Below are 115343 nucleotides of genomic sequence, written 5' to 3'. Positions count from 1 at the left end.
CCTCGGGAAAGGGCATCTTGTTCGCGAAATTGACGCGTTGGACGGGGTGATGGGGCGCGTCGCAGACCAGGCGGGAATTCAGTTTCGTTTGCTGAATCGCCGTAAAGGCCCCGCTGTGCAGGGGCCCAGAACGCAGGCAGACCGGGCTTTGTACCGAGCTGCGATGCAGCGAGAAACCACGGCACAGCCGAACCTCAGCGTCGTAGTCGGCGAGGTGACAGATTTCCTGGTGAATGGACCTGCTGTTACCGGAATTCGATTGGCGGATGAGTCTGAAATACGGGCCGGCGCTGTGATCCTGACGTCTGGGACATTTTTGCGAGGGGTTATTCACATTGGTGACGTATCGCGCCCTGGCGGCCGTATGGGGGACCGTCCCTCGGTAAAGCTGGCCGAGCGTTTGGATAGCCTTAACCTGCCGCTAGGACGCTTGAAAACGGGGACACCGCCCCGGCTGGATGGTCGGACGATTGATTGGTCAGGTCTCGAAAGTCAGGACGGTGATGATGAACCTACGCTGTTCTCATTCCTCTCGATGGGGGTGGTGGCGCCGCAGATTTCTTGCGGGATTACGCATACCAATGCCAGAACACATGAGATCATTGAAAAGAACCTTTCCAGATCGGCGATGTATGGGGGGCATATTGACGGTATAGGCCCCAGATATTGCCCTTCGATCGAAGATAAGATTGTGCGGTTTGCTGATAAGGAATCTCATCAAATTTTCCTCGAGCCAGAAGGTGTGAATGATCACACAATCTATCCGAATGGAATTTCTACCTCACTGCCACAGGATGTTCAGGTCGACTATGTCAGATCCATTAAGGGGCTGGAAAAGGCAGAGGTCCTCCAACCTGGCTACGCCATCGAATATGACTACGTAGATCCTCGCGTTCTTACATCATCACTGTCGTTGCCTGAGGCGCCAGGACTATATCTTGCGGGTCAGATTAACGGCACCACAGGATATGAGGAAGCTGCAGCTCAGGGAATGGTGGCTGGCCTCAATGCTGCCCTTCAGGTCTTGGGTCGGGATCCAGTCCATTTCACGCGTTCCGACAGCTATATTGGCGTCATGGTCGATGACCTGACCACTCGCGGAGTGGCAGAACCTTATCGGATGTTTACCTCACGGGCAGAGTTTAGATTGTCTTTGCGCGCCGATAATGCCGACCAACGACTGACACCTATTGGCTTACGCCTAGGTTGCGTAAGCGAGACACGCCGCACGCACTTCTCTGAAAAGATGGAGGAGTTGGAGGCTGCGAAAAAGAAGCTCACAGATCATACCTATACTCCGAAAGAAGTGCGAGAAGCTGGTATCGAGGTCAATCAGGATGGCAATCGCCGCAATGGTATGGCGATTTTGGCCTTTCCTGATGTGAGCTTTGAAGACCTTGTTCCCTTGATTCCTGAGTTGCAGGACGTTGATTCAGGCATTCGGCAGCAAGTGGAACGCGATGCGCTGTATGCGAATTATATCGAGCGGCAGAGACGTGATGTCGAAGCGATGAAACGCGATGAAGCCTATGAGATTCCGCGTGATTTTGACTTCTTCGCATTGGATGGGCTGTCGTCAGAGATGAAGCAGAAGTTGTCCAACGCCCGTCCTGAGAATGTAGCGCAGGCAAGCCGGATAGAGGGTGTGACGCCGGCTGCGCTGACTCTGGTGTTGGCCAAGCTTCGCCGAGATCAGAGGGTGCGCAAAGCATGAAGGAAGAGCTGTTTGACGGTCTGAATGTTTCACGTGAAACATTTGATCGACTGGCAACATATGTTGCCCTTGTCAAGCGCTGGAACCCGAAAATCAACCTCGTATCGCGCAAAAGTTTGTCCGAAATCTGGACACGGCACATTTTGGATTCCGTTCAGGTTTTTCGATGTGCCGAAAACTTTTCGCATTGGGTTGATATTGGAAGTGGTGGTGGGTTTCCCGGTATGGTCTGTGCAATTATGGCGATCGAAGAAGCGCCAGACGCAAAATTCACCTTTGTTGAAAGCGATCAGCGAAAATCTGCGTTTTTACGCAATGTATCCCGGGAATGTGGCGCAAGCTGTAAAGTGGTGGCGAAACGCATTGAAGCGGTGGACCCCCTGAATGCTGATATTCTGTCTGCCCGCGCCTTGGCAGATCTTGGGGTATTATTATCTTTTTGTGACAGACATTTAGGCGATTCTGGCGTCGCTTTGTTGCCGAAAGGTGTAAGCTGGAAAAAAGAGGTGCAGGATGCGCAGGAAGAATGGAATTTCACCTGTGATCCGATTACAAGTTTAACAGAGCCCCAAGCCGTCATCCTCAAGGTCAAAGGAGTATCACGTGGTTGATCTATCTCGTCCCTCAGGCCCCCGGATCATAGCGGTAGCCAACCAGAAGGGCGGGGTTGGGAAGACGACAACAGCCATAAACTTGGCAGCAGGCCTGGCCGAGGCCGGATGCAGGGTTTTAGTGGTTGATCTGGATCCACAGGGGAATGCTTCAACCGGTTTAGGTGTCGAGGATCGAGATTGGACAACATATGACCTGATTCTGGATGATGCGCCTTTGGATGCGGTCGTTCAGGACTCGGAGATTGAAGGCATTCTCGTTGTCCCCGCTACGGTAGACCTCAGCTCCGCCGATATCGAATTGATTTCGAACGAAAAACGCAGCTATTTACTGCATGACGCGTTACGCCAGACTGCTATTGATAAGTACGATCTGGATTTCGTCCTGATTGACTGTCCGCCATCGCTGAATCTTCTGACGGTAAACGCGATGGTCGCAGCGCATTCCGTACTGGTGCCATTGCAAAGCGAGTTCTTCGCATTAGAGGGTTTGTCCCAGCTCATGCTGACCATTCGCGAGGTGCGACAGACTGCGAATCCAGACCTCAGAATCGAAGGTGTTGTGCTGACTATGTATGACAACCGCAACAACTTGTCCCGTCAGGTCGAAAAAGACGCACGTGACAATCTGGGTGAGATGGTATTTAAAACCAAAATACCCAGAAATGTGCGGGTCAGTGAGGCTCCGTCATACGCGTTGCCGGTTTTGCAATATGACTCGGGGTCTCTGGGCGCGATGGCCTATCGGCATTTGGCCCGGGAAGTCATGCATAAGAACAATAAAACCGCATCCTGAGCGGTACTAGGAGGACCCTGTGACAGCCAGAAAATCAAAACCAAGAGGGTTGGGTCGCGGGCTTTCGGCGTTGATGGCAGATGTCACACAAGAGCCCCAGGGACGCGTGCCAACTGATTCACGGCGGCCGGACCTGACGGTTCCAATCGAAAAGCTTCACGCAAACCCAAATCAGCCGCGCCGCACCTTTGCCCGGGAACATCTGGATGAGCTTGCCGCCTCGGTCAAAGAGAAGGGGATCATTCAGCCGCTGATCGTCCGCGAGATTGCCGAAGGCGATTATGAAATCGTCGCGGGTGAGCGCCGCTGGCGCGCGGCGCAAATGGCGCAGTTGCATGATATCCCCGTTATCGTTCGCGATTTTGATGACACTGAGGTTCTGGAAGTCGCCATTATCGAAAACATCCAGCGCGCGGATTTGAATGCGGTGGAAGAGGCGGCCGGCTATAAGCAGCTGATGGACCGCTTTGGTCATACGCAAGAAAAGCTGGCTGAAGCATTGGGCAAAAGCCGCAGTCATATTGCCAATTTGCTGCGCCTGTTGTCCCTGCCAATGGATGTACAAACCTTTGTAATAGAAGGAAAATTATCGGCTGGCCATGCACGGACGCTGATCACGGCCGAGAATGCCTCGGACCTTGCAAAGCAAATTGTCAAAGACGGGCTGTCGGTGCGGGCAACGGAAGCGCTGGTGAAGAAGCAACAGCAGGGGGATGCGGCCCGACCGGCACCAAGGTCTCGGGATCTGAATGCGGGTAAAGATGCGGATACCCGGGCGCTGGAAAAGGATCTTTCCGCGATTCTGGCGATGAAAGTGGCGATCAATCACAAAGCGGGCTCGGAAACGGGGCAGGTGGTCCTGACCTATGAGAACCTGGATCAACTGGATGATCTTTGTTCCAAGCTCAGCCGCTAGGGCGGGTCCAGATAAATATCATCACGCCGCCAAGTACAATCGCCTGGATTATCAGGACATGAGACGGCGCAGACATCATGACCGATAATCCAAATACGGCGGCGACCGACAGGGTGGCCGCCTTTTTTGCGGCCGGACGAATCGCACCCGAACTCTGCCAATCGACGATCATTGGGCCAAACAGTCGGTGCGTTATCAGCCAGCTATGCAGCCGTGAAGACGAGCGGGCAAAGAAGAAGGCGGCGAGTAGCAGAAATGGAACCGTTGGTAGTAGGGGAAGCACCACCCCAACAGCGGCCAGCCCGACACATAACAATCCAAGCCCTGCCCACAGATATTGCATGGTCTACCCCAAAAGTTCTCGGATCACGGCGTTCAAGACGGCCCGCCCGTCGGTTGTGGCCATCAATCTACCATCCAGCATTTGAACCATGCCGATATCCTGAAGATGGCCCAATGGGTTTTGTGGTAAGGGGTGGCCTGATATTTCCGTATATCTATCTATATCTAGCCCGTCGGCAATCCTAAGACCCATCATAAGGTATTCACTTGCCTGATCTTCACGCGACAATGCGGCGCGTTCTTTCTCTCCGCTACCACAGGAAGCCGCGTCCAACCAGCGCTGCGGATTCAGATAGGTTTCAGTCGCGTATTTCTGGCCATTCTGGGTGATCCGACCATGGGCGCCGGGGCCAATGCCGACATAGTCACCATAGCGCCAATAGATCAGATTGTGCTGTGATTCCGCGCCGGGGCGGGCGTGGTTCGATACCTCATAGGCGGGCAGACCATGAGCCTCGCAGATTTCTTGCGTGGCCAGATACATATCGGCGGCGCTATCATCCAAGGGCAGGCCGCGTAGCTTGCCCACGGCATAGCGATCACCAAAGGCGGTTCCGTCTTCTATGGTCAGTTGGTACAGCGACAGGTGATCGACCGCCATCGACAGGGCTTCGGTCAACTCTGCGCGCCAGGCATCAAGGGTTTGATGTTGCCGCGCATAGATCAGGTCAAAGCTGACCCGTTCAAAACAATGACGGGCTATGTCATAAGCAGCCCGCGCTTCGGCCACGCTGTGAATGCGGCCCAACCGGCGCAGATCGTCATCATTCAGCGCCTGTACCCCCATCGAGATACGGTTGACGCCTGCTTCTCGGTAGGCAGCGAACCGTCCCGCCTCGACCGAGCCGGGATTGGCTTCAAGTGTGATTTCCATGTCATTGGCGGGGTGCCAAAGGGCGCGGGCGGTATCAATCACTGCGGCGACGGTTTCGGGATCCATCAGAGACGGGGTGCCGCCGCCAAAGAAGATGGTGTTCAGGACACGGTTGGGGGTTTCGGAAGCGCTACGGCGCAGCTCGACCAGATATGCATCAAGCCATTGTTTTTGATAAATATTTTTGGAAACATGGCTGTTGAAATCGCAATAGGGGCATTTGGCCTCGCAAAAGGGCCAATGCACATACAGGCCAAAGCCCCCATTGCGCCAATCATCCGCCAAAACAGCCTTTCACGAACAGCTCAACCGCGCGACCGCGATGGCTGATCTTGTTCTTTTCCCAGCGATCCATCTCGGCAAAGGTAATGTCATGACCCTCGGGCACAAACATTGGATCATAACCAAAGCCGTCCGCACCGCGAATGGGCCAGACCAAGTGACCGGGGGCAATGCCTTCGAACACCTCATCATGCCCGTCGGGCCAGGCCAAAACCAGCGTGCAACGAAATTGTGCGGTGCGGGGATGGGCAGCGTTCTTCGCCTCAAGCTCCTCATGTGCGCGTGTCATCGCCACCAGGAAATCGCGGCCATTGCCGGTTTCTGCCCAATCGGCGGTGTAGACGCCCGGCGCCCCGTCAAGCGCGTCGATGGTGATCCCGGAATCGTCCGACAGGGCAGGAAGGCCGGTGGCTTTGGCGGCGGCATGGGCCTTGATCCGGGCATTGCCGACGAATGTATCCTCGGTCTCTTCCGGTTCAGGTAGGTCCATGTCGGCGGCGCCGATAACGGTGACACCAAAGGGTTCAAGCAGATGTGCCATCTCCTCAAACTTGCCTTTGTTATGCGTGGCCACCAGCAACCTGTCGCCGTCGAACTTGCGGGTCATGCGGTGGCGGCCTTTTGCGCAGCAGCCAGTTCACTAACGCCCTGTTCAGCCAGATCCATTAGTTGATCCATCTGAACGCGGCTAAAGACCGAGCCTTCGGCGCTCATTTGAACTTCGATCAATTTGCCGGACCCGGTCATGATAAAGTTGCCGTCCACGCCGGCTTCGCTGTCTTCGGGGTAATCCAGATCCAGCACCGGTTGACCGGCGTAGATACCGCAGGACACGGCTGCAACCGGATCAACCAGCGGGTCCGAGATCACGTCACCCGTTTTCATCAGCTTGTTGACCGCAAGACGCAGCGCAACCCAACCGCCTGTGATCGAGGCACATCGGGTGCCACCATCGGCCTGGATCACATCGCAGTCGACGGTGATCTGGCGTTCACCCAAGGCAACCCGATCGACACCTGCACGCAGGGCACGGCCGATCAAACGCTGGATTTCCACGGTACGACCACCCTGCTTACCGCTGGCAGCCTCGCGCCGCATCCGTGTATTGGTCGCACGGGGCAGCATGCCGTATTCAGCGGTAACCCAGCCCAGGCCCGAACCCTTGATGAACGGTGGCACGCGATCTTCGATCGTGGCAGTGCACAATACATGGGTATCGCCCATCTTAATCAGGCAGGAACCTTCGGCATGTTTGGTAAATCCCGTTTCGATTGAAACGGCGCGCATTTCGTTTAGATCACGTCCTGAGGGTCGCATGGGAATTCCTTTGTTTGCTGGTTTGGGGATACCGCCCCGCAGCGTCAGGATGCAACCCTGATTGACCTTTCGCCTACCTGCTATTTAATGGCCATCCAGCAGAGGATTGCCGATGAGTGACGCAAGCAAAATTCTGAACGAGATGAATGACCGGTCGCGCGAGGTGTTTCGGCTGATTGTCGAAAGCTATCTGGATAGCGGTGAGCCTGTCGGCAGCCGTACCCTGACGCGCACTTTGTCGGAAAAAGTCAGTGCGGCGACGGTTCGCAATGTGATGCAGGATCTTGAGTTTCTGGGCCTGCTCGACAGCCCTCATGTCAGTGCGGGGCGGATTCCGACGCAACACGGGTTACGGATGTTCGTGGACGGATTGCTGGAGGTTGGTGATCTGGGCGCGGATGACCGGCAGAAGCTGGACGACACGCTGGGCGCTAACTCGGGGGATGTCGGCGGGATGCTGGACCGTGTCGGCGCGGCCTTGTCACACGTGACACAAGGGGCCTCACTGGTTTTGACGCCGAAACACGAAGCGGAAATCAAACATATCGAATTTGTGTCGCTTGGGCATGACAGGGCCCTGGTGGTTTTGGTCTTTTCCGACGGTCAGGTGGAAAACCGGCTGTTCAAGCCGCCACCCGGGCAAACGCCCAGCTCGATGCGGGAAGCGGCGAATTTTCTGAACGCGCTGATCGAGGGCCGCACCATCAGCGAGGTTCGCCGTCAGATGCTGACCCAGATCGATGCGCGGAAACAGGAAATTGACGTGCTGGCCCGTGAAATGGTCGACAGCGGCATGGCCGCATGGGACGGGGATGATGGCGACTCGGCTCGTTTGATCGTCCGAGGGCGGGCGAATCTGCTGGGTGAACGTGGCGAAGCAGATGAGTTGGAGCGCATTCGCACCCTGTTTGACGACCTCGAACGCAAGCGCGACATCGCCGAATTTCTGGAATTGACCGAAGAAGGCGAAGGTGTGCGCATTTTTATCGGGTCTGAGAACAAACTTTTCTCACTTTCGGGTTCCTCTTTGGTGGTGTCTCCATATATGAACGCTGATCGTAAGATAATCGGTGCGGTTGGGGTCATCGGGCCCACACGTCTGAATTATGGACGGATCGTGCCGATCGTGGATTATACGGCGCAACTGGTCGGCAAACTGATATCCGACCGGAGCTAGAGGGTAAGAGATGGCAGAGCCCAAGAACGAAGATTTTCTGGACGATATCGCAACGGCCGAGGCCGAAGAGCTGGCTGATGAATTTGCTGAGATCAGCGAAGAAGCGCTGGAGCTGGATGAGCTGCGCGCCGAGCGCGACGACTACAAAGACAAATTCATGCGTGCATTGGCCGATGCGGAAAACGCGCGCAAGCGCGGCGACAAGGCTCGGCGCGATGCCGAACAGTATGGCGGCTCGAAACTGGCTCGTGACATGCTGCCGGTCTATGACAATATGAAACGCGCGCTTGAGGCCGCAACCGACGAGCAAAAAGAGGTCGCAGGTGCTTTGCTGGAAGGTGTTGAACTGACCATGCGCGCGCTGAAGGACGTGTTTCAGAAACACGGGATTCAGGTGATCACGCCAGAAGTTGGCGATCGGTTTGACCCCAATGTGCATGAGGCGATGTTCGAGGCCCCCGTGCCCGGAACACGCGCCGGTGACATCATCCAGGTATCTGCAGAAGGCTTTATGCTGTACGACCGGCTCTTGCGCCCCGCGCAGGTGGGTGTGTCGTCCACGCCGGCAAGCTAAGCGCTTAAGATATCAATCAATTATTGAGGCGGTCAGGATCTGGCCGCCTCTTTCAATTTATAGATCAGGTCCAATGCCTCGCGCGGGCTTAGCTCATCCGGCAAGATCTCACCCAACATATCCGCAACGGGTGAAGCTTTTGGGGGAGGCGGTGGCGGCGGGGCAGCCGAGAACAGCGGCAGATCGTCGATCAAAGCCTTTTGCTTGCCGCCTTCGCGTTCGGTTTTCTCCAGCTGGTCCAGCACAACGCGGGCACGTTCGACAACGGATGCCGGCAGGCCAGCCAGTTGCGCCACCTGGACACCATAAGACCGATCCGCGGCGCCTTTGTGAACCTCGTGCAAAAAGATCACCTCGCCCTCCCATTCCTTGACCGCAACGGTGGCGTTGTCGACACCTACCAGATTTCCGGCCAGCGCGGTCAGCTCGTGATAATGCGTTGCAAACAGCGCGCGACATTTATTGGCGGCGTGCAGATGTTCGAGCGTGGCCCAGGCGATGGAAAGCCCGTCATAGGTGGCCGTCCCGCGTCCGATTTCATCCAGGATGACCAGCGCATGATCGTCGGCCTGATTGAGGATGGCGGCGGTTTCGACCATTTCAACCATAAAAGTCGACCGCCCCCTGGCCAGATCGTCAGATGCCCCGACACGGCTGAACAGCTGGCTGACCACACCGATATAGGCTTGTTCGGCCGGAACATAGCTGCCCATCTGTGCAAGCAGGGCGATCAGCGCATTCTGCCGCAGGAAGGTTGATTTACCCGCCATGTTGGGGCCGGTCAGCAACCAGATTGCAGCACCATCTTCGGCGCTGAGATCACAATCATTGGCGATAAACGCGTCACCGCTTTGTTGGCGTAGCGCATGTTCAACAACCGGATGCCGCCCGCCCTGAATATCAAAGGCACGAGAAGCATCGACCTGCGGGCGACACCAGCTCTCGCCCCGTGCCAGATCGGCCAGCGCAGTGGTTAAGTCCAGCTCTGCCAGCCCGCGCGCGGCTTGGTTCAGTTGCGCAGCACGGGTAAGAATCTCATCAGAAAGCCTTTGATAGAGCCGCTTTTCGATCTCCAAAGCATGATTTCCGGCGTTCAGGATACGGGTTTCGATCTCGGACAGTTCTACTGTCGTGAACCGCACCTGATTGGCCGTGGTTTGCCGGTGGATATAGGTTTCGGAGTACGGCGGGTTCAACATCTTCTCGGCATGGGTGGCCGTGGTTTCGATGAAATAGCCCAGCACGTTGTTATGTTTGATCTTCAGCGAGGTGATGCCGGTGTGCTCGGAATATTTCTGTTGAAATCCGGCGATGACCGAGCGGCCTTCGTCGCGCAGGGTGCGCGCCTCATCCAGTTCCGCGTCATAGCCGGGGGCAATGAAGCCGCCGTCGCGCGCCATCAGAGGCGGCTCGGCCACAAGCGCCTCATCCAGCAGGGTCAGCAGATCATCAAAGCCCGTCAGGTTTTGCACCGCAGTGGCCAGCAGGATCGGCAGATCCCCCGTCCCGCACAGTTCGGCTATGGTTGCAGCCTGCGCCAACCCGTTTCGGATCGCGGCCAGATCGCGGGGGCCGCCGCGTTCCAGCGACAGGCGCGACAAGGCGCGGTCCAGATCGGGGGTTTTGCGCAGGGCATCGCGAAGATCTTGGGCGATCAGGCTGTCCTCAGCCGCGAAACTCACCGCATCCAGCCGCCCGTGGATCACATCCAGATTGCGCGAGGGGCTGGACAGGCGCTGTTCCAACAACCGCGCGCCGCCCGGCGTGACTGTACGGTCAACCACCGACAAAAGCGATCCGGCGCGCCCGCCAGACAGCGACCGGGTCAGCTCCAGATTGCGGCGCGTTGCGGCGTCGATCTGCACCACGCGGTCCTCGGATTCTTTCAGCGGCGTTTGCAGCAGGGGCAATTTGCCTTTTTGCGTGATCTCCAAATAGTCAATCAATGCGCCCATAGCGGACACTTCGGCCCGGCCAAAATTTCCAAACGCGTCCAGCGCGCCCACGTGAAACAGAGCGCAGATGCGCTTTTCAGCCGCCGTGCTGTCGAAACTGGCACGGCCGATGGGCGTCAGTGAGATGCCCAGATCGCGGGCAGGTTCGTGCAGGACCTGTTCGGCCCCGTCCGCCACGATCAGCTCCGACGGAGCCAGCCGGGCCAGTTCAGGGCTTAGGCGCACAGAGGTCAAAGGCATCACGTGAAACGCCCCGGTTGAGATATCGGCCCAGGCAAGCGCCGCTTCATCCCTCACCTCGGCATAACAGGCCAGAAAGTTGTGGCGGCGCGCCTCTAGCAGCGCGTCCTCGGTCAGTGTTCCGGGTGTCACCAGCCGGACAACACCGCGCTTTACCACTGATTTAGAGCCTCTCTTCTTGGCCTCAGCCGGGCTTTCCATCTGTTCGCAAACGGCCACGCGAAAGCCTTTTCGGGTCAGCGTCAGCAGGTATCCTTCGGCGGCATGGACCGGCACACCGCACATCGGGATGTCGGCGTCGTTGTGCTTGCCGCGTTTGGTCAGGGCGATGTCCAGCGCCTCGGCGGCGTTGACGGCATCCTCGAAAAACATCTCGTAGAAATCGCCCATCCGGTAAAACAGAAGGGCGTCGGCATGGGCCTCTTTGATTTCGAGATATTGCGCCATCATCGGCGTGACTGTGGACAAGGCTGATCCCTTTTGACGGCGTTCGGTCGCGACCTTACAAATCCGCCATCTGGTGCGAAAGGCAAAAGTATTCTCGTTGAGGCGCGCGCGTGCCTGCGCTATGAGGCAGAAGCCCCGTAGTTGCAGAGAAACGACGTATCAAATGCCCAAAGCGAAGATCACCAACGAAGAGGCGCTGGCCTTTCACCTGGACCCAACTCCTGGCAAGTGGGAGGTACAAGCCACCGTTCCCATGACCACGCAGCGCGACCTGTCGCTGGCCTACAGCCCCGGCGTGGCTGTTCCATGTGAAGCAATCGCGGAAAATCCAGAAACGGCCTATGACTATACCAACAAGGGAAATCTGGTCGCCGTGATTTCGAATGGGACGGCGGTTTTGGGTCTTGGTAATCTGGGCGCGCTGGGCTCAAAACCGGTGATGGAGGGCAAGTCAGTCCTGTTCAAGCGTTTCGCTGACGTAAACTCGATCGATATCGAGCTGGACACCGAAGACCCGGATGAGTTCTGCCGCGCCGTGCGTCTGATGGGCCCGACCTTTGGTGGCATCAATCTGGAAGACATCAAGGCGCCCGAGTGTTTCATCATCGAACAGCGCCTGAAGGAAGAAATGGATATCCCCGTCTTCCACGATGATCAGCATGGCACGGCGGTGATCTGTGCAGCGGGCCTGCTGAATGCGCTGCGTATCTCGGGCAAGAAGATTGAAGATGTGAAGATTGTTCTGAACGGAGCCGGGGCTGCTGGGATAGCGTGTATCGAACTGCTCAAGTCCATGGGCGCGCGGCATGAAAACTGCATCGTGTGTGACACCAAAGGCGTGATCTATCAGGGCCGGACCGAGGGCATGAACCAGTGGAAATCGGCCCATGCGATCACCACGGATCTGCGTACGCTGGAAGACGCCATGAAAGGCGCAGACGTCTTTCTGGGCGTGTCGGTCAAAGGGGCTGTGACGCAAGATATGGTCGCCAGCATGGCCGATAACCCGGTGATTTTTGCCATGGCAAACCCCGACCCCGAGATCACACCGGAAGAGGCGCATGAGGTGCGCGTTGATGCCATCGTCGCCACAGGGCGCAGCGATTATCCGAACCAGGTCAACAACGTGTTGGGCTTTCCCTACCTGTTCCGCGGTGCGCTGGATATCCACGCCCGCGCCATCAATGACGAGATGAAAATTGCCTGTGCCCACGCCTTGGCCAACCTTGCGCGCGAGGATGTCCCGGATGAGGTCGCGATGGCCTATGGTAAGTCGCTGACCTTTGGGCGCGATTATATTATCCCGACACCTTTCGATCCGCGCCTGATTCACCGCATTCCGCCCGCCGTTGCGCGGGCCGGGATGGATACCGGCGCGGCGCGGCGTCCGATCATCGACATGGACGCGTATGAGCTGAGCCTGAAATCCCGCATGGATCCGACCGCCAGCATTCTGCGCGGCCTGAACGCGCGGGCCCGTCAGGCGCAAAGCCGAATGATCTTTGCCGAGGGCGACGATCCGCGTGTGCTGCGGGCTGCGGTGATGTATCAACGCTCGGGCTTTGGTAAGGCGCTGGTCGTAGGCCGCCCGGATGACGTCAAGCAAAAGCTGGAAGAGGCCGGGCTGGGCGATGCTGTGCGTGAGCTGGAGATCGTGAATGCCGCCAACACTGCGCATCTCGATACCTATTCTGATTTTTTGTACGATCGCCTGCAGCGTAAAGGCTTTGATCGAAAGGATATTCATCGACTTGCCGCGCGCGACCGGCATGTGTTTTCATCGCTGATGCTGGCGCATGGGCATGGCGACGGTTTGGTCTCGGGCGCGACGCGTAAATCGGCGCATGTGCTGGATCGGATCAACCATGTGTTCGACGCAGATGCGGCCCGTGGCGCGGCGGGTGTGACGGCGCTGTTGCACAAGGGGCGGATCGTGCTGATCGGCGACACTCTAGTCCATGAATGGCCGGACGAAAACGATCTGGCCAATATCGCCGAGCGTTCAGCAGCCGTTGCCCGCCATATGGGGCTGGAGCCGCGCGTTGCCTTTGTCAGCTTTTCGACGTTTGGCTACCCGGTGTCGGAGCGGGCCGAAAAGATGCACCGCGCTCCTGCCGTTCTGGATCAGCGTGGCGTAGATTTCGAATACGAAGGTGAAATGACGGTGGACGTGGCGCTGAATGTCGACCAGCAGGCAAACTATCCGTTCCAGCGCCTGACCGGACCGGCGAATATCCTGATTGTCCCAGCACGGCATTCGGCCTCGATCTCGACCAAGTTGATGCAGGAAATGGGTGGGGCCACGGTGATCGGCCCGATCTTGTCGGGCATCGACAAGCCGATTCAGATCTGTTCGACCATATCGACGGCCAATGACATTCTGAACATGGCCATTCTGGCCTCCTGCGATATTGGTTAAGCCATGACAATCTGGAATCTAGGCTCGATCAACGCAGACATGATTTATGATGTGCCACACCTGCCGGGCGCGGGTGAAACGCTTTCGGCCAACCGTTTGGATCGGTTTCTGGGCGGCAAGGGCGCGAATATGTCCGTCGCCGGCGCGCGGGCCGGCGCGCGGGTGGCGCATATTGGGGCCATAGGGCCCGACGGGCGCTGGGCGCGTGACAGGCTGACCGAATATGGCGTCGATACCCGATGGATTGCCGAAGTTTCAGATCCTACCGGGCACGCCATTATCGCCGTAGACGCCGAGGGTGAAAACAACATCATCCTGTTTCAAGGCGCGAATCATGCAATTACGTCAGATCAACTGGGCCAGGCGCTGTCATCGGCGGATCAGGGTGATCTGATTGTGACGCAAAACGAAACCAACTTGCAGGTCGAAGCCGCAAAAATGGGCCGCGAAATGGGGCTGACTGTCTGTTACGCGGCGGCCCCTTTTCAAGCCGATGCAGTGCGGGCGGTTCTTCCGTATCTGGATTTCCTGATCCTAAATGAAGTCGAGGCCGAGCAGCTGCGGCAGGCAACCGGGCAGGGCCTGTCCGAGTTGGGGATAGAGCATGTCATTGTGACCCTCGGATCAAAGGGCGCGCGATATCATCATAAGGGGACGACCTCGGATTTTTTGGCTCACAAGGTTCAGGCGGTGGACACAACTGGTGCGGGCGATACGTTCACAGGTTACGTTCTGGCAGGAATGGATCGTGGCATGCCGATGGAGCAGGCAATATTGCAGGCAAACCGGGCTGCCGCGTTGATGGTGACACGGCACGGTACGGCGGATGTCATTCCTGATCTGAAAGAAGTGCGCGAAGCACGCTTTGATTAAGACCCGGCAAAAGGCGCGTCACTGCCCCACAGCTGTTTGACGCGGGCGTCGCGACCGCAGGCTTTGCGATAGGCCTTATAGGCGTTGCGCTGGCGTTTGGGACCGAACCGCGTAAAGACCAGTTTTTCGCCCTTATAGTAATCCTGATGATAGGCTTCGGCCGGGTAAAACCGGTCCTGTTGCAGGATCGGGGTGACAATCGTTTGACGCAGGACGTTCTGCGCTTTGGATTTTGCAGCCTCGGCCAACGCCTTTTCGCCGGTATTAGAGACGAAAATCGCTGTGCGGTAACTCTCTCCACGGTCGCAGAACTGTCCGCCCGCATCCGTAGGGTCGACCGAGCGGAAAAACAGGTTCAGCAGGGTTTCACGGGAAACACGGGCCGGGTCAAAGGTGATCTGAACAGCCTCATAATGGCCGGTGCCGCCTTTGGTTACCTCGCCATAGGTCGGGTCCGCCGTTGCGCCCCCGGTATAGCCCGAGACCGCCTGAACCACGCCCGGCACGGATTCGAAATCGGATTCAACGCACCAGAAACACCCCCCGGCCACGGTCAGCGTCTCGGTTCCGGCAGCCGGTGCAGGCGCGGCGCGCAGCATTGCGACGATGAGGATCAGCGCAAACAGAAGCCAAGGTTTGACAGCGTCAATGTATGTGGTTCGGATCATGGTGGGTCTCCTTCCATGATCAGACTGCCTTGGGAAACCCCCGGGCGCAACGCGCTGACATCTGTTCTCACGCGCTGGTGAGACGAGTTTATCGCCTTAGCCCAGCAACTGCCCCAGCTTCATCGCCACACCCATATTGCCCGAGATCTTGAGCTTGCCCATGGCAATACCGGTCATCGGGTTCAGCTTGCCGGTCAACAGCTTGGTCAGGTTCTCTTGTGAGATACGGATGGTGCAATCAGTGTCCTGATCCTGCGTCGTCGCCTGATTGTCGGCCAGAACAATCACACCGGCATCACCGCAATCGAATTTCAACGACCCATCAAAGTTTTTGCCATTCAGACCGTTCTGAATACCTTCTGCGATATCCTGCAACATGCCCCATCCTTTCAGTGTTGTGACTTGGGTAAAGACATATCCTGCGGTGGAGCAAGAGTGACCCGACGGGAAGTGGCAAAAATGGACGCATAAAAAACCCGGCATCCTAAGGGGCTGCCGGGTCTTCAGGTCAAAATCTCAGCTGTCTTACTTCGACAGGCGTTTGTCGCGTGCTGCCAGAAGTTTCAAGCGCAGGGCGTTCAGTTGGATGAATCCCGCAGCGTCTTTCTGATCGTAGGCACCAGCATCCTCTTCGAACGTCACGTGCGCCTCGGAATACAGCGAGTGCTCCGACCAGCGGCCCACGGTCGATGCCAGACCTTTGTACAGCTTCACGCGCACGGTGCCGGTGACATGATCCTGAGATTTGTCGATGGCGGCCTGCAACATTTCCCGCTCGGGGCTATACCAGAAACCGTTATAGATGATTTCCGCATATTGCGGCATCAGCTGGTCTTTCAGGTGCATTGCGCCACGGTCCATTGTGATGGATTCGATGCCACGATGCGCCTCCAGCAGGACGGTGCCGCCGGGCGTTTCGTAGATGCCGCGCGATTTCATACCAACGAAACGGCCTTCGACCAGATCCAGGCGGCCAATACCGTGCTTGCCGCCATATTCGTTCAGCTTGGTCAGGATGGTCGCGGGGCTCATCGCCTCGCCATTGATGCTGACGGCGTCGCCTTTTTCGAATCCGATTTCGATGAATTCCGGCTCGTTCGGCGCATCTTCGGGGTGGACGGTACGCTGATAGACATAGTCAGGCGCCATATCGGCGGGGTCTTCCAGAACCTTACCCTCTGACGAGGTGTGCAGCAGGTTGGCATCGACCGAGAAGGGAGCCTCACCGCGTTTGTCCTTGGCAATTGGGATCTGGTTCGCCTCGGCAAACTCCAGCAGCTTGGTGCGGCTGGTCAGATCCCATTCACGCCAAGGCGCAATCACCTTGATGTCGGGGTTCAGAGCATAGGCTGCCAGTTCAAAGCGAACCTGATCGTTGCCCTTGCCGGTCGCGCCGTGGGCAACGGCATCGGCACCGGTTTCTTTGGCAATCTCAACCAAACGTTTCGAGATCAGCGGTCGCGCGATCGAGGTGCCCAGAAGGTACAGGCCTTCGTATACCGCATTGGCGCGGAACATCGGGAAGACGAAGTCGCGGACGAATTCCTCGCGGATGTCTTCAATATAGATGTTTTCGGGCTTGATCCCCAGCAACTCGGCCTTTTGGCGGGCGGGCTCAAGCTCTTCACCCTGACCCAGATCGGCGGTGAAGGTCACGACCTCACAGCCATACTCGGTCTGCAACCATTTCAGGATGATCGAGGTATCAAGGCCACCGGAATAGGCCAGAACAACTTTCTTGGGCGCGGACATCTGACTTCCCTTTATGCGTAGAACGACTGGCCCCTAGCGGGTTTTGAACGCGGGGGCAAGTTATCTGCGTTGACGCAGGTCGGGATTTGGGGTGAAACAGAAGGAAAGAAAACAAGGATTGGTTGAAGGGATAGATTTCAGATGCTGGGTTGGAAGATTTTTGCACATTCGGTGCGGATGGTTATTGGGAATCTCAAACAGGTTTTGCAGATTACGTTCGGGCCATCTTTGGTTGCGACAGCGGTGATTGTCGCCCTGTTTTTTGTATTGGACGTTCCGCTGGATCAACTTAATACAACCACCGGAGAGTTACCTGCGGGCGTTTCGAGCGGATCGGCGATTGGCTTCCTAGTGGGCTTTATGGTCGTGATATTTGTGACGATGTTCTGGATTGTGGTGTCGTGGCACCGCTTTGTCCTGCTTGAGGAATATCCAAGAGGTATTTTCCCAACCTTCCGGTTCGATAGAATTCTGGCCTATTTCGGGCGGGTTCTTCTGTTGGGTATCCTGATGGCCATCGCGTTCCTGCCGGCGGGCGCGGTACTTTCAGCGCTGGGCGGTGGAGCATTGTCAGTTGTGTTTGTCATTGTCCTTGTCGTCTTCCTCATCATCGGCTTCTACCGTTTGTCCATAATCCTGCCTGCAGCAGCGATTGGGCAACCGTTGACACTTGGGCAAGCTTGGAACAACACCGCCGGTGCGGGTGGTGCGATCATCGTTCTTTTGCTTGTAAGCTTTGTGTTCCAGGTCGTGGTCCAGTTGGTCTTTACAGCGCTCGCTTTCATCCCGGTTCTGGGTGTTTTGCTCTCACTGTTCTTTGGGGTTCTGGTTTTGCCGCTGATCAATGTCAGTATCTTGACCACCATGTACGGCGTGTTCGTTGAAAAGCGCCAGCTGACCTGAACTCGTACACATATGTATTCCTTGCTCTTTCAGCGATGATGGGGCAGGGAAACCGGCATGAGTGATTTCATGACCCGCGCCCGCGCTGCCGAACAGGCGATGCGCTCTGTGTTTCCGGTGACGCCTCTGCAGCGCAATGCCCATCTGTCTGATCGTTTCGGGGCCGATATCTGGCTGAAACGTGAGGACCTCAGCCCGGTGCGGTCCTACAAGATCCGCGGTGCGTTCAACGCCATGCGCAAACAGCAGGGGCAGAACCTGTTTGTCTGCGCCAGCGCGGGAAATCATGCGCAGGGCGTGGCCTTTATGTGCAAGCACATGGATGTGAAGGGTGTGATCTTCATGCCCGTGACGACGCCGCAGCAGAAAATCCAGAAAACTCGTATCTTCGGCGGCGACAATATCGAGATTCATCTGACCGGCGACTATTTCGATGACACGTTGGCCGCCGCGCAGGCGTGGTGCACCGAACAGGGCGGCCATTTTCTGTCGCCCTTTGACGATGTTGATGTGATCGAGGGGCAAGCCTCGCTTGCGGTTGAGATCGAAGCGCAGTTGGGTGGGTTGCCGGACCACATCCTTTTGCCAGTAGGCGGTGGCGGCATGTCTGCGGGCGTGGCTACGTGGTTTGGCGATCGAACCCATTGCCTGTTTGTGGAACCCAAAGGCGGTGCCTGTCTGCACGCGGCAATGGCAGCAGGACATCCGGTGGCATTGGATCAGGTGGACAATTTCGTTGACGGTGCTGCGGTTGGTCGGATCGGTGAAAAACCGTTCGAATTGCTGAAATCCCGTCATCTGTCGGATGCTCTGGTCCTGTCCGAAGACCGCATATGCACAACCATGATCGATATGCTGAATGTCGAAGGCATCGTTCTGGAACCCGCCGGGGCCCTCGCGATTGAGGCGCTGAGCGATATTCAGAGTTTTATCCGAGGGAAAACCGTTGTCTGCGTAACCTCTGGTGGCAACTTCGATTTCGAACGTCTGCCCGAGGTCAAGGAACGCGCGCAGCGCTATCTGGGGGTGAAGAAATACTTCATCCTGCGCTTGCCACAGCGCCCTGGCGCATTGAAAGAGTTCCTGAACATCCTTGGCCCCGAGGATGACATTGCGCGGTTTGAATACATGAAGAAATCGGCACGTAACTTCGGCTCGGTTCTGATTGGTATCGAAACCCGCAAGCCCGAAAACTTTGCCCGTCTGTTCGCGCATCTGGATGAAGCCGGGTTCACTTTTACGGATATCACCGAGGACGAGACCCTCGCCCAGTTTGTGATCTGAGCAAATGACCAGACTGCAATGTTGTCTGTCGCGGCGATGGATCAGCTGCGTTTGAAACAGACAATATACAGGGCCGGGTTGTCACCCATCGCTAGTGTACCTGTTTGCTGCCTGTACGGCGCCGCTCAGAGCTCGTTCAATCCTGCCTGAAACTCCGTTGCTGAGGTCCGGAATGTGCCGACTATTTCGGCGATATCGACGGTTGCGGCCTGACCCTGTGCCGAATGGCGCTCACCATCTTGGCAGAGCTTGGCCAATGTCCTGAATCCCAGACTAAGCGCGCTGCCCTTCAAGGAGTGTAGATGCTTTTCGAAGTCAGACCGATCATCATCGACCTGCAAATGCTCCAGGCCTTGTTGCACCTCATCGAGAAAGATTTCCACTACCTCGTCAAACTCGTCGGCGCCGACCTCGTCCCGCAGCTGTCTGACCCTGGACCAGTCGATCATGGCCATCCTTTCCCTAAAGATAACGACCCGATTATCACTACAGGCCGTTGGTAAATCCGTGGTTAAGATGGATGCATTTACGACCTTCACAGGATGTTAAACAGCCGTGCGCTAGGGTCGTCCCGTTCCGCATTATGTGGCAGAGCTGAGGGTCAGGTGGCAGAGGTCAGTCAGGCAGAAACAAAGGCAGAGCTGGATTTTGGTGCGATTCGCAAGGTGCTGGTCGTTGATGACAGTCGTCTGCAACGTCGCATCCTTGTGGCCTCGCTGAAGAAATGGGGCTTTGAGGTGCTCGAGGCCGATAGCGGAGAGGCCGCCATCGAAATCTGTGCTGCCATGTCCCCCGATCTGGTCCTGAGCGACTGGGTCATGCCGGGGATGAGCGGGCTGGAATTCTGTCAAGCATTTCGGGCGCTGGAGAATGACGAATACAGCTATTTCATCCTTCTGACTTCAAAAAGCGAAAAGCAGGAGGTTGCGCGCGGACTGGATGCCGGGGCGGATGATTTTCTGATCAAACCTCTTGAGGCCGATGAATTGCGGGCGCGCATATCTGCGGGCGCACGGATATTGGATATGCAGCGTGAGCTGTCTGATAAGAACCGAATGATCGAGACCGCGCTCGAAGAACTGAAAGTGGTCCATGATGCGATCGACAAGGACCTGATTCAGGCGCGTAAGATACAGGAATCTCTGGTCCCCGAACTCACGCGTGATTTCGGTAGGTCGCGTATCAGCATGTTGCTGAAACCTTGTGGGCATATCGGTGGCGATCTGGTGGGAATGTTTTCACCGGGGGTCAACCGTGTGGGGTTTTACAGCATCGATGTGTCCGGCCACGGCATCACCTCGGCGATGATGACAGCACGGCTGGGCGGGTATCTGTCCAGCAAACATTTCGATCAGAACGTGGCGATGGAAAAGCGGTTCGATAAATTTTACGCATTGCTACCACCTGATCAGGTGGCAGAGATGCTCAATTCCCGCCTTATGGCCGATGCTGGCGTCGAAGAGTATTTTACCATGGTCTATGCCATTATCGACCTGCGAAACGGACATCTCAAGATGGTGCAGGCAGGGCATCCGCATCCGCTGTTGTTGCGACAGGATGGTGGGACCGAGTATCTGGGGCAAGGTGGCCTGCCCATCGGACTGTTGCCGGATGTCACGTTTCAGCGAACCGATACCTACATGAAGCCCGGTGACAAGCTGTTGCTATATTCAGACGGGTTCACGGAATGCCGGATTGCGGATGGATCCCTGCTGGAAGAAGAGGGGCTGTGCAGAATGGTGACGGATTGTGCCACCGATCTCAGCGGGCCCGAATTTCTGGACGAAATGTTCTGGCGGCTGACACAGGCCATGGATCCGGACCAGGGTATGGATGATGACGTATCTGCGGTTTTCTTTGAATATAGCGGGCCTTAAAGCCCCATCAGGTGTCCCGAAGCGAAATGTCGGTCGCCGCTGTTGCCCAGCATCTGCGCGGCATCCGCACTGTCCAGCCAAAGGGCTTCGTGGAATGGCTCTGAAGGTGGACCTATGCGGCGCACAGGGCGGGCTCGATATATCAAACAGACCTTTTCGGCCCACAGGTCATATTCGGGCATGTATGTGAAACGGCGAAAGGCGCCGACCCGCCGCGGGCTGGCAATCAACCAGCCGGTTTCTTCAAAGACTTCGCGATGCAGGGCGGTGATGGGCGATTCGCCCGGGTCAATACCGCCACCCGGCAACTGTAGATCAGGGCCGGGCTCTGTCTGGCAGGTCAGCAACAGATGTCGTCTTCGAGGCAACAATGCGTATACACCTACACGTCGTGTGTATTTGCGCCCCGCTTGTGGGGTTTCACCGAACCGTCTGATCATGTATGGCCCCTTACAACCCGAAATCTTCGACCTATATGCTGGCGGTATGCCAATCTGTGGCGTTTAAGGAAACCCCATGTCTCTTGGAACAAAAATCGCGTGGGACGACACCGTCCTGCCCTTTCAACTTGATATACCGGATATGCGCGGACGTGTGGCGCGGCTGGACGGAGTGTTGGATGGCATTCTGAAACAGCACGACTATCCCGAAAAGGTCGAGGCTTTGGTGGCCGAGATGGCCTTGCTGACTGCTCTGATCGGCCAGACCGTCTCGCTGCGCTGGAAGCTGTCGCTTCAGGTTCAGTCCAAAGGCGCCGTTCGGATGATCGCAACCGATTACTACGCTCCGCAGGCCGAGGGCGAACCGGCTCGCATCCGCGCCTATGCCAGTTTTGACCCTGACCGCCTGACCGATTCCACACCGTTTGATCAGGTGGGTGAAGGCTATTTCGCCATCATGATTGACCAGGGCGAGGGCACGCAGCCTTACCAGGGGATCACACCGCTGGCTGGCGGCTCTCTCAGCGCATGCGCAGAGGCGTATTTCGCACAGTCCGAACAATTGCCGACGCGGTTTTCACTGAGTTTCGGCAAATCAACTGAACCTGGCGTCGGTGAGCACTGGCGCGCAGGCGGCATCATGCTGCAACACATGCCCAAAGCGTCACCATTTGTAGCCAATGCAGAGGGTGACGGTCAGATTCTGTCGGCGGATGATCTGGTTGACGGTGAAGAAGGTGAAAATTGGGGGCGCGTCAACATCCTTCTGGATACTGTTGATGACCTTGAACTGATCGGCCCTTCGATTGCGCCAACCGACCTGTTGATCCGGCTGTTTCACGAAGAACAGCCACGTGTTTATGATGCGCAATCGGTTCAGTTCGGCTGCACCTGCTCGGAAGAGCGCGTGCGCCAAAGCCTGTCGATCTATTCGGCGCGCGACATCGAAAAGATGACAACTCCCGAAGGCCAGGTCACCGCCGATTGTCAGTTCTGTGGTGCCCATTACGTATTGGACCCCGTCACCGTTGGCTTCGATGCCGGTGAAGCCTGATCCAACAGAACAGCTGCGGGCGGCCCTGAGCCGCCCCGGCAACGGGTCCAGTGATTTCGATCTGAACCCTGATGCGGTTTTGCCAGCGGGGCGCAAGCTGCGCCCAGCCGGGGTTCTGGTTCCGATTCTTGTGACGGATGAGGCCCCGCGCCTGCTTTTGACCAAGCGCTCGTCGGCGCTGAAACACCATCCCGGCCAGATCGCCTTTCCTGGCGGAAAACAGGATGAGACCGATCCGGATATAACCGCAACCGCCCTGCGGGAAGCACAGGAAGAGATTGGCCTTTCCTCGGATATGCCTGAAATTCTCGGGCATTTGCCTACCCATGAAACCGTGACGTCTTTTGTCGTAACCCCGGTTGTCGCGATCCTACGAGACGGGTTCGACCCAATTCCTGAGCCGGGTGAAGTTGACGAAGTTTTTTCAGTCCCACTTGCGCATGTTCTAAACCCTGCGAATTATATCGTTGAGTCGCGTCGCTGGCGGGGCCAGCGGCGGTACTATTTCACCGTGCCCTATGGCCCTTATTACATCTGGGGGGCTACGGCCCGGATGTTGCGGGGCTTGGCTGCGCGGGTGAGTGAATGATGAAGCTATCAGAAAGCTGGGTTACAAACCCGGCAACTCAGACAGTCTGCGCCGTTTTGATCGATGCCGGTTTTCAGGCGCTTTTCGTCGGCGGCTGCGTCCGCAACGCGCTTTTGGGGGCGCCGGTCTCGGATCTGGATATTGCCACGGACGCTCCGCCCCAGCAGGTACTGGATTTGATGCGGGCGGCGGGGTTGAAGGCCATTCCAACTGGGATCGAGCATGGCACGATAACCGTTGTCAGCCAAAGCATCCCGCATGAGATCACGACCTTCCGGCGAGATGTCGAAACCGATGGCCGCCGGGCTGTTGTGGCGTTCTCGGACAATGTTGATGAAGATGCCAGCCGGCGCGATTTCACCATGAACGCGCTGTATGCCCGCCCGGATGGGACGCTTTTGGACCCGCTGAATGGATTGCCCGATCTAAAGGCCCGAAAGGTTCGGTTCATAGGCAACGCCCAGCACCGCATCCGCGAGGACTATCTGCGGTCTCTGCGCTATTTTCGGTTTCACGCCTGGTATGGGGATGCCGAAGCCGGGTTTGATCCCGAAGCGCTGTCGGCCATCGCAACCAATCTGGACGGATTGGCAGGCCTGTCGCGCGAACGGGTTGGGGCCGAGTTTATGAAATTGCTGACCGCGCCTGACCCTGCGCCTTCGGTCGCTGCCATGCGCAGCACGGGCGTTCTGGCACAGATATTGCCGGGGGTTGAGGATCGATCACTTGCCCCGCTGATCGCCTTGGAACAGCAGGCTGGGGCAAAGCCCGAGCCGGTCCGGCGGCTTTCCTCCATCGCCACGCCCGAGATTGCCCAGACCCTGCGTCTGAGCAAGGCCCAGATGCAACGCCTGACACGGATGCGGGATGAGGCCGCGGGAACCGCGGGCACTGCCGAGCTTGGGTTCCGTTATGGCGAAGAGGACGGCCTGCACGAAGTTCTGCTGCGTTGTGCTTTGTTGGAACAGCCCTGGTCTGAGGATAAGCGGCAAGCGCTCCGGGACGGGGCGGCAGCGGATTTTCCCGTGCGGGCCGCTGACCTGATCCCTGACTTTACCGGCCCGGCGCTGGGCAAGAAACTGGCCGAGCTTGAGGCGCGCTGGATCGCCTCGGGTTTCACCCTGACGCGCTCCGAGTTGCTGGTCGAGTAAATTGAAGTCTCAAAAGGGGATGACAAGCCGGATCGTTTGTGTTTTCTTGCGCCTGTAACATGAATGGAGGGATGCGAATGTATTACGGGATCTGGTTCGGCTAAAGCCATAACACTTGACCCGTAGGGGTGGTGTTCTGGCGCCATCTTTTTTCGCATGACTTGTTATCTGCTCAATCGGAGCACTCTCTATGTTTCGCTATTTCGAAAATCTCGTCGACCCTTTTGTCGACTACGAAGAAACCGACACGCCGCCGACACGGCTGTGGCCGTTTATGTTGAACTATTCCCGCCCTTTTATGCGGGTGTTCTTCTGGGCCGGATTGATTTCGGTCGTGGTGGCCGCGGTTGAGGTCGGTCTGATCTATTATATGGGTCGCGTTGTTGACTTGCTGTCCGCTCCGCCGGACGAAGTTTGGCAGACCCATAGTACGGAACTGATCCTGGTGGCGCTTTTTGTGCTGCTGCTGCGACCCATGCTGCATGTCGTTGACGTGCTGTTGCTGAACAACACGATCCTGCCGAATTTTGGCACTCTGATCCGTTGGCGCGCGCATAAGCACGTGTTGCGGCAATCGGTGGGCTGGTTCGAGAATGATTTTGCAGGCCGCATTGCCAACCGGATCATGCAGACGCCGCCCGCTGCGGGTGAGGCCGTGTTTCAGGTGTTTGATGCGATTTCCTTCTCGCTGGCATACCTGATCGGCGCAGCCATTTTGTTGATGACGGCTGATGCCCGGCTGCTGTTGCCGTTGTTGATCTGGCTCGTGCTGTATGGGTTTCTGGTGCATTGGACGGTGCAGCGGGTGGGACCGGCTTCGAAGGCGGCCTCAGACGCGCGCTCGGCCGTAACGGGCCGGGTTGTGGACAGCTATACCAATATCCATTCCGTAAAGATGTTTGCCCATGGGGCACAGGAACTGGATTATGCGCGCGAAGCGATCGAGGAAACCCGCCGTACCTTTCAGGCTGAGATGCGGATTTTCACCATCATGGATGCGGTTCTGGTTGCATTGAACGGGCTGCTGATCGTTGGTGTGGTTGGCTGGGCGATTGCTCTGTGGATGCAGGGCAGTGCTACGGTCGGTGTGGTCGCGGCGGCCACAGCCCTGACCCTGCGCCTGAACGCGATGACCGGATGGATCATGTGGGCGCTGACCAGTTTTTTCCGCCAGCTTGGTGTCGTTGCCGAAGGCATGGAGACGATCGCTCAACCGATCGACCTGTTGGATGCGCCGCAGGCCAAGCCCCTGCATCTGTCCAATGGCAAGATCGAGATTCGTAACCTGTCGCATCATTACGGTCGCAAGACCGGCGGGCTGGATCATATCAACCTGACCATCGAGCCGGGCGAAAAGATCGGTCTGATCGGACGGTCGGGGGCTGGGAAATCGACCCTAGTTAAGCTCCTACTTCGGTTCTACGATGTGGAGCAGGGGGCCATTTTGATCGACGATCAGGACATTGCTCGGGTCACTCAGGACAGCTTGCGCATCCATATCGGTATGGTGCAACAGGACAGCGCGTTGCTGCACCGCTCGGTGCGCGACAATATCCTCTATGGCCGCCCCGAGGCTTCCGAAGAGCAGATGATTGCCGCGGCCAAACAGGCCGAGGCGCATGAGTTCATCCTTGACCTGCAGGACCCGAAGGGGCGTACCGGCTATGATGCGCATGTGGGCGAGCGGGGCGTGAAGTTGTCAGGTGGTCAGCGGCAGCGGGTGACGCTGGCGCGGGTGATCCTGAAGGACGCGCCGATCCTGTTGCTGGATGAGGCGACCTCCGCGCTGGATTCCGAGGTTGAAGCGTCCATTCAGGAAACGCTCTATGGCATGATGCAGGGCAAATCCGTGATCGCGATTGCCCACCGCCTCAGCACCATTGCCCAAATGGATCGCATCCTGGTGATGGATGGCGGCCGGATCGTCGAGCAGGGCACCCATTCCGAATTGCTGTCACAGGGCGGGCTTTACGCCCAGTTCTGGGCACGGCAATCTGGGGGCTTCCTGAACACGGAGGCAGCTGAGTGAAACTTGCCGATCTCATAGATCCGTTCAAACCCACCGAAACGCCCCCGCCGCAAAGGCTGGGGGCGTTCATTCGCTGGTGCCTGTCCGGAGCTTGGCCGATGATCCTTGTCGCCTCCGTGTTTTCGGCCTCTGCCGGGGCGATGGAGGCCGGAACCGCCTGGATGCTGGGTCTGGTGATCGACATGGCAAACGAAAGCGGGCCGGATGGGGTTTTGACGGCGGGCAATCTTTGGATAATTGGAGGGGTCGCCGCATTTTTCATGCTGCTGCGACCGGCGCTGTTTGGTCTTTCGGCCTTTTCCAACAACTACATTGTCATGCCCAATATCCCGCCCCTGGTTCTGGCCAAGCTGAACCGGTGGACTTTGGGTCAGTCTGTGACCTATTTCGACGACGATTTTGCCGGGCGGATCGCTCAGAAACAGATGCAAACTTCGAACGCGATGGCCTCGGTCGTGTCCGAGACGATAAGCGCAATGGTTTTTGCGCTGGCGTCTCTGGCAGGGACTTTGCTTTTGTTAGGGTCTATTCATCTTCTGGTCATGCTGCCCTTCGCCGCCTGGTTGGCGGTGTATTTCCTGCTGATCCGCTGGTATTTGCCACGCATCCGGGCACGCTCAGCGGCGCGGGCCGGGGCGCGGGCGATGGTGTCGGGGCAGGTGGTCGACACGATCACCAATATCAAAACCGTCAAGCTGTTCGCACATTCCGAGTTCGAGGATCAGGCGGCCCGAAACTCGATGGTCGATCTGCGCGAAAAGATGCTGGCTTTTGGCAAGCTCTCCGCCAGTTTTAGGTTCATACTGATGGTTCTGGCTGGGGTGTTGCCCGTGCTGTTGCTGGGGGTGACCTTGCTGCTGTGGCGGTCTGGGATGGCCAGCGCCGGTGATATCGTCGCCGCGGGCGCGATGTCCGTGCGGATTTCGCAGATGACCGGCTGGGTCAGTTTCACCCTGATGGGGCTTTATGCCAATGTCGGCGAGATCGAGAATGGCATGAAGACGCTGGCCAAGCGTGACCGGGTCGAGGATGCGGCAGAGGCAGTCAGGCTGAGCGTGCCATATGGTCAGATCGAATTCGACCATGTCAGCTTTGCCTATGGCGGTGACATCGGCGGCGTGACCGACGTGCACATGACCGTACATCCTGGCGAAAAGCTGGGTATCGTCGGGGCATCGGGTGCGGGGAAATCTACGCTCGTTTCGCTTTTACTCAGGCTCTATGAAGGGGAAAACGGCGCAATTCGGATTGATGGGCAGGATGTGTCACAGGTGACGCAGGACAGTCTGCGCAGTCAAATCGGAATGGTCACGCAGGAAACTGCGATGTTCAACCGCTCGGCGCGCGAGAATATCCTATATGGCCGCCCCGACGCCTCTGAAGAGGATATGATTGCGGCGGCGCGAAAGGCCGAAGCGCATGAGTTTATCCTTGGCCTGCGGGATGCCCATGGCCGCAAGGGTTATGATGCGCATCTGGGCGAGCGCGGTGTTAAGCTGAGCGGCGGTCAGCGGCAGCGGATTGCGCTTGCACGCGCCATCCTGAAAAACGCACCGATTCTGGTGCTGGATGAGGCGACCTCGGCCTTGGATTCCGAGGTCGAAGCCTCGATCCAGACCGCGCTGCATCGCGTGATGCAGGGCAAGACGGTATTGGCGATTGCACATCGGCTGTCGACGCTAAGCGAGATGGACCGGATCGTCGTTCTGGATCAAGGGCAGATCGTTGAAATGGGAAGCCATGACGACTTGCTGGAACAGGGCGGGCTTTATGCCCGGTTCTGGGATCGCCAATCGGGCGGGTTTATTCAGGCCGCCGCCGCCGAATAAGGGTTTTGTTGAGGGTAAAGCCCAGCTATCAGGCCCTCATGACGCAGCATTACAGCATTTTACGCCTTGGTCATCAGGGCGACGGCATCGCCGATGGACCGATCTACGCCCCCCGCACCTTGCCGGGGGAGGTGGTCAGCGGGACATTGGTTGGTCAAGTGCTGAGCGACATTCGGGTCGAGACCCCCTCGGACCAGCGGGTCAAAGCGCCCTGCCGTCATTACAAAGCCTGCGGTGGCTGCCAGCTGCAGCATGCCGCGGATGATTTCGTCGCGGATTGGAAGGTCGAGGTCGTGCGCAACGCGCTGGCCGCGCAGGGGCTCGATGCCCCGATGCGGCCCATTCACACCTCGCCTGAACGCTCGCGGCGGCGGGCCACAGTTGCGGTTCGGCGGACCAAAAAAGGCACTATGGCCGGGTTTCATGGCCGTGCCTCGGACACGATTACCGAAATCTCTGATTGTCATCTGCTTGATCCGGCCCTGATTGCAGCTGTCCCCGTGGCCGAGGCGCTTGCCGTTTTGGGTGGTAGCCGCAAAGGGGCGCTGGCGGTCACGCTGACCCTTTCTGATGGCGGTTTGGATGTCGCCGTCAAAGGCGGCAAACCGCTGGACGGTCCGTTGGAACTGGCCCTGGCACAGGCGACCGAGGCACATGGGCTTGCGCGGCTCAGCTGGGACGGCGAGGTGATCGCCTCGCGCCACGCCCCGGTTCAGCGATTTGGCGCGGCGGCTGTTGTGCCGCCTCCGGGGGCGTTCCTGCAGGCCACGAAGGATGGAGAACAGGCTCTATTACAGGCGGTTTTGCAGGCAACCAAGGGGGCCAAACGGGTTGTCGACCTGTTTGCGGGCTGTGGAACATTTTCACTGCCACTGGCCCAGGACGCCGAAGTTCACGCGGTTGAGGGCGAGGCCCTGATGACCGATGCTCTGGATCAAAGCTGGCGTCGCGCGCAAGGCCTGAAACGGGTCACGACCGAGGCGCGCGATCTGTTCCGCCGCCCGTTGATGCCAGATGAGCTGAAAAACTTTGACGCGGTTGTCCTGGACCCGCCCCGCGCCGGGGCCGAGGCGCAGGTGGCCGAGCTGGCGCAAGCGCTGCCCCCGGTCATCGCCTATGTCTCATGCAATCCGGTCACCTTCGCGCGGGACGCAAAAAATCTGATTAACGCAGGCTATACCCTTGAATGGGTACAGGTGGTTGACCAATTTCGATGGTCGTCACACACGGAACTTGCCGCGCGGTTTGCACTGAACCCCGCATCATGACCAAACAGGAGAGTTTCAGAATGGGGTTTGCCCAGCGCCTGCAGGATATCACCGAAAACCCGACCTTTGGTTGGTTCATCACAGGTGTCATCATCTTCAACGCCATTCTGCTTGGCATGGAAACCTCACCCACATTGATGGAGGCCGCAGGGCCCGTGATTGTGGTGTTGGACAGCATGTGCTTGGCCATCTTCGTGGCTGAGATTGCGATGAAGCTGGTCGCAACGGGGCGCCGGTTCTTTACCAATGGCTGGAACCTGTTCGATTTCATCGTTGTTGGTATCGCCCTGATCCCAAGCGCCGGCGGCCTGTCAGTTCTGCGGGCGCTGCGGATCCTGCGGGTCTTGCGCGTGATCTCGGTCGCGCCACGGCTGCGCCGGGTGGTTGAGGGTTTCATCTCGGCCTTGCCGGGTATGGCCAGCGTTTTCCTGCTGATGGCGATCCTGTTTTACATCGGCGCGGTAATTTCAACCAAGCTGTTCTCGGGCACATTCCCGGACTGGTTCGGCGATTTGGGCCTGTCGGCCTATACGTTGTTCCAGATCATGACGCTGGAAAGCTGGTCCATGGGCATCGTGCGCCCGGTGATGGAGGTTTATCCCTATGCGTGGATATTCTTTGTGCCTTTCATCATGGTTACGACATTTGCAGTGGTGAACCTGTTGGTTGGTCTGATCGTGAATTCAATGCAGGATGCCCATCACGCCGAGGATGAGGTGAAAACCGATGCCTATCGTGATGAGGTGCTGGAAAGGCTGGAATCCATCGAACGCCGCTTGCTTGAGCAGTCGAACAGCAAAAAGTGATTTCAGTTTTCTGGATTTCTGGCATAATCACAAAAAAAGCAGAAGCAGGCATTAAACATGGATCGTCGAGCATTTGGAATGGGTGCTGTGGCTACGCTGGGTCTTTCGGCCTGCGCCTCGGCCAACCCCAGATTTCTGGCCTATGATGGCCCCGAGGTGACCTCTATGGTCATCAACAAAAGCGCGCGGAAGCTTTATCTTCTGCACAATGAACATGTCCTCAAGGAATATAAGGTCGATCTTGGCTTTGCCCCCAATGGCACCAAAACAAAACGCGGCGACGGCCGCACGCCAGAGGGCACCTATCTGATCGACCGGCGCAATCCCAAAAGCCGCTATCACCTGTCGCTGGGGATTTCCTATCCGGATTCGAAGGATATCGCAGAGGCCAAGGCTGCGGGCGTTGATCCGGGCGGTGACATTTTCATCCACGGCGAGCCGAAAACCCGGTCCGAGAAAAAGCGTGCCAAGAAGCAATCGGATTGGACGGCAGGGTGCATCGCTGTCAAGAATGAAGAGATTGAAGAGATCTATGCGATGGTGAATCGCGGCACAGTGATTACGCTGCGCCCGTAACCGGCTTCCAGACGTCAAACCCGAATTGCATATAGTCGCGCTGGTAGGTTTCGGCCGCCAGCGCCTCAAGTTTGGTGTCATAGATATCGCTCAGTGAAAACGGGATATCTGGTCTGGTATTGCCGGGCGCGGGCGGGCTGTCATGACCCAGCCGCCGCGCCAGATCCGGCAGGGCAGTTGCAATTTCTTCCTCGCGCAGGATCAGATCCGGCAGGGCAAAACCGACTACGCCCTCCAACACCTGCGCCTGACTGCACCAAACGCCGTCAACGCGCACAGGGGTTTGTCCCGCCAGGTTTTGCCGCAGGAAGGTCAGAAAAGCCGAGAATGCCTCATAATGCTGCTCGATGGGGTAGTTTTCAGCGCGTAACTGTCCGGGGATCGGAAGCTTGAACCGGTTGCGCAGCATATTGCGGATTTTCAGATAGGCGCCGGGCTCGGTGCTGAGGATGTAGGAACAAAAGGCCGAATGTGCGCGTACCAGCGGGTGCCGCACCACGGTGAATTTGCGATGCCCCGGATGATCCTGTAACCACTGGCGGGTCTTTTTGCGGTTTTGATCAGTGATCAGGTCATCCGCACTGATTGAATCAAGCGCAGCCATCCATTGCTTCACAACCCCTTCAATGCCGCTCCGCACGGGCAGATACATTAACGGGGTTTTCGGCGTGGCGACATAGGTCGCAACGGCCGCGCCACGCCGGGGTTCAAAATTCGGAGTTCTGTGCAGGCTGAAACTGTCGATGCGCGATAAGGCCTGTTCGGTCTCATCAGGGTTTGTCACCTTGGACAAGGCCGGCTCAGGGTTTTGGGGTTTGAGCGTGTCGTCGATCGTGGTCAACCGACCCGATACCCCAAGCCAGGCCGCCAGGCCGTTCAGGCTGTCGAGCCGGTTCAGATCGTCGTAAGCGATGAAAAAGGCGGTTTGCCCGCTGGCCTGAAGATGATGCAGCAAAGTCAGTTGAAAGGCCTGTTGCTGGTCCAGATAGTTTTCGAACTCACGAGGGTTGAAGGCGATCTGCTCGGTGCGCCGCCGCTTGACGTTTTTCAGCTGCCATTGCTTGGTCTCGCGCGCAATCTTCAACGAGATATAGCTGTCCAGAGGGTTGCGCGTCAGAATGATCTTGGCGCAACTCGGATCATCTAAAACAGGCTCTAACACACGCGGATCATGGCCCTGGAAAAAGCGAAACCCGTTCATTTCACCCTCAGCTGATCGGATGGCATTCAGCAGGGTTTTAGGGTCATTGTCGCGTTCTTCGAGAGTGACGCCCAGCAGGCTGTCCCCCTTTAGCCTGCCAATGAAATGAGGATTGAAGGCCTCACCATGGCTGGAGACACCTTCCAATGCGTTCAGATTTGCCTCAAGCAGGTTCGATCCGGTCCGCATGGCGGCAAGTATTACGAAATAGTCGAATTTGGATGACATGAAACGCTATTGCACCAGATATGGTTTTCGATAAGGCCTGAGTTGCCGGCCAAAAATGTCATCGGCTGGAAAATCTCCCATAAGATAAGGGTGCATACCCTGGTTCTTCAGGTTTTGCAGGAACTTCCCGAACCCGGACAGGTCGACCATCGTAGGGGCTTGGGTCAGGTGGCTGGGGTTCTGGCATCCGGTTTCTTCCAGAATGGATTGCAGAGGCTCCATCGGAGATTCCACAAACTCGGCCAGCGACCAGGTGCGCACTTTGGCCTTGGTCCAGACCGAAGTTAAAACCTCAAGCTGTTTGGTCTCGATTTGTTGCAGGCGGGCGGCTTCGTTACGGATATCCGCGAAATTTCCATTCGAACGGAACAGGGGAATGGCCCAGGCGCCTGTGACAACGGAAATCTGCGCATTTCTGTCGCGCGCCAGAAACCAGTTGATATCCTGCGTATCCGTGGGGCCAAATTGAAAGCACTGCCTCTCGCCCCGAGTATTCCATATCAGGTTCGACAAAAACGCCGTAGGATTATAGTCCCGCAGGCTGGCACAATCGCTTAGTGCGCCGTTGACCAGAGGCGCCCCGCCGGCGAATTCCGCACGTTCGGGACCGAAGAGGTGACCGTGGACCTTTGTTCCGGTGGCTTCCGACAGCCAGGGCTCGAAATCTGCGAACAGTTCGGTAAACCCCTGGAATACCGAATAGGGGAACGACGTCAGTCCGTTTTCGCTGCCATGGCGGGGAAAGCGGCTTTGCATATACAGGCCATCCCGGCCTCGGGTCCTGCGCTCGACCGCTTTCGAGAATAACCGGTCGATCTTGCCCGGGTTGGGTTCTGTAGGCTTCATCGCCTGTGCCTGGTTGGTCAGAAACGCCTGATAAAGCCGATTGGCCTGGGGCCAGATCTTGCGTGCTACAAAACAGTCCGACCGTCGCAATAGCTGAAGATGATCGTCATAAAAGATATGCGGGCGACCTTGATAATCAAATTTGGACAGCGTCAGGGAGCGACTTTCGATATGTGTTGAATAAAGCCGGGTTAGGGTCTGAAAATAGCTTTCGTCGGGAATCCAGACGCGCCGGAAATAGCGGTCATATGTTTTGCGTTTGGGATCTTGCAGAATGGCCGACAGCGTTTGACGGGTCAGGCACCACCATTGACTGCCCATATGCGGCACCAGACCTTCGGGTATCGACCGTCGGATTCCGATGGTCCGCTGTAGCTTTACGTAAGCGTCGAACAATTTGCGCTGTTTACGCCACGAGAACGGAAATCTCAGAGTAAATCGTTCCTGATCCAGTCCGCCAATCGTCCAGCTTACATCAGCTGTTGTCGCGCTTTCGATAAAGTCGACACGGGGCCGTTCCGCTAGATATGTGACCAGCTCATCGACGGGCCGTAGCGGCAGGCAGGCGCCCGAGGCCAGAAAGATATGGTGTACATCGGGAAAGGCCTTCAGCATCAGTTCAGCCGCTGATTGCGAGGCTGCAACAATGCCCCAACCGCCCCAGTTGCAGGTGTGGCGCTCCGAGAACCGGATCAGAGGTTCGTCCGCACAGGAGGCTACAAAGTCATCAAAAACAGTGTCCGCAACCTTGCGGTCGACATGGATCACCACCGGGCAGCCGGATGCCGCCCAATGGCGCGCGACCTGTTGCGCCCTTGGAAGCGCGGCATGCACCAGCATGATGACGCCAAGGCTGCTCATGCCCAGTTCCCTTTCGACATGAGGCCAAGAATCTCAAGCTGTCGCCAGTTGATATATGCCTCGGACCAGTCGCACCAAAACACCGGACGGTCGTTCAGCCCTTCGGCATAGGCGCGATATTCGCCGGACCCGCGATAGTGTTGACGCCGCTCCATCTCTTCATGTGCCTTGTCGCCCAAGGTGTTGATCAGCTTGGCATGCAGCAACGCCCCGCTGGTTTTTTCGCCCCCCCAATCGTCATAGACCTGGTTCAGCCCGCGTGGCAGCAGCGAATGGGTCGAACTGACATAGACATACCGACGGTCCCACTTGACCAGCGGTATCTTGTTCAATGCAGGCGCCTTTTCCGGAGCCTGGCGGAAAAAGACACGGGCGCGCGGTCCACCCTGTATCCAGAGATTCCCGTATTCAGGGTTTTTGCTGATCACATAATTCCCGGCATCGAACCAACGGGCAATTTCGAAGGGGTCTTGCCCTTCACGATAGGGTTCGGCATCTACCGGGCCCTGCGGGTACATGTCGATCAGCATGGTGCCGAAACTGCGGACGGCACAGCCATCAAGCCAGTCGGTCAGGGCACGAATGGGCCGCGTGTCGCAGAACGGATAGATGAAGAACTCATCCGGATCGACCGTCAGAACCCAGTGCCCATCGGCGTATTTGCGCAGCAGATAGTTCGACCAATCAGTGCCATATGTGGCCCGCTTATAGCTGCCGTTGGACTGCCAGACCGATACGTCCGGCTGACTACTCAGAAACTCGCGGGTGCCGTCGTCGCTGTTGTTGTCCACAAACAAAAAACGATCAACGCCAAGTTTTCGGTAATATTCCAGAAAATAGGGCAGGCGGATTTTTTCGTTTCGCACAACGCTCATCAACAGGATGTCACCGGGTTGAATGGCGTTGGTTTTGTCGGAAACCGCTTCTAATTCGCGTCGTTTGCGAACGCAACGCAACAGGCGGCGCTTGCGCCGCAATCTCATTCGGTATGAATCCAACAGGCTCACGCGACTGCCCAACCTTTGTTTATACGCGAGCATACCCGGGGCCTGAACAAGCCAGAGTGGAGCCGGGCGAATGCCATTTTATGCCACTTTACCATCTAATGAAGCAACGCATTTAAAAGTAGTTAGTCCGAAACGTTGTCTTTCCAGTTAGTTTTGCCCATCAAGCCAAGCTCACACAGTTGGCGCCATCCGATATATTCCACCGATTGTGGATCCCACATGATCGGGCGGTTAATTATGCCATCATAATAGCTGTCGAACTCCGCCGGGTCGTGAAAATGCTGCGCTCGGGTTTTCTCGATTCTTGATTTGATGACCACCTCGGGCAGGAACTTTGTGTGCAGTAGCACGCCCGAAGGGCCGTGGCTCCCCGGTCCGTCATAGGTGGCGTTCAAATCTCGGGGCAGGGCGGAATGGCAGGAGTTCACGTAAGCATAGTGCCGCGACCAGCGTACCAGCGGTATTTTGTTTAAAGTTGGTGACCGCTCGGGCCGGTCAGCAAAAAACACACGTTCCCGTGCACCGCCCTGAACCCAGAGATTGCCCAGCGGCGATTGCCGTTTGGCGCGCAACGGGCCTGGATCAAACCAGCCCAAAACTTCGGTCGGGTCGGTCCCGGGGTCATAGGGCTGTGTGCCGAGCTGTTCTTTGGGGTACAGGTCCAACATCAAGGCTCCGAAAGCGTCGCGCCCCTGTGCCTCTAGCTGTTGGGTCAAATCCTGCAGCGGATGGCTGTCCCATTCGGGATAGATAAGCAACTCATCCGCATCCACCATCAAAGTCCAATGGCCGTGACCAAATCGCATCTGTAGCCAGGTCAACCAATCCAGCCCGTATCGTGAGGCGCGATAGCTGGCATCGGTTTGCCACAAGGATACATCCGGTTGATCTTTCAGATATGCGACCGAGCCATCATCGCTGCCGTTGTCCACGATCAGAAAATGATCAACGCCCAGCGACCGGTAGTGATGGAAATACCAGGGCAGGCGCGTGATTTCATTTCGCAGGGTGGTAAAGACCAGTATCGCACCCGGGCGTATCTGGTCGGTTCGGTCGACCAGTTGGGTTAACTGATGGCGGCTGCGAAAGGATCGCCACAACAGCCGCCTGCGTTTCAGGCGCAAGCGATAGCGTTGCACCCATCCGATTGGCGGCAGGGTATCGCTCACGCGGCCCTCATCTGTCGTAATGCCCGTTCTGATGCCAGCGCCAGGCATCGGCAATCATCGTCTCTAACACGGACCTTTTGGGGGACCAGCCCAGTTCTTGCCCGGCCCTGTCCGAGCCCGAAACCAGCTTGGTGCAATCTCCGGCGCGGCGTGGACCGATTGTATAGGGCACTGCGCGATTGGTGACGGATTTCGACTGTTCGATCACCTCCATCACTGAAAAGCCGGACCCGGTGCCCAGGTTGAAAACGCGACTGTCTTTGCCCTGTTCCAGCCAGCGCAGCCCAAGAACATGCGCGTCCACCAGATCGCAGACATGCACATAGTCGCGGATGCAGGTGCCGTCGGGCGTGTCATAGTCGGTTCCGAACACAGTCAGCCCGTCGCGCTTGCCGTCAATCGCATCCAACATCAGCGGAACCAGATGGGTCTCGGGGCGGTGGAATTCGCCTACGTCTCCGTCCGGATCGGCGCCAGCCACGTTGAAGTAGCGAAAAATCACGTGGTTCATCCCGTGAGCGGCCTGGAAATCACGCAGGATATCCTCGATCGCGCGTTTGGAGGCGCCGTAAGCGTTCAGTGGATTTTGCGGGGTGTTTTCGTCCAGGACCACATTGTCATGTTCACCATAGGTGGCGCAGGTCGACGAAAACACGAAATCCAGACATCCAGCCGCCACGGCGGCCTCGATCAGGGTCAGCGAACCGGTGACATTGTTCGCCCAATATCTTCCGGGTTCGGACATCGCCTCACCCACCTGGCTGAGCGCGGCGAAATGCATCACGGCAGCGGGCTGATACTTGGCGAAAACCTCATCCAACCGCGCTCGGTCCAGCAGATCACCCTGTGCGAACGGGCCAAATTTGACCGCGTCCTGCCAACCGGTGATCAGGTTGTCATAGGTGACAGGTGTGTACCCGGCCAGCGCCAGCGCCTTGCAGGCATGGGATCCGATATATCCGGCACCGCCGGTTACAAGGATATGTGTCATATCAGATCCCGTTATTCCGGTTTTTCAGGGTGCGACAGCCTGCGGCACTCAGTCCAGCCCCATCGCGGCCATCATCTCTTCAAGTTTGGGAACGTCCTGCGGATTGTTTAGTTCCCAGAACTGGCGGCCTTTGGATTCGACCTCAACACACAGAACCTTACGCCCGTTTTCCATGAAACGCAGCTGTTCCAACCCTTCCAGTTGCTCTAACGGACCGACAGGCCAGGACGGATAAGCCGCCAGCGCGTCAGGGCGGTAGGCATAGACGCCGACATGGTGAAACACCGGCGTTTCCTCCCCACCCGCATAAGTCTGTGAAGTAAAGGGCACGACCTCTTTCGAGAAATACATCGCGCCGTGATCAGCGGCGAAAACGGCGGTTGTTCCACCGACGCGCCCGTGTTTGCGGTCATTCAGCAGGCTGTTGAGTGCATCTCCGTCGCAGCGCAGAACCGGAGTGGCCACCCCAGCCTTGGGTGCGGCACGCAGTCCGGTGATCAGATCTTCGACGAACCAATGCGGGGTCAGCGGTGCATCGCCCTGCAGATTCACCACGATGTCATAGCTTGCGCCCAGCACATCATGCGCTTCGGCGCAGCGTTCGGTGCCATTGCCACAGGTTTCCGAGGTCATCACAACCTCGGCCCCGAACCCTTCGGCCACCTCGCGAATGCGGTCGTCATCGGTGGCAACCACAACGCGGTCCACGCCCGAGACCGAACTGGCCGCGCGCCATGACCGCTCGATCAGAGTCATTGCATTGCCACTGGCTCCGGTGAGCGGCACCAGAGGTTTGCCCGGATAGCGGGTCGAGGCGTAGCGGGCGGGAATGGCGATCAGAACGGACATCAGGCCTCCTTCAGGTCTACACCCGGAGCGTAGGCGATAAAGAACGGGTTTGCATAGCCGTCCTTGCCATAGGTCAGCGGCGCATGATTGTCGAACCGGACAACTTTGCCGCCCGCACCTGTCAGCACGGCGTGACCTGCTGCGGTATCCCATTCCATCGTGCGGCCAACGCGGGGATAGATATCTGCCTCGCCCGTCGCAATCAGGCAGAATTTCAGCGACGAGCCCGCGCTTTTGCTGTCCTGCACTTGATATTTGTTGATGTAATCGTCGGTCGCCTGGTCACGATGTGACTTCGAGGCCACGACCAAAAGCGCGGAATTGTCTGGGTCAGAGACCGAAATCGGAGTCACGGCGCCGGGTTGATCCTTGTCCAACGCGCCGGTTTCCTCGACCGATTGCCCGTCGGCCAAAGTATAGAACATCCGGCCGCGGGCTGGCGCATAAACCACGCCACGCGTTGGGGTGCCGTTTTCGACCAGGGCGATATTAACGGTGAAATCGCCGCGCCGGTTGATGAACTCTTTGGTGCCATCCAGCGGATCAACGATCAGGAACGTATCGCCTTTTTCAGAATGCGAGGCGGCCTGTTCCTCAGTCACCAGCAGGATATTGGGGAACGCCGCGCGCAGACCGGCCGAGATCAGCGCATCGGCGGCCTCATCTGCTTCGGTCACGGGGCTGGCATCGGATTTGACCTTCACGTCAAACTCATCCGAGTTATAGATGTCCATGATGGTATCGCCCGCTTCCAGGGCCAGACGTCGGATGACGGGGATGAGGGCATCATAGGTCACAAAAAAGCTCCGTTCCTGTGATTTGTTGATCGAATAACCTTACGGCCTTATGCTGTGCTGGTTACGGAACGGCAAGAATTTCGTGCCAGATTGCAGGCAATAATACAGGAAAGACGCTTCGGGTGTTTTATTACAAGCGAAACCGGTCGCTTATAGGCGGTGCGTTTACGACGGCGGAACTGGTGTTTCACGCCGTGGTCCGGAATGTCCGATCTCAACACAGCAAAGCTGTGCTTTCGGTGCTTATCAATATTTTCCAGGTTCTGGTGCTGGTGAGTGTGTTTTACGTGATCATGTCCCTTCTTGGCGCGCGCGTTGCCAAAATCCGGGGTGAGTTCATTCTGTATCTGCTGTCTGGGGTTTTCCTGTTTCTGACGCACATTAAAGCCGTCGGTTCGGTTTCCGGAGTGGACACGGGTAATAACCCGATGATGCTGCATTCGCCGATGAACATGATGGTCGTGCTTATGGCTGCTGCTTTCGGGTCGCTGTATACTCAGGTTTTGACAATCGTCATCATTCTGTTTGTCTACAGCGTATCGGTTGCTCCGCTGGAGATTCAGGAGCCCGGTGGCGCCTTTGCCATGCTGATGCTGGCCTGGTTCACGGGCTGTGCGGTCGGCGTGGTGTTCATGGCGATCAAGCCCTGGTTTCCGACCACTGCGACGATCATGAGCACGATTTACCGGCGCCTGAATATGGTGTTCTCGGGAAAAATGTTCGTCGGCAATGCGCTGGGCGGGTTCATGTTGACCATGTTCGCCTGGAATCCGCTGTTTCACATTATCGACCAGTGTCGGGGTTTCGTTTTTCGGAATTACTATCCGCGCAATACCAACTGGGAATATCCTGTCTGGGTCGGGTTGGCTCTGTTGTTGATCGGCTTGCTTGGAATTTTCTTTACCCGCCAGCATGTGTCGCAAAGCTGGAGCGCACGCCGTTAACCCGCCACGCGCAAGGTCAGGTTGATCCGCCCGCCCTTTGGCAACAGTTTTGAAGACCCGAAACGAATGCGATCTACCCCGTGATAGGTTAGGCGCGCGGGTCCGCCCATCACAACAACATCGCCCGAGCCAAGCCAGATCGATTCCGTTTTGCCCCCTCGGGTCGTGTTGCCAATGCGGAACAACGCGTCGTCACCTAATGAGATCGAAAGGACCGGCCAGGAAAAATCGGCCTCGTCCTTATCCTGATGCAGGCCCATTCGCGCCCCTTCGCCATAGTAGTTGACCAAGCAACAGTCGGGGTCGCGTTCGGGGCTGGCAAGATCGCGCCAGATATCCAGAATGCAGTCTGGAATGGCGGGCCATTCCATGCCCTTTGGATGGTGCGGCTGGTACCTGTACCCGTTCTTGTCAGTCACCCAACCCAGCGCCCCGGCCGAGGTCATGCGAACAGACATTTCCTTGCCCGAAGGGGTGGTCGGGCGGAACAAAGGTGCTGATTTCAGAATCGGACGCAACAGCGTGATCAGCTGTGCCTGGGCAGCTCCGTCAAGGTAAGCTTTCCTGATTTCAAAACCGCGTAAAAGCAGCCGCGCCATTCCAGATTCCTCAATCCTTGCCAAAACCTTGCTAAAAAGGCTGCAGATTCCTGAAAACCTGCATTTGTGAATGCTTGCAGGCCCCTGTTCCCGTCCTTATATACGCCGGGACGCGCGATGGTGTAGGACCATTGCGCAAACCAGATCGGGGCCAGATGCCATAACGGGTCGGGCCTCGGGACATCGCCTTGAAGAGAAAGGGATTGAACATATGGGAAAAGTAATCGGGATTGACCTCGGCACCACCAACTCGTGCGTTGCCATCATGGACGGCTCGCAGCCGAAGGTCATCGAAAACGCCGAAGGGGCGCGGACCACGCCCTCGATCGTCGCCTTCACCGAAGATGAGCGACTGGTCGGTCAGCCTGCGAAACGCCAGGCGGTCACCAACCCCGACAACACGGTTTTTGGCGTCAAACGCCTGATCGGTCGTCGTGTAGATGATGCCGAAGTCGAAAAAGACAAGAAAATGGTACCATACGCCATCGTTGATGGCGGCAATGGCGACGCGTGGGTCGAAGCCCGCGGTGAAAAGTACTCCCCAAGCCAGATTTCGGCCTTCACTCTGGGCAAGATGAAGGAAACCGCTGAAAGCTACTTGGGTGAGGAAGTCACACAAGCCGTCATCACCGTTCCGGCCTATTTCAACGATGCACAGCGTCAGGCGACCAAAGATGCCGGTAAAATCGCCGGCCTGGAAGTGTTGCGGATCATCAACGAGCCGACAGCTGCCGCTCTGGCCTATGGTCTGGACAAGGAAGAAACCCAAACCATCGCGGTTTATGACCTTGGTGGCGGCACCTTCGACGTAACCATTCTGGAAATCGACGACGGGTTGTTCGAGGTTAAATCGACCAATGGCGACACCTTCCTGGGTGGTGAAGACTTTGACATGCGCATCGTCAACTACCTGGCGGATGAGTTCAAAAAGGAACACGGTGTCGATCTGTCCCAGGACAAGATGGCGCTGCAGCGTCTGAAAGAAGCTGCGGAAAAAGCCAAGATCGAACTGTCCTCGACCTCACAAACCGAGATCAACCAGCCGTTCATCTCGATGGGCGCCAACGGCCAGCCGCTGCACATGGTCATGAAACTGACCCGTGCCAAGCTGGAATCGCTGGTTGGTGATCTGATCAAGAAGTCGATGAAGCCCTGCGCGGCTGCTCTGAAAGATGCTGGCCTGTCGGCTGGCGATGTAGATGAGGTTGTTCTGGTCGGTGGTATGACCCGGATGCCGAAAGTGATCGAAGAGGTCACTAAATTCTTCGGTAAAGAGCCGCACAAAGGTGTGAACCCGGACGAAGTGGTTGCCATGGGCGCCGCCATTCAGGCCGGTGTTCTGCAGGGTGACGTCAAAGACGTTGTTCTGCTGGACGTGACACCGCTGTCGTTGGGGATCGAAACGCTGGGTGGTGTGTTCACCCGACTGATCGACCGCAACACCACGATCCCGACGAAAAAGTCTCAGGTCTTCTCGACCGCCGAAGACAACCAGAACGCCGTGACCATTCGCTGTTTCCAAGGGGAACGTGAAATGGCTGCGGACAACAAGATCCTGGGCCAGTTCAACCTCGAAGACATCCCGCCCGCACCGCGCGGCATGCCGCAGATCGAGGTGACTTTTGACATCGACGCCAACGGCATTGTCTCGGTTTCGGCCAAGGACAAAGGCACCGGCAAAGAGCAGAAGATCACCATCCAGGCATCGGGCGGCCTGTCCGACGAGGACATCGAAAAGATGGTCAAGGACGCCGAAGAGAACGCGGAGGCAGACAAGGAACGCCGCGAGCTGGTCGACGCAAAGAATCAGGCGGAAAGCCTGATCCACTCGACAGAAAAGTCGATGGAAGAACATGCCGACAAGGTTGATCCAACAACCATCGAAGCCATCGAGCTGGCGATTGCCGCGCTGAAAGACGAGCTGGAAACCGAGAATGCCGACAAGATCAAGTCGGGCATCCAGAACGTTACCGAAGCGGCCATGAAGCTGGGCGAAGCCATCTACAAAGCGCAAGCTGAAGACGGCGAAGATGAACCTGCCGCTGCGGATGCTGCACCGGGCGAGGATGACATCGTCGATGCCGAGTTCGAAGATCTGGACAACGACAAGCGTAGCTAACGGGTAACCGGGCCAATTCGGGCCGGTCCGGTCACCGGGCCGGCCCGATTACGTTGAGGCAGAAGGAAATACTGATGTCAAAACGCGACTATTACGATGTGCTCGGCGTATCCAAGGGTGCATCAGCGGACGAGATCAAGAAAGGCTTTCGCAAGAAGGCCAAAGAATTGCATCCCGACCGCAACAAGGACAATCCGGAGTCAGAGGCACAGTTCAAAGAAGCGAACGAGGCCTATGACGTCCTGAAAGATGCTGAACGCAAGGCGGCTTATGACAGGTTCGGTCATGCTGCATTCGAAAATGGCATGGGCGGCGGTGGCCGACCTGGCGCTGGCTTTGGTCAGGGCGACTTTTCCAGTGCATTCTCGGATGTGTTCGACGACCTGTTCGGCGATTTCATGGGTGGCCAACGGGGCGGGGGCGGTGGACGTCGTGCCGCACGCGGTTCGGATCTGCGCTATAACCTGCGCGTCTCGCTGGAAGAGGCGTATTCAGGTCAGCAGAAAACCATCAATGTCCCGGCAGCGGTTGCCTGTTCGTCCTGCGACGGATCTGGGGCTGAAGGCGGTGTTGAGCCCACAACCTGTCCGACCTGTTCGGGTATGGGCAAGGTGCGGGCGCAACAAGGCTTTTTCACAGTAGAACGCAGCTGTCCGACCTGTTCGGGCCTGGGTCAAATCGTCAAGAACCCCTGCAAATCCTGTCAGGGTGCGGGCCGTGTTGAAAAAGAACGCGCTTTGTCCGTTAACATTCCAGCCGGTGTCGAAACCGGCACGCGCATTCGTCTGGCCGGTGAAGGCGAGGCTGGAATGCGCGGTGGCCCTCCGGGTGATCTATACATCTTTGTAGAGGTCTCAGATCACAGGCTGTTCGAGCGTGACAGCGTGAACCTCTATTGCCGCGTGCCGGTCAGCATGGCCAAAGCCGCGCTTGGTGGTTCGATCGAAGTTCCGACCATCGACGGTGGCCGCGGGCGTGTGCAGATTCCAGCGGGCAGCCAATCGGGTCGCCAGATGCGCCTGCGCGGCAAGGGCATGCCAGCCCTACGTGGTGGCAGTGTTGGAGATATGTTCATTGAGCTGGCCGTGGAAACTCCGGTAAACCTCACCAGCCGCCAGAAAGAGCTGCTGCACGAGTTCGACGACCTGGGTGAAGATAATCACCCGGAATCCAACAGCTTTTTCTCCTCCGTCAAATCCTTCTGGGACGGGATGAAGGGCTGAAGTCTTTTCCCAAAAAAGGGGGCGCTGCCCCCGCGACTCCCCCGAGGTATTTAGGGCCAGATGAAGCAGGTGATCCGCTCTTCATCTGGCTAAAAATACCTCGGAGCGCGAGGCAGAGCCTCGTAATTCTTCGCTTGATTATTGTCGCCGCGCCTGAGATGGTCCGCGCAACCGTTGGGGTGCCTTGTTCGCAAGGCTGAGAGGTGCAGCTGCATCAACCCATCGAACCTGATCCGGGCAATACCGGCGGAGGGAACGGTCTTATGAATACAGACGTTTTCCCTGCCCCGTTGCCCCTAGAAGATGGAGCAACGACATGGCGGCAATTGCCCTGACCATTGCAGGGTCCGACAGCGGAGGCGGGGCCGGAATTCAGGCGGACCTCAAGGCGATGTCGGCGCTGGGCGTTTATGGGGCCAGCGTTATTACGGCGGTGACTGCGCAAAACACCCTGGCCGTGACAGCCGTTCATGGCATTCCTCTGAGTGTGATCCGCGCGCAAATCGACGCCGTGCTGAACGATCTGGATGTCGGGGCGATCAAGATCGGCATGCTGGCAACACCCGAGATTATCGAGACCGTTGCAGATGCCCTGTCGGGCTATGCCGGGCCCATAGTTTTGGACCCTGTCATGATAGCGAAATCCGGGGATGCATTGCTGGCGGGTGACGCAATCCGGACCCTTATGGACCTTCTGATACCACGCGCGACTGTTCTGACGCCCAATTTGCCCGAGGCTGCGCGCCTGCTTGGACAGTCCGAAGCGCAGTCTCCGGATGAAATGGTGGTTCAGGGACAGGCCCTTTGCGCAAAGGGGGCCACGTCTGTTTTGATGAAAGGCGGGCATAGTCAGGGCGAGATATGTCATGATCTGTTGGTCGACGGTTCGGGATTGGTGGATGAATTCACAGCGCAGCGCCGGAACACAAAGAACACCCACGGGACTGGGTGTACATTGTCCTCGTCAATTTCCGCCGGGTTGGCCAAAGGTCTGAGCTTGCGGGATTCCGTGGCAGAGGCACATGCTTATTTGCAAGGCGCTATCGCCCAGGCTGATGGGCTGTGCGTGGGCCGGGGCCATGGTCCGGTGCATCATTTCCATCGGGTCTGGCCGGCGTGACGATCTGGTCTGTCATAGGGGCAGGAGTGGCCGGTTTGGCTGTTGCGTCCGAATTGGCTCATCGCGGCGCACGGGTGCAGGTCTTTGACCCCGCCGGCCTGCCGGGTCCGCATGGCTGTTCTTGGTGGGCCGGGGGAATGCTGGCCCCGTGGTGCGAGTTCGAAAATGCCGAAGAGCCGGTCTTGCGCCTGGGGCAGGGTGCTTTTGACTGGTGGGCGACACGGACCAAGGTTCATCAGCGCGGTACTTTGGTCGTTTGCGGTGCGCGCGACTTGCCGGATTTGCGTCGATTTGGTCGTCGAACGCAGGGGTATCATGAGGTAGATCAGCGGGAACTAGCCACATTAGAGCCTGATCTACATGGTTTCGGCAACGGTCTGTATTTCAAGGGCGAAGCCCATATAGACCCACGCATGGCGCTGCAGGATGTGTTCGACAATCTTATCGCGCGGGGCGTTGCCTTTCATCGCGAACCCGCCCCTGCTGGGTTGGAGAACGCGATTGACTGCCGTGGTCTTCAGGCGCGGGACGCCTTGTCTGATCTTCGGGGCGTAAAGGGTGAGATGCTGGTGATCCGCTGCCCTGATGTGACGCTGACCCGGCCCGTGCGCCTGTTGCATCCCCGGATGCCGCTTTACATCGTGCCGCGTGGCGATGGCATCTACATGCTGGGCGCGACGATGATTGAATCCGAGGATAAAACCCGCATCACCGCGCGCTCGATGCTGGAACTGCTCAGCGCGGCCTATGCGTTGAACCCCGCTTTTGGCGAGGCCGAGGTGCTAGAGATCGGCGTCGATCTGCGCCCGGCCTTTCCCGACAATCTGCCTCGGATCCGGCGTCGGGGCAGGACGATTTACGCCAACGGGCTGTACCGCCACGGGTACTTGCTGGCACCTGCGCTGGCCCAAGGCGTTGCCGATCTGGCGCTTGAACACAAACATTCGGAGATGGTCGATGAAGATCGTGCTTAATGGCGAGCCGCGCGAGGTGCGGGCCGAGACCCTATCGGATTTGCTGATGGAATGCGGCTACTCGGGCCGTGTCGCCACTGCGGTGAACGAAGAATTCGTGCCCTCGGGGCTGCGTGTTGCCCATGCTTTGGTTGAAGGGGATCGGATCGAAATCGTCGCGCCGATGCAGGGGGGCTGAGGATGAAATCCTTTTACGGAACTACATTGGCCAACCCGCTGATGCTGGGCACGGCGCAATATCCCAGCCCGGCTATTCTGGAGCAGGCCTTTCGCGAAAGCGGGGCGGGTGTTGCCACTGTCTCGCTCAGACGTGAATCCGGTGCAGGGCAGACATTCTGGCAGATGATCCGCGATCTGGGCGTATCGGTCCTGCCAAACACCGCCGGATGCCACACGGTCAAAGAGGCGGTGACCACCGCCCATATGGCGCGTGAGGTTTTTGATACCAAATGGATCAAGCTGGAACTGATCGGCCATACCGACAGCCTGCAACCGGATGTGTTCCAGCTGGTCGAAGCTGCGCGCATTCTGACCAGCGACGGGTTTCAGGTCTTTCCCTATACGACCGACGATCTGATTGTTGGCGAACGGCTGCTTGCCGCCGGGTGTGAGGTGCTGATGCCATGGGGCGCGCCGATCGGGTCAGGGCGGGGGCTGAACAATGAATATGCCCTGCGTGCGATGCGGGCAGAATTCCCGGATCTGCCCTTGGTGATTGACGCTGGTATCGGTCTGCCCAGCCACGCGGCCCACGCGATGGAGCTGGGCTATGACGCCGTTCTTCTGAACACCGCCGTGGCCCGTGCCGGAGACCCCGCGTTGATGGCCCGCGCAATGGCCCGCGCGATCGAGGCCGGGCAACTGGCCCATCAGGCCGACCCGATCGAGGCGCGCGATATGGCGGAACCTTCGACCCCGGTTATTGGAAAGGCATTTCTGTCATGACACTCGACCGGTTTTATCCGATCTTCGATCATTCGGACTGGCTGCGCCGGATGCTGCCGCTGGGTGTGAAACTGGTGCAGCTGCGGGTCAAGGACCAGCCCATGGATGTGGTGTGTGACCAGATTGCCAAGTCGCGCGACCTGTGCCGCGCAAATGGGACAGTTCTGGTGGTCAATGACTATTGGCAGGCGGCCATCGACGCCGGCTGTGACTGGGTGCATTTGGGGCAAGAGGATCTGGACGAGGCCGATTTGATTGCCATCCGCAAGGCGGGTTTGAAACTGGGCGTGTCCACCCATGATGATGATGAGTTAGAGCGCGTGTTGGCCATGGACCCCGACTATGTGGCGCTTGGCCCGGTCTATCCCACCATCCTGAAAAAGATGAAATGGCAGCAGCAGGGTCTGCCCCGCGTCACAGAATGGAAAGCGCGCGTTGGTGATACTCCACTGGTTGGCATCGGCGGGATGAGCGTCGAGCGTGCACCGGGTGTCCTGCAGGCTGGGGCGGATATCGTCTCGGTCGTGACCGATATTACCCTGGATACCAACCCCGAGGCGCGTTTGAGTCAATGGATCGAGGTCACCAGATGAGCCGATATGCCCGTCAGACGCTGTTGCCAGAGGTTGGGGCCGAAGGGCAGGCGCGCCTGTCCTCGGCCCGTGTTCTGGTGGTGGGTGCGGGCGGTTTGGCCGCCCCGGTCCTGCCGTTGCTGGCTGGGGCAGGGGTCGGGCAGATCACGATCCTGGATAGGGATCAGGTTGAGCTGTCCAACCTGCATCGGCAGACCTTGTTTTCTGAGACGGATTGCGGACACCCCAAGGCCGAGCGTGCGGCGGCACGGTGCAAGGCGATCAATGGAGACATAGACGTCAGCGGCAAAAAACAGGCTCTAACAGACGAAAATGCCAGTAACCTGGTCGCTCAGGCGGATGTGATCTTGGATTGCGCAGACAGCTATGCGGCCAGCTATATCCTGTCGGACACTTGCTTGGCGCAAGGCAAGCCGCTGATCAGCGCCTCGGTGCTTGGGCTGTCGGGCTATGTCGGAGGTTTCTGCGGCGGCGCGCCGTCTTTGCGGGCGCTGTTCCCGGATGCGCCGGACAGCGGGGCAAGCTGCGCCACCGCTGGTGTTCTGGGTTCGGTCGTCGGGACGGTCGGCGCGATGCAGGCACAGATGGCGTTGAACCTGATCCTTGGACTGACGCCCTCGGTGCTGGGTCAGATGGTTCAGTACGATGGTCGGACACTCCGCAGCACGGCCTTCCGCTTTGACGATGCGCCCGAACCGAACGGCTGTTTCCGGTTTCTCTCGGCCGGGCAACTGACGACAGATGACCAGATCATCGAGCTGCGCAGCCCCAAGGAATCCCCGCGCCCGGTACATCCTGATGCGCAACGGATATCGCCGGATGATCTGAATCAGATAGACCCTAATAAAGGCAAAAGGCTGGCATTGTGCTGTGCTACCGGATTGCGCGCCTGGCGTGCTGCCGAACGAATTCAACCGAATTGGCCGGGCGAGATTGTTCTTGTCGCGGCTTCAACCTCGTGAACAGAAGGAACCGCGAGATATGAAAAAACTGATCGCTGCAATCGCCCTGCTGGCTGCCGCGCCGGCCTGGGCCGAGGATAAGATGACCGTCTTGTTGGATTGGTTTGTGAACCCGGACCATGGTCCAATTATCGTCGCACAGGAAAACGGCTATTTTGCCGACCAGGGGCTTGAGGTTGAAATCATCCCGCCTGCGGACCCCTCCGCGCCGCCGCGCCTGGTTGCTGCCGGTCAGGCCGATCTGGCGGTATCCTATCAGCCGCAGCTGCATCTGCAAATCCATGAGGGCTTGCCGCTGAAACGGGTCGGCACGCTGGTTGCCACCCCGCTGAACTGCCTGCTGGTGCTGGATGATGGCCCGATCAAGTCGCTGGCCGATCTGCGGGGCAAGAAAATCGGTTTCTCGGTCGCCGGTGTCGAAGAGGCGATCCTGACAACCCTTCTGGGGCAGCATGATATCGGTCTGGATGAGATTGAGATGGTCAATGTCAACTTCTCGCTGTCGCCGTCGCTGATGACCGGTCAGGTGGATGCGGTTATCGGGGCGTTCCGGAATTTTGAGCTGAACCAGATGGATATCGAAGGTGTCGCGGGTCGCTGTTTCTATATCGAAGAGGAAGGCATCCCACCCTATGATGAGCTGATCTATGTCGCCAATCCCGACACGATGGATGCCGACAAAATCGCCCGATTCTTGGCCGCGACCGAAAAAGCGACCCAGTATATCGTCAACAACCCGGAAAAAAGCTGGGAAATCTTCGCGGCCACCTCGCCCGAGCTGCAGGATGAACTGAATGCCCGTGCCTGGGTCGACACGCTGCCCCGGTTCGCGCTGCGTCCGGCGGCGTTTGATGCGGGTCGCTATGCGCGGTTCGAGGAGTTTCTGAAGAACAGCGGCATGATCGACAGCCTGAACCCGGTCAGCGACATTGCCATTGATGTGACCGCGCAATGAGCGATTACGGCAAAGCTTTCGCGCTGATGCGCGATGCTGCGCAAGGGCCTTGGGGGAATTACACCCGCCACGCCTTTGTGGAAGGAATGAAAGACGGAACGCTGCCGCGCGCGGCGTTCCTGCATTACCTGCGACAGGACTATGTGTTCCTGATCCATTTTTCCCGTGCTTGGGCACTGGCGGTTGTTAAGTCCGAGACTCATTCGGAAATGCTGACGGCTGTGGCCACAGTAAATGCGTTGGTCGCCGAGGAAATGCAGCTGCATATCGGTATCTGTGAGGCAGCTGGGATTTCCCATGAGGAGCTGTTCGCAACCCCTGAACGCGCCGAAAACCTGGCCTATACGCGCTTTGTGCTTGAGGCCGGATATAGTGGCGATTTGCTGGACCTGCTGGCGGCTCTGGCCCCTTGTGTGATGGGCTATGGTGAAATCGGCACGCGGCTGGCCTCCGAGGCAACATCCGAGGTCTATCGTGATTGGATCAATACCTATGCCAGTGACGACTACCAAGGCGCGTGCAAAGCGGTTGGAGAACTGCTCGATCAGGCTCTAACACGGCGTATTGGTGAGAACTTTGCAGCTTCGCCTCGCTGGGACCGCCTGTGCCAGACCTTCCGCACCGCAACCGAGCTAGAGGTTAACTTCTGGCAAATGGGGCTGACCCCATGACACGGGCGCCCGATCTGAGCATCAACGGCACGGCTACGATTGACGGGGCGACGTTGTTCGCTCCGCTTACCCTGACCCTTGGGGCCGGGCAGTGGACTTGCCTGTTGGGCGGATCGGGCGTTGGTAAAACCACAATTCTACGTCTGATTGCCGGGCTTGATACAGGTGCCGTGTTCACCGGGCAGATCACCGCCGGCGACGGTGCTCCGATGCAGGACCGCGTGGCCTATATGGCGCAGGATGATCTGCTGCTGCCCTGGGCAACAGTCGCACAGAATGTCTCGTTAGGTGCGCGGCTTCGGGGCAAGTCGGTCGATCTGGAGCGACGCAACCGTCTGATTCAGCGCATGCGATTGCAGGATCATATGACCAAGAAACCCGCCGAACTGTCGGGCGGCCAACGCCAACGCGTCGCTTTAGCCCGCACGCTCATGGAGGATCGCCCGATTGTTCTGCTGGATGAGCCGTTTTCGGCGCTGGATGCCCGCACTCGGGCTGATATGCAGGACTTGGCGGTCGAGGCGCTGCAGGGCCGGACCGTTTTGCTGGTGACACATGACCCGGGTGAGGCCGCCCGGCTGGGCCAGTCCATCATGGTGATGACACAGCAGGGCCTGACCCCCTGTGAGCCGCCGCATGCACCTGCCCCGCGCCATGTGGACGACCTTGAGACGCTTGAGACGCAAGGTGCGCTGTTGCGCTTGCTGCGCGAGGCGGTCGCATGAAATATCTCTCAGCCCTTGCAGCCACCGTGTTTGCGATTGCGATCTGGCAGGGTATCGTCTGGACGACCGGCTTGCCTAAGTTCATCCTGCCAAGCCCCGCCGTGGTGGCCGAGACTTGGTGGCAGAACCGTTGGCTGATCGCCGAACACACTTGGATCACTGCGGTCGAAGTGGTGATTGGATTGGCCTTTGGGACGGTTCTGGGTGTGGTCACTGCGCTGCAACTGTCCAATTCGCGGGCGGCGCGCGTGCTGGTACAGCCGATGCTGGTGTTCACGCAGGCTCTGCCGGTGTTTGCGCTGGCCCCGTTGTTGACGCTTTGGCTGGGCTATGGCCTCTGGTCCAAGGTCGCGATGGCGGTGCTGATCATCTATTTCCCGATCACCTCGTCTTTCTTCGATGGGCTGATGCGGACGCCGCAGGGCTATCTGGACCTTGCGCGCACGATGCAGGCCAGTCCGCGTGCAGTGCTGTGGTATATCCGCATTCCGGCGGCGATGCCCTCGCTGGCGTCGGGGATGAGGCTGGCCGCCGTCTATGCGCCGATCGGGGCGGTGATTGGTGAATGGGTCGGCTCGTCCCAAGGGTTGGGATATTTGATGCTGTTGGCCAATGGCCGTGCAAAGACTGATCTGATGTTCGCCGCGATGTTGACCTTGGGGGTGTTTTCCATCGTGTTGCATATGGTTGTCCGCCGCGCCACTGCCCGCATGGCAGGTGAGGTGCGTTAACCATCTGGAAACCGATTCTGCGTCAGGCTGAGAGCATGACACAGGACGCCTTTTCCGAAGCCCCAATGCTGTTCGATACAGACGAAGCCCCCGCGCAGCCGCTGCCGACGGGTCGGTTACCCTCCTACATCAAAGATCATCGCAAGCGGCTGCGCGAACGGTTCCTGTCTGGCGGGTCCGCCGCCATGCCGGATTATGAGTTGTTGGAACTGGTCCTGTTCCGTTCAATCCCCCGGCAGGATGTGAAACCGCTGGCGCGTGCGTTGATGGAGGCGTTTGGCGATTTCAATCGGGTGCTGACCGCGCCCGAGGAACGGCTGCGCCAAATCAAAGGCGTCGGGGATAGCGTGATCACCGATCTGAAAATCCTTGAGGCCTGCGCCCATCGCATGGCCCGCGCGCGGGTGATGAGGCGACATGTGATTTCCGGATGGGACGCATTGCTGGACTATTGCCACACCACCATGGCCCATCGCGAGACCGAACAATTCCGTGTGTTCTATCTGGATCGCAAAAACGTGCTGATCGCTGATGAGGAACAGGCCAAGGGCACGGTGGATCATGTCCCTGTCTATCCGCGTGAGGTTGCCAAACGGGCGCTGGAGCTGAATGCCTCGGCGTTGATACTTGTGCATAACCATCCGTCAGGTGACCCGACCCCGTCGCAATCGGATATCGACATGACCAACCGAATTCAGGATGCCTGCCTGGCACTGGGCCTGACGCTGCATGACCATCTGATCATTGGAAAGTCGAACGAGTTGAGCTTCAGGTCCGAAGGCTATCTGTGAGTGCTATTGAACCCAGACCTCGACTCGGCGGTTGACCTTTCGGCCCCATTCCGTGTCGTCGCAGGCCATGGGCATGGCCTCGCCAAAGGCGTCGACCGTGATTTCGACGCTGTCCCCGATAGCGGTTTCAATCTCGGCCAATACGGCATTGCGAACGGTTTTTGCCCGCAACAATGCGATCCGCGCATTGGTTGACGCTGCCCCTTCGCCATCGCTGAAGCCGACAAACCTAAGCTCTCGGGCATCGAGGGTCCCGGATTCCAAAAGAAGGGCAAGATGTCGGATATTGGACCGTGACTGCGCATCCGGGCGCGAGGAACCGGGCTCGAACCGGAAGGACAGTGACAGGCGGGACATGGGTCTGAAAATCTCGACCAGCCGCTGAAGTTCCTCCAAACCAACTTCTGATCCGCCCGACGCGATCGCATTGGCAAGTCGATCCCCTTGCACCCCAAGACCCATAGTCTCGGGGGTTTGATCGACAAAGCCAGCCTCGCGTATTGCCATCTGCGCCTCGGCTCCCTGGGTGTAGGCCAGGAATTGGCGTGCAAAACGCGGCAATCGCCGGTCCGGCAGGTATAGAAACATAGGCGAGGTCAGCGGATAATCTTCGGTCTTGATTGACTGCCGAGTTGCCGCCAGCGCATGACCGCATCCGCCGGTCAAAGGCAGGGCACGCGCGGTGCTGGCTTCGGCTTGGCTTGCGACACCTATTGAAAAGGGATCCGCAGCAACGGAACGCACCAGATCAGTACTGCGGTTATGCCGAATGGCCGCCTCGGAAAGGGCTGTGCCGGAGGGTCCCAGAAGCCTGTCTTCGACATTCTGGGCCAGACCCGAACCAGCTTCCGGAAGGTGCAGTGAAATTGGCGCATCGGGTCCGCCCAACTCGGCCCAACTCGTAATCTCGCCCGAAAACACCCGGGTTAATTCCGCAAGCGAGATTTGCTGTAACGGGTTCGAGTTGGCAACGATTGGTACCAAAGCGTCAAGCGCGATGACGCGGGCCCGGCGGGTGCGGGTCAGATCGCCAAGGCCTACCGCTTGTGCGGCTTGCTCCTCTTCGGGTCGGATTTCGCGCAACGCCAGAACAATATCAGCCTGGTTTTCTGCCTGCGCCCTAAATCCGCGCTCAGTGTTCCCTGCGTCAAAGAAGAACCGACCCAGCGGTGCTGCCCGCCCGGGTTGGTGCAGTTCGTAAGAAAATGTGTTGGCGGTCAGCCTGTTTGGGGTCGCCGACAACCCTTGCTGCTGTGCGAAGCCAACAATCAGCGCTGGTAGAACCTTTTCCGCCATGACCGAAGATCCGGCAAATCGGATTTCAGCCACAAAATCGGTCAGGCTTGGGCAGGCAGGTCCGGTACAGGTCACACCGGACCCATCAACTGTCAGCGTGCCGAATTGTGTTGCCACGCGATAGAACTCGCCATCAAATCCCAGCAGGTCACCGGTGACTTCGACCTTGCCGTCATGCGACATAAGCGAGATGTCTTGCGCCTGTGCGCCCGAAGCGATTGTAACGGAAGCCAGTGCAGCCGCTGCCACACGAAAGAATGTCATAAGATGCCCGAGCCTGCCTGCGGATTTAGTTTGCGGCGATTGTCAGGTCTTGGAAGAGATTATTCAACACCAGAAACTCTCCGGTGCGGGAGCATTCAGGAAAACTCAGCGTCCTGTCTTTTGATCTCAACCGATCATCCCGCAATTCAAGCGACTGGATGTTCAGGTCGCGCCCGCAATTTTCTGAAGTCACCTCGGTTTCGACAGTGATTTCTATCGACCCGTTTTGGTTGGAAAGACCAGCAGGGAACGAATAGATTTCGATGTTTTTCATGTCCCCGGTTCCGGTATTGCCCAGACGCACTACCTGTCCGGCGCCTTCGGTCGGGGTCTCGGCCGAGACATGGCCATTGCCGCCATAGATGGCCCCGAATTCCAGCGCATGAATTTGCAGGTCAGTTTCACCCTGCCATTGCAGGGCAATGCGTTCGTAATTGGCAATGTCAGCGATATGGGTGGTTGCGACTGTTCCATGTTGGTCTTCAAACGAGATCAGAAAGATCGCATATTCTGACAGGGCCGGGATTGTCATGTCCATGCGCCCTAATGCGTCGGTGCGCTGTGTGACTGTCAGGCCGCTGTGGTGAATTTCCACGGATTCATTACTGTGGCAGGGGGCGTTGACGACCAGCCGGGCGGCAGCACCGGGAACGGCAGTAGCGCGCGCACTGAGGGTGCAGTCAATGGGATTGACAGGTTCTGATCGACTGGATTCGATAAAACGGTTGTCGGACCCGGTCTCTTTGCTTGTTCCGTGAACCGGTGCAGATGAGGTCAGAACGACTTCGCTTAACCCGGGGATGATTGAAGCCTGATCCGTAACTGATGCCACATCAACAGAAGCCCGCTCCCCTCGCGGTTGCGCAGGGGTTCCGTTCTGCATGAGGTAGCCAATGGCCAATGCACAAGCAACGGTGCCGCCAGTGGTTACGTAGTTCTTAATTACAAACAAGACACCCTCCCCAGTTGAAGGAGCGATTCGCACCCTGCAGTTGAATCACGGCTAATATGTGGCCGTGAGGCGGACTCATTGTGTCTCGATTGTGGTGACGTTAGGTCAACCGGCCATGGCAATGCTTAAACTTCTTGCCTGAACCGCAGGGGCACTTGTCGTTGCGCGACGGGTTTCCCCAAGTTGCCGGGTCGTCTTCGACAAATCCAGGCCGCGCATCACCCGAGGCTTCGGCCTCGGCCACCGCTTCGGCGTGACCAGCGGCCTGATCTACCGCCTGCTGCGCCCGTGCCTGCTGCGCTTGCATCTGAGTCAGCATTTCGCGCTGTTCCTCTTCGGTCAGCGGTCGCACGCGGGACAGCTGCTGGGTCACGGTTTCGCGCAACGAATCCAGCATGGATTCGAACAGCTGGAAGCTTTCGTTCTTGTATTCGTTCAGCGGGTCGCGCTGGGCATAGCCGCGGAAGCCCACGACCGAGCGCAGATGTTCCAGCGTCAGCAGATGTTCGCGCCATTTGCTGTCGATCGTGTTCAGCAAGACCTGCTTTTCGATGTTACGCATGTTCTCGGGGCCGAACGCGGCCACTTTTTGCGCCATCATCTCGTCAGCGGCGTTGATCAGCCGTTCGCGCACCTGCTCGTCATCTACGCCTTCCTCAGCGGCCCAATCCTGAACCGGGGCGTCAATGGTCAATTTTTCCTTGACCGCTGCGTGCAAACCCTCGGTATCCCACTGATCAGCATAGGATTTCGGCGGCATATATTCGTCGATCAGATCGTCGATCACCTGTTCACGCATGTCTGATACGATTTCGGACAGATCGTCGGCGGACATGATTTCGCGCCGTTGGCTGAATACCACCTTACGCTGGTCGTTCATCACATCGTCGAATTTCAGGACGTTCTTGCGCATGTCAAAGTTGCGACCTTCGACCTTGGATTGCGCCCGCTCCAGCGATTTGTTCACCCAAGGGTGGACGATGGCCTCACCTTCTTTCATGCCCAGCGTGGTCAGAACTTTGTCCAACCGTTCCGAGCCGAAGATGCGCATTAGGTCGTCTTCGAGGCTGAGGTAAAACACGGTGCGGCCCGGATCACCCTGACGGCCGGACCGGCCCCGCAGCTGGTTGTCGATACGGCGGCTCTCGTGCCGTTCGGACGCCATGACATACAGCCCACCGGCAGCCAGGACCTTTTCTTTTTCTTCAGCATGGCGGGCTTCTTCCTCGGCACGCAGCTCGGCCGGATCTGCCTCGGGGTTTTCGGCCAGCGCCTGCAGAACCTTCATTTCCACATTGCCGCCCAGCTGAATATCAGTACCGCGACCGGCCATGTTGGTGGCGATGGTTACTGCGCCATATCGGCCCGCATCGGCAACGATCTGCGCCTCTTGCTCGTGTTGGCGGGCATTCAGAACATTGTGCTGGATACCCTCTTTGGTGAGCATCTGGCTGAGCAATTCGGACTTTTCGATGGACGTGGTGCCCAGAAGGACCGGTTGTCCGTTTTTCTGGGCTTCCTTTGTCTCGTCGATCATGGCGCCGTATTTTTCGGCCGCGGTACGAAAGACCTGATCGTCCTCATCCAGACGCGCGATCGGTTTGTTGGTTGGTACTTCGACAACGCCCAGACCGTAGATTTCGGCAAATTCCTCAGCCTCGGTCAGCGCGGTGCCGGTCATGCCGCCCAGCTTGTCATACAGGCGGAAGTAGTTTTGGAACGTCACGCTGGCCAATGTTACGTTTTCGGGCTGGATCTGCACGTTTTCCTTGGCTTCGATGGCCTGATGAAGACCTTCCGACAGGCGACGACCTGGCATCATGCGACCGGTGAACTCATCAATCAGAACGACATTGCCGTCCCGCACGATGTAATCTTTGTCACGTGTAAACAGCTTATGCGCGCGCAAGCCCTGGTTCACGTGGTGAACGACTGTGGTGCTTTCAGGATCATACAGCGAATGGTCTTCTGGGATCAGGCCGTTGGCAATCAACTGTTGCTCCAGAAACTCGTTACCCTCATCCGTGAAGGTCACGTTCCGGGACTTTTCGTCCAGCGTGAAGTGATCTTCTCCCAATGACGGGATTAGCGCATCAATCGCGGTATACAGGTCCGACCGGTCCTCGGAGGGCCCCGAAATGACCAGCGGCGTCCGCGCCTCGTCAATCAGGATCGAGTCGACCTCATCCACGATCGCGAAATTGTGGTATTTCTGGTAAATTTGATCCAGTTCCGCCTTCATATTATCGCGCAGATAATCAAAACCCAGCTCATTGTTGGTGGCATAGGTCACGTCACAGGCATAAGCAGCCTTTTTCTCGGCATCGGGCTGCCCTGACCAGATGACACCGGTGGTCATGCCCACGGCGGCAAACACCTTGCCCATCCATTCCGAGTCGCGCTTGGCCAGGTATTCGTTCACCGTGACCACGTGCACGCCTTTACCGGTCAGCGCGTTCAGATAGGCGGGGAGAGTCGCAACCAATGTCTTGCCTTCACCCGTTTTCATCTCGGAAATATTGCCCTGATGCAGGAAGGCGCCACCCATCAACTGCACATCAAAGGCACGCAGGCCCAGCGCGCGTTTTGCCCCTTCGCGTACGTTGGCAAACGCCTCGGGCAGCAGATCATCCAGGCTTTCGCCTTCCAGCGCACGTTTGCGCAGCTCGGCGGTCTTTGCGATCAGGCCGTCATCCGACAGATTCTCGAACTCGGGTTCCAGCGCGTTGATCTGTTCGATCAGGGGGCGGGTCGCCTTGATCTTGCGGTCGTTCGGTGTTCCGAACACCTTTTTGGCGAGCGTTCCGAGTCCCAGCATGTTCACTCCAGCGGATCTGTTCTTGTCTTGGTTTTGACAGGCTTGCCCACCTTGCGCGCAACCCATAGATACGGGGGGTGAAAGGCGGCCCTGTCCAAGGCTTCAAAGCGATGTAAGCGGCAGGTTCCAGAGTGTCAACGCTGCGCCCTGCCGTGGCAAAGAAATAGGATGATTCCATGCCCAAAGGCCTCACTTTTCTGCCATCGCTGGCCCTTGCAACGGTGATGGCGCTGCCATTGGCCGCCGAAACCAAGCCCGATGCCAGCACGGTGGTCGCCCGCGTAAACGGCGAAGAAATCACTCTGGCGCATGTGATCGCAACAGTTGCGACACTGCCCCCCAACTATCAGCAGGTCGAAGATGATGTTCTGTATGATTTCATCATCGAACAGCTGATTCAGCAGCAGTTGCTGGGCCAGGAGCAAGAAGGGCTGAGCAATCTGAACGCCTTGGCCATCGAGAACGAGACGCGGTCGTTGCTGGCGGTTCAGACCGTAAATGCCCTGATCGACGAAGTTGTAACGGCAGAAACCATTCAGACCGCCTATGATGCGCGCTTTGCCGAGTTTGAAGGCGAAGATGAGTTTAATGCCAGCCATATTCTGGTCGAGACCGAGGATGAGGCAAAAGACCTTAAGGCTCAGTTGGATGATGGCGCCGACTTTGCCGAGCTGGCCAAAGAAAAATCAACCGGTCCTTCCGGCCCGAATGGCGGGATGCTGGGTTGGTTCGGCAAGGGGCAGATGGTTCCCGAGTTTGAAACCGCCGTTGTCGCGCTTGAGAAGGATCAGGTGTCGGACCCGGTGCTGACACAGTTCGGCTGGCACGTGATCATTCTGAATGACAAGCGCAAATCCGAAGCGCCCGCACTTGATGCGGTACGCGACGAGCTGGCACAGGATCTGCAAAGTGAAGCTATTCAGGCCCGTATCGGCGAATTGACCCAGGCTGCACAGATCGAACGTCCTGCACTCGAAGATGTGAACCCGGGCATCGTGCGTCAGTTGGACCTGATTCAGGAGTAACCCCGTGGCCTCGATCACCAAAGTCTCTCCGCTGGCCCCGGCGGCGTTTCCCGAATTGCCCGCGATTGACGGTGTGCGCTTTGCGACCGTCGAAGCCGGCGTACGCTATCAAGGCCGCACTGATGTGATGCTGGCGGTCCTGGATCCGGGCACATCAGTGGCTGGGGTCTTTACCCGCTCGGCCACACGCGCGGCACCCGTGCTGGATTGTCAGGACAAGATCGGCGGGCCAAGTGACGGGCCGGCGGCGATCCTTGTGAATTCGGGCAATGCCAATGCATTTACCGGGCATTATGGCCAAAGCTCGGTCGCCGAGGTGACGCAAGCAGTGTCCAAGACCACAGGCGTACCGGTCGATCGGGTTTTTACCTCGTCAACTGGTGTGATCGGTGAACCCTTGCCGCATGACCGCATCGTGGCGCAGCTTGAGGCCCTGAAATCCGGCCTCAGTCGCCACGCAATCGAAGATGCAGCGCGGGCCATCATGACCACGGATACCTTTCCGAAAGGAGCCTCGGCGCAGGTCGAGATCGATGGTAAAACAGTCTCTATTGCGGGGATTTCCAAGGGTTCTGGCATGATCGCGCCCGATATGGCGACGATGCTGGTCTATATCTTCACCGACGCCCAGGTCGAGCAATCCGCGCTGCAGCAGATGCTGGGTGCGCAAACCGACCGCACTTTCAACTGCATCACCGTCGACAGCGACACTTCGACCTCGGACAGCCTGCTGCTGTGTGCTACTGGGGCTTCGGGGGTGGATGCGACAGACAATGCCGCCTTTGCCGAGGCTTTGGAAACCGTGATGCTGGACCTTGCCCAACAAGTGGTACGCGATGGCGAGGGCGCCACGAAATTCGTAGAAATTCGTGTGACCGGGGCCGTCACCGATGCCGACGCCAAGGTGCATGGATTGGCGATTGCCAATTCACCACTGATAAAAACCGCCATTGCGGGCGAAGACCCGAATTGGGGCCGCGTCGTCATGGCCATCGGAAAATCGGGTGCAGCTGCCGACCGTGACCTGCTGAGCATTTCTTTCGGAGACATCCTTGTGGCCGAAAAAGGCTGGGTCAGCCCCGATTACCGCGAGGAAGACGCCGCCGAATACATGAAGGCTCAGGACCTTGTAATCGGCGTCGATCTGGGGCTGGGCGCGGGTAAATCCACCGTTTGGACCTGCGACCTGACCCATGGCTATATCGAGATCAACGCGGATTACCGGTCGTGAAAACAGTTCTGGTTTCTGCGGTCGCCCTGATAGACATTGAGGGCCGGGTGCTGCTGGCGCAGCGCCCCGAAGGCAAATCCATGGCTGGACTTTGGGAGTTTCCCGGCGGCAAGATCGAACCCGGCGAAACACCCGAGGCCGCCCTGATCCGCGAGTTGGAAGAAGAGCTGGGCATCAACACCTGGGCCTCATGCCTCGCCCCGCTGACCTTCGCCAGCCACAGCTATGATGATTTCCACCTGCTGATGCCGCTGTTTGCCTGCCGCAAATGGGAAGGCATTCCACAATCGAAGGAAGGACAGGCGCTGAAATGGGTGCGTGCGAATGATCTGCGCAGTTACCCGATGCCTGCGGCAGATGTGCCGTTGATCCCGATTTTGCGGGATTGGCTTTAGGGTCCCGGTTCGATCTTGTCTGGACGCTGGAATTCAGCGCGCGATTTAAACCTATTGCAGCGCTTAGGCGCAGGCAAGAAACGGAAAAGCGCACGAGCGCAATCGCTTGAAAAGTAGGGAGATGTTTGGAGTTTGGTGCCCAGGAGAGGACTCGAACCTCCACGTCCATACGGACACTAGCACCTGAAGCTAGCGCGTCTACCAATTCCGCCACCTGGGCAGGTGTCGTGGAGGGGCGTTTAAGCCTACTGGCGGAAGGCGTCAACCGGATTCGGAAAGTTTTTTGAAAGTTTTTTGACCACTGCTTTCAACCGTCTGTGCCGCGTTGCTTTTTCGTGGCTGCGCGGCGTTATTGCGCCTTGTTTGAAAGGGCATTGGGCGGTAGATCGGATCAGGACCCAATAGCAGGAGCCCTCAAATGTCCAAACTGGTCACGATTTATGGCGGATCCGGATTTGTCGGCCGATATATTGCGCGACGTCTGGCGAATGATGGCTGGCGCGTTCGGGTTGCGGTGCGCCGTCCGAACGAAGCGATGTTTGTTAGACCCTATGGTGCGGTGGGGCAGGTCGAACCTGTCCTGTGTAACATCCGCGATGACGCTTCGGTTGCTTTGGCGATGCGGGGGGCTGATGCGGTGGTCAACTGTGTTGGTGTGTTGAACGAGATTGGCCGGAATGAATTCGATACCGTTCAAACCGAAGGGGCTGAACGGGTTGCGCGTCTAGCAGCCGCTGAAGGTGTAACCCGTATGGTCCATATCTCGGCCATTGGTGCTGATGCCGAGGCGGGGAGCGAATATTCTCGTACCAAAGCGCGGGGCGAGGCCGGTGTTCTGGCGCATATGCCGGGTGCAATGATCCTGCGCCCTTCGGTGATTTTCGGAACCGAGGATCAGTTCTTCAACCGTTTCGCTGCGATGACCCGGATGGGGCCATTTCTGCCGTTGGTCGGGGCCCAGACGCAATTTCAGCCGGTCTATGTGGATGATGTCGCCAAGGCTGCGGTGCAGGGCGTGCTGGGGCAGGCCAGCGGGGGTGTCTACGAACTGGGCGGACCCGAAGTGAAAACCTTCCGTGCGTTGATGCTGCAGATGCTGGATGTGATCAACCGCCACCGGATTATCCTTGGGATTCCCTTTTGGGTGGCCCGGATCATGGCGGGAATGCTGGACATAATGAAATTTGCGAGCTTTCAGTTGTTTCCGAACAATATCCTGACGCGTGATCAACTCAAGAATCTGCGTCACGACAATGTTGCCTCAGATAGCGCGCTTGGCTTTGCCGATCTGGGGATCGAGCCGGCGACGCTGGAATCGGTCCTGCCGGATTATCTGTGGAAGTTCCGCCCCTCGGGTCAGTACGACGACATACAGAATTCGGCCAGCAATATGCGGACTTGATCAGCTGTAGGCGATGACCAGAAGGATTGCGCCCACTACTACGCGGTAGATCACGTATGGCGTAAAGCTGACGCTGCGCAACAGACGCATCATTAGCGACAAGGCAAGCAGCGCGGACAGAAACGCAAAGAACGCAGCAACAGCACTGTCGAACGCCAGTTGGGCATTTGCCTGGCGGATGACCTCTGTGGACAGCAATGCTCCGGATGCCAGAATCGTGGGTATGGACATCAACATCGCGATGCGTGCGCCGTCTTCGCGGCTGTATCCAAGCTGGCGCGCCCCGGTGATCGTGATTCCGGACCGGGATGTTCCGGGGATCAGTGCCAGAACTTGCCACAGGCCCATGATCATCGCATCGCGCAGGCCCCAGTCAGAGGTTTCTTTGCTTTGCGGCCCTTTCTGGTCCATCCAGTAGAGCAATATGCCGAACCCCAGCATCGTCCAGCCGATGACCGTCATTGAGCGCAGAGACTGGCTGAGCCCGGTTTTGAACAGGATCGCTCCGACAATGACGGTTGGGATCGTGGCCAGAATCAGCCCCAGAGCCAATCGGGCTTGTGGTGTATCGGTGCGCCCCAAAAGAGCCTGCGGCAGTCCGGAAATCGCCATTTTCACATCAGACCAGAAATACAGAATTACGGCGCCCAGAGTGCCCACATGCACAGCGACATCGATGGCCAACCCCTGATCGTCCATACCGGTCAGGCTGGGTAAAAGTATCAGATGACCCGAAGATGAGATCGGCAGAAATTCGGTAATTCCCTGAATGACTGCTGCAAGAATCAACTGAAAAAGACTCATTTACCTGCCCGTGCTGCCGCCACGTGTTCTTTGTGATCCCTGCGTATAAGCGCGGTAAGGAAAAGAAAAGGATGCAAATAGGTCCGAATCGGAACTAATATCCTGTATTTCTCACTGGTCATCGGTGGAATCCAGCAAAGTTTTTGAAAAAAGGTCAGCACACTTGACTTTTAATCCCCCTACGCATCTTTTAAAGAGGCGCGACCAAGCCAATTCATGGAGTCTGACCCGTGGCCAAGCAACCGATGCTGAAATTTGTGCAGATCGACCGAGTAATGCCGGAAAAACGGGCCGCAGATGCCCGTACGGAAGACTTTGACGAAATCTATGCCGAATTCGCTGCTGCCAAAGCTGAAGAACAGGCCAGCCGCTGCAGCCAATGCGGTGTGCCTTATTGTCAGTCGCATTGCCCGCTGCACAACAACATCCCCGACTGGCTGAACTTGACCGCAACGGGCCGTCTGGAAGAGGCCTATCACACCAGTCAGGCCACCAACACCTTCCCCGAGATTTGTGGGCGCATCTGCCCACAGGACCGCCTGTGCGAAGGGAATTGCGTGATCGAACAATCCGGGCACGGCACTGTTACCATTGGCTCGATCGAGAAATATATCACCGACACAGCCTGGGAAAAGGGATGGGTCAAGCCGGTCGTACCGGGTGCTGAGCGCCGCGAAAGCGTCGGCATCATCGGCGGCGGCCCTGGTGGACTGGCAGCGGCGGACATGCTGCGCCGTGCGGGTATTCAGGTCTCCGTGTATGATCGCCATGACCGGGCAGGCGGACTGCTGATGTATGGAATTCCGGGTTTTAAGCTGGAAAAAGACGTTGTTCAGCGCCGCAATGACCTGTTGGCTGATGGCGGGGTTGAGTTTGTTCTGAATTGCGACGTGGACGCCGCCAAATTCGCGGAAATCCGTTCCAAACATGATGCGATTATCATCGCAACCGGCGTTTACAAGTCGCGCGACCTGTCCATGCCTGGGAGCGGTTTGACGGGTATTGAAAAGGCCATCGACTTCCTGACAGCCTCGAACCGCAAAAGCTTTGGCGATGAGGTCGAAGATTTCGACAATGGCCGTTTGAATGCCGAAGGCAAAAAAGTTGTCGTGATCGGTGGCGGTGATACCGCGATGGATTGCGTGCGGACTTCGATCCGTCAGGGTGCGACCTCGGTCAAATGCCTGTATCGCCGCGACCGCGCGAACATGCCCGGATCGCAGCGCGAAACGCAGAATGCCGAGGAAGAAGGCGTCGTATTCGAATGGCTAAGCGCACCAAAGGGCTTTACCGGCGATGATCAGGTTTCCGGCGTTATGGTCCAGAAGATGCGTCTGGGTCAGCCCGATGCCACTGGTCGTCAGGCCCCCGAGTTGATCGAAGGCGCGGATTATGTCGAAGACGCTGATTTGGTGATCAAGGCGCTGGGGTTCGAGCCCGAAGACCTGCCCACACTGTTTGGCCAGCCTGACCTGCCCGTGACCCGCTGGGGCACTGTAAAAGCAGCATTCGAGACCGGCGAGACCGAGATGGACGGGGTCTATGCCATCGGTGACATCGTGCGCGGTGCCTCGCTGGTGGTCTGGGCGATCCGCGATGGGCGCGACTGCGCCGACGCGATCCTTGACCGTTTCAACAACGCGGCTGCGGTTGCAGCCGAATAAGCCCCGCGACAGGAGGGACAGAGATGCCCGAATTGCAAGGCCAATGTATGTGCGGCGCGGTCACAGTGACTGCCACCCCGGCGAAAGAGTCGTTGGGCGCGTGCCATTGCGACCAGTGTCGCCGCTGGACTAGCTCGATGCTGATAACGTTTCCCGCGCAAGAGGGGTATGCGGCCCTTGGGCCGGTTAAGACCTTTACGTCCTCGGACTGGGCGGAACGTGCATTTTGCGCCGATTGCGGATCGGCCCTGTGGTACCGGATTACGCTGCCGGGTGAAATGCACGGGCATACCCAAATGGCAGCAGGCCTGTTCGACGACACGGACAATCCGCTGCAACTGGAACTTTATATCGACAAAAAGCCTGACGGGTACGCGTTCGCAGGCGAGCGCCGGCAGATGACCAAAGCTGAGGTCGAAGCCATGTACGCCCTGCCGGAAGAAGGAGACAGCCAATGACCAAATATGATGCCGATTGGGTACGGGCCGAAGAAGCCAAACGTCAGTTCATGGCCGAAAACGGTCTCTATTCCGAGGAAGAAGAGCATTCGTCCTGCGGTGTGGGTCTTGTGGTCTCAGTCGATGGCAAGCCGTCACGCAAGGTTGTGGATGCTGGCATCGCCGCGCTCAAGGCGATCTGGCACCGCGGCGCGGTAGATGCGGATGGCAAAACCGGCGACGGCGCGGGTATCCATGTGCAGATCCCGGTTCCTTTCTTCTATGACCAGATCCGTCGCACCGGGCACGAGCCCAAATTAGATCAGCTGATCGCGGTTGGTCAGGTCTTTCTGCCCCGCACCGATTTCGGCGCGCAGGAACAGTGCCGGACCATCGTGGAATCCGAAGTGCTGCGCATGGGTTATTATATCTATGGCTGGCGCCACGTTCCGGTTGATGTCACCTGCCTCGGCGAAAAGGCCAACGCGACCCGGCCCGAGATTGAGCAGATCCTGATCTCGAATTCCAAAGGCGTGGACGAAGAGACATTCGAGCGTGAGCTTTATGTCATCCGTCGCCGCATTGAAAAGGCTGCAGCAGCGGCCGGGATTTCCGGGCTGTATCTGGCGTCACTGTCCTGCCGGTCAATCATCTACAAGGGCATGATGCTGGCCGAGCAGGTTGCGGTTTTCTACCCCGATCTAATGGATGAACGGTTCGAATCCGCCTTTGCCATCTATCACCAGCGCTATTCCACGAATACCTTCCCGCAATGGTGGCTCGCCCAGCCCTTCCGCATGTTGGCCCACAACGGTGAGATCAACACCCTCAGGGGCAACGTCAACTGGATGAAAAGCCATGAAATCCGCATGGCCAGCGGCACCTTTGGCGATTACGCTGAGGATATCAAACCGATCATCGCTGGTGGATCGTCGGATTCTGCCGCATTAGACTCTGTATTCGAAGTTCTTGTACGCGCAGGCCGCTCGGCCCCGATGGCGAAAACCATGCTGGTGCCCGAAAGCTGGTCCAAGCAGGCGGTGGAATTGCCGCAGGCCTGGCGCGACATGTATTCTTACTGCAACTCGGTGATGGAACCCTGGGATGGCCCTGCCGCGTTGGCCATGACCGATGGCCGCTGGGTCTGTGCCGGTCTTGACCGGAATGGATTGCGTCCGATGCGTTATGTGGTCACTGGAGATGGTCTTGTAATTGCAGGCTCCGAGGCCGGGATGGTCCCGATTGATGAGGCCAGCGTGACCGAAAAAGGCGCGTTGGGCCCGGGCCAAATGCTGGCCGTGGATATGAAAAAGGGCAAGCTGTATCGCGATACGCAGATCAAGAACAAGCTGGCCCGCGCACTGCCATTCGGCGATTGGGTCGGCAAGATCAACGATTTGGACGAGTCTCTGGCTGGAATCACCGAAGCACCGATCTATGCGGGCGAGGAGCTGCGCAAGCGTCAGATCGCCGCCGGATATTCGATCGAGGAACTGGAGCAGATTCTGGCGCCAATGGCCGAAGATGGCAAAGAGGCACTGGCTTCAATGGGCGATGACACGCCATCGGCTGTTCTGTCGAAACAGTACCGTCCGCTCAGCCATTTCTTCCGCCAGAACTTCAGCCAGGTGACCAATCCTCCCATCGACTCGTTGCGCGAATATCGTGTGATGTCGCTGAAAACCCGGTTCGGAAACCTGAAAAACGTGCTGGATGAAGACAGCAGCCAAACCGAAATTATCGTGCTGGAAAGCCCGTTTGTGGGCAATGCCCAATGGGAAGCACTGGCTGAAAACTTCAATGCTCCATTGGCAGAAATCGACTGTAGCTTTGAAGCCGGACAAGGGGCGCTGGGCGCAGCTTTGGCCCGTATTAGAGCCGAAGCCGAAGAGGCCGTGCGCTCGGGCGCGGGGCATTTGGTGTTGTCCGACATGAATTCGGGTCAGGGTCGCGTGGCGATGCCGATGATCCTGGCAACAAGCGCAGTGCATTCGCATCTGACCCGCAAAGGTCTGCGCACCTTCTGTTCGCTGAACGTGCGGTCGGCGGAATGCGTTGATCCGCATTACTTTGCCGTTCTGATCGGGTGCGGGGCCACTGTGGTCAACGCATATCTGGCCGAAGATTCTCTGGCCGATCGTATTGATCGCGGGTTGCTGGATGGCAGCCTGACCGAGAACGTCGCGCGGTACCGCGAGGCGATTGACCAGGGCTTGCTGAAAATCATGGCCAAGATGGGGATTTCGGTGATCTCATCCTATCGTGGCGGATTGAACTTTGAGGCCGTGGGCCTCAGCCGTGCCATGGTCGCCGAATTTTTTCCCGGTATGACCAGCCGGATTTCTGGAATCGGTGTTACGGGTATTCAATCCAAGGCCGAAGAGATCCATGCCAAGGGTTGGGAAAGCGGTCTGGACGTGCTGCCGATCGGTGGTTTCTATAAGGCCCGTAAATCAGGCGAGACCCATGCGTGGGAAGCGACTTCGATGCACATGCTGCAGATGGCCTGCAACAAGGCGTCTTACGAGCTGTGGAAGCAGTATTCGGCCAAGATGCAATCGAACCCGCCGATCCATCTGCGCGACCTGATGGATTTCAAACCGCTGAGCAAGCCGATCCCGATTGAAGAGGTGGAATCTATCACCTCGATCCGCAAACGGTTTGTGACGCCGGGCATGTCGCTGGGCGCGCTGTCGCCCGAGGCGCATAAAACGCTGAACGTGGCGATGAACCGGATTGGTGCCAAATCCGACTCGGGTGAAGGTGGCGAAGACCCGGCACATTTTGTGCCGGAACCCAATGGTGACAACCCATCGGCCAAGATCAAACAGGTAGCCTCGGGCCGGTTCGGTGTGACCGCAGAATACCTGAACCAGTGCGAAGAGCTGGAAATCAAGGTCGCCCAGGGTGCAAAACCCGGTGAAGGCGGTCAGTTGCCGGGCATGAAAGTCACCGACCTGATTGCGCGACTGCGCCACTCGACCAAGGGCGTAACGCTGATTTCGCCGCCGCCGCACCACGATATCTACTCGATCGAGGATCTGGCGCAGCTGATCTATGACCTGAAACAGATCAACCCGCGCTGCAAGGTTACCGTGAAACTGGTGGCGTCTTCGGGTGTTGGCACGATTGCTGCTGGTGTGGCCAAGGCCAAGGCGGATGTGATCCTGATCTCGGGCCACAATGGCGGTACAGGCGCTTCGCCCGCGACCAGCATCAAATACGCCGGTCTGCCGTGGGAGATGGGTCTGACCGAGGCGCATCAGGTTTTGGCGATGAACAACCTGCGGGATCGCGTGACCCTGCGAACCGATGGCGGCTTGCGTACCGGTCGTGACATCGTCATGGCCGCGATGATGGGGGCCGAGGAATACGGTATAGGCACCGCGGCACTGATCGCGATGGGCTGTATCATGGTGCGTCAGTGCCAGTCCAACACTTGCCCAGTTGGCGTGTGTACTCAGGACGAAAGCCTGCGCGCCAAATTCACCGGTAACGCGGATAAGGTCGTCAACCTGATCACCTTCTACGCGCAAGAAGTGCGCGAGCTGCTGGCCAACCTCGGTGCGCGGTCGATTGACGACATCATCGGTCGGGCCGATCTGCTGGCGCAGGTCAGCCGCGGTTCGGCGCATCTGGATGATCTGGACCTCAACCCGCTGCTGATCACCGTCGATGGTGCCCATAACATCGTCTATAATCGCGACAGAGACCGGAACGCGGTGCCCGATACGCTGGACGCGGAAATTGTGCGCGATGCGGCCCGGTTCCTGAAAGACGGCGAGAAAATGCAGCTGTCTTACGCGGTGCAAAACACGCACCGAACCGTTGGGACGCGGGTTTCCAGCCATATCGTGCAAAATTTCGGGATGCGGAACACGTTCCAGTCGGATCACCTGCACGTGAAGCTGCAGGGCTCTGCCGGTCAGTCGCTGGGGGCGTTTGCAGCGCCGGGACTCAAGCTTGAAGTTTCGGGTGATGCCAATGACTATGTCGGCAAGGGCTTGTCTGGTGGTATGATTGTTGTGCGTCCACCGCAGGTCAGCCCGCTGAAGGCGGATGACAACACCATCATTGGCAACACGGTTCTGTATGGGGCCACGGACGGGTATCTGTTTGCAGCAGGCCGCGCCGGAGAACGGTTCGCGGTGCGCAATTCAGGCGCCAAGGTGGTGATCGAAGGCTGCGGCTCGAACGGGTGCGAATACATGACCGGCGGGGTCGCCGTGATCCTGGGCAGTATCGGCGCCAATTTCGGAGCGGGCATGACAGGCGGCATGGCTTATCTGTACGACCCCGACGGCAAGGCGCAGGCGCTGATGAATATGGAAACGCTGGTGACATGCCCCGTGACCATTGGCCATTGGGAAGATCAGCTGAAATCGCTGATCGAAACCCATCAGGCCGAAACCATTAGCCGCAAGGCTGCGGATATCCTGCAGCACTGGGAGGTCGAGAAGGCGAACTTTATCCAGGTCTGCCCGAAAGAGATGCTGAACAAGCTCAGCCATCCGTTGGCGGTCGAGGCAACAGCGGTTCCTGCAGAGTAATCTGAGGACCAATGAAAATGGCAACCCCGCGTGTCTTTTAAACCACGTGGGGTTTTCTTTTATTGGTCCTAGGTGGTCGTTTGCTTGTCGAAACGGGCCCAATAAGCCTAGATTTCGTCACTTTTTGTTCGGAAGTTGCGGTTAGGCTGCTTTGCAGTCGTGCGAACGCGTAGGAGTCTGTTAGATGCCAACCACCTATCTTGATCAGTTTTATTCGTTTGACCCCGCGAATCCGCCACCGGGCGGTACATCGGTAGTTGTTGATAAATTCAACCTCACCGATGTGGATGACGATGGCGAGATCGACGCGCCCAGCGGGGATACCGTAAACGGCCAGGATGTTACTTCGTCGTGGCCGGGTGATGTTGTTACGATTAACGTGACAGGCGTTGGCAATGTCACCTATACCGGCACGACCTTCTATCTTGCTGACGGAACCCGTGTCTTTACACCAACAGACGGGCAGGTTCTGCAACCGGGCACGTTTGTCTCATCAACCTTTGTCAACACGCAGGGGCCGCTAGATGTTGGCAATCTTGGCCCGCCCTGTTTCACCCCCGGAACGCTGATTGAAACGCCTGATGGCCCGCGTCTTATCGAAGATCTGAAGCCCGGTGATATGGTCATCACATCGGACAACGGTGCGCAGCCGCTGCTTTGGGTGGGGCGGACCACGGTTGAGGCCGAAGGCAAGCTGGCGCCCATTCGGTTTGAGGCTGGCGTGCTGGGGCTGGAACAGCCTTTGATCGTGTCGCCACAGCACCGGATGCTGGTCTCGGACTGGCGGGCGCCGTATTTGTTCGGCCATTCCGAAGTGCTGATCGCAGCGCATTGCCTGGTCAACGGGGATTCTGTTACGCGTGTTGAGGGTGGTCAGATCGACTATATTCATCTTCTCTTTTCGCGCCATGAGATCGTCATTGCAAATGGGGCCAAAAGCGAAAGTTATTACCCTGGGCACGCGCTCTCTCAGTCTGACGCCGAGACAAAGGCTGAAGTTCTGGCCCTGTTTCCCGAATTGCAGACCCGCGATGCGGTCCTGCCAGAAACCGCCCGTCCCGTGATACGTCCGCGCGAGGCGCGCGCTTTGGCGATTTAATCCGTTCCAAACATCGTCGCCGCGTCGTATAGCAACAATATGGCAAAGAAAGCAGCGCGCAGATCGAGCAGTAAGAAAAGCAAAGCGTCGAAGGCAAAGAGCCAGACACAATCGCGGATTCGCCGCTGGGTGACCCGCGCGGTATTGGGTCTGGTTGCGTTTGTTTTGGCGCTTGTGGTGCTTTTTTCTGTGGTGAATCCCCCGGTAACCCATACGATCTGGTCTGAATGGCGGCGGCTGGGCAAGGTTCAGCGCGATTGGGTGCCGATTGAACAGATCTCGCCCGTCATGGCGCGATCCGTGGTGGCGGCAGAGGATGCCAATTTCTGCCTGCACTGGGGGTTTGATGTCGATGCCATTCGCGATGCTTTGGAGGAAGGCGGTACACGTGGCGCCTCAACCATCACGCAGCAAGTGGTGAAGAATGTGTTCCTGTGGCAGGGGCGCAGTTGGGTGCGTAAGGCGCTTGAGACATCTCTCACCCCCGTGGTCGAGATTTTCTGGAGCAAGCAGCGCATTCTCGAGGTCTATTTGAACGTGGCCGAGACTGGCGAAGGTGTGTTTGGCGTTGAGGCCGCAGCCCAGCGCAACTTCAATGTGACCGCGGCCCAGCTGTCGCCAGTTCAGGCCGCACGTATTGCCGCAATCCTGCCTTCTCCCAGAAACAGGTCCGTTCGGGATCCGTCGGTCCGCACACGCAGACGGGCTGCCTCGATCCTCGATGGGGCGGCCACCATTCGCGCAGATGGTCGCGCGGATTGCTTCGAGGATTGAAACCCAAGGCCCTGCAAGGCTAAAGCTTGAGTGTATTCACTGGTTCGATTGGAAGCCCATGGCGCGTTTGTTTCATGTTCCCTTGTCCCCCTTCTGCCGCAAGGTGCGCCTGTCACTGGCGGAAAAGAAGATTGAGGTTGAATTGGTCGAGGAGAAATACTGGGAGAAAGATCCCGATTTCCTGCGCCGCAACCCGGCCGGAAAAGTCCCGGTTCTGCGTCTGGACGGAAAGATCATGTCCGAAAGCAACGCTATTTGCGAATATATTGAGGAAACCCGGCCCGATCCTGCGCTGATGCCCAAAACGCCCGAGGCGCGATATGAAGTGCGCCGGTTGGTATCCTGGTTTGATGACAAGTTCCATCACGAGGTGACATCCAAACTGGTTTATGAGCGCGTGAACAAGAAAGTTACCGGTCAGGGCTATCCTGACAGCAAAAATGTCAAGCAAGGTGCCAAGGCCATCAAATATCATCTGGATTACATGGCCTGGTTGCTGGATCACCGCCGTTGGCTGGCCGGGGATCAGATGACATTGGCCGATTTTGCGGCTGCGGCGCATCTATCGGCGCTGGACTATATCTCGGACGTGGATTGGAATCGGTCTCAGGCAGTTAAAGACTGGTATGCCAAGATCAAATCCCGACCTGCTTTCCGGTCGATTCTGGCGGATCAGGTTCCTGGGTTCAGGCCGCCCACCCATTACGCAGATCTGGATTTCTGATAGGGTCACGTAAGGGGGGCAGTCTGCCCCCAATCGCGCCTTGAGACGCGATTTCCCCCAAAGGTATTTAGGGCCAGATGAAGAGCGGATCGGGTTTAAAGGGTAAGTTGGTGGCGCAGGCGCTGAGCGAGGGCTTTGTGTCTTGTCGCATTTGTCGCCCGTGGGATGTCCCCCTAGTGCCCGCCCGGCTGGAGGCGTTCCTGCAGGCCGAATATCACGGGCAAATGGGATGGATGGCCGAGCGGACCCATTGGCGAGGCGATCCGGCAGCGCTCTGGCCCGAGGCGAAATCGGTGATCATGTTGGCAGAAAGCTATGCGCCCGAACATGATCCAACCGAGATTCTGGACCACCCCGAGAAAGGGGCGATCTCGGTCTATGCGCAGAACAAGGACTATCACGACCTGGTCAAGAAGCGGCTCAAAAGGTTAGCCCGCTGGTTGATAGCCGAGGCTGGTGGCGAGGTGAAGGTCTTTGTCGATACCGCCCCGGTTCCGGAAAAGGCCTTGGGTCATGCTGCGGGGTTGGGATGGCAGGGTAAGCACACCAATCTAGTAAGTCGCGATTGGGGAAATTGGGCCTTTATAGGGTCTGTTTTTACAACTCTGGACCTACCTTCGGATCAAGCAGAGGTGGATCACTGTGGATCCTGCCGGGCCTGTTTGGCCGCCTGTCCGACAGACGCATTCCCGGCGCCTTATCAGTTGGACGCGCGGCGCTGCATTTCTTACCTGACAATCGAACACAAGGGGCCGGTTGATCAAGACCTGCGCGCGAAACTCGGCAATCGGATCTATGGTTGCGATGATTGCCTTGCCGCCTGCCCCTGGAACAAATTCGCAGTCAAGGCCAGTGACATGCGCTATGCAGCGCGTGAGGATCTGAAGGCTCCTCGGCTGGCGGAATTGGCTGGACTGGACGATCCGGAATTTCGAACGAAATTCTCGGGCTCTCCGATTAAGCGGATTGGACGGGACCGGTTTGTGCGAAATGTGCTGTACGCCATTGGCAACTCGGGCCTGCAGGGGTTGATACCGATTGCACAGGATTTGACAGAGGATCCGGATTCAGCCGTGGCAGATGCCGCGCGCTGGGCGGTCAAACAACTCTCCTAGGTGCCGCAAACAGGCTGGACGTGTCGGTGCAAACCGCTAAACCCAATCACAGCGAACAGGAAGGAGAACCCGATGGCGCTGGCTTTGGGGGTTGATACAGGCGGAACCTATACGGATGCGGTGCTGGTCCGGGATGAGACTGAGGTGATTGCTTCGGCCAAATCTCTGACAACACGAGCTGATCTGGCGAATGGCGTCGGCAAGGCGATTTCCGCGGTTCTGACGCAGGCTCAGGTGTCACCGGAGCAGATCTCAATGGCGTCGCTGTCAACGACATTGGCCACAAATGCGCTGGTCGAAGGGCAGGGTGGCCGGGTTGCTCTGATCTATATCGGGTTCAGGGAGAGTGATCTGGAAAAGCATGGTCTGCGGGATGCTTTGAAAGGGGATCCTGCTTTGGTTGTGGCGGGCGGTCACACGCATGCGGGAGCAGAAGCTGAGCCACTGGATATCCACGCGATTGAAGCCTTTTTAGACTCTAATTCAGGGGTTTCAGGTTTCGCGGTGGCCGGGCAGTTCGCCACCAGAAACCCGGCGCATGAACTTGAGGTCGCCCGCATTATTACTGATCGGACGGGTGCGCCGGTGACATGTTCGCACCATCTGTCGGCCAAGTTGAATGGTCCAAAACGTGCGGTGACAGCGGTGCTGAATGCACGGTTGATTGGCATGATCGACCGCTTGATCGGACGGGCACAGGATCAGCTTGTGACGCTAGGAATTTCAGCGCCAATGATGGTGGTTCGCGGCGACGGAGCGTTGATGAGCGCCGAACAGGCGCGGGATCGACCGATTGAAACGATTTTGAGCGGCCCTGCGGCCTCAATCGTCGGGGCGCGCTGGCTAACGGGAGCCGAGAACGCGCTGGTATCAGATATCGGTGGTACCACGACCGATGTCGCCTTGATCCGGGATGGCAAGCCCGCCATTGATCCCGAAGGTGCCAGGGTTGGCGGCTTTCGTACCATGGTGGAGGCCGTCGCAATGCGGACCCACGGGTTGGGCGGGGACAGTCAGGTACATGTTGTAACCGAAGGGCTGGGCGGCGGCATCTTCCTGGGACCGCGCCGTGTTTTGCCCGTATCTCTGATCGCGTCAGAAGCGCCCGACGAGGTTCACACGGCCTTGGATGCGCAGTTGCGGGCCCCAACTGTGGGTGAACATGACACCCGGTTCGCACGTCTGGTACCGGGTGTTCATGCCGAAGGTCTGGGGGCAAGGGAAACCGCCCTGGTGGATCGCTTGGGGCAGAAGGTCCTGCCGCTGTCTGATTTGCTTAAAACGCGGATGGAGACAGGCGCACTTACTCGTTTGGTGGATCGTGGAATCGTTCAGGTATCCGGCGTGACACCTTCGGATGCCAGCCACGTTCTGGGCCGTTTGGATGCCTGGGACGCAGAGGCTGCACGCAAAGCGCTGGAACTGGTGGCGCGAAAACGGATTGGCACCGGTGATATGCTGGCTGCAACACCGGATCTGTTGGCGCAGATGATCGTTGATCAGCTGACCGAACAGACCTCTTTGACCTTGTTAGAGACCGCTTTTTCAGAAGAAGCCGAGGATTTCGGCGTTCCGGCACCCGATCTGGCCCGGCATGTTTTGACGCGGAAAGGTCTGGCCGGGCATCGCGGTTTGGTGGCGCTGGACGCGGCACTGAATGTGGATGTGATCGGTCTTGGGGCGTCGGCCCCCAGCTATTACCCCGCAGTCGGGGAAAGATTGCGATGCCGCATGATTCTGCCGGAACACACGGGCGTGGCCAATGCGATTGGAGCTGTAGTTGGCAGGCTGACACTGCGCCGGGCCGGGACCGTCACGGCGCCATCCGAAGGGCGGTACAGGGTGCATCTTGAAGACGGGCCTCAGGACTTTAGCGATTCTGACGAGGCGATGGCGCTGCTGGAATCCATCCTGAGGGCTGAAGCGGAAGGAGAAGTGCGCGGAGCCGGTGCAGAGGATATCCGAGTGATCGTCGACCGGGATATCCGCACCGCCCGTATCGAAGCGCAGGAGGTCTTTGTTGAGGCAATGATCACCGTCGAGGCCAGTGGACGGCCGCGGGTGGCGTCGGACTAGCCCCTGATCCGGGGCTAATCCTTACTCGGCCGCGTCGCGTTTGGGCAGAACCCAATCCGGGCGCGGGAAATGGCAGGTATAGCCGTTCGGGATGCGTTCAAGATAATCCTGATGCTCGGACTCAGCCTCCCAGAAATCGCCAACGGGTTCCAGCTCGGTCACGACTTTGCCGGGCCAGATGCCGCTGGCATTCACATCGGCAATGGTGTCCAGCGCGACCTGTTTCTGGGCGTCATCGACATAATAAATGACCGAGCGATAGCTCATCCCCATGTCGTTCCCTTGCCGGTTCACCGTAGTCGGGTCATGGATCTGAAAGAAAAACTCAAGCAGATCGCGATAGGTGGTCACAGTAGGATCGTAAAAAATCTCGATCCCCTCGGCATGGGTGCCGTGGTTGCGATAAGTGGCGTTGGGCACGTCTCCACCTGTATATCCGACGCGAGTGCGGGACACGCCCGGGCGTTTGCGGATCAGATCCTGCATGCCCCAAAAGCAGCCCCCGGCAAGAACGGCGCGGTGTTCGGTCATTCGATCTCCTCCACATGAATCAGGAATTCGCCATAGCCTTCGGCTTCCATCTGATCGCGATGGACGAACCGTAATGAGGCTGAGTTGATACAGTATCGCAGCCCGCCATGTTCGCGGGGGCCGTCGGGAAATACATGCCCCAAATGGCTATCGCCATGTTTCGAGCGAACTTCGGTCCGGATCATACCCAGCGAGGCATCGTGAACCTCTTCAACATGCTCATGTACGATCGGCTTGGTGAAACTGGGCCAGCCGCAGCCGGATTCGTACTTGTGCGCCGAGGCGAACAAAGGCTCGCCCGAGACGATATCCACGTAGATGCCGGGTTCTTTGTTATTCAGCAGTTTGCCAGTTCCGGGCCGTTCGGTGCCGCTGTTTTGCGTGACGTGGTATTCCTCGGGCGACAATGCGGCGACGGCCTCAGGGGATTTGGTGTAACGGGTCATTGCTCCTCCGGACTTCTGGTGGTTCGCATAATAGATGGGCATTATTGGCGGAAAGCAAAGGGCGTTCTGCCGGGCTCGCGCAGTTGTGCAAGGTCAGACTGGTTTTCTGCCGGGTTGGCGAGACAGTTGCACCGCCAGAATGCCCAGTGTTGTGATAAGAACCCCGACCGCATCCAGCGGCCCCAGTTTTTCGCCCAACAAGATCGCGGCGATGGTGACACCAAAGACCGGGTTGAGAAAGTGAAACGTGGCCGCCCGGGTTGCGCCGATCCGATCCAGCAGCAGGAACCAGATGAACGTGGCCAGAAGGCCGGGAAACAGAGTTGTATAGGTGAAGGCCAGGACCAGCGGCACCGTCAAGTGGATATGAATCGTTTCGAATACCGGTGCTGCAACAAACAGAATGGCTGATCCGACCAGCATCTGTAAGCCAACCACCATCATGAAATTCCCGCCCGATGTCGCCCCACGCACTGCGAGCGTGGCAAATGTCAGCGCAAGCGCTCCAATGCCACAAAGCATGACGCCGAACAGATCAACGCCGTCGCCGATCCGACTGCTCATGATCAGAGCAACACCGGCGAACCCGGCACACAGGCCTACAATTCCAACTGGCCGTAATCTGTCGCCCATAAACAGCCAACTGGCCAAGGCAACCAGCAATGGCATGGTCGAGGCGATGATGGCGGCAACAGAGGCCTCGATTGTTTGCATCGCATAGAAGTTTAGGCCCAAATAAAGGGCATTTTGACATATCCCGAACAGGATGGTGGCATACCATTGTGACCGCGTCAGCCGCCAGCTTTGGCCCATCGCCCGTGCAATCACGACGCCAATCAAACCCGAGATCAGAAACCGCAGAGCCAGGGAAAACAACGGCGATGCGTCCGCGACGATGATCCGGGCCGAGGTGAAGGCCGAAGACCAGATAAACGCAAATGTCAGCCCCATGGCCATTGCGCGAAAATCCATCGCGACCCCCTGTTCAGATTTTCGCGCACTGTTGACCGAATAAGCGCGCACCGCAAGCAGTGCTGTTTTTATTGATTGATCAGCCAATAAACTATAACAGCGTCATGAACTGACATTAATGGGAGGATTGTCGGTGCTATTGGAGTACATACTATCATTTGGCGTCTTGCTGGCGTTGGGCCTTGTTGCCTTCTTTGTGGTGAAGTGGTGGAATCTGCGGATCGTCGGCGTAACGCCGGTTCATCTGTTCACCTTCATCGCGATTCTGTTCACATCCGGGTTGGATGTCGGCCTGATCATGTTTCCGCTGACCGAATTCGGCGGCTATGCCGAAGATCCTGCCTATGCGTTTGCCAACCCACTGGCGATCGAATTCGGGTTCTGGGGCTTTCTGATCTGGGCGTTCTACTTTCTGACCGCGTTCTATTTCTGTGTCATCGAGCCGCGCGTGAAGTTCTTTGAAATCCCGCTGGTCAAGCTGATCAACAATGTGGTCATCATCGGCACCTGCGCTTTCACCGCCAGCCTGTTCCTGATCTACCTGCCCGGCTACCTGCCCGAGGTCGGAGACGGCGAGTCGGTGGTCACCACCTTCTATGTCATCGTGTTTGTCGTCATTCTGGCAGCGGCCTATTCTTCGACCGACCTGAAATACGTGCGTATCCTGTCGGTGGGCTCGACCTTTTTGTTCCTGGCACTGATCCTGGGCATGTGGGTTGCTGCGGGCATGGGCGTGAATGGCTTTGTGGAAACCGGAAGCAATGTTGGTGCCTATTTCACCAACCTGCACAAGTTTGTCCTGCCGCTGACAGATTATCACGCCTTCTACCTGTTCTGGTGGTTTGCCTGGTCGATCATGATCGGCCAGTTCACATCTCGCTTTGTAGGTGGGCTGAAGACCTGGCAGCTACTGGCTGCTCTGCTGATCTTTCCGTCGATACCTTTGGCGATCTGGTTCACCGTTCTCTACTATTACCACCTGAACGGCATCAGCACTGCAGGCATCACCAACATTGCGATGGTGATTGTGGGCGTGACCTTCGTGATCAACTCACTGGATTCGTTGATCAGGCTCTATACGGACAACCTGAACATGACAGTCGCCCGCTTTGGTAAAGCGATCTATGTGGCGGGCAATGTTGTGCTGCTGTTCGTCCTGACCTTGCTGTTCCAAAGCCAGTGGTTGCAGATCCAGTGGATCGGTGCAGTTGTTGTCGGCCTCTATCTGGCCTGTGTGGTTTATATCCTGATCACCAAGCGCAAAGAGGTGCTGAGCATCAATGGGATGCCCGAAGACCGTGATCTGGATTTCCACAAGGTCGAGACGGTTCACTGATCAACATCGAGAAAAAGCTAATACGGGCGCCTCGGTGCCCGTATTTTTTTGGCCGCGACTGTGTAAGCAATGCGGAAAGGGTCAAAAAGGCCAAACAAAGCGACACGTGTGAAATCACAAACTTGCAATATCTTTTACTTATGTTGGCTTAGTTCAATCTTCACTCACTGAAGAGCTATCTTGAGGCACGCTCTTCCTTGGAGTTGATAACCTTAATGGTCCCTCAGGCGCGTTTTTCACCAATCGTGGCCACACCCAGAACAGACAGGACCTTGGCCTCGATCTGTTCGGCATTCATACCGGCAACCGCATACATATCCGCCGGGTTTGCCTGATCAATGAAGATATCCGGCAACACCATCGAGCGGTATTTAAGGCCCTGATCAAACACACCCTCATCGGCCAGTAGCTGCGCCACATGGCTGCCGAAACCGCCAATCGCACCCTCTTCGATGGTGATCAGCGCCTCATGATCGGAGGCCAGATCCAGGATCAGGTCGCGGTCCAGCGGTTTGGCGAAACGTGCATCGGCTATGGTAGGGGTTATGCCGCGCGCCGATAGGGCCTCGGCGGCTTTTTGTACTTCGGCCAAGCGCGTACCGAAAGACAGCAATGCCACGCGCGCGCCCTTCTGAATTATCCGGCCTTTGCCGATTTCAAGCACTACACCACGCTCGGGCAGGTCCACGCCCACGCCTTCACCGCGGGGATAGCGGAAGGCGATCGGGCCTTCGTCGTGGGCGACGGCGGTGGCCACCATATGCATCAGCTCGGCCTCATCTGCGGCGGCCATCACGACCATGCCCGGTAGGTTGGCCAGATAGGCAATGTCAAACGATCCGGCATGGGTCGCCCCATCAGCGCCCACCAGACCAGCGCGGTCGATGGCAAATCGCACGGGCAGGCGCTGAATGGCCACATCATGTACGACCTGATCATAGCCGCGCTGCAGGAAGGTCGAATACATGGTGCAGAACGGCTTCATCCCGCCCGCAGCCAAAGCCGCCGAGAACGTCACACCATGCTGTTCCGCAATCGCTACATCGAAACAACGTGACGGGTAGCGTTCGGCAAACAGGTTCAACCCGGTTCCATCGGGCATGGCGGCGGTGACGGCGACGATCTTGTCGTCCCGCGCGGCTTCTTCCACCAGCGTCTTGCCAAAAACCGAAGTATAGGACGGTGCGTTTGACGGCGCCTTCTTTTGCTCACCCGTCACAACATCGAATTTCGCGGTCGCGTGACCCTTGTCACGGGCCTGCTCGGCGGGGGCATAGCCCTTGCCCTTTTTTGTCAGCACATGGATCAGGATCGGGCCGGTAGCCCGCGTCTTGACCGTGCGCAGCACCGGCAACAGCTGATCCATGTCGTGTCCGTCAATCGGGCCGAGATAGGAAAAGCCCAGTTCTTCGAATAAAGTACCGCCTACGGCCATGCCTTTGAGCATTTCCTTGGCGCGTTTGGCGCCTTCGCGGAACGGTTCCGGCAACAAGGACACTGCGCCCTTGGCGGCGGCCTTCAGATCGTGGAACGGTTCTTCGGCATAAATGCGCGACAGATAACTGGACAGGGCGCCAACCGGCGGTGCGATGCTCATCTCATTGTCGTTGAGGATAACGATCAGGCGCTTTTTCAGGTGGCCTGCGTTGTTCATCGCCTCAAAGGCCATGCCCGCCGACATAGATCCATCGCCGATCACCGCAATCGCATCGCCCAGACCTTCGGGCGTCACGCCACCCAGATCGCGCGCCACGGCAAAGCCAAGGGCCGCACTGATCGAGGTGCTGGAATGCGCCGCGCCAAACGGGTCATAGGGGCTTTCGCTGCGCTTGGTGAACCCGCTCAACCCGCCGGGTTGGCGCAGGGTACGGATCCGGTCGCGCCGCCCGGTCAGGATTTTATGCGGATAGCACTGGTGCCCGACATCCCAGATGATTTTGTCACGCGGCGTATCGAATACCGCATGCAGCGCAGTGGTCAGTTCCACCACGCCCAGACCCGCACCCAGATGCCCGCCGGTGACCGACACGGCCGAGATCGTCTCGGCCCGTAATTCCTGCGCCACCTGATGCAGCTGCGCGTCCGAAAACTGCCGCAGGTCGGCCGGGCGGTTCACAAGATCCAGCAGAGGAGTGTTCGGGCGGTCAGACATATGGCGCGTTCCTGGCTTAGCTGTCCCGGGCAATAACGAAGCGGGCGGCGTCCTTCAAGGTTTCAGCCGACGCGCCATAGCCTTCCAACGCGGCGCAGGCCTTTTCCACCAGCTCCGCGGCACGGGTTCTGGCGGCGTCGAGGCCCAGCAGAGACACAAACGTGGCCTTTCCCGCCTCGGCATCCTTCTGAAGGCGCTTGCCCGCAATTTCGGCGTTACCCTCTATATCCAAGATGTCATCTGCGATTTGAAAAGCAAGACCAAGGGATTGGGCATATTGGCGCAAGGGCGCAAGATCAGCTTGGGCCAGACGCGCGCCGGCGCATGCAGACCACTCGATCAGTGCTCCGGTTTTTCCTGCCTGCAAATGGGTGATTTCTTCCAGCGTCAACGGAGAGTCTGCCGATTCCGCCGCGATATCCAGCGCCTGGCCCAGCACCATGCCCTGCGCTCCGCTTGCCTGCGCCAGAGACAGGGCCAATTCCGCGCGAATTTCGGCGGGGCCAATTTCGGGACGGGTGCAAAGTTCGAATGCCAGCGTCTGCAACGCGTCGCCTGCCAGAACCGCGATGCCCTCATCCCATTTCACATGAACTGTCGGGCGCCCGCGACGCAAATCGTCGTTATCCATGCAGGGCAGGTCATCATGCACCAGAGAATAGGCGTGCAATGCCTCGATCCCCGTGGCAGGCCAGATCGCACGCGCTGTTTCCACATCATGCAGCCGCGCGCTTTCCAGCACCAAAAACCCGCGCAGACCTTTGCCGCCTTGCGTGGCATAGGCCATCGCCTGTGTCACATCCAGATCGTCCAGCGCGCCCAGAACCAGATCAAAATGGCCCTGAATCAGCGTTGCATCCTGCGCCAGTCTTTCGCGAAACATTTACTGACCTTCGACAACCGTCGTCCCGGTCGGTTGACCATCGGCGTCCAAGGTGATCGCGGCCACTTTTTCCTCGGCCCGCTTCAGTTCATCCTCGCAGCGTTTCTTCAGCGCTGCACCCCGTTCATACAAGGCGATGGACTGGTCCAGCGCCACATCTCCACGCTCCAGCTGGCCGACAACGGCCTCAAGCTCTTTCATAGCCTGTTCGAATGTCATCTGGTCAACGGGTGTATCTGTCATCGGGCTGCCTTCATCAACTCTTCCACATGGGCACGTGTGGCCTCGGCCAAGGCTTTCAGATCATACCCGCCTTCCAAAGTCGAGACGATACGTCCCGCGCAATGCTCATCGGCAATCTTGCACAATTCGGCAGTGATCCAGGCGAAATCTTCGGTGGCCCAGTTCAGATTGGCCAGCGGATCATCCTGATGGGCGTCAAACCCGGCAGAGATTATGATCAGCTCGGGTTTGAAGGCGCGCAGTCGCGGGAAAGCCAATGTTTCGTAGGCGGCGCGCATCTCGGCGCCGCCAGTTCCGGGGGACAGTGGAATATTCAGGACGTTTTCAAAGGCGCCGGTCTCGTCGGCGCGGCCTGATCCCGGCCACAAGGGCATCTGTTGGCTGGTGATCACCAACGCGCGCGGCTCATCCCACAGCAAATCCTGCGTGCCATTGCCGTGATGCACATCGAAATCCACCACAGCGACGCGGCGCAGACCGTGATGATCCAACGCGTGTTTCACCCCCAATGCGGCGTTGCCGAACAGGCAAAACCCCATGGCGGTTTCATTCTCGGCGTGATGGCCGGGGGGGCGAATGGCACAGAACGCATTTGTGGCTTCTCCGCCCAGCACTAAATCCACGGCTTTCACCACAGCCCCTGCAGCCCTAAAGGCCGCATCTACAGATCCCGGCGACATGAATGTATCGCCGTCCACCTGCCGGAATCCCTCTGTCGGGCGGCTTTTGCGGATGTCGCGAATATGGCTTTCGGGGTGAATACGCAGCAGGTCATCATCGGCTGCAAGCGGCGCGGTCACACGATCCAGGTCCAGCCTATCCAGCGCATGAAGGATATGTTCCAGTCGCGCGACTTGTTCCGGATGCCCCTCGGGTGTCACGTGCCCAAGACAATCCGCATGGGTCAAAAGGGCAGTTTTCATCACAATCCCCTGTTCATCTGGTCAAAATACCTTCGCCGAAGGCAAAGAACCGCCACGCAGCGGCTCAATCAATCCGGTGCCAGCATGTACCCGGCCCCGCGCACGGTCTGCAGGTACCGGGGTTGTTTCGGGTCTTGCTCGATCTTGCGTCTCAGCCGTGTGATCTGCACATCCACGGCACGCTCCTGCGCCTGACCCTTATCACGGCCCAGATCCTCGACCAGCTTGGCGCGACTGATAGGGGCGCCGGGTTGGGCCGAGAAGATCTTCATCAGCTGGCTTTCCGTTGCGGTTAGGCGGACCGTTTCTTCGCCCCGCCACATCTCACCGCGCTCAACATCATAGCGGATCGGGCCGAGATGCAGAATCTTGGTTGCGGCATCCTGTGCCGGGGTTTCCGGCATCCGGCGCAGGATCGCATTGATCCGCAACAAAAGCTCTTTGGGCTCGAACGGTTTGGCCAGATAATCATCGGCCCCCGCCTCAAGCCCGGCGATACGGTGTTCGGTTTCGCCCCGCGCCGTCAGCAACAGGATCGGGGTGGTGTGGGTCTCGCGCAGGGCTCTGGTCAGGCTGACACCATCTTCGCCGGGCATCATCACATCCAGAACGATCATGTCGAAATCCAGCCCCGACAGCACCCGACGTGCATGGGCCGCATCCCGCGCCGCGGTCACCAGAAACCCGTTTCGCATCAGGAATTTCTTGAGCAGATCGCGAATACGCTCGTCATCGTCAACGATCAACAGATGGGCGTCCATATCACTCATGAGGTCGTATCCCGCAATTTGGTATAGGCATGACGCATATCAGCATCCATCATTGCTTCAAGCACTTTGCGAAACCCAGACACCGCTTCTGGGCCTGCGTCCTTATAGGCCGCGCGCATCCGCACGCGCTGGGCCTCGGACAGCCTGGTTTCAAGTGCCCTCCCGGCTTCGGTCAGAAACAAGTGCCGTTCGCGCTTGTCCACTGTACCGACCCTGCTTTCGACCAACCCATCGTCAATCAATGTCCGAAGGACCCGGTTCAGAGACTGTTTTGTCACTCCTAGAATAGCAAGCAGGTTATTGACGGTCGTCCCCGGCGCGCGATTTATAAAGTGGATAGCACGGTGGTGTGCCCGCCCATAGGCCAGCTGTGTCAGAATGCGATCCGGGTCCGCCGTGAACCCGCGATAGGCGAAAAACATCGCCTCGATCCCCTGCCGCAGCTGTTCATCCGTAAGAAACAACAGGCTTTCTCCGCCAAAGGCCTGGGCGGGGCGGGTATCTGACATATTCTGCCTCATTCGTTACACAGGTCCGAGTTTATGTCAGCGTTGTTGACATTCCAAGAGCGGACAGGTATCGAATCGCAGTTTTTGCGCAACTTTATGTCCACTTCGGACCTATATTGCGCAATAATCGGAATATTCAACCCAAGCAGGGAGGTTTCGCATGGCGGGGTATGATGATCGTGACGGTGTCATCTGGATGGATGGAGAACTTGTGCCCTGGCGCGAGGCGAATGTCCACATTCTGAGCCATGCGATGCACTATGCGTCTTCGGTCTTTGAGGGCGAGCGGGCCTATAACGGCAAAATTTTCAAAAGCCGGGAGCATTCTGAACGGCTGGTCGCCTCGGCCGAGGCGCTGGACATGCCGATGCCCTATACGATCGACCAGATCGAAGCGGCAAAGGAAGACGCGCTGAAGGCAAGTGGCTTGCAGGACGCCTATGTCCGTGCGCTGGTCTGGCGTGGTTCGGGCGAGGATATGGGCGTGGCCTCGGCCAAGAACCCGGTCCGCATGGCCGTAGCGGTCTGGCCCTGGGGTGCCTATTATGGCGACGCCAAGATGCAGGGCGCCAAGCTGGATATCGCGGAATGGAAGCGGCCAAGCCCTGAAACCATCCCGGTCCATGCCAAGGCGGCCGGGCTGTACATGATATGCACCATTTCCAAGCATAAGGCCGAGGCCAAGGGCTGCTCGGATGCGCTGTTCATGGACTGGCGTGGTTATGTTGCCGAGGCGACCGGGGCGAACGTCTTCTTTGTGAAGGACGGCGAAGTTCATACCCCGTTGGCCGATTGCTTTTTGAACGGGATCACCCGCCAGACAGTGATCCAGATGCTAAAAGACAAAGGTATCAAGGTGCATGAGCGTCGCATCAAACCCGAAGAGATGGCCGATTTTGAACAATGCTGGCTGACCGGTACTGCGGCTGAGGTCACGCCTGTGGGCCAGATCGGCGACTATACGTTCGAGGTCGGTGACCTCACCCGCGAAATCGCCGCAGATTACGAAAAACTGGTGCGGGCATAACCCGCAACCAAATTGAAACCCCGCCTTGGCGGGGTTATTTGCTTTTGGGCAACCGTCAGCTGCTACGGTTAGGTGTGTGAGTGCGTAAACTACCTTACAATGACCGAATTGAGCCCATCCTGTGAATTCGGTTTTCTCGCTGCTTGCGCTCGCAGCACGTAAGTCGCCACGGCCGCATCATTCTCAGCGCCGCTGCGCGGTGTGAAAACCGGCCATTCAAGCATGCCGCTGCGAGATTTACTTCCCAGATTTACAGGTTGCGGACAAATCTGCCCTTCACTTGTTTGGTTTCAATGATCCCTCGCAACCAAACGCGGACATGTCCGATCCGCAGATTGGACAGGAAGCAACTATGGCTGCCCAGGCAAACAAACGTTGGGCATGCGACGAAGTGGGTTTTTGTGCGCAGGCGCATTCTGCGCGGTTGCACCTGAACCGACACCGAGGCAAAGCGCTTCAGAATCCACTTATGCGTTCTATGAGCCAGTACATCGATACCGACCCGATGCCATAGGCTGTAATCACAGTCGCCCTTTGGCTAACTGGACGTGCCATCAACCGCCAGATCGCGACAAGAAGAGCCAAGGCCCCGACAAAACTCAACTGGCCGGCCTCGACGCCCAAGTTGAAGGCAAGCAAGGCCGCAGGAATATCGTTTGAGGGTAGTCCGATATCGGCCAAAGCGCCTGCAAAACCAAGGCCATGCAAAAGCCCAAACCCGAAACAAACGATCCAGGGCTTCTGCTTTGAAAGTCGGAAACGCCCGTCGCCACCCTTAACAATTTCCATCGCCAGAAAAACAATAGAAAGCGCTATGATGGCCTCGACCGGCGGACCAGGGACATTCAGAAAACCTAGCGTTGCCAGTGCCAGTGTTATTGAATGCGCCAGTGTGAATGCTGTAACTGCTCCTACCAGTCTCCACGGATCACGGACCAGAATAAACAACGCGAAGACAAACAGCAGATGATCCCAACCTTCCAGTATGTGTTCAAAACCCAACTGGAAATACGCGGTGAAAACAGACCATGTGGTCTGTTCAGAAGGTATGTTCTGAACGGCCGTCTCTGGTGTGAACCGAAGCGTCGTGGGCTCAGCCTGCAGGGGCTGCACACGGACCAATACGTCGTTCTTTTGAACCTCCAGACCTTCTATCTGGATGGGTTGGCCCGCAATATCCCCGCGGCACTCGATAACCCAGGAAGAAACCCATGCTCTGCCATCGGAAATTGGGGTAGGGCCGCGCGCCGGGGTGCAACCATCCGGCGCCATGACATCGATCGCCATGGGTTGACCATTCACATCGGGTTTTCGCCAATGAACGCTCCAGGTGTCCGATGTGATTTGGCGAATTTCCAAGTACCCCGGATCAAGCGCATGCGCCGAGGCATTTCCTGCGACCCACGCAATCAGCAACGCAATCAGTAGGCCAAATACAGCTTTCATTTGGTTTGACCTGAGAGAGCGGGCACTATGATCTCATAGTTGGCAGCAAGAATCTCATATTGCGCTTGCGCCAGATCTTCGCTCATCACGCGACGCCAATCCCGCAGCACGGCATCGTGAATTTCTGACAATGGGGGTATTTGACTAGGTTCGATGTCTTGCACCTGAACCAGATGGACCCCGTAACCCGACTGGATCGGGCCAGCCCACTGACCTTTATCCAATGTTTTAAGACCCTTGGAAAAGCCAGATCCAAAGACCGAGTCTATCACTCTGGTCGCAGTCAAGGGCATAGATGCGGGCAGCAGTGTCGAGGCGCCCAGGTCGGAAACCTCATCTCCCGCGCGCAGGGCGGCCAATACCCCCTCGACTTCAGCTTTGTTTGGCTCCTCACCAATAAAGACCTGAATGAAGGCCAGCTTGCTGGGCGTCGCATAGCGCTTCGAGTTGTTTTGCAAAAAGGCCTCTAAATCTTCGTGTTCCGGAACAACAGACGTGGCGATCGCTTCGGTCAGGAAATCCATTTTTTGACTGAGACGAGACCGGATCACAGAGTCTCCGCGATCAAGGCCAAGCTTTCTTGCTTCTCTGACCAGTACCTCTTCGCGAATTGTTGCATCAGTCAAAGCTTGCAGCTCGGCATCGCTTGGGCGCCGTTTCCACCGTGCTTCAAACTGATCAGACAAAAGCGCGATATCGTTTTCGTCGATTGTTATTGTCCCAAAATCTTCGACAGTCTCGTTTTCCGGCGCAACCATTTGGAACCAAATGAAAATAGCTGCTCCAATCAGGAAGAAATGGAACAGGGGTTCTTTCAATATTCGCATGAAAGCTCCTGCATGAAACGCGCTCCGGTTTTACGTATCGATGCTGACATCAGTCGATTGAGCATTGCAAGAAAATCAACGCGACGCACAAATCGATCGTCTGGTGGATGGGCCGAGGTAAAGGCTTCTACCTCGGTTGCCAACGCCGTGATCAGCAGTGTTATTCTGCCGGTGTATACCAAATCGGGGAAGAGTAAGCGCGTTCCTGATGTGTGAGCACCGCGTCTTCGGGCAATTCGGCGCCAAATCTCAGCTTATCGTAAAGAATCCAACGCGGTGTTGGAATTTCGATCGCACGTACGTAATAAAATGCGCGTGCATTTGGATCGAATTCAGGATCAGACCAAACGGTTACAAGTTCGGCAGTTCCAATCGTGTTGGTCCAACTGGCGGTTTCAACATCTACTGTGTTTCCAACCGCAGGGATCTTGCCGTTTTGGTCAGCAACACGGTTGTCCGACCACGCCACATCGTGAACCTTTTCCTGCAAGGCCCCTTCAGAATCCAGCCAACCCTTTACCACCTGCACGCGATCCAGATTGGCACCAACCGGGTCGCGTAGTGCAGCGATCAGGAATGCGGGCGCACCTTCACCCTCGCGAGGTCGCAGATCCGAGCCCATCGGAACACCTTTGGTGTAGCCCACATCAGCAAGGAAGCGTGTTTCAACATCCGCGTCACTGAAACCCCAACCGCCAAAGAACCGCAGACCGATCCGAGGTCCGGTGGTTGCATAGGTTTCGCGTCGCTTGAACGCATCGAAGATTGCAGCGCGAGTATTATCGGTCGCCCAGACTGCCGTGTATCCCGATGCGACAAGAAGGTCGCCAGGAATTTCGCCAAGGTCATTGGCGATGAAAGGATGCTTTATTCTCGTGGCCGAAGGTTCAACACTGACGGATTTTCCAAAGAAGTTGTCTTCTTCGGCAGTCGCCAGAGACGTATGGCTGTCCGTCGCGCCGCCCATGCCGAACTTATATGGGTTAACGCCGAACTTTTCTTCTAACAACAAACCGCGCTTCAAAGCTTCTCGGGCGTATTCGCCAGCCAGCATGTCATCGGTTTTCAACTCGGTTATGTCGAGGTTGCCGACGTCCCAGTTTTCGTAATCCGCGAATTCATCATCGGGGCTCAGGAAGGGGTGCGCTTCGCCGTCGCCCTTGATCTGCGTGACTTCATAGTGGGGTTCCCATTTCGCGCGGGCGGCCACATATTCCTCGTCTACCTTGCCACCGTGATAGGTGTCTTCGGTCGGGAACATCCACCCGTTCGAAAGGTTGCCGTTATGGGCGAAAGCTACCGCCCGACCGCCCGTTTTTTCTTGATAGTCTTCCAGCCATGCATATAGCGCCTTTGGGTCGGTATCACCAAAGGGTGGTTGCGTGACCGGCGGCACCATCTGAAGCGCCCTGATCGGCCCATCACGCAGCATGACGTTTCGATGCAGATTGAAACCCTTGGGTACAGAGGTCCATTCGAATCCAATGAACGCTGTGAAATTGCCGGGGTCGTTATGTTCTTCCGCAGCCAGAACGATTTGCTCCCATGTAAAAGCAAAAGCGTCTGCACCCGGGCTGTAAGACTCCAAAAGAATTTCTGGCAGGGTCATTTGCGAAAAGTTGGTGATGATGTCGAACGCCGCTTTGCCGGCCTCTTCGCCACCTGCCTTGTAACCTTCGTACCATTCCAATCCTTTTGGATCCGCAAGGACGCCCGGCTTACCAGCCTGAAGGTCCGGGGCAAATCCCATCAGGTCAGTGTGATCCGTGAGAACCATCCAGTCGAGAGGCCGGGCCAGTCTTACTGGTTGACCCGTGGATGAAATGACCTGCTCACCTTTTGCAAAGCGCCAAGCTTCATCAGGTAACAGTGTGTTCCCGAAAGCACCTGCATCCAGCGAAAGTCCGGTGTGAAGATGCGAGTCTCCCCACAGCGGGCGCTCAGGGAAAGTCCGGTTCGCATATGGAGAATAAGGCTGCTTTGAGAACAAGCCTTCCGCCGCTTCTTCGCTAGGAACAGCGTCGGCAAAGACCGTCGATGATGCCAGCCCCAGTGAGATAGAATAAACAAAAGCTCGAAGCATATTGACCTCCCAACTCAAGATCGCCCGGTGGTGCCGGTGACTTACATCTCAAGAGTTTATATTCCTATTTCTCTATATAACATCAATTTTCCATTTGTGGGAATACTCTGCTCTTGGCTTTGTCACGATGATGCAAGTAGGAGTGTGGCTGCCGAAGTTGGTCTGAAAATGACTCGATAAGTCATAGCCTCGATTGTTGGGCTCAACATTGAGAACGGAAGCTTTGGAGAAATTGCGGTTTGAATTGGCGAATGTCCATCGTGAGCCATGTATGCACTTTTGCAAAGTCGGCATAGCTGCGCTTAGATGACATTCTTGGCTATCGCGGCATGGATCATTTTGGGCTGGTAGCTGCCGAATGCACCGGCAGAAATGGTGTTCTCGGCTGACTTCCGAGAGCCGGTTTCACGACCGCTCGCATATTTCGACGCGACAGTACGGTCGAATTGTCCGCGATTTGGTGACGGCCATCGGGTTAGAGCCGAGTGTGTACGGCAACCATTCGCTGCGCCGGACCAAAGCAGCGGAGATATACCCCAAAACCGGAAATCTCAGAGCAGTTCAACTCCTGCTTGGACACACAAAGGTAGACAGCACTGTCAGATACCTTGGTGTCGAACTTGAAGATGCGCTGAGCATCGCCGAGCAGATCGACATTTGAACCACGTTAGCGGGCGGCACTTGCCGTTCGCCAATCCGGACCGGACTCACATTCGCGCCGCGGCAGTTGTTCGATTCAAGCCCGTATTGACCGATGCTGCGGCTTGTATATTTGGGTAATAAGGGTGGAAAGCAGCCATTTTCTGCGGGATGCACGAAGGTATGCAATGCGGGTTTTCAGCCCCTCCCAACAAACAGGAGCAAAGGTGTTAGCGCGTCATTTGGAGTGTTACTCTGGTGTGACCCAAATCGGCGATGAATAGGCTCTTTCTTGTTGCCACGGCTTAAGGTGAATAGGTCGATCCACGCCAAACATCAGAGCATCAAATGTGGTCCAACGCGGCGTCGGGATTTCCAGAACACGGACATAGTAAAATGCGCGTTGGCTTGGATCAAAATCGAGATCTTCCCAAAATGCCTCGAGAAATGGAGATCCAATTGAATTGCGGTAAGTTGCGGTTTCGACATCGACGGTATTGCCAACCAGCAGCAGTTTATTGTCATCTCCGACGACACGATCATCTGACCATGCGACGTCGAAAACCTTTTCGTTCAGATCGCCAGACTTTGTGAGCCACCCCTTAACAATTTGAACACGATCAAGATTGGCTCCATTCGGGTCACGCAGCGCTCGAACCAGAAGTTTGGGCGGGGGCGCTTGGTCGTCAGCGATTAAATCACCGCCCATCGGCACTCCGTTTGCATAGCCAAATTTGGCAAAGTCGGAACGGGTAAGATCATCTTCAGTAAAACCGAACCCCGCGAAAACGCGTACGCGCATACGTGTGCCAGTTGTTGCAAAGGCTTCCTTGCGCTTTAGCGCATCCCAAATCCCCTCGCGTGTGTTTTCACGCGCCCATACTGCCGCAAGCCCCGCAGCAAGCCCGTCTGCATGGGTCAAGTCATCAGATGGGTCATCCGGAGTAAAACGCCCTGTGATACGCTCTTCAAAGCGATGAGGATTGGCCGAAGGTTCAACAAGCGACACCTTGCCGAAGAAATTGCTTTCCTGCGCTGTGGATAGGCCAGTATGAGAATCCGTTGAGCCAACCACGCCAAATTTGAACGGGTTCACCCCAATATCATCTTCATAGGCCATGCCGCGCTTCCATGCGCTGCGGGCATATTCTTTAGGCAACATATCGTTTGTCTTGGGCTCTGGTCCAAAGCTGCCTTTGTCCCAGGTTCCATAATCCGCGAAATCATCCTGTGGTGACAACAAGGGATGTGCCTCACCATCACCTTTGATCTGGGTAATCTCATAGACCGGCTCCCACCGTTGACGGCGCAACGCATAGTTGCGATCAATCGGCTCGCCGGAAAGGGTCGTGTCATCAAACATCAATCCGTTTGATAGGTTACCATTGTGCGGGATTGCCAGCACTTGCCCACCGGTCAAACTTTCGTAGTTTTCAAGCCAGTCCCAAAGCTCCTCAGGGTCTTCGGAATCATAGGCGCTAAACGGAATAATTTGATCTGCCAGTGCTTTACCATCCCGGAAAATAACGTTCCGATGCAAGTTGTTGCCGTTTGGTCCAGACGTCCATTCATAGCCGATCAACGCAGTAAATGCGCCCGGCTGATTGTGTTGTTCGGCAGCAGCCGTTACGCGCGGCCACATGGCCTCGCTGAAACCAGTTCCAGCAAGCGGGTCGGTGACAATGTTAAGCGCGTCTTGCATCCAAGTATCATATGACAAGGCCCTGGATTCATCTGTACGTGGTGCGTAAATTTCGCTGATCTTGCGCCCCCACTCGTTCTCCTGCAGAGCGGGGCTATCTTCTTCCAGCGCGATTGGTAGGCCGAGGTTTTCTGCATGATCCGTCACCACCAACCAATCCAATGGCTGCTGTAAACGCGCAGGAATTCCATTGGACGAGGTGATTTCTTCACCCTTGGCAAACCTGTAGGCGTCATCTGGGGACAGAATTGCCCCGACCAGACCGGCATCGGCCGAGTAAGCTGTATGTAAATGTGTATCACCAAAAAAAACCTGATTTGGATAATCGTCATTTATGTAAGGTGAGTACTCGATATTCTCAGCCGGCTGAGACCCCAGATCACCCAATTCCTGGGACATGGCTTGATGGGCGAGGGAAAGAACGCAGCCAAGAAAAACGGTGCGGAAAATCTGATGAGTAGCAAAATTCTCCATTGTGAATTCCTGTTTGCCTACCTGGTCAATCGCAATTTTATTTCAGCGGCACCGTACGACAGACGAGACACAAATTCAGCATCTATCGATAGCAGGTACAGAATCAAACAGCTCACACAATTGTGTCTATCATTCAAAACTTTAAAGGACCGTGACTAAAATGGGTCAACACCGTGAAACCGATAATGCGTGGAAGTGCATTTCCAATCAATCCTGCCATCAGACCGAACCTTCATCGCAACCCGCACCAAGGTTAGCAATGGGGCCCTTAGCGGCTATCGACCTAATCAGGTGAATGTCGAGAAAGTCCGCTCATCAGACTTTGGGTTTGCATTCCTTCAATCCGGGCTACTCGCTCTGCAAAGCAGACTCTAGTCCTAGAAATCCACGCCGCGCTGAGCTTTGATTCCGGCCTGAAACGGGTGCTTTTCTTCGGTCATCTCAGTGACCAGATCAGCATAGTCACGCAGCGCCTCCGGGGCGTCGCGGCCGGTCAGGAACACGCTGGTCTTGTCGGACCGCGCCTTGAGCCCGTCGATCACCTGATCGACGGTCAGATATTCATAACGCAGGGCAATATTGATCTCGTCCAGAACGACCAGATCATACTCACCGCTCTCCATCAGCGCGCGCGCCTTGTCGAAGGCCGCATTGGCAGCGGCGATATCGCGTTCGCGGTCCTGAGTGTCCCAGGTAAAGCCCTCGCCCATCGTGTGCCAGGTGACCAAGTCGCGCTCTTCAAAGAACCGCCGCTCACCGGTTTTCCACTTGCCCTTGATGAACTGTACGACGGCAACTTTCTGACCCCATCCCAGCGCTCGGATCACGACACCAAACGCGGCCGAGGATTTGCCCTTGCCCTTGCCGGTATTGATCAGCACCAGACCACGGCCCGGGTCGACGGCCTCGGACACTTTTTTGCGGTGCTTGGCCTGCACCTGCTGCATCTTTTCTTTGTGATCCTGCGCGTCGCTCATTCGGGCACCTCTGTGATTGTTGGGCCCAAACTAGGGCAAGATTGAAAAAGGTAAAGTCACGCTTTGTGATCGGTCAGGGACCGGGCCTTGCCGCGTTCCAGCCCCAGCTGGTGTTCGCGCCAGATCACGACCACATTGCCCGCAATCACCAACGCTGCACCCAACAGGATCGCAAGCGTCGGCAGCTCATCAAACCAGATATAGCCGATGAATATGGCAAACAGCATGGTGGTATAGTCATAAGGCGCCAGCATTGAGGCCTGACCAAAGCGATAGGACGAGGTGACCAGAATCTGTGCAACACCGCCGATCAACCCCATTATGATCATGATTAGAGCCTGATTAAGTGTCGGCATGGTCCAACCCCAAAACGCGGTCAGAGCTGAAAGCAGAGTAGCGGTCATCGAGAAATAGAACACGATCGCGGCCGGGTGATCCACCTTGACCAGCTGCCGGATATGGATCTGAACAAAGGCACGGGCGAGTGTGGCCGCCAGCACGCAAAGCGCCCCAATTGTGGCTGCCATCTCCATCTGGGTGGTGCCCAGCCTGGGCCAAACCATAATCAGCACGCCCAGCAATCCCAGCGCGACGGCGCCGATGCGGATCATGCGAATGCGCTCACCCAGAATCAGCGCGGCCAGAATCAGGGTGAAGATCGGGGTGGCATAGCCAATCGCGGTGACTTCGGGCAGTGGCAACAGGCTGAGACCCGTAAAGGTCAGACCCATGGCACTGGTGCCCAGAACGCCACGCCAGAAATGACCCATCGGCTTTTTGACGACAAAGCCTTTGGCCAGCTCTCCGCGCCAGATTAACCAGACGATGATGACCGGAATGGCGAAGAGCGACCGGAAGAACACCAGTTCACCGGGGGGGAAGTCCTCGGACAGTGCTTTGACCAGTGCAGACATTGAGGTGAACAGAACCAACGCGGCCAGTTTCAGGCCCACGGCAAGCATGGGTCGATGGGAAGTCAGGGATTGTGCCATTGGCCGGGAACCTGAGCCTTTGACTGCGAAAGATCAACGATTGGATTGTACCAATCAGGCAGATTTCCACGTGTCGGGCAGGGGTTGGCCGATCTCTTCGCTGAACGCCTCAAGAAACCGGATCATCCGTGCCACACGCGCCTGTGCCAATTCGCGCCCGTTGGGCGTCAGCATGTCTGCCGGCAGGCTCAACAGTTTGACCTTCCAGTGGTCAATCGAGAATTGCTGATCGTTCAGATCACGGGCGCGGGCAAAGGCATCCTCGGCGTCATACAAGTCGCGCCCCAATGCGCCAGCCACTACGAAGGTGCGCGCAATGCCGATGGCCCCCAGTGCATCAAGCCGATCTGCATCGCGTAGGAAGCGGGCCTCGGGTGTTTCTGGCGGTATCCCGGCCGAGAAACTGTGTGCAGCAATGGCGTGCTGGATGGCGTCGATCTCGGGTCGTGAAAACGTCAATTCCTCCAGAATAGGCTCTGACTCAGCAGCAGACCGGCGTAAGGCCAAGTGGCGGTCGGGGTCATCTTTGGGCAAGTTGACCAGGTCATGAAGATAGCTTGCCGCAAGCAGAACCCGAATATCTGCTTGCGTGTCCGCGATGGCCTGTACATTGATCCAAACGCGATCCAGATGCGCCAGATCATGGGCAGGATCTGTTTTCATGCGCTGTGCGACGATGCCGCGCAGCCGGGTGCGCAGCTCAGCCGATATGGCCACGGTTCTCGCCGATCTGACCCCGGTGCAACAGCAGGTGGTCAAGGATTACGCAAGCCATCATCGCTTCGCCAACCGGAACCGCACGGATGCCGACACAAGGGTCATGGCGGCCTTTGGTGATGATCTCGGTCTCTTCTCCAGACTTGGTGATCGTTTTGCGCGTGGTCAGAATCGACGAGGTCGGTTTGACCGCAAAGCGTACGACTATATCCTGCCCGGTCGAAATCCCGCCCAGTATGCCGCCTGCGTGGTTCGAGCTGTATTGCGGGCCATTCTGCCCCATGAAGATTTCATCGGCATTGGCCTCGCCGGTCAGTTCAGCGGCGGCCATGCCTTCGCCGATCTCAACACCTTTGACAGCGTTGATCGACATCATCGCGGCGGCCAGATCAGTGTCTAACTTGGCATAAACTGGCGCACCAATCCCGGCAGGGACACCACGCGCAACGACCTCAACCACTGCTCCGACCGAATTGCCGGACTTGCGTAACCCGTCTAAATAGGCGGCCCAATCTTCAGCGGCTGTCGCATCGGGCGTCCAGAATGGGTTCTGTTCAATCTGTGACCAATCGAAATTCGTGCGGTCGATCTTATGCGGGCCGATCTGGGTCATGTACCCGGTGATCTGCACATTCGGCGCGATCTGCTTGATCGCTTCGCGGGCCAGGCCCCCGGCGGCAACGCGCGAGGCGGTTTCGCGCGCCGAACTGCGGCCACCGCCGCGATAATCGCGGATACCGTATTTTTGCCAATAGGTGATATCAGCATGGCCCGGGCGGAACTTTTCCATGATATCGCCGTAGTCTTTTGACCGCTGATCGGTGTTCTCGATCATCAGCTGGACCGGAGTTCCGGTCGTCTGCCCTTCGAACACGCCGGACAGGATTTTCACCTGATCGGGCTCGCGCCGCTGGGTGGTGTATTTATTCTGTCCTGGTTTGCGCTTGTCCAGCCAGTGCTGGATCACCTCTGCGTCGATGGTCACCCCCGGCGGGCAGCCATCAACAGTGGCACCCAAGGCGGGCCCGTGGCTTTCACCCCAGGTGGTGACGCGGAAAAGATGGCCAAAGCTGTTCATCGACATAAGGCGTGCTCCTTCTGAGCATCGTGATTAGCGGGCAAGGCCCGTAGCCTCAAGCGGATTTGCGGTTGGGGCCCAGCACCCCAACCCTTTCCGGTCAAGCCGCCGAGGACAGCTGCGTCCGCATGGCGGTGATTTTCAACGCCGCCTGTGCCGCCTCGCGCCCCTTATCCACGAAATGCGCGCGGTAGATGGTATTGTGGTGGTCCGTCTCTTGATACTGGTGCGGCGTCAGCGAAACAGACAGAACCGGAACACCGGTATCCAGACCTGCGCGCATCAGCCCATCGACCACAGCTTGCGCCACGAAATCATGCCGGTAGATGCCGCCATCCACCACAAAGGCCGCGCAGGTCACAGCTGCATAGCGCCCAGTCTGGGCAAGATCGCGGGCCAGCAGGGGCATTTCGAACGCGCCTGGAACGTCGAACACGTCCACCTGATCGGCGGGTATCAATTCCAGAAACCCGTCGAGTGCACGGTCGACAATATCGGCATGCCAGCTGGCCTTAACAAACGCATAACGGGTGTGTGTCATCAAGATCTCCTTCCGGTTTGGTGGTCTGCTGGCGGTTGCGAAAACCGGTTCCCACTTTTCGCTGCCAGCACGACATGACACGTCACCCAAGGCGATCACGAGCAGGCGCGCGGGGTTACCGGCACACTGCACGTTCTCTTTCATCCGGACTGTAACCGTCGGCTCTGGCCTCTCACCAGATCTGCTGACACCCCGAAAAGGGGCCGCTCGCGGGCTTACGGGTTATCGCCCGCATACCGCCGGTGGGGAATTCCGCCCCGCCCTGAGAACGAGGCGCACCTTGCCAATAGGTGCGCGGTTCTGCAAGAGCTTTTGCAGGAGGACCGCAATGCACCCCAATCCCGCCTTCCGCGCCGAGGATCGTGACCGTCATATTGCTTTTGCGCGCGAGCGCGCATTTGGTGTTTTGGCTTTGTCAGCGGACCAAGGGCCTTTGCTTAGCCATGTGCCGTTTCTGTTGTCAGAAGATGGCGCAGAAGCCTCGCTGCATCTGGTGCGGTCCAATCCGATCGTCCGGGCATTGAATGAACCGCGCACGGTTCGAATCGCTGTATCGGGGCCTGACGGATATATCTCGCCCGACTGGTACGGGATTGAGGATCAGGTGCCCACTTGGAACTATGTGGCGGTGCACCTGACCGGAACGCTTTCGCTTCTTCCGCAGGACGCGTTGCGCGATTTACTCGATCGTCAGTCGGATTTTTATGAGCGCCGGTTGAACCCCAAGCCACCCTGGAGCGCCAGCAAGATGAGCGCGGAGACTCTGGACAAGATGATGCGCATGATTGTGCCCTGCAAGTTGCAGGTAGATGACATTCAGGGCACCTGGAAGCTGAACCAGAACAAGCCGGACGATGTCCGTCTAGCCGCCGCAGATCATGTGGCGGTAGACGGGTTCGGAAGCGAGACCACTCACCTCGCCGCGCTCATGCGGTCTAGGTGAGCGGACGGGCTGGTCAGTTGCTGAAGGTCGCCAGATAAGCGGCGACATCCTCAGCCCCTTTTTTCAGTTTGACGCTCATGTTCGGACGGGCGGTTTCGTCATCCAGATAATCCCTCAGGAAAACAATCGGGTCCTGCGAATATTCGACGATGTTTTCCTGTGTCCAGACCAGCCCTTCCTGGCCTGCACGGATCATGTCATCGGTGTACATCCCGATTGGTAGGCGTTCGCTTCCGTTCAGGTAATCGGTTTCTGTTCCGGCCACCCGGCCTACGACCCCATAGAGATTCGGCCCGGTGATGCCGCCTTTGACCAGAACTTTTCCATCTTTGATAATTGCATGGCACGAAGAGCACCGATTGTAGAGGCTTTCCCCCTTTGCCGGATCGCCGGCGGCGAAGGATTGCGATGAAAGAGTCAGGGCGAAGGTCAGAGTGGCTGTAAAAAGCTTTGGCATGGAAAAATCCCGCTAAGGTTGGTCCTGTTACAGGCCCTTGGGACATTCCAGCCAAATGTGCAATCGAATTGAGACTCATCTAGTGTGTTGAAAAATATCTATTTTTAACTCATTATTTTTACCAAGGTAGATTCAATCGAAGTGGATTTTTGCGTGGCAAAATCAGGTCAGAATTTTGCAGATTTTCGCCGATCAACAGTCTTCGGTTCTGTGTTGTGAGGGTGTTTTCGTTGCCTGGTTGCCATCCGAATCACTCCCTGTACCACCCGCGCGGCAGGGCAAACGTTCACGGGTAATCCGGCCCATCCCTTGAAAAAAACGCCTTTCGTTGTGACATGAATGCCAAGATGCGGCGTAGTGCGCGCCTATGACCGCTGGACGAACCGATTTCTCCCGGATAGATAGCCGCGATGAGACGCCGCTTTGATGCGGTGCTGATGCATGTTTGCCCGGTATTGCCGGGCGCCGGAATCGGAGAAAACCTCGTGTCCCACGCAGAAGACCACGAAGGCACCCGCAGAGATTTCCTCTACTACGTCGCAGGCGGCGCAGGTGTCGTTGCGACGGGTGCAGCCGTATGGCCCCTGATCAACCAAATGAACCCCTCGGCAGACGTTCAGGCGCTGTCCTCGATCCGCGTGGATGTGAGCGGTGTCGAGCCCGGAACCCAGCTGACCGTCAAATGGTTGGGCAAACCCGTGTTCATCCGTCACCGCACCGGTGTCGAAATCGACGAAGCGCAGAAGCAGGACGCCGATGGCGTGGATGCCCTGCCTGACCCGCTGGCCCGTAACTTCAATCTGAATGCTGATGCACCGGCCACGGATGCAAACCGCGTGATGCCGTCGCCGGAAGGCGAAGCGGCCGGTGCCTGGATCGTCCAGATGGGCGTCTGTACTCACCTCGGTTGTGTCCCGCTGGGCGATGCTGGTGACTTTGGCGGCTGGTTCTGCCCCTGCCACGGCTCGCATTACGATATGGCTGGCCGTATCCGCAAAGGTCCTGCACCTGAAAACCTGCCCGTTCCGCCCGCTGAGTGGACGGACGCCAGCACCATCAAACTCGGCTAAGGGAGACCCAGATGTCCGGAATTCCCCACGATCACTATGAGCCGAAGACAAGTGGCGAAAAGTGGCTGAACAGCCGCCTGCCCATCGTCGGCCTGATCTATGACACCCTGATGATCCCAACCCCCAAGAACCTGAACTGGTGGTGGATCTGGGGCATCGTCCTGGCGTTTTGCCTGGTCCTGCAAATTGTCACCGGTATCGTTCTGGTGATGCACTACACTCCGCATGTTGATCTGGCCTTTGCTAGCATCGAGCACATCATGCGCAACGTGAATGGCGGCTATATGCTGCGGTATCTGCACATGAACGGCGCATCGCTGTTCTTTGTCGCGGTATACATCCACATCTTCCGCGGCCTGTTCTATGGCTCGTACAAAGCCCCGCGCGAGGTTACGTGGATCATTGGGATGCTGATCTATCTCTGTATGATGGGCACTGCCTTTATGGGCTATGTTCTGCCCTGGGGTCAGATGTCCTTCTGGGGTGCGACCGTGATCACCGGCCTGTTTGGTGCGATCCCGTTTGTGGGTGACGCGATCCAGACTTGGCTGCTGGGCGGACCGGCTGTGGACAACGCCACGCTGAACCGCTTCTTCTCGCTGCACTACCTGCTGCCCTTTGTAATTGCGGCGCTGGTCATCGTGCATGTCTGGGCTTTCCACACCACCGGCAACAACAACCCGACAGGTGTTGAGGTTCGCCGCGGTTCGAAAGCCGAGGCCGAGAAAGACACGCTGCCCTTCTGGCCTTACTTCGTGATCAAGGACCTGTTCGCACTGGCGGTCATCCTGGTTGTGTTCTGGGCGATTGTTGGTTTCATGCCGAACTATCTGGGCCACCCGGATAACTACATCGAAGCCAACCCGCTGGTAACACCGGCACATATCGTGCCCGAATGGTACTTCTTGCCGTTCTACGCGATCCTGCGTGCCTTTACCGGCGAGGTCTGGGTTGTTCAATTCGCCAGCTTCATCACCGGCGGCATCATTGACGCCAAGTTCTTTGGTGTTCTGGCGATGTTTGGTGCGATCCTGGCTATGGCTCTGGCGCCGTGGCTGGACACGTCGACCGTACGTTCGGGTAAATACCGGCCGATGTTCAAATGGTGGTTCTACCTGCTGATCGTCGACTTCTTTGCCCTGATGTGGCTGGGTGCGATGCCCGCAGAAGAGCCCTATGCGACTTTCTCGTTAATCGCATCGGCCTACTGGTTCGGCTATTTCTTCGTGATCCTGCCGGTTCTGGGTGTCATCGAAAAACCCGATGCACAGCCGGAAACCATCGAAGAAGACTTCAACGCGCATTATGGCAAGGCTGACGCCGATGCCACGCCGGCCGAGTAAGAAGAGGGACCGGAAACATGTTCAAGAAACTTGCAATCGGTGCCGCGTTTGCTATCGCACTTGCTCCTGTCGCGTCTAACGCGGCAGGCGGAGGCGAACAGCATATCGAGGACTTCCAATTCTCATTCGAAGGCCCGTTCGGAACCTGGGATCAACACCAGTTGCAGCGCGGCCTGCAGATTTACACCGAGGTTTGCGCGGCCTGTCACGGCCTGCGCTATGTGCCTCTGCGTGACCTCGAAGCGCTGGGCTATTCGGAAGACGAAGTCACCGCCTATGCGGCGGGCAACTTTGAAGTGTTCGACCCCGAGCTGGACGATTTCCGCCCGGCTAAACCCGTTGACCATTTCCCCGCCAATGATGGCGTTGGCGCACCCGACCTGAGCCTGATGGCCAAGGCGCGTGCCGGTTTCCACGGCCCTTACGGTCTGGGGATCAACCAGCTGGTCAACGGCATGGGCGGCCCGGAATACATCGCCTCGTTGCTGGATGGTTATACCGGCCACGAAAAGGAAGAAGCGGGAACGGTTCTGTACGAAAACACCGCCTTCCCCGGTGGTTGGATTTCGATGGCGCCCCCGCTTTCGGATGAGCAGGTCGAGTTTGCCGATGGCCACGCAAATGACGTCGAGCATATGTCGGAAGACGTTGCAGCCTTCCTGATGTGGACGGCTGAACCGAAGATGATGGAGCGTAAGTATTCGGGCTTTGTCGGTGTTGTCTTCCTGACGCTTCTGTCGGTCCTGTTGTACCTGGTCAACAAGCGTCTGTGGGCAGGCGTTAAAGGCAAGAAGAAACACTAAGCGCCTATTCAGAAAAGTTAGAAACCCCCGCGCCACTGGCAGCGGGGGTTTTTTTGTTGCTTGGGGGTGGAAGGTGCCAGCCCCTTCTTGGCCTGCGGCCAATTCATCCCCGAGGTATTTTTTGGCCAGATGAAGAGGCGGATCAGGCGCTGAGCTGCGTATCCGAGCGGCCGGTGATCGTCGCGGTCACGATTTGCCCTTCGGGTTGAGGGGTATTGAATGTGACTTCGGTGAATTGCGCGGTCCGGCCCATATGGGGGGTCTCCATCAGGATGTGATGGGTTTTGCCGAGTTGAGCGGTCAGGTGTTTGGTAACCTGCGCCTCGCCAGCGGCGCGCAGGCGGGCGGCGCGGGTTTTGATGACATTGCCGTTGACCTGCTGCGGTATTCTGGCCGCGGGCGTGCCCTCGCGTTTGGAGTAGGGGAAGACATGCAGCCATGTCAGATCGCAATCGGCAACCAGCCTTAGCGAGTTTTCGAAATGGGCCTCGGTCTCGGTCGGAAAACCGGCTATGATGTCAGCGCCAAAGGTCATCTCAGGGCGCAGCTCGCGGGCCTCTTGGGTAAAGCGGATCGCATCGTCACGCAAATGGCGGCGTTTCATCCGCTTCAGGATCAGATCGTCGCCATGCTGCAGCGACAGATGCAAGTGAGGCATCAGGCGGCGTTCTGTGGCAATAGCCTGCATCAGGTTTTCATCGACCTCGATCGAATCGATCGAGCTGATCCGCAGGCGCGGCAAATCAGGCACCAGTTTGAGGATGCGCATAACCAGATCACCCAGCTTTGGCTGGGCAGGCAGGTCAGCCCCCCATGAGGTCAGGTCGACGCCGGTCAGAACGACCTCATTATAGCCCTTATCGACCAGACGCTTGATCTGGTCCAAAACAACGCCCGCGGGGACGCTGCGCGAATTACCGCGGCCATATGGGATGATGCAGAAGGTACAGCGGTGGTCACAGCCATTCTGAATCTGTACATAGGCGCGGGAACGAGTGCCAAACCCATCGATCAGGTGGCCAGCGGTTTCGGTAACCGACATGATGTCATCAACCTGGACGGCCTCGGTTTCACCAATGAAATCCGCCGCCATGCCTTTCCAGGTTTCGGGTCGCATCTTTTCAGTGTTGCCAATGACGGCATCGACCTCTTCCATCTGGGAAAAGGTCTGCGGTTCTGTCTGCGCGGCGCAGCCGGTCACAATCAGCCGGGCATTCGGGTTTTCGCGGCGCAGTTTGCGGATTTCCTGCCGGGCCTTGCGCACTGCCTCGGCGGTCACGGCGCAGGTATTCACCACCACCGCATCGGTCAGACCGGCCTGTTGCGACAGCTCTTTCATCGCCTCGGTCTCATAGGCGTTCAGGCGGCAGCCCAGCGTGGTGAATTTGGGCGGGTTCATCCCAGCGACCTCAGGAATTCCGGCGTCAGCATGCCTGAGAAGACATGGGCGGTAGGGCCGGTCATCCAGACGCCATCGTCGCGCCAATCAATCCAAATCGTGCCGCCGTCCAGCTCGATCTGAACCTTGCGTCCGGTCAGGCCGCGCCGGGCTGCGGCCACGGCCGTTGCGCAGGACGAAGAGCCAGAGGCCAGGGTGATGCCAACGCCCCGTTCCCATACGCGCATGCGGATATGATCCGGACCGATCAGCTGTGCCACTTGTACATTGGTCCGTTCTGGATAGAGCGGATGATATTCATACCGTGCGCCGAACTCTGCCAGCGGAATCGCCTCGGCATTGTCGACAAAGAAGGTGCAATGCGGGTTTCCCATGCCGGTGGCGGATGGGGCGCCTTCGATCGGCAGTTCCAAGGTGTCCACGTCTTCGGTCAATGGAATCTCGTGCCAGTTCAGCTGCGGCAGTCCCATATTAACCGAAGTCAGCCCGTCCCCCGCATCGCTTGCATACAGCGTTCCCCGCTCGGTGGTCAGGGTCAGGGTCTGTTTGCCGGTTTCCTCCATCAGAAACCGCGCGATACAGCGGGTGGCATTGCCACAGGCGGCCGAGGTCGAGCCATCGGCGTTGTAGAACACCAGATGGGCATCTGATACGCCATTTTCGATGACGGCGAGCTGATCAAAGCCGACCCCAAATTGCCGATGCCCAATGGCTTGGGCCAAGGCTGGAGTCACCCCGACCTCATGCGCGCGCGCATCCACAATGACAAAGTCATTGCCCAGCCCATGCATCTTCATAAAGGGCAATCCGGTGTTCTGAATTCCTTGCATGGCGGGCATATAACGTTGCTGCGGATGGGAATCCACCCTGTGGCGCAGATTCGTGAAAAAAGGGGTTGACCCCCTTGCGCCACCTGCCTAAGTAGGCCGCCTATCGGGACGCCGTTTCGAAAGAAACTACAGGCGTAACGAGGTGTGAAATAAGGTCTTGAACCCAGTCGGGAAAATGCCTTACAGAGCGCCACGGATCCAAAGGATCCAAACAAAAGAGTGGGCCGTTAGCTCAGTTGGTAGAGCAACTGACTTTTAATCAGTGGGTCGCAGGTTCGAATCCTGCACGGCTCACCACTTTTTACATAACACCAAGGCGTTACGCAGGATCAGATTGAAGCGAACGTATAGCCACACCGCATGTGCGATGATCTGCCGAGGAGATCCGTGGCGATTGTAGCTGATCGGCGATGGCTTCTTCGATGTCACCTTCGTCCAATAGCGGGTGTGAGAAACCAAACGGCAAGTTGACGGGACAAAGCCCTTCGAAGTGCGGAAATCACTTTACGTTCAAGTGGTTGCGATTTCTGCTGACCTCTGAAATTAAATGGTGCCTCAAGAGGGACTCGAACCCCCGACCTTGTCCTTACGAAGGACCTGCTCTACCAGCTGAGCTATTGAGGCAAGCGAGGCTCGTTTAAACCCTCGTGCGGGTGCTTGCAAGCGGTGAAACCCCGGGTTTCATGACCTCAGAAGCACCTGTTTCCGCATTTTGTTATCACCGTTCATTGAGAGTCCGGCGCGCACTGGAAATCGGAACCGGGTTGACTGTAGTTATATATTTCCATATTTCATGAAATATGGATATTATAGCAACAGAACAACTGGCGACTTTGGGTCACCCGCAACGGCTTTCAGTGTTTCGCATGTTGATGCGACGCTTTCCTGACGCTGTCCCGGCCGGAGAGCTTGCCTTGGGGCTGGGGATCAAGCCCAACACATTATCGAACTATCTGAACGCGTTGCGACAGGCGGGGCTGGTCCGGCAGAATCGGTCTGGTACCTCTTTGCTCTACTCGATCGAGATGCAGAATGTGCAGCAGATGCTGGATTACTTACTGAACGACTGCTGCCGCGGACGCCCCGAAATCTGTATCCCGTCAGGCTGGGAAAGCGACAGATCAGCGGACCGAAAATATAACGTTCTTTTCCTGTGCGTTGGCAATTCCGCCCGTTCGATATTTGCTGAATCTATCCTTCGCGCGCTGGCGGGTGAGCGTTTCAACGCATATTCTGCGGGAACGCAGCCTTCATCCGGGCTCAACCCTATAGCGGTGCAGGTCCTTAAGGACAAAGGGCATGATGTTTCGGCTCTGCGCTCGAAACATATGTCAGAATTTGCCGCCTCTGACGTGCCCGAGATGGATTTTGTCTTTACCGTCTGCAATCAGGCCGCGAATGAGGAATGCCCGGCATGGGATGGCCAGCCGATCAGCGGTCACTGGGGCGTGGTCGACCCGGTCATGGCGACAGGCACGAAGGCTGAAAAAAGCCTGGCCTTCCAGAACGCCTATGGTTCGCTCAGGCGCAGGATCGAGGCCTTTACCTCGCTGCCGGTCGAAAGCCTCGACCGGATCGCGTTGCAATCTGCTGTCGACGATATTGCCAGAACATCTGACGAGGACATGACATGACAACCTACGCCGTGAATGGCCTTGGCCGGATGGGCAAGCTGGCCCTGAAACCACTATTGGAGAAAGGCGCAAAGATTGCCTGGATCAACGACGGGATCGGTGATCCAGAAATGCACGCTCATTTGCTGGAATTCGACACGGTTCATGGCCGCTGGGAAGCAGATTTTGACTATGACAAAGACAGCGTCGCCATAGAGGGTATGCGCTTGCCGTTTGTCGGTACCCGCGACCTGAACGCGCTGCCACTGGACGGGGTCGACGTGGTGATTGACTGCACCGGCGCCTTCAAAACCGAGACCAAGCTGGCGCCATATTTTGATGCAGGCGTCAGGAAGGTTGTCGTCTCGGCACCGGTCAAGGATGGCCCGACCGCCAATATCGTGATGGGCGTGAACGAAGGTACATATGATCCGAGCGCGCATCACATCGTGACGGCTGCGTCCTGCACCACCAACTGCCTGGCGCCGGTGGTCAAGGTGATCCACGAAAATCTGGGCATTCGGCACGGGTCGATGACCACGATCCATGATGTGACGAATACGCAGACCATCGTGGACCGACCCGCCAAAGACCTGCGCCGCGCGCGCTCGGCCCTGAATTCGCTGATCCCAACCACCACCGGCTCGGCCACGGCAATCACCTTGATCTACCCCGAGCTGACAGACCGGTTGAACGGCCACGCGGTCCGGGTGCCGCTGCTGAATGCCTCGCTGACCGATTGCGTGTTCGAAGTGGAGCGGGAAACAACCGTCGAAGAGGTCAACGCGTTTTTCAAAGAAGCCGCCGATGGAGATTTGAAGGGTATTCTGGGCTATGAGACCCGCCCTCTGGTCTCGACAGACTATACCAATGACCAGCGCTCCTCGATCATCGATGCCCCGTCGACCATGGTGGTGAACGGCACCCAGGTAAAGATCTACGCCTGGTATGACAATGAGATGGGATACGCGCACCGTCTGGTCGACGTCGCGCTCATGGTCGGAGCCGCGCTGTGACCCAGCGGCCCGAAGGTTTGTCGGCCTATATCGCGGTCACGGCAGCCTATTGGGCATTCATGCTGACCGACGGCGCGCTTCGTATGCTGGTGCTGCTGCATTTTCATACGATGGGCTTCTCGCCGGTCCAGCTGGCCTATCTGTTTGTTCTGTATGAAATTGCCGGTATCGGCACCAATCTGGCGGCGGGCTGGATTGCGGCTCGGTTCGGGTTGACCTCGACGCTCTATGCGGGGCTTGGCCTGCAGGTGGGGGCGTTGCTGTTGCTGACACAACTAGACCCTAATTGGGCAATTCCTGCCAAAGTGGCCTTTGTCATGATCGTTCAGGGTGCCAGCGGCGTGGCCAAGGATCTGGCCAAGATGTCTTCGAAATCCGCCGTGAAACTGCTGGCCCCGACCGAGGATGGCGGCCTGTTTCGCTGGGTTGCCCTGCTGACCGGGTCCAAGAACGCGGTCAAAGGGCTGGGCTTTTTGCTGGGTGCAGGTCTGCTGGCCACGTTTGGCTTTAACTGGGCGGTGCTGGCCATGGCTATGGTGCTGGGCGTCATCATGATCGCGGTTGTTCTATTCATGCCGCCGGGCCTGCCCAAAGGGCGTAAAGGCGCAAAATTCTCTGAGGTTTTTTCGAAATCCCCCAATATCAACTGGCTGTGCCTGTCCCGCCTGTTTCTGTTTGGCGCGCGCGATGTGTGGTTTGTGGTCGGGATTCCGATCTATTTCTATGCGGTGCTTTCCGACGGGTCCGAAACCGGGAACCGAGCGGCCTTTTTCATGATCGGGACATTCATGGCGGCCTGGATCATCCTATACGGCGCAGTTCAGGCCAGCGCCCCGAAGATCCTGCGCGCCTCTGACCGGTCCGAGCCCCAATTGATCCGCGCCGCGCGCGATTGGGCCGTAGCCCTGTTCTGCGTGCCTGCCGCCCTGACCGTCGCTGTGGCCTTATCCTCGGGGCCCGCCACTTGGCTGACCATTACGCTGGTGATCGGCTTGCTGATCTTTGGAGTGATCTTTGCCGTGAACTCCTCGCTGCACTCCTATCTGATCCTGTCCTTTTCTCAGGCCGAGCGGGTCACGATGGATGTCGGTTTCTATTACATGGCCAACGCGGCCGGCCGATTGCTGGGCACAGTGCTGTCTGGCCTCACTTACCAGATCGGTGGTTTGGCAATGGTTCTGGGAACAGCCGCAACAATGGTCGCTCTGTCCGCGATGGCCTCGGACAGGATGCAGGACCGTTTGGCGGTGGGTTAGCATTCTCACCAAGCTTGCTCGCGAATGCGGCATGGACTTCATAATTTTTGCGGATGAATTCTGTGACGGGACAAGTGGAATTAGCCCCTACATGTTACGCTATCCGGTAGAAACGCTTTGTTGGCGATGCCGCAGGGCATTTCAGCGGATCCAATTTGTTGTTTCAAAATCTCAGTGGCACACTCGGGAAGCGCGCAAAGCCACGCGTTCGAAAGCTCACTGAAGCAAAAGACTATTTTGATTGGTACCCAAGCAATAAGGCTTGCAGTGGTTCGTGGCCGACCGCTCAGCCTTAACAATCCGATATCACTGCCCAGAGGCATTTGACCTGGAATGCCACCACTCGAATTGCATGAGGTCCGAGCATCAGCATTCCTTGGTCGGGTAGAAGTTAATGTCACACCACCGTGGCTATTCTGCAGCGTTCGGAACCGTCGCTTCTGCGTACATTCCCTTCACACGTTCCTTTGTTGGATCGAAATGCGGGAATGGCACGATCTTGGCTTTCAACCGCTTTTGTTGGCCGTCCAGCTGCCCGATTTCGATGTCCGCTCCAACGATGGCATGGGTAACCGAAATCCGACCCAAAGCGATGACCTTGCCGAGGATGGGTGATTTCATCGCGCTGGTAATCTCTCCGACCTGCGCTTTCCCAACGCGCACGCAGTCACCGGGTGAGGGGACCGTACCCCCTTCGATCTCAAATCCAACCAGTTTGCGGTGTGGGTGGACCTTGCGCTCCTCTATCGCCGCCCGCCCGATGAAGTCGTCGTCCTTTGATTTCAGCGGCACAGTAAAGCCGATGCCGGCCTCGAACGGATCGGTCTGATCGTCGAATTCCGACCCGGCAAAGATCAGACCGCCCTCGATCCGCAACATGTCCAATGCGGCCAGGCCCAGAGGCGCAATGCCATACTCTTGGCCCACCTCCCAGACACGATCAAAGATTTCGACGGCATCCTTGGGATGGCAGAAGATTTCATACCCAAGCTCTCCGGAATAGCCGGTCCGAGAAATTACAACAGAAGTCCCCTGCACATCACCAACCCGCGCGACCGAAAGCCGGAACCACGGCAGTTCGTCGATCGTTGGTTGCTGAGGCGGTGTCCAGAATATCTTGGAAAGTATGTCGCGGCTATGCCGCCCCTGAACTGCAATGTTGTGCAACTGGTCCGTAGAGTTGCGCACCCAGACATTCATATTGCGTTTGAGCGCCTGTTCCTGCAGCCACAACCCGCTGGTGTCATTCCCACCGATCCAGCGGAAGTTCGTCTCACCCAACCGGTAGACGGTGCCATCGTCGATCATACCGCCGTGCTCATAGCACATGGCGGTATAAACGACCTGACCAACGCTCAGTTTTTTCATGTTGCGGGTCACGCAAAGCTGCATCAGTTCTTCGGCGTCAGGTCCCACGACTTCGTATTTGCGCAGCGGGCTGAGGTCCATGACAGCAACCTTGTCCCGGCAAGCCCAATATTCGGCAATCGCGCCATGATTGGTCATCGTGTTGGGCAGCCAATAGCCATTGTATTCGACGAAATCACGGGTGTGCCGTGCAAAGCAGTCGTGAAATGCTGTTTTCTTAGTTTCTTCCACATCCGCCTCCGCAGATTTTCTATAGCCATAGGACCGCTTGAAATCCTCGGTCGCCTTATAGGTTCGCACTTGAATGTCTGTTGGATTCCAGCCATTTGCCGGGTCGATATCGCAGGGACAGCCCGTGCTGACGCAAACCAGATCGGTCAGGGCGCGCAGCAGGACGAAGTCACCGGGTCGCGACCACGGATCGTCCATGCCAATGGCGTTGGTGTCATCCAGCATCGTGTTGAAAAAGAAGTTGATCGCTGGCCAGCCACCGCGCGGCTTGATGCCATATTGGTCCAGATCCTTGTTGATATTGTCCGAACAATTCACATGGCCGGGATAACCAAGGTCTTCGTAATATCGCGCCGTACAGGCCAGACCGAACGTGTCATGGCGCCCACAGGTATCTTGAACGATTTCGATCAGGGGCTCTTGATCTACTGACCAGTACTTTGAGAAAATCCCGGGTTGAGGATACAAGCTGCCCATCAGGCTGCGTGTTGTTGTCGGGTCGATTTCACGCTCGATCCCCTGATCCAGTGCGCGGCGGCTGAATGCCTGAAAATCGGAACACTCTCGGCCACGAATATCGACGATCTGGATGAATTCACCGGCCTTCACTTCATATGAGTGCGCATTTCCCGGCTGAATATTGAAATCCTTAAGCGGATCGGCCAGCGGATCGGGCGGTCCGACATCGGGCTTTTCCAATCCGGGCGCTGAGCGCTGGATGTACAAGATGATATCCGTAGGAGGGTTGTTGTCCTCGGGGCGCATAGCCTTGCCTGGTGCAGCGACAATCAAAAGACCATCGCTTTCTGCCACGAAATGCACCATGTCGCCGGGGCGTGACCCGTCAGCGAATGCCCGGATTGCGTCGCCTTTTCCGATGTCGAAGCCCGCGATTTCCAATGCACGCAGAACTTTTTTGCCAGATGCTGATCCATTTGCGAGGGTTGCGATCAAACCTTCGGGCCGTCCATGCCCCTGTGTGCCCAGCATGGCTGCATCGGAGCTTCGGTCAGGGGAAAAGAAGACCATCTCAGCCGGTTGCATCCCATCGCGATCCAGCAGCGTGATGGTATCGCCCTTGGACACCGGTACCGCGCGCGACCCCATTCCGGGGATCGGGTGGCGTTCCGTTCCATGCGGCAGGATCGGAAGGCCGGGGGCCAGAACCCCGCTGCGTTCGAATGGAACTTCGAAGACCGGCTTCACATTCATAGTGTGTTTTCCTGAATGGCTTCGGTTGCACCGCGATGGGTGACCACCAAGAGGCATCCCGCCTCGGTTCGCGAATAGTGGCTGAACCCGGCAGCAAGGCTGACAAAATCGCCGCTGCGATATCGAAACCCGTCGTGGTCGGTCAGATCGCCCTCAAGCACAAAGAACTCTTCCGGCCCGTAATGGACATGAGGGTTCGAACGTGTGCCTGGCGCCATCTTCATCAGATAGCTGCCTTGTCCGGTTTCTTCATCGAAACTGATATTCTTCCACCAGACCTGCGCATCGGGCAGGCCGTCCATTCGCATCCGGACAAATCCGGGGTCATCGAAGCGGATAACGGTGCGTGCGCTCTGCTGTAGTGCCATCTTAGTCGAGCCCCAACCGCTTTTTGCGCTGATCAGCCCAGCTGCTGATCGCCATGTCGAAGGTAAGCGCCATCAGCGAGACATTCATGCCGAGCACAAAGTTCTTGCCCAGTTCGGTACCTGCCAGAGTTCGTTGAAGTTCCTGCCCCAGATCCTGCGTTCCAATGAAGGCCGCGATAATGACCATGAAGAAGGCGAACATGATGGCTTGATTAAACCCGACCGCCATAGTTGGCAGCGCCAGAGGGAACTGAACCGACATGAGTTTTTGCCGGCGGGTCGAGCCGGACATATCTGCTGCCTCGGTCATTTCCGGCGGCACGTTGCTGAGGCCAATAATGGTGTACCGGATCAGCGGGACGGCGGCGAAGATCAGAATCGAGAACACAACCGCGACATCATTGACCCCGAACAACATGATCGCAGGGATCAAGTAAATGAAGCTTGGGAAGGTTTGCGCAGTGTCGCAAGCCAGCAAAATGCTCTTGGACCAACGCGCGGACCGCGCAGCGACAACGCCCAGGGGGATACCGATCATGGTTGCCAGCGCAACGGCCGAGATCACGGTATACAAAGTGATAACCGACCGATCCCACCAGCCCGAAAACGCGACAATCGTAAAGAAGACTGCTGCGTAGATGCCGGGCTTTCGGCCACCAACCCAATAAGCAAAGGAAACAACCAGCAGGATGAACGCGGGAGTTGGAATGGCGAGTAGCGTATTCCGGAATGGAATCAGAACCTTGACGTTCAGAAACCAGCGCAACCATTCGGTTGTCCCTTTGATCATGTCGATGGCCAGGAACGACTTGATAACCACGTCGATTTCCTTGCCCTGGCTTAGATGCTGCTTGCGGCCAATTTCGGCCAGGATCGGGAAGACCTGAGACAGCAGAGTGAACCCAACAAACAGACCCAGTGCGACCAGCGAAATCTGGTGGCGCTTCCACCATGGGGTGCCGCGTTCGAAGTGCACTGGCTGTTTGACGACCCAGGCCTTTGACATCCGATCCAACGTGACAGCCAGAAGGACGATGGTTACGCCAATCTCGAAAGAACGGCCCAGCTTGAAACTACCCATCATCGCCAGCAGTTTCGCGCCAAGACCGGGCATTCCGATAAAGGCGGTCAGAACAACCATCGCAAGACACAACATGATCACCTGATTGACGCCGACCAGAACCTCGGTCCGCGCGGCTGGAACGTAGACGTGGCGCAACATCTGCCATTTGGTACATCCAGACATCTGGCCTGCTTCGATCACTTCGGGGCTGACTTTTTTCAAGCCCAGAGTGGTCATCAGGATCATCGGCGGGATGGCAAAAGTAATTGTTGCGACGGCCCCAGCTGTCGGTCCGACCTTAAAAAAGATCACTGCTGGCAAGAGATACGTAAAGAAGGGCAGGGTTTGCAGCACGGACAGCATGGGTTTCAGCATCCGCTCGAACCAGCGGTATTTCCAGGCGGCGATGCCCAGTATCAAGCCCAAAAGAAACGCCAGCGGTGCGGCAACCACGATGACAGACATCGTCTGCATGGCGATCTTCCACTGCCCGATCGCGGCCGTCCAGATGAAGGTTCCCGCGCCTAATGCGGCCAGACGCCAACCACCTACGGCGTAGCCGACGACGGCTGCCACTGCGGCGATTGCGGACCATGGGATCGGGCCTAGATTGGGCCAACGGCGCTTGCCTTCCAGAAGGTTCGCTGACGTATCCAGCAGGAACTCAAGCGGACCTTCGGCGATAAATCGTGTGACATAGATCAGGCCAAGATCATTTTGGATAAAGTAGAAGACTGCATCCAGAACCTGCGCCGTCGGCGGAATCGCGGCTTCGGGGATGCGGTTTAGCCATTCGGGCAGAACTCCGACAGCTTTGGCAACGATCAGCACGAAGGCGGCGGCCAGCAGTGTAGTCAGGACTCTGGTTTTTCCCCACGTCCCGTCTGAAGTGTCCGGTACTTCGGTGGACAGCGCCGCCATCATTCAGCTCCAAGCAGAACATTCAATGCGGCGTCACGTTCCAAAACACCGGTGACAACGCCTTTGTCATCCGCCACCGGCAAAAGAATGCGGTTATCGTTGACAAGAACTCGCGCCAGCTCGTGAATGGTTGATCCACCATTGATTGGTGCGCCCTCCAAGGCATGACCGTTCACAGGTTTTGCCAGGCCTTTGGCATGTACGACCCGGGCCTTGTTGACATCTTCGGTAAACTTGGCCACGTACTCGGTGGCAGGGTTCATCACAATCTTGTCGGGGGTGTCACATTGTTCGACCGCGCCGTTGCGCATGATTGCAATCCGGTCTGCCAGACGTAGCGCTTCGTCAAAATCATGCGTGATGAAAACGATGGTTTTGCCCAGCATCTCTTGCAATCGCAGGAATTCATCCTGCATTTCGCGGCGGATCAGTGGATCAAGCGCCGAGAATGGCTCGTCCAGAAACCAGATATCGGGTTCAATGGCGAGCGACCGGGCGATTCCCACTCTTTGCTGTTGGCCGCCGCTCAATTCCCGTGGGAAGTATTCTTCCCGACCTTCAAGGCCCACCAACTTAATGACTTCCAGCGCGCGCTCGCGCCGATCATGACGATCTTGTCCGCGCATTTCCAACGGAAAGGCCACGTTGTCCAAAACCGTGCGATGTGGCAGCAGTCCGAAAGACTGAAACACCATGCCCATCTTGTTTCTGCGCAATTCAATCAGATCGCGCTCGCTCAGGCTCATGATGTCCTGACCGTCAACCTCAATCGTTCCACCTGTAATGTCGTGCAGGCGCGAAAAGCAACGTACCAGCGTCGACTTGCCTGACCCTGACAAACCCATGATGACCAGCATTTCGCCACGGCCAACCTCAATCGAGACATCCTTGACACCGGCGATATAACCATCTGCACGGATTTCATCAAAACCGCGGCCAGCGGGCATGGACTTCAGGTAGCTCTCTGGCGAGGGCCCAAACAGTTTCCATACATTTTTGGCTGAGATGACAGGCGCTGTGGCGGACATGGCTGCCTAACTTTCTTGTTGAGCGCGGCCTTGCATCGATCAGATGGTCAAGGCCGCGCCAGTTTCGGTGGATGTAGCCGGGATTATGAGCTGCAGGAACTGATCCAAGGATCGACGACAGCGCGGTTGGCGTCCAGCCATTCTTCGGCGGCTTCTTCCGGTTCAAGCTCATCAGTATCGACCAGCTTCGCCATCTCGGCAATCTGCGGATTGGTGAAAGAAATCTCTGTCAGGGCGCAATACGCGGCCGGCCATTTGTCTTTCATACCATCCCAGGCTGCCTTTTTCAGGTAACCTTTGGCGGGGTTGCCGCAATCATACAACGCATTCGGGTTAGGACCCTTGGCTGGGTCTTTGTCGCATCCGTCTTCCCATGCTGGGAACTCAACGAACTCACCAGGCCAGACGGCTTCGGCAAAGTTTGGCGTCCAGTTAAAAACCAGTACCGGCGTTTTGTCGGCCTCAGCCGCGCCAATCTCGGCCCAAAGGGCTGCGGCGGAACCCGCATTGATCACGGTAAAGTTCAGATCAAGTGCTTCGGCGCGTTCTTTACCATGCTTCAACCAGTCAACTGGACCATCCAGATACCGACCCTTGTCGCCGGTTTCGGCTGTCGCGAACAGGTGTGCGCAGTCGTTCAATGCATTCCAATCTGGCAGGCCCGGGCAGGATTCCTTGGTCCACATGGGATACCACCAATCCTCACGTGTAACGGCGTCATGATCGCCTGCGTCATGCAGGCCACCTTTTTCCAATGCCGCCCTGTAGGACGCGCCAAACGCGCCTTCCCAGACTTCCATCTCCAACGCCACATCGCCCAGGCGCACCGATTCATAGACCGCCTGGCTGTCGGTGGTGACGTATTCGACGTTGTTGCCCATCTCTTCAAAGATCAGGCCGACAACGTTCGACATCACGATCTGGCTGGACCAATTGTGAATTGGGATCACGATCGGGTCGCTGCTGTCTTCTGCAGTCGCCCCTGTTCCCGCTACTGCTGCCAAAGTTGCAGCAGAAAGGAGGTTTGTAAGTTTCATGTTTGCTCCCTGAGTGATGTTCATTTTTTAGGTTGTGGACTCTTCCGGCCCCGAATTTGTGCATTCTGCGCAGAATCGCCCCAGACGCAGAACAGAAATTTGAGGGTCTTTGGCTATAAATTCTTGAGGCTAACCCGACTTTTTGCTATCTTAACAATTAGTTGCCTGATCGATTGCCAGCAGATGAGGCCAAATGTTTTTCGATCGCTATAACGTCCAGTTCGGGAATCCGCTCTGAAATGCCAAAGAAAACTTCAGTCACAGGGAAAGTCCTTCCACCGCTCGACTATTTGTTGGCGTTTGAAGCTGCCGCAAAGGCGCAGAGCTTTGCGCAGGCCAGTAAGGTTCTGAACATCTCTGAAACGGCGATCAGCCGCAAAGTGCGGTTGCTAGAGCAACACTATGATGTGCCGTTGTTTGTGCGAGGGCACCGATCTGTTTCGCTTACCCAACAAGGGGCCATCCTGCTGGCAACCGTGGAGAAGTCGCTGGACCTGATGCGGGATGTCAGCCGGGATATGCTGGCCAAACATCAGGCCAACACGGTATCGATCTCCGCCACCAACTCTGTCGCTTCTCTTTGGCTGATGCCGCAACTTCGCAAGTTCAACAAATCAAATGGCCGCATCCGTATTTCGCTGGTCTCTTCTGACAGCGACGCAGAGTGCCTGTCGGATTCGATGGACTTGACGATCCTGCGTGGAGATGGCGATTGGCCGGGATACGAGGCACAGCTTTTGTTCGGAGAAACCGTATTTCCGGTCTGCAGCCCAGAGTATCTCAAGAGCAACCCCAAAGCGGCAGATATATCTGCGCTGCCGGAACTGGACCTTATTGAAGTGGCCAGTGGCCATGCAGAGTGGATGACATGGCGCACTTGGTTCAGCGGCAATGGGGTATCGACGTCCTCGATGGAACAGGCAGTGGAGTTCAATACCTATCCGTTGTCAGTGCAAGCAGCTGTCGATGGACTGGGAATTGCATTGGGTTGGGCCCATCTTGTTGATCCTTTGCTTGAAAGCGGCACTTTGGTCAGACCGGTTCTGGGCGCATCAGTGCGAACACAGTCCGGATACTACCTGTTAAAAAGGCCTCTTCACAAAGCTTTCCCAGAGCAGCGCATCGTTGAAGATTGGTTGCTTGGTCTCAGCGCGGGTCGGAAAAGATACGCCTGATCGCTGTGGCCAGCCTCTGTTTCCTAACGATGAATCGAGTAGCACTTTCAGGGAGTGTTAAACTCGCATATTGACCCTAGGGAATAAATATTTACTTTAAAGAAAAATATATGCGAATCTGGCTCGGCTCTTTGCCGTTCTGGTTGGAATACTATTGGCCTATTTTATGCAGGGAGACCGAAACCCAATGAGCTATAAATCTGACATCGAAATTGCGCGTGAGGCGAAGAAGAAGCCGATTCAGGAGATTGG

103 protein-coding genes, 3 tRNA genes, 2 pseudogenes and 2 riboswitches (1 of these 110 running past the window's edge) are annotated in these 115343 nt (G+C 57.3%); of the genes and pseudogenes, 57 read left to right on the top strand and 51 right to left on the bottom strand.

Going from position 1 to position 115343, the window contains the following annotated elements; genetic code table 11:
- The 4 genes in view from mnmG to AC2FIP_RS16270 are tightly spaced (at most 19 nt apart) and all read left to right on the top strand, a layout consistent with a single transcriptional unit that may run on beyond the window.
- Positions 1-1714, top strand: the 3' portion of a protein-coding gene (mnmG, locus tag AC2FIP_RS16285) for a tRNA uridine-5-carboxymethylaminomethyl(34) synthesis enzyme MnmG (RefSeq protein WP_496787252.1). The gene continues 155 nt to the left of window position 1, outside the view; only the last 1714 of its 1869 coding nucleotides appear in the window; its start codon lies beyond the left edge, outside the window; the stop codon is at positions 1712-1714.
- A complete protein-coding gene (gene rsmG / locus AC2FIP_RS16280; protein ID WP_496787250.1) occupies positions 1711-2325 on the top strand; it encodes a 16S rRNA (guanine(527)-N(7))-methyltransferase RsmG in 615 nt (204 codons plus the stop codon). The genes mnmG and rsmG overlap by 4 nt, the downstream gene beginning before the upstream one ends.
- The gene (locus AC2FIP_RS16275; RefSeq protein WP_496787249.1) at positions 2318-3121 is read left to right on the top strand and encodes a ParA family protein; all 804 of its coding nucleotides are present in this window, start codon (positions 2318-2320) and stop codon (positions 3119-3121) included. The genes rsmG and AC2FIP_RS16275 overlap by 8 nt, the downstream gene beginning before the upstream one ends.
- Before the next feature lie 19 nt (positions 3122-3140).
- A complete protein-coding gene (locus AC2FIP_RS16270; protein WP_496787248.1) occupies positions 3141-4037 on the top strand; it encodes a ParB/RepB/Spo0J family partition protein in 897 nt (298 codons plus the stop codon).
- On the opposite strand, the gene AC2FIP_RS16265 is transcribed toward AC2FIP_RS16270, so the two are convergent.
- The 4 genes from AC2FIP_RS16265 to rph are packed head-to-tail and all read right to left on the bottom strand — an operon-like array spanning position 4027 to position 6852.
- Positions 4027-4380 carry a YbaN family protein gene (locus tag AC2FIP_RS16265; protein WP_496698695.1) on the bottom strand — a complete coding sequence of 118 codons (354 nt, stop codon included), beginning with the start codon at positions 4378-4380 and terminating at the stop codon, positions 4027-4029. The two genes, AC2FIP_RS16270 and AC2FIP_RS16265, sit on opposite strands and share 11 nt — an antisense overlap.
- 3 nt (positions 4381-4383) lie before the next feature.
- Positions 4384-5538 carry a radical SAM family heme chaperone HemW gene (hemW, locus tag AC2FIP_RS16260; RefSeq protein ID WP_496787246.1) on the bottom strand — a complete coding sequence of 385 codons (1155 nt, stop codon included), beginning with the start codon at positions 5536-5538 and terminating at the stop codon, positions 4384-4386.
- Positions 5528-6142: an RdgB/HAM1 family non-canonical purine NTP pyrophosphatase gene (gene rdgB, locus AC2FIP_RS16255; protein WP_496787243.1), complete on the bottom strand. Its 615-nt coding sequence runs from the start codon at positions 6140-6142 to the stop codon at positions 5528-5530. The genes hemW and rdgB overlap by 11 nt, the downstream gene beginning before the upstream one ends.
- A complete protein-coding gene (rph, locus tag AC2FIP_RS16250) occupies positions 6139-6852 on the bottom strand; it encodes a ribonuclease PH (RefSeq protein WP_496692602.1) in 714 nt (237 codons plus the stop codon). The genes rdgB and rph overlap by 4 nt, the downstream gene beginning before the upstream one ends.
- 112 nt (positions 6853-6964) lie before the next feature.
- Between rph and hrcA the strand changes: the two genes are divergently transcribed.
- Both hrcA and AC2FIP_RS16240 read left to right on the top strand, forming a co-directional pair.
- Entirely contained in the window at positions 6965-8029 is a 1065-nt protein-coding gene (gene hrcA, locus AC2FIP_RS16245; RefSeq protein ID WP_281995819.1) for a heat-inducible transcriptional repressor HrcA, read from the top strand.
- Positions 8030-8039: 10 nt separating this feature from the next.
- Positions 8040-8603: a nucleotide exchange factor GrpE gene (locus tag AC2FIP_RS16240; protein ID WP_142637400.1), complete on the top strand. Its 564-nt coding sequence runs from the start codon at positions 8040-8042 to the stop codon at positions 8601-8603.
- Between the two features lie 32 nt (positions 8604-8635).
- Here the strand turns inward: AC2FIP_RS16240 and mutS are convergent, their stop codons facing one another.
- A complete protein-coding gene (gene mutS / locus AC2FIP_RS16235; protein WP_496787270.1) occupies positions 8636-11248 on the bottom strand; it encodes a DNA mismatch repair protein MutS in 2613 nt (870 codons plus the stop codon).
- A gap of 160 nt (positions 11249-11408) precedes the next feature.
- Here mutS and AC2FIP_RS16230 point away from each other — a divergent pair, with 160 nt between their 5' ends.
- Entirely contained in the window at positions 11409-13664 is a 2256-nt protein-coding gene (locus AC2FIP_RS16230; protein ID WP_496698705.1) for an NADP-dependent malic enzyme, read from the top strand.
- Between the two features lie 3 nt (positions 13665-13667).
- Positions 13668-14537 carry a ribokinase gene (locus tag AC2FIP_RS16225; protein WP_496690211.1) on the top strand — a complete coding sequence of 290 codons (870 nt, stop codon included), beginning with the start codon at positions 13668-13670 and terminating at the stop codon, positions 14535-14537.
- Here the strand turns inward: AC2FIP_RS16225 and msrA (AC2FIP_RS16220) are convergent.
- The 3 genes from msrA (AC2FIP_RS16220) to AC2FIP_RS16210 form a co-directional block, all read right to left on the bottom strand.
- Positions 14534-15205, bottom strand: a complete 672-nt coding sequence (gene msrA / locus AC2FIP_RS16220; RefSeq protein WP_496787241.1) for a peptide-methionine (S)-S-oxide reductase MsrA — start codon at positions 15203-15205, stop codon at positions 14534-14536. The two genes, AC2FIP_RS16225 and msrA (AC2FIP_RS16220), sit on opposite strands and share 4 nt — an antisense overlap.
- Before the next feature lie 96 nt (positions 15206-15301).
- The gene (locus AC2FIP_RS16215; RefSeq protein ID WP_496703247.1) at positions 15302-15583 is read right to left on the bottom strand and encodes an SCP2 sterol-binding domain-containing protein; all 282 of its coding nucleotides are present in this window, start codon (positions 15581-15583) and stop codon (positions 15302-15304) included.
- A 147-nt stretch (positions 15584-15730) separates the two neighbouring features.
- A complete protein-coding gene (locus AC2FIP_RS16210; RefSeq protein ID WP_496787240.1) occupies positions 15731-16957 on the bottom strand; it encodes an argininosuccinate synthase in 1227 nt (408 codons plus the stop codon).
- Positions 16958-17098: 141 nt separating this feature from the next.
- Between AC2FIP_RS16210 and AC2FIP_RS16205 the strand changes: the two genes are divergently transcribed.
- Positions 17099-17860 (top strand): hypothetical protein, encoded by a 762-nt coding sequence (locus AC2FIP_RS16205; RefSeq protein WP_496787238.1) that lies wholly within the window; start codon positions 17099-17101, stop codon positions 17858-17860.
- A gap of 57 nt (positions 17861-17917) precedes the next feature.
- Positions 17918-19144, top strand: a complete 1227-nt coding sequence (ilvA, locus tag AC2FIP_RS16200; protein ID WP_496702886.1) for a threonine ammonia-lyase IlvA — start codon at positions 17918-17920, stop codon at positions 19142-19144.
- A 125-nt stretch (positions 19145-19269) separates the two neighbouring features.
- Here ilvA and AC2FIP_RS16195 read toward each other — a convergent pair whose 3' ends face one another.
- The gene (locus AC2FIP_RS16195; RefSeq protein ID WP_271950708.1) at positions 19270-19593 is read right to left on the bottom strand and encodes an Hpt domain-containing protein; all 324 of its coding nucleotides are present in this window, start codon (positions 19591-19593) and stop codon (positions 19270-19272) included.
- Between the two features lie 156 nt (positions 19594-19749).
- Here AC2FIP_RS16195 and AC2FIP_RS16190 point away from each other — a divergent pair, with 156 nt between their 5' ends.
- Positions 19750-21021: a PP2C family protein-serine/threonine phosphatase gene (locus AC2FIP_RS16190; protein WP_496787236.1), complete on the top strand. Its 1272-nt coding sequence runs from the start codon at positions 19750-19752 to the stop codon at positions 21019-21021.
- On the opposite strand, the gene AC2FIP_RS16185 is transcribed toward AC2FIP_RS16190, so the two are convergent.
- A complete protein-coding gene (locus tag AC2FIP_RS16185) occupies positions 21018-21461 on the bottom strand; it encodes an NUDIX domain-containing protein (RefSeq protein WP_496787231.1) in 444 nt (147 codons plus the stop codon). The genes AC2FIP_RS16190 and AC2FIP_RS16185 overlap by 4 nt on opposite strands.
- 76 nt (positions 21462-21537) lie before the next feature.
- Here AC2FIP_RS16185 and hslO point away from each other — a divergent pair, with 76 nt between their 5' ends.
- The 8 genes from hslO (at position 21538) to AC2FIP_RS16145 (ending at position 30763) form a co-directional block, all read left to right on the top strand.
- Entirely contained in the window at positions 21538-22515 is a 978-nt protein-coding gene (gene hslO / locus AC2FIP_RS16180; RefSeq protein WP_271950591.1) for an Hsp33 family molecular chaperone HslO, read from the top strand.
- On the top strand, positions 22499-23104 hold the full coding sequence (locus AC2FIP_RS16175; protein ID WP_496698716.1) for a CoA pyrophosphatase: 606 nt from the start codon (positions 22499-22501) through the stop codon (positions 23102-23104). The genes hslO and AC2FIP_RS16175 overlap by 17 nt, the downstream gene beginning before the upstream one ends.
- Positions 23104-24255: a CCA tRNA nucleotidyltransferase gene (locus AC2FIP_RS16170; protein ID WP_496698763.1), complete on the top strand. Its 1152-nt coding sequence runs from the start codon at positions 23104-23106 to the stop codon at positions 24253-24255. Before AC2FIP_RS16175 ends, AC2FIP_RS16170 begins: the two co-directional genes overlap by 1 nt.
- A gap of 190 nt (positions 24256-24445) precedes the next feature.
- Positions 24446-26284, top strand: a complete 1839-nt coding sequence (locus tag AC2FIP_RS16165; protein WP_496708261.1) for an ABC transporter ATP-binding protein — start codon at positions 24446-24448, stop codon at positions 26282-26284.
- Positions 26281-28113 carry an ABC transporter ATP-binding protein gene (locus tag AC2FIP_RS16160; protein WP_496787228.1) on the top strand — a complete coding sequence of 611 codons (1833 nt, stop codon included), beginning with the start codon at positions 26281-26283 and terminating at the stop codon, positions 28111-28113. Before AC2FIP_RS16165 ends, AC2FIP_RS16160 begins: the two co-directional genes overlap by 4 nt.
- 38 nt (positions 28114-28151) lie before the next feature.
- Positions 28152-29381 (top strand): class I SAM-dependent RNA methyltransferase, encoded by a 1230-nt coding sequence (locus AC2FIP_RS16155; protein WP_496787225.1) that lies wholly within the window; start codon positions 28152-28154, stop codon positions 29379-29381.
- A 20-nt stretch (positions 29382-29401) separates the two neighbouring features.
- Positions 29402-30187: an ion transporter gene (locus tag AC2FIP_RS16150; RefSeq protein ID WP_496787223.1), complete on the top strand. Its 786-nt coding sequence runs from the start codon at positions 29402-29404 to the stop codon at positions 30185-30187.
- 57 nt (positions 30188-30244) lie between these two features.
- Positions 30245-30763, top strand: a complete 519-nt coding sequence (locus AC2FIP_RS16145) for a L,D-transpeptidase family protein (protein ID WP_142637369.1) — start codon at positions 30245-30247, stop codon at positions 30761-30763.
- Here AC2FIP_RS16145 and AC2FIP_RS16140 read toward each other — a convergent pair.
- The 7 genes from AC2FIP_RS16140 to cysQ all read right to left on the bottom strand — a co-directional run bounded on the left by AC2FIP_RS16140 (position 30747) and on the right by cysQ (position 38712).
- On the bottom strand, positions 30747-32192 hold the full coding sequence (locus AC2FIP_RS16140) for a nodulation protein NodH (RefSeq protein WP_496692615.1): 1446 nt from the start codon (positions 32190-32192) through the stop codon (positions 30747-30749). The two genes, AC2FIP_RS16145 and AC2FIP_RS16140, sit on opposite strands and share 17 nt — an antisense overlap.
- A 6-nt stretch (positions 32193-32198) precedes the next feature.
- Positions 32199-33899 carry a DUF5927 domain-containing protein gene (locus AC2FIP_RS16135; RefSeq protein ID WP_496692616.1) on the bottom strand — a complete coding sequence of 567 codons (1701 nt, stop codon included), beginning with the start codon at positions 33897-33899 and terminating at the stop codon, positions 32199-32201.
- Positions 33896-34882 (bottom strand): glycosyltransferase family 2 protein, encoded by a 987-nt coding sequence (locus AC2FIP_RS16130; protein WP_496690221.1) that lies wholly within the window; start codon positions 34880-34882, stop codon positions 33896-33898. Before AC2FIP_RS16130 ends, AC2FIP_RS16135 begins: the two co-directional genes overlap by 4 nt.
- A gap of 146 nt (positions 34883-35028) precedes the next feature.
- The gene (locus AC2FIP_RS16125; RefSeq protein ID WP_496787221.1) at positions 35029-36123 is read right to left on the bottom strand and encodes a glycosyltransferase family 2 protein; all 1095 of its coding nucleotides are present in this window, start codon (positions 36121-36123) and stop codon (positions 35029-35031) included.
- On the bottom strand, positions 36083-37066 hold the full coding sequence (galE, locus tag AC2FIP_RS16120; protein ID WP_496787218.1) for a UDP-glucose 4-epimerase GalE: 984 nt from the start codon (positions 37064-37066) through the stop codon (positions 36083-36085). Before galE ends, AC2FIP_RS16125 begins: the two co-directional genes overlap by 41 nt.
- A 48-nt stretch (positions 37067-37114) precedes the next feature.
- Positions 37115-37915, bottom strand: coding sequence for a 3-deoxy-manno-octulosonate cytidylyltransferase family protein (locus AC2FIP_RS16115; RefSeq protein ID WP_496692620.1), 801 nt, complete (start codon positions 37913-37915; stop codon positions 37115-37117).
- Entirely contained in the window at positions 37915-38712 is a 798-nt protein-coding gene (gene cysQ, locus AC2FIP_RS16110) for a 3'(2'),5'-bisphosphate nucleotidase CysQ (RefSeq protein WP_496787216.1), read from the bottom strand. Before cysQ ends, AC2FIP_RS16115 begins: the two co-directional genes overlap by 1 nt.
- 122 nt (positions 38713-38834) lie before the next feature.
- Here cysQ and AC2FIP_RS16105 point away from each other — a divergent pair, with 122 nt between their 5' ends.
- Positions 38835-39656: an ABC transporter permease gene (locus tag AC2FIP_RS16105; RefSeq protein ID WP_496787214.1), complete on the top strand. Its 822-nt coding sequence runs from the start codon at positions 38835-38837 to the stop codon at positions 39654-39656.
- Here the strand turns inward: AC2FIP_RS16105 and AC2FIP_RS16100 are convergent.
- Positions 39653-40255 (bottom strand): alpha-ketoglutarate-dependent dioxygenase AlkB family protein, encoded by a 603-nt coding sequence (locus AC2FIP_RS16100; RefSeq protein ID WP_142637351.1) that lies wholly within the window; start codon positions 40253-40255, stop codon positions 39653-39655. The genes AC2FIP_RS16105 and AC2FIP_RS16100 overlap by 4 nt on opposite strands.
- A gap of 211 nt (positions 40256-40466) precedes the next feature.
- Here AC2FIP_RS16100 and dnaK point away from each other — a divergent pair, with 211 nt between their 5' ends.
- From dnaK to radC, 13 genes are all read left to right on the top strand, one after another.
- Positions 40467-42374: a molecular chaperone DnaK gene (dnaK, locus tag AC2FIP_RS16095; RefSeq protein WP_281973405.1), complete on the top strand. Its 1908-nt coding sequence runs from the start codon at positions 40467-40469 to the stop codon at positions 42372-42374.
- A gap of 74 nt (positions 42375-42448) precedes the next feature.
- Entirely contained in the window at positions 42449-43597 is a 1149-nt protein-coding gene (gene dnaJ, locus AC2FIP_RS16090) for a molecular chaperone DnaJ (protein ID WP_496787211.1), read from the top strand.
- Between the two features lie 165 nt (positions 43598-43762).
- Positions 43763-43869: riboswitch (TPP riboswitch) on the top strand.
- Between the two features lie 44 nt (positions 43870-43913).
- Entirely contained in the window at positions 43914-44717 is an 804-nt protein-coding gene (thiD, locus tag AC2FIP_RS16085; protein WP_496787209.1) for a bifunctional hydroxymethylpyrimidine kinase/phosphomethylpyrimidine kinase, read from the top strand.
- A complete protein-coding gene (locus AC2FIP_RS16080; RefSeq protein ID WP_496787207.1) occupies positions 44714-45691 on the top strand; it encodes an FAD-dependent oxidoreductase in 978 nt (325 codons plus the stop codon). Before thiD ends, AC2FIP_RS16080 begins: the two co-directional genes overlap by 4 nt.
- Positions 45675-45869, top strand: coding sequence for a sulfur carrier protein ThiS (gene thiS / locus AC2FIP_RS16075; RefSeq protein WP_496787206.1), 195 nt, complete (start codon positions 45675-45677; stop codon positions 45867-45869). The genes AC2FIP_RS16080 and thiS overlap by 17 nt, the downstream gene beginning before the upstream one ends.
- 2 nt (positions 45870-45871) lie before the next feature.
- On the top strand, positions 45872-46636 hold the full coding sequence (locus AC2FIP_RS16070; protein WP_496787205.1) for a thiazole synthase: 765 nt from the start codon (positions 45872-45874) through the stop codon (positions 46634-46636).
- Positions 46633-47229: a thiamine phosphate synthase gene (locus AC2FIP_RS16065; protein ID WP_496698741.1), complete on the top strand. Its 597-nt coding sequence runs from the start codon at positions 46633-46635 to the stop codon at positions 47227-47229. The genes AC2FIP_RS16070 and AC2FIP_RS16065 overlap by 4 nt, the downstream gene beginning before the upstream one ends.
- Entirely contained in the window at positions 47226-48191 is a 966-nt protein-coding gene (locus tag AC2FIP_RS16060; protein ID WP_496698743.1) for a ThiF family adenylyltransferase, read from the top strand. The genes AC2FIP_RS16065 and AC2FIP_RS16060 overlap by 4 nt, the downstream gene beginning before the upstream one ends.
- Positions 48192-48210: 19 nt before the next feature.
- On the top strand, positions 48211-49146 hold the full coding sequence (locus AC2FIP_RS16055) for an ABC transporter substrate-binding protein (RefSeq protein ID WP_496698745.1): 936 nt from the start codon (positions 48211-48213) through the stop codon (positions 49144-49146).
- A complete protein-coding gene (tenA, locus tag AC2FIP_RS16050; RefSeq protein WP_496787201.1) occupies positions 49143-49817 on the top strand; it encodes a thiaminase II in 675 nt (224 codons plus the stop codon). Before AC2FIP_RS16055 ends, tenA begins: the two co-directional genes overlap by 4 nt.
- Positions 49814-50542 (top strand): ABC transporter ATP-binding protein, encoded by a 729-nt coding sequence (locus AC2FIP_RS16045; protein ID WP_496702859.1) that lies wholly within the window; start codon positions 49814-49816, stop codon positions 50540-50542. The genes tenA and AC2FIP_RS16045 overlap by 4 nt, the downstream gene beginning before the upstream one ends.
- Positions 50539-51273: an ABC transporter permease gene (locus tag AC2FIP_RS16040; protein WP_496787199.1), complete on the top strand. Its 735-nt coding sequence runs from the start codon at positions 50539-50541 to the stop codon at positions 51271-51273. Before AC2FIP_RS16045 ends, AC2FIP_RS16040 begins: the two co-directional genes overlap by 4 nt.
- A gap of 35 nt (positions 51274-51308) precedes the next feature.
- Complete coding sequence (gene radC, locus AC2FIP_RS16035) at positions 51309-52064, top strand: RadC family protein (protein WP_496709526.1); 756 nt, start codon at positions 51309-51311, stop codon at positions 52062-52064.
- 3 nt (positions 52065-52067) lie between these two features.
- Here radC and AC2FIP_RS16030 read toward each other — a convergent pair whose 3' ends face one another.
- The 3 genes from AC2FIP_RS16030 to secA form a co-directional block, all read right to left on the bottom strand.
- Positions 52068-53624 carry a phosphate ABC transporter substrate-binding/OmpA family protein gene (locus AC2FIP_RS16030; RefSeq protein WP_496787198.1) on the bottom strand — a complete coding sequence of 519 codons (1557 nt, stop codon included), beginning with the start codon at positions 53622-53624 and terminating at the stop codon, positions 52068-52070.
- A gap of 25 nt (positions 53625-53649) precedes the next feature.
- On the bottom strand, positions 53650-54576 hold the full coding sequence (locus tag AC2FIP_RS16025; protein WP_496787196.1) for a hypothetical protein: 927 nt from the start codon (positions 54574-54576) through the stop codon (positions 53650-53652).
- A 100-nt stretch (positions 54577-54676) separates the two neighbouring features.
- Positions 54677-57394, bottom strand: a complete 2718-nt coding sequence (secA, locus tag AC2FIP_RS16020; protein WP_496787194.1) for a preprotein translocase subunit SecA — start codon at positions 57392-57394, stop codon at positions 54677-54679.
- Between the two features lie 176 nt (positions 57395-57570).
- On the opposite strand from secA, the gene AC2FIP_RS16015 reads away from it, so the two are divergent.
- Genes AC2FIP_RS16015 through mutT form a run of 3 tightly spaced genes read left to right on the top strand, consistent with a single transcriptional unit; the run spans position 57571 to position 60045 of the window.
- Positions 57571-58419, top strand: coding sequence for a peptidylprolyl isomerase (locus AC2FIP_RS16015; RefSeq protein ID WP_496787192.1), 849 nt, complete (start codon positions 57571-57573; stop codon positions 58417-58419).
- 4 nt (positions 58420-58423) lie between these two features.
- Positions 58424-59650, top strand: coding sequence for a bifunctional glutamate N-acetyltransferase/amino-acid acetyltransferase ArgJ (argJ, locus tag AC2FIP_RS16010; protein ID WP_496787190.1), 1227 nt, complete (start codon positions 58424-58426; stop codon positions 59648-59650).
- Positions 59647-60045 carry an 8-oxo-dGTP diphosphatase MutT gene (mutT, locus tag AC2FIP_RS16005; protein WP_496692631.1) on the top strand — a complete coding sequence of 133 codons (399 nt, stop codon included), beginning with the start codon at positions 59647-59649 and terminating at the stop codon, positions 60043-60045. The genes argJ and mutT overlap by 4 nt, the downstream gene beginning before the upstream one ends.
- 133 nt (positions 60046-60178) lie before the next feature.
- Here the strand turns inward: mutT and AC2FIP_RS16000 are convergent.
- Positions 60179-60265, bottom strand: a tRNA-Leu gene (locus AC2FIP_RS16000).
- Positions 60266-60463: 198 nt separating this feature from the next.
- On the opposite strand from AC2FIP_RS16000, the gene AC2FIP_RS15995 reads away from it, so the two are divergent.
- The gene (locus AC2FIP_RS15995) at positions 60464-61447 is read left to right on the top strand and encodes a complex I NDUFA9 subunit family protein (RefSeq protein WP_496787188.1); all 984 of its coding nucleotides are present in this window, start codon (positions 60464-60466) and stop codon (positions 61445-61447) included.
- Here AC2FIP_RS15995 and AC2FIP_RS15990 read toward each other — a convergent pair whose 3' ends face one another.
- Entirely contained in the window at positions 61448-62251 is an 804-nt protein-coding gene (locus tag AC2FIP_RS15990; protein ID WP_142640289.1) for an undecaprenyl-diphosphate phosphatase, read from the bottom strand.
- Positions 62252-62481: 230 nt separating this feature from the next.
- On the opposite strand from AC2FIP_RS15990, the gene AC2FIP_RS15985 reads away from it, so the two are divergent.
- The 8 genes from AC2FIP_RS15985 (at position 62482) to AC2FIP_RS15950 (ending at position 74690) form a co-directional block, all read left to right on the top strand.
- The gene (locus AC2FIP_RS15985) at positions 62482-63915 is read left to right on the top strand and encodes an NAD(P)-dependent oxidoreductase (protein ID WP_496787187.1); all 1434 of its coding nucleotides are present in this window, start codon (positions 62482-62484) and stop codon (positions 63913-63915) included.
- Between the two features lie 23 nt (positions 63916-63938).
- A complete protein-coding gene (locus tag AC2FIP_RS15980; protein WP_142640285.1) occupies positions 63939-64373 on the top strand; it encodes a GFA family protein in 435 nt (144 codons plus the stop codon).
- The gene (gene gltB / locus AC2FIP_RS15975) at positions 64370-68902 is read left to right on the top strand and encodes a glutamate synthase large subunit (protein WP_496787185.1); all 4533 of its coding nucleotides are present in this window, start codon (positions 64370-64372) and stop codon (positions 68900-68902) included. Before AC2FIP_RS15980 ends, gltB begins: the two co-directional genes overlap by 4 nt.
- 184 nt (positions 68903-69086) lie before the next feature.
- Positions 69087-70001 carry a Hint domain-containing protein gene (locus tag AC2FIP_RS15970; RefSeq protein WP_496707315.1) on the top strand — a complete coding sequence of 305 codons (915 nt, stop codon included), beginning with the start codon at positions 69087-69089 and terminating at the stop codon, positions 69999-70001.
- Positions 70002-70040: 39 nt separating this feature from the next.
- Positions 70041-70775, top strand: a complete 735-nt coding sequence (mtgA, locus tag AC2FIP_RS15965; protein ID WP_496787183.1) for a monofunctional biosynthetic peptidoglycan transglycosylase — start codon at positions 70041-70043, stop codon at positions 70773-70775.
- A gap of 58 nt (positions 70776-70833) precedes the next feature.
- A complete protein-coding gene (gene fzlA, locus AC2FIP_RS15960; protein WP_496707311.1) occupies positions 70834-71499 on the top strand; it encodes an FtsZ-binding protein FzlA in 666 nt (221 codons plus the stop codon).
- Positions 71500-71576: 77 nt separating this feature from the next.
- On the top strand, positions 71577-72614 hold the full coding sequence (queG, locus tag AC2FIP_RS15955) for a tRNA epoxyqueuosine(34) reductase QueG (RefSeq protein ID WP_496787181.1): 1038 nt from the start codon (positions 71577-71579) through the stop codon (positions 72612-72614).
- A gap of 72 nt (positions 72615-72686) precedes the next feature.
- A complete protein-coding gene (locus AC2FIP_RS15950; RefSeq protein ID WP_496787179.1) occupies positions 72687-74690 on the top strand; it encodes a hydantoinase/oxoprolinase N-terminal domain-containing protein in 2004 nt (667 codons plus the stop codon).
- 21 nt (positions 74691-74711) lie between these two features.
- On the opposite strand, the gene msrA (AC2FIP_RS15945) is transcribed toward AC2FIP_RS15950, so the two are convergent.
- The 3 genes from msrA (AC2FIP_RS15945) to AC2FIP_RS15935 all read right to left on the bottom strand — a co-directional run bounded on the left by msrA (AC2FIP_RS15945) (position 74712) and on the right by AC2FIP_RS15935 (position 76639).
- Positions 74712-75221, bottom strand: coding sequence for a peptide-methionine (S)-S-oxide reductase MsrA (msrA, locus tag AC2FIP_RS15945; protein WP_496787178.1), 510 nt, complete (start codon positions 75219-75221; stop codon positions 74712-74714).
- Positions 75218-75667, bottom strand: coding sequence for a peptide-methionine (R)-S-oxide reductase MsrB (msrB, locus tag AC2FIP_RS15940; protein ID WP_496699291.1), 450 nt, complete (start codon positions 75665-75667; stop codon positions 75218-75220). The genes msrA (AC2FIP_RS15945) and msrB overlap by 4 nt, the downstream gene beginning before the upstream one ends.
- 93 nt (positions 75668-75760) lie before the next feature.
- A complete protein-coding gene (locus AC2FIP_RS15935) occupies positions 75761-76639 on the bottom strand; it encodes a DMT family transporter (protein ID WP_496751090.1) in 879 nt (292 codons plus the stop codon).
- A gap of 139 nt (positions 76640-76778) precedes the next feature.
- On the opposite strand from AC2FIP_RS15935, the gene AC2FIP_RS15930 reads away from it, so the two are divergent.
- Entirely contained in the window at positions 76779-77975 is a 1197-nt protein-coding gene (locus tag AC2FIP_RS15930) for a BCCT family transporter (RefSeq protein ID WP_496699288.1), read from the top strand.
- 223 nt (positions 77976-78198) lie between these two features.
- On the opposite strand, the gene dxs is transcribed toward AC2FIP_RS15930, so the two are convergent.
- From dxs to AC2FIP_RS15900, 6 genes are all read right to left on the bottom strand, one after another.
- On the bottom strand, positions 78199-80127 hold the full coding sequence (gene dxs / locus AC2FIP_RS15925) for a 1-deoxy-D-xylulose-5-phosphate synthase (protein ID WP_496787176.1): 1929 nt from the start codon (positions 80125-80127) through the stop codon (positions 78199-78201).
- 16 nt (positions 80128-80143) lie between these two features.
- Positions 80144-81010, bottom strand: coding sequence for a polyprenyl synthetase family protein (locus AC2FIP_RS15920; protein ID WP_496787174.1), 867 nt, complete (start codon positions 81008-81010; stop codon positions 80144-80146).
- Complete coding sequence (locus AC2FIP_RS15915; RefSeq protein ID WP_142640258.1) at positions 81011-81253, bottom strand: exodeoxyribonuclease VII small subunit; 243 nt, start codon at positions 81251-81253, stop codon at positions 81011-81013.
- Complete coding sequence (locus tag AC2FIP_RS15910; RefSeq protein WP_496787172.1) at positions 81250-82176, bottom strand: histone deacetylase family protein; 927 nt, start codon at positions 82174-82176, stop codon at positions 81250-81252. Before AC2FIP_RS15910 ends, AC2FIP_RS15915 begins: the two co-directional genes overlap by 4 nt.
- 68 nt (positions 82177-82244) lie before the next feature.
- Positions 82245-82946: a response regulator gene (locus AC2FIP_RS15905; protein WP_142640254.1), complete on the bottom strand. Its 702-nt coding sequence runs from the start codon at positions 82944-82946 to the stop codon at positions 82245-82247.
- Positions 82943-83455: a MarR family winged helix-turn-helix transcriptional regulator gene (locus AC2FIP_RS15900; RefSeq protein WP_142640252.1), complete on the bottom strand. Its 513-nt coding sequence runs from the start codon at positions 83453-83455 to the stop codon at positions 82943-82945. Before AC2FIP_RS15900 ends, AC2FIP_RS15905 begins: the two co-directional genes overlap by 4 nt.
- A gap of 160 nt (positions 83456-83615) precedes the next feature.
- On the opposite strand from AC2FIP_RS15900, the gene AC2FIP_RS15895 reads away from it, so the two are divergent.
- On the top strand, positions 83616-84482 hold the full coding sequence (locus tag AC2FIP_RS15895) for a branched-chain amino acid aminotransferase (protein ID WP_496787170.1): 867 nt from the start codon (positions 83616-83618) through the stop codon (positions 84480-84482).
- 456 nt (positions 84483-84938) lie between these two features.
- On the opposite strand, the gene AC2FIP_RS15890 is transcribed toward AC2FIP_RS15895, so the two are convergent.
- The 3 genes from AC2FIP_RS15890 to AC2FIP_RS15880 form a co-directional block, all read right to left on the bottom strand.
- Positions 84939-85928 carry a HupE/UreJ family protein gene (locus AC2FIP_RS15890; RefSeq protein ID WP_496787168.1) on the bottom strand — a complete coding sequence of 330 codons (990 nt, stop codon included), beginning with the start codon at positions 85926-85928 and terminating at the stop codon, positions 84939-84941.
- The gene (locus AC2FIP_RS15885; protein ID WP_496787166.1) at positions 85925-86755 is read right to left on the bottom strand and encodes a peptidyl-prolyl cis-trans isomerase; all 831 of its coding nucleotides are present in this window, start codon (positions 86753-86755) and stop codon (positions 85925-85927) included. Before AC2FIP_RS15885 ends, AC2FIP_RS15890 begins: the two co-directional genes overlap by 4 nt.
- Positions 86756-86915: 160 nt before the next feature.
- Positions 86916-88838 (bottom strand): DUF3604 domain-containing protein, encoded by a 1923-nt coding sequence (locus AC2FIP_RS15880; protein ID WP_496787165.1) that lies wholly within the window; start codon positions 88836-88838, stop codon positions 86916-86918.
- Between the two features lie 397 nt (positions 88839-89235).
- On the opposite strand from AC2FIP_RS15880, the pseudogene AC2FIP_RS15875 reads away from it, so the two are divergent.
- Positions 89236-89499 (top strand): annotated as a pseudogene (locus tag AC2FIP_RS15875) (tyrosine-type recombinase/integrase); the annotation flags it as partial.
- A 228-nt stretch (positions 89500-89727) separates the two neighbouring features.
- Here the strand turns inward: AC2FIP_RS15875 and AC2FIP_RS15870 are convergent.
- The 6 genes from AC2FIP_RS15870 to AC2FIP_RS15845 all read right to left on the bottom strand — a co-directional run bounded on the left by AC2FIP_RS15870 (position 89728) and on the right by AC2FIP_RS15845 (position 95958).
- Entirely contained in the window at positions 89728-91653 is a 1926-nt protein-coding gene (locus AC2FIP_RS15870) for a DUF3604 domain-containing protein (RefSeq protein WP_496787163.1), read from the bottom strand.
- A 377-nt stretch (positions 91654-92030) separates the two neighbouring features.
- Positions 92031-92630, bottom strand: coding sequence for a cob(I)yrinic acid a,c-diamide adenosyltransferase (gene cobO, locus AC2FIP_RS15865; RefSeq protein ID WP_496787161.1), 600 nt, complete (start codon positions 92628-92630; stop codon positions 92031-92033).
- A gap of 56 nt (positions 92631-92686) precedes the next feature.
- Complete coding sequence (locus AC2FIP_RS15860; RefSeq protein WP_496787160.1) at positions 92687-93622, bottom strand: DMT family transporter; 936 nt, start codon at positions 93620-93622, stop codon at positions 92687-92689.
- Positions 93623-93676: 54 nt separating this feature from the next.
- Entirely contained in the window at positions 93677-94339 is a 663-nt protein-coding gene (locus AC2FIP_RS15855; RefSeq protein ID WP_496787158.1) for an HD domain-containing protein, read from the bottom strand.
- Entirely contained in the window at positions 94323-95423 is a 1101-nt protein-coding gene (aroC, locus tag AC2FIP_RS15850) for a chorismate synthase (RefSeq protein ID WP_271951712.1), read from the bottom strand. Before aroC ends, AC2FIP_RS15855 begins: the two co-directional genes overlap by 17 nt.
- A 94-nt stretch (positions 95424-95517) precedes the next feature.
- On the bottom strand, positions 95518-95958 hold the full coding sequence (locus AC2FIP_RS15845; RefSeq protein ID WP_142640236.1) for a 6,7-dimethyl-8-ribityllumazine synthase: 441 nt from the start codon (positions 95956-95958) through the stop codon (positions 95518-95520).
- 128 nt (positions 95959-96086) lie between these two features.
- Positions 96087-96232, bottom strand: a riboswitch (FMN riboswitch).
- A gap of 54 nt (positions 96233-96286) precedes the next feature.
- Here AC2FIP_RS15845 and AC2FIP_RS15840 point away from each other — a divergent pair.
- Entirely contained in the window at positions 96287-96901 is a 615-nt protein-coding gene (locus tag AC2FIP_RS15840) for an FMN-binding negative transcriptional regulator (protein WP_496787157.1), read from the top strand.
- Positions 96902-96914: 13 nt separating this feature from the next.
- Here the strand turns inward: AC2FIP_RS15840 and AC2FIP_RS15835 are convergent, their stop codons facing one another.
- A complete protein-coding gene (locus AC2FIP_RS15835; protein WP_496692653.1) occupies positions 96915-97358 on the bottom strand; it encodes a c-type cytochrome in 444 nt (147 codons plus the stop codon).
- A 485-nt stretch (positions 97359-97843) separates the two neighbouring features.
- On the opposite strand from AC2FIP_RS15835, the gene petA reads away from it, so the two are divergent.
- Genes petA through AC2FIP_RS15820 form a run of 3 tightly spaced genes read left to right on the top strand, consistent with a single transcriptional unit; the run spans position 97844 to position 100574 of the window.
- Positions 97844-98428, top strand: coding sequence for a ubiquinol-cytochrome c reductase iron-sulfur subunit (petA, locus tag AC2FIP_RS15830; protein WP_142640296.1), 585 nt, complete (start codon positions 97844-97846; stop codon positions 98426-98428).
- A gap of 11 nt (positions 98429-98439) precedes the next feature.
- Positions 98440-99771, top strand: a complete 1332-nt coding sequence (petB, locus tag AC2FIP_RS15825; RefSeq protein WP_142640230.1) for a cytochrome b — start codon at positions 98440-98442, stop codon at positions 99769-99771.
- A 17-nt stretch (positions 99772-99788) separates the two neighbouring features.
- Positions 99789-100574 (top strand): cytochrome c1, encoded by a 786-nt coding sequence (locus tag AC2FIP_RS15820; RefSeq protein ID WP_142640228.1) that lies wholly within the window; start codon positions 99789-99791, stop codon positions 100572-100574.
- Between the two features lie 142 nt (positions 100575-100716).
- Here the strand turns inward: AC2FIP_RS15820 and mtaB are convergent, their stop codons facing one another.
- A complete protein-coding gene (gene mtaB, locus AC2FIP_RS15815; protein WP_496787156.1) occupies positions 100717-101973 on the bottom strand; it encodes a tRNA (N(6)-L-threonylcarbamoyladenosine(37)-C(2))-methylthiotransferase MtaB in 1257 nt (418 codons plus the stop codon).
- Complete coding sequence (dapF, locus tag AC2FIP_RS15810; RefSeq protein WP_496787155.1) at positions 101970-102812, bottom strand: diaminopimelate epimerase; 843 nt, start codon at positions 102810-102812, stop codon at positions 101970-101972. The genes mtaB and dapF overlap by 4 nt, the downstream gene beginning before the upstream one ends.
- 212 nt (positions 102813-103024) lie before the next feature.
- On the opposite strand from dapF, the gene AC2FIP_RS15805 reads away from it, so the two are divergent.
- Positions 103025-103100: transfer RNA gene (locus AC2FIP_RS15805), tRNA-Lys, on the top strand.
- A gap of 24 nt (positions 103101-103124) precedes the next feature.
- Here AC2FIP_RS15805 and AC2FIP_RS15800 read toward each other — a convergent pair.
- Positions 103125-103208 (bottom strand): annotated as a pseudogene (locus AC2FIP_RS15800) (IS6 family transposase); the annotation flags it as partial.
- Positions 103209-103351: 143 nt separating this feature from the next.
- Positions 103352-103427: transfer RNA gene (locus AC2FIP_RS15795), tRNA-Thr, on the bottom strand.
- A gap of 176 nt (positions 103428-103603) precedes the next feature.
- Between AC2FIP_RS15795 and AC2FIP_RS15790 the strand changes: the two genes are divergently transcribed.
- Genes AC2FIP_RS15790 through arsJ form a run of 3 tightly spaced genes read left to right on the top strand, consistent with a single transcriptional unit; the run spans position 103604 to position 106688 of the window.
- Entirely contained in the window at positions 103604-104437 is an 834-nt protein-coding gene (locus AC2FIP_RS15790; protein WP_281973705.1) for an arsenate reductase/protein-tyrosine-phosphatase family protein, read from the top strand.
- On the top strand, positions 104434-105432 hold the full coding sequence (locus tag AC2FIP_RS15785; protein ID WP_496787153.1) for an ArsJ-associated glyceraldehyde-3-phosphate dehydrogenase: 999 nt from the start codon (positions 104434-104436) through the stop codon (positions 105430-105432). Before AC2FIP_RS15790 ends, AC2FIP_RS15785 begins: the two co-directional genes overlap by 4 nt.
- Positions 105429-106688 (top strand): organoarsenical effux MFS transporter ArsJ, encoded by a 1260-nt coding sequence (arsJ, locus tag AC2FIP_RS15780; RefSeq protein WP_496699570.1) that lies wholly within the window; start codon positions 105429-105431, stop codon positions 106686-106688. Before AC2FIP_RS15785 ends, arsJ begins: the two co-directional genes overlap by 4 nt.
- Positions 106689-107099: 411 nt before the next feature.
- Here arsJ and AC2FIP_RS15775 read toward each other — a convergent pair whose 3' ends face one another.
- From AC2FIP_RS15775 to AC2FIP_RS15755, 5 genes are all read right to left on the bottom strand, one after another.
- Positions 107100-109499 (bottom strand): trimethylamine N-oxide demethylase, encoded by a 2400-nt coding sequence (locus AC2FIP_RS15775; protein ID WP_496787151.1) that lies wholly within the window; start codon positions 109497-109499, stop codon positions 107100-107102.
- Entirely contained in the window at positions 109496-109867 is a 372-nt protein-coding gene (locus tag AC2FIP_RS15770) for a cupin domain-containing protein (protein WP_496787150.1), read from the bottom strand. The genes AC2FIP_RS15775 and AC2FIP_RS15770 overlap by 4 nt, the downstream gene beginning before the upstream one ends.
- Position 109868: 1 nt before the next feature.
- A complete protein-coding gene (locus AC2FIP_RS15765; protein ID WP_271951749.1) occupies positions 109869-111851 on the bottom strand; it encodes an ABC transporter permease in 1983 nt (660 codons plus the stop codon).
- Positions 111851-112879, bottom strand: a complete 1029-nt coding sequence (locus tag AC2FIP_RS15760; RefSeq protein ID WP_496787149.1) for a quaternary amine ABC transporter ATP-binding protein — start codon at positions 112877-112879, stop codon at positions 111851-111853. Before AC2FIP_RS15760 ends, AC2FIP_RS15765 begins: the two co-directional genes overlap by 1 nt.
- Before the next feature lie 83 nt (positions 112880-112962).
- Positions 112963-113916, bottom strand: a complete 954-nt coding sequence (locus tag AC2FIP_RS15755) for an ABC transporter substrate-binding protein (RefSeq protein WP_271951752.1) — start codon at positions 113914-113916, stop codon at positions 112963-112965.
- A 239-nt stretch (positions 113917-114155) separates the two neighbouring features.
- On the opposite strand from AC2FIP_RS15755, the gene AC2FIP_RS15750 reads away from it, so the two are divergent.
- The gene (locus AC2FIP_RS15750) at positions 114156-115091 is read left to right on the top strand and encodes a LysR substrate-binding domain-containing protein (RefSeq protein WP_496694612.1); all 936 of its coding nucleotides are present in this window, start codon (positions 114156-114158) and stop codon (positions 115089-115091) included.
- Positions 115092-115343: the final 252 nt, after the last annotated feature.

Source organism: Ruegeria sp. CDSB114 (assembly GCF_059611025.1).
This window is presented reverse-complemented; position numbering and strand designations above follow the sequence as displayed.

Excerpts from the sequence above, each read along its gene's own strand:
- AC2FIP_RS15910 (WP_496787172.1), bottom strand. The coding sequence starts at position 82,176 with ATGAAAACTGCCCTTTTGACCCATGCGGATTGTCTTGGGCACGTGACA.
- AC2FIP_RS15970 (WP_496707315.1), top strand. The coding sequence starts at position 69,087 with ATGCCAACCACCTATCTTGATCAGTTTTATTCGTTTGACCCCGCGAAT.
- AC2FIP_RS16230 (WP_496698705.1), top strand. The coding sequence starts at position 11,409 with ATGCCCAAAGCGAAGATCACCAACGAAGAGGCGCTGGCCTTTCACCTG.
- AC2FIP_RS16240 (WP_142637400.1), top strand. The coding sequence starts at position 8,040 with ATGGCAGAGCCCAAGAACGAAGATTTTCTGGACGATATCGCAACGGCC.
- AC2FIP_RS16265 (WP_496698695.1), bottom strand. The coding sequence starts at position 4,380 with ATGCAATATCTGTGGGCAGGGCTTGGATTGTTATGTGTCGGGCTGGCC.
- AC2FIP_RS15835 (WP_496692653.1), bottom strand. The coding sequence starts at position 97,358 with ATGCCAAAGCTTTTTACAGCCACTCTGACCTTCGCCCTGACTCTTTCA.
- rdgB (WP_496787243.1), bottom strand. The coding sequence starts at position 6,142 with ATGACCCGCAAGTTCGACGGCGACAGGTTGCTGGTGGCCACGCATAAC.
- AC2FIP_RS15915 (WP_142640258.1), bottom strand. The coding sequence starts at position 81,253 with ATGACAGATACACCCGTTGACCAGATGACATTCGAACAGGCTATGAAA.
- AC2FIP_RS16175 (WP_496698716.1), top strand. The coding sequence starts at position 22,499 with ATGCCGGTGAAGCCTGATCCAACAGAACAGCTGCGGGCGGCCCTGAGC.
- aroC (WP_271951712.1), bottom strand. The coding sequence starts at position 95,423 with ATGTCGATGAACAGCTTTGGCCATCTTTTCCGCGTCACCACCTGGGGT.
- AC2FIP_RS16140 (WP_496692615.1), bottom strand. The coding sequence starts at position 32,192 with ATGTCATCCAAATTCGACTATTTCGTAATACTTGCCGCCATGCGGACC.
- fzlA (WP_496707311.1), top strand. The coding sequence starts at position 70,834 with ATGGCGCGTTTGTTTCATGTTCCCTTGTCCCCCTTCTGCCGCAAGGTG.
- AC2FIP_RS16125 (WP_496787221.1), bottom strand. The coding sequence starts at position 36,123 with ATGCCTGGCGCTGGCATCAGAACGGGCATTACGACAGATGAGGGCCGC.
- tenA (WP_496787201.1), top strand. The coding sequence starts at position 49,143 with ATGAGCGATTACGGCAAAGCTTTCGCGCTGATGCGCGATGCTGCGCAA.
- msrA (WP_496787178.1), bottom strand. The coding sequence starts at position 75,221 with ATGACCGAACACCGCGCCGTTCTTGCCGGGGGCTGCTTTTGGGGCATG.
- AC2FIP_RS16055 (WP_496698745.1), top strand. The coding sequence starts at position 48,211 with ATGAAAAAACTGATCGCTGCAATCGCCCTGCTGGCTGCCGCGCCGGCC.
- AC2FIP_RS15860 (WP_496787160.1), bottom strand. The coding sequence starts at position 93,622 with ATGGCACAATCCCTGACTTCCCATCGACCCATGCTTGCCGTGGGCCTG.
- AC2FIP_RS15760 (WP_496787149.1), bottom strand. The coding sequence starts at position 112,879 with ATGTCCGCCACAGCGCCTGTCATCTCAGCCAAAAATGTATGGAAACTG.
- AC2FIP_RS15980 (WP_142640285.1), top strand. The coding sequence starts at position 63,939 with ATGCCCGAATTGCAAGGCCAATGTATGTGCGGCGCGGTCACAGTGACT.
- AC2FIP_RS16225 (WP_496690211.1), top strand. The coding sequence starts at position 13,668 with ATGACAATCTGGAATCTAGGCTCGATCAACGCAGACATGATTTATGAT.
- AC2FIP_RS16170 (WP_496698763.1), top strand. The coding sequence starts at position 23,104 with ATGAAGCTATCAGAAAGCTGGGTTACAAACCCGGCAACTCAGACAGTC.
- AC2FIP_RS15845 (WP_142640236.1), bottom strand. The coding sequence starts at position 95,958 with ATGACACACACCCGTTATGCGTTTGTTAAGGCCAGCTGGCATGCCGAT.
- dapF (WP_496787155.1), bottom strand. The coding sequence starts at position 102,812 with ATGCCCGCCATGCAAGGAATTCAGAACACCGGATTGCCCTTTATGAAG.
- AC2FIP_RS15950 (WP_496787179.1), top strand. The coding sequence starts at position 72,687 with ATGGCGCTGGCTTTGGGGGTTGATACAGGCGGAACCTATACGGATGCG.
- msrB (WP_496699291.1), bottom strand. The coding sequence starts at position 75,667 with ATGACCCGTTACACCAAATCCCCTGAGGCCGTCGCCGCATTGTCGCCC.
- AC2FIP_RS16210 (WP_496787240.1), bottom strand. The coding sequence starts at position 16,957 with ATGTCCGCGCCCAAGAAAGTTGTTCTGGCCTATTCCGGTGGCCTTGAT.
- AC2FIP_RS15990 (WP_142640289.1), bottom strand. The coding sequence starts at position 62,251 with ATGAGTCTTTTTCAGTTGATTCTTGCAGCAGTCATTCAGGGAATTACC.
- ilvA (WP_496702886.1), top strand. The coding sequence starts at position 17,918 with ATGAGTGATTTCATGACCCGCGCCCGCGCTGCCGAACAGGCGATGCGC.
- AC2FIP_RS16135 (WP_496692616.1), bottom strand. The coding sequence starts at position 33,899 with ATGAGCAGCCTTGGCGTCATCATGCTGGTGCATGCCGCGCTTCCAAGG.
- queG (WP_496787181.1), top strand. The coding sequence starts at position 71,577 with ATGAAGAGCGGATCGGGTTTAAAGGGTAAGTTGGTGGCGCAGGCGCTG.
- AC2FIP_RS16045 (WP_496702859.1), top strand. The coding sequence starts at position 49,814 with ATGACACGGGCGCCCGATCTGAGCATCAACGGCACGGCTACGATTGAC.
- AC2FIP_RS15900 (WP_142640252.1), bottom strand. The coding sequence starts at position 83,455 with ATGTCAGATACCCGCCCCGCCCAGGCCTTTGGCGGAGAAAGCCTGTTG.
- AC2FIP_RS15895 (WP_496787170.1), top strand. The coding sequence starts at position 83,616 with ATGGCGGGGTATGATGATCGTGACGGTGTCATCTGGATGGATGGAGAA.
- mtaB (WP_496787156.1), bottom strand. The coding sequence starts at position 101,973 with ATGAACCCGCCCAAATTCACCACGCTGGGCTGCCGCCTGAACGCCTAT.
- AC2FIP_RS15765 (WP_271951749.1), bottom strand. The coding sequence starts at position 111,851 with ATGGCGGCGCTGTCCACCGAAGTACCGGACACTTCAGACGGGACGTGG.
- AC2FIP_RS16165 (WP_496708261.1), top strand. The coding sequence starts at position 24,446 with ATGTTTCGCTATTTCGAAAATCTCGTCGACCCTTTTGTCGACTACGAA.
- mtgA (WP_496787183.1), top strand. The coding sequence starts at position 70,041 with ATGGCAAAGAAAGCAGCGCGCAGATCGAGCAGTAAGAAAAGCAAAGCG.
- AC2FIP_RS16130 (WP_496690221.1), bottom strand. The coding sequence starts at position 34,882 with ATGAGATTGCGGCGCAAGCGCCGCCTGTTGCGTTGCGTTCGCAAACGA.
- AC2FIP_RS16195 (WP_271950708.1), bottom strand. The coding sequence starts at position 19,593 with ATGATCGACTGGTCCAGGGTCAGACAGCTGCGGGACGAGGTCGGCGCC.
- AC2FIP_RS15920 (WP_496787174.1), bottom strand. The coding sequence starts at position 81,010 with ATGTTTCGCGAAAGACTGGCGCAGGATGCAACGCTGATTCAGGGCCAT.
- AC2FIP_RS15905 (WP_142640254.1), bottom strand. The coding sequence starts at position 82,946 with ATGAGTGATATGGACGCCCATCTGTTGATCGTTGACGATGACGAGCGT.
- thiS (WP_496787206.1), top strand. The coding sequence starts at position 45,675 with ATGAAGATCGTGCTTAATGGCGAGCCGCGCGAGGTGCGGGCCGAGACC.
- AC2FIP_RS16185 (WP_496787231.1), bottom strand. The coding sequence starts at position 21,461 with ATGATCAGACGGTTCGGTGAAACCCCACAAGCGGGGCGCAAATACACA.
- gltB (WP_496787185.1), top strand. The coding sequence starts at position 64,370 with ATGACCAAATATGATGCCGATTGGGTACGGGCCGAAGAAGCCAAACGT.
- AC2FIP_RS15770 (WP_496787150.1), bottom strand. The coding sequence starts at position 109,867 with ATGGCACTACAGCAGAGCGCACGCACCGTTATCCGCTTCGATGACCCC.
- petB (WP_142640230.1), top strand. The coding sequence starts at position 98,440 with ATGTCCGGAATTCCCCACGATCACTATGAGCCGAAGACAAGTGGCGAA.
- AC2FIP_RS16040 (WP_496787199.1), top strand. The coding sequence starts at position 50,539 with ATGAAATATCTCTCAGCCCTTGCAGCCACCGTGTTTGCGATTGCGATC.
- AC2FIP_RS15790 (WP_281973705.1), top strand. The coding sequence starts at position 103,604 with ATGGATATTATAGCAACAGAACAACTGGCGACTTTGGGTCACCCGCAA.
- rph (WP_496692602.1), bottom strand. The coding sequence starts at position 6,852 with ATGCGACCCTCAGGACGTGATCTAAACGAAATGCGCGCCGTTTCAATC.
- AC2FIP_RS15775 (WP_496787151.1), bottom strand. The coding sequence starts at position 109,499 with ATGAATGTGAAGCCGGTCTTCGAAGTTCCATTCGAACGCAGCGGGGTT.
- AC2FIP_RS15890 (WP_496787168.1), bottom strand. The coding sequence starts at position 85,928 with ATGAAAGCTGTATTTGGCCTACTGATTGCGTTGCTGATTGCGTGGGTC.
- cobO (WP_496787161.1), bottom strand. The coding sequence starts at position 92,630 with ATGAGCGACGCGCAGGATCACAAAGAAAAGATGCAGCAGGTGCAGGCC.
- AC2FIP_RS15820 (WP_142640228.1), top strand. The coding sequence starts at position 99,789 with ATGTTCAAGAAACTTGCAATCGGTGCCGCGTTTGCTATCGCACTTGCT.
- AC2FIP_RS15785 (WP_496787153.1), top strand. The coding sequence starts at position 104,434 with ATGACAACCTACGCCGTGAATGGCCTTGGCCGGATGGGCAAGCTGGCC.
- AC2FIP_RS15870 (WP_496787163.1), bottom strand. The coding sequence starts at position 91,653 with ATGGAGAATTTTGCTACTCATCAGATTTTCCGCACCGTTTTTCTTGGC.
- AC2FIP_RS16100 (WP_142637351.1), bottom strand. The coding sequence starts at position 40,255 with ATGGCGCGGCTGCTTTTACGCGGTTTTGAAATCAGGAAAGCTTACCTT.
- AC2FIP_RS16065 (WP_496698741.1), top strand. The coding sequence starts at position 46,633 with ATGACACTCGACCGGTTTTATCCGATCTTCGATCATTCGGACTGGCTG.
- AC2FIP_RS15750 (WP_496694612.1), top strand. The coding sequence starts at position 114,156 with ATGCCAAAGAAAACTTCAGTCACAGGGAAAGTCCTTCCACCGCTCGAC.
- AC2FIP_RS16070 (WP_496787205.1), top strand. The coding sequence starts at position 45,872 with ATGAAATCCTTTTACGGAACTACATTGGCCAACCCGCTGATGCTGGGC.
- AC2FIP_RS16030 (WP_496787198.1), bottom strand. The coding sequence starts at position 53,624 with ATGACATTCTTTCGTGTGGCAGCGGCTGCACTGGCTTCCGTTACAATC.
- AC2FIP_RS16215 (WP_496703247.1), bottom strand. The coding sequence starts at position 15,583 with ATGTTGCAGGATATCGCAGAAGGTATTCAGAACGGTCTGAATGGCAAA.
- dnaK (WP_281973405.1), top strand. The coding sequence starts at position 40,467 with ATGGGAAAAGTAATCGGGATTGACCTCGGCACCACCAACTCGTGCGTT.
- AC2FIP_RS15995 (WP_496787188.1), top strand. The coding sequence starts at position 60,464 with ATGTCCAAACTGGTCACGATTTATGGCGGATCCGGATTTGTCGGCCGA.
- AC2FIP_RS15880 (WP_496787165.1), bottom strand. The coding sequence starts at position 88,838 with ATGCTTCGAGCTTTTGTTTATTCTATCTCACTGGGGCTGGCATCATCG.
- AC2FIP_RS16060 (WP_496698743.1), top strand. The coding sequence starts at position 47,226 with ATGAGCCGATATGCCCGTCAGACGCTGTTGCCAGAGGTTGGGGCCGAA.
- AC2FIP_RS16155 (WP_496787225.1), top strand. The coding sequence starts at position 28,152 with ATGACGCAGCATTACAGCATTTTACGCCTTGGTCATCAGGGCGACGGC.
- AC2FIP_RS16115 (WP_496692620.1), bottom strand. The coding sequence starts at position 37,915 with ATGTCCGTTCTGATCGCCATTCCCGCCCGCTACGCCTCGACCCGCTAT.
- AC2FIP_RS16145 (WP_142637369.1), top strand. The coding sequence starts at position 30,245 with ATGGATCGTCGAGCATTTGGAATGGGTGCTGTGGCTACGCTGGGTCTT.
- AC2FIP_RS15885 (WP_496787166.1), bottom strand. The coding sequence starts at position 86,755 with ATGCGAATATTGAAAGAACCCCTGTTCCATTTCTTCCTGATTGGAGCA.
- thiD (WP_496787209.1), top strand. The coding sequence starts at position 43,914 with ATGGCGGCAATTGCCCTGACCATTGCAGGGTCCGACAGCGGAGGCGGG.
- AC2FIP_RS15840 (WP_496787157.1), top strand. The coding sequence starts at position 96,287 with ATGCACCCCAATCCCGCCTTCCGCGCCGAGGATCGTGACCGTCATATT.
- AC2FIP_RS16015 (WP_496787192.1), top strand. The coding sequence starts at position 57,571 with ATGCCCAAAGGCCTCACTTTTCTGCCATCGCTGGCCCTTGCAACGGTG.
- rsmG (WP_496787250.1), top strand. The coding sequence starts at position 1,711 with ATGAAGGAAGAGCTGTTTGACGGTCTGAATGTTTCACGTGAAACATTT.
- msrA (WP_496787241.1), bottom strand. The coding sequence starts at position 15,205 with ATGATCCGAACCACATACATTGACGCTGTCAAACCTTGGCTTCTGTTT.
- AC2FIP_RS16150 (WP_496787223.1), top strand. The coding sequence starts at position 29,402 with ATGGGGTTTGCCCAGCGCCTGCAGGATATCACCGAAAACCCGACCTTT.
- AC2FIP_RS16205 (WP_496787238.1), top strand. The coding sequence starts at position 17,099 with ATGCTGGGTTGGAAGATTTTTGCACATTCGGTGCGGATGGTTATTGGG.
- radC (WP_496709526.1), top strand. The coding sequence starts at position 51,309 with ATGACACAGGACGCCTTTTCCGAAGCCCCAATGCTGTTCGATACAGAC.
- hrcA (WP_281995819.1), top strand. The coding sequence starts at position 6,965 with ATGAGTGACGCAAGCAAAATTCTGAACGAGATGAATGACCGGTCGCGC.
- dnaJ (WP_496787211.1), top strand. The coding sequence starts at position 42,449 with ATGTCAAAACGCGACTATTACGATGTGCTCGGCGTATCCAAGGGTGCA.
- mutS (WP_496787270.1), bottom strand. The coding sequence starts at position 11,248 with ATGATGGCGCAATATCTCGAAATCAAAGAGGCCCATGCCGACGCCCTT.
- AC2FIP_RS15935 (WP_496751090.1), bottom strand. The coding sequence starts at position 76,639 with ATGGATTTTCGCGCAATGGCCATGGGGCTGACATTTGCGTTTATCTGG.
- galE (WP_496787218.1), bottom strand. The coding sequence starts at position 37,066 with ATGACACATATCCTTGTAACCGGCGGTGCCGGATATATCGGATCCCAT.
- secA (WP_496787194.1), bottom strand. The coding sequence starts at position 57,394 with ATGCTGGGACTCGGAACGCTCGCCAAAAAGGTGTTCGGAACACCGAAC.
- dxs (WP_496787176.1), bottom strand. The coding sequence starts at position 80,127 with ATGTCTGACCGCCCGAACACTCCTCTGCTGGATCTTGTGAACCGCCCG.
- AC2FIP_RS15755 (WP_271951752.1), bottom strand. The coding sequence starts at position 113,916 with ATGAAACTTACAAACCTCCTTTCTGCTGCAACTTTGGCAGCAGTAGCG.
- hslO (WP_271950591.1), top strand. The coding sequence starts at position 21,538 with ATGTCTCTTGGAACAAAAATCGCGTGGGACGACACCGTCCTGCCCTTT.